Source organism: Methylobacter tundripaludum SV96 (assembly GCF_000190755.2).
GTDB classification, from domain to species: domain Bacteria; phylum Pseudomonadota; class Gammaproteobacteria; order Methylococcales; family Methylomonadaceae; genus Methylobacter_A; species Methylobacter_A tundripaludum.
This window is the reverse complement of record NZ_JH109152.1, coordinates 1,617,540-1,719,673: the sequence shown is the minus strand read 5'-3', so window position 1 is coordinate 1,719,673 and position 102,134 is coordinate 1,617,540. Positions and strand designations below refer to the sequence as shown.

At 51.7% G+C, this 102,134-nt stretch carries 82 protein-coding genes and 1 tRNA gene (1 of these 83 only partly in view); 50 read left to right on the top strand and 33 right to left on the bottom strand.

Features of this window, described 5'->3' with window-relative positions:
* Positions 1 to 323: 323 nt before the first annotated feature.
* The gene (locus METTU_RS24395) at positions 324 to 797 is read right to left on the bottom strand and encodes a helix-turn-helix domain-containing protein (protein WP_006893918.1); all 474 of its coding nucleotides are present in this window, start codon (positions 795 to 797) and stop codon (positions 324 to 326) included.
* On the opposite strand from METTU_RS24395, the gene METTU_RS07840 reads away from it, so the two are divergent.
* From METTU_RS07840 to METTU_RS07800, 9 genes are all read left to right on the top strand, one after another.
* Positions 740 to 1,237 (top strand): TolC family protein, encoded by a 498-nt coding sequence (locus METTU_RS07840; RefSeq protein WP_081466885.1) that lies wholly within the window; start codon positions 740 to 742, stop codon positions 1,235 to 1,237. The two genes, METTU_RS24395 and METTU_RS07840, sit on opposite strands and share 58 nt — an antisense overlap.
* Before the next feature lie 396 nt (positions 1,238 to 1,633).
* Entirely contained in the window at positions 1,634 to 2,053 is a 420-nt protein-coding gene (locus METTU_RS07835) for a GNAT family N-acetyltransferase (RefSeq protein ID WP_040580202.1), read from the top strand.
* 45 nt (positions 2,054 to 2,098) lie between these two features.
* Positions 2,099 to 2,503: a VOC family protein gene (locus METTU_RS07830; RefSeq protein ID WP_006890776.1), complete on the top strand. Its 405-nt coding sequence runs from the start codon at positions 2,099 to 2,101 to the stop codon at positions 2,501 to 2,503.
* Entirely contained in the window at positions 2,500 to 2,967 is a 468-nt protein-coding gene (locus METTU_RS07825; protein WP_006890775.1) for a GNAT family N-acetyltransferase, read from the top strand. Before METTU_RS07830 ends, METTU_RS07825 begins: the two co-directional genes overlap by 4 nt.
* A 202-nt stretch (positions 2,968 to 3,169) precedes the next feature.
* Entirely contained in the window at positions 3,170 to 3,571 is a 402-nt protein-coding gene (locus METTU_RS07820) for a hypothetical protein (protein WP_006890774.1), read from the top strand.
* 41 nt (positions 3,572 to 3,612) lie between these two features.
* A complete protein-coding gene (locus METTU_RS07815; RefSeq protein ID WP_006890773.1) occupies positions 3,613 to 4,479 on the top strand; it encodes an alpha/beta fold hydrolase in 867 nt (288 codons plus the stop codon).
* Positions 4,476 to 5,024 carry a histidine phosphatase family protein gene (locus tag METTU_RS07810; RefSeq protein WP_006890772.1) on the top strand — a complete coding sequence of 183 codons (549 nt, stop codon included), beginning with the start codon at positions 4,476 to 4,478 and terminating at the stop codon, positions 5,022 to 5,024. The genes METTU_RS07815 and METTU_RS07810 overlap by 4 nt, the downstream gene beginning before the upstream one ends.
* An 89-nt stretch (positions 5,025 to 5,113) precedes the next feature.
* A complete protein-coding gene (locus tag METTU_RS07805; protein WP_006890771.1) occupies positions 5,114 to 5,992 on the top strand; it encodes an O-acetylserine/cysteine exporter in 879 nt (292 codons plus the stop codon).
* Between the two features lie 55 nt (positions 5,993 to 6,047).
* Complete coding sequence (locus tag METTU_RS07800) at positions 6,048 to 6,734, top strand: CTP synthase C-terminal region-related (seleno)protein (RefSeq protein WP_006890770.1); 687 nt, start codon at positions 6,048 to 6,050, stop codon at positions 6,732 to 6,734.
* A 109-nt stretch (positions 6,735 to 6,843) separates the two neighbouring features.
* Here the strand turns inward: METTU_RS07800 and METTU_RS07795 are convergent, their stop codons facing one another.
* The 4 genes from METTU_RS07795 to metF all read right to left on the bottom strand — a co-directional run bounded on the left by METTU_RS07795 (position 6,844) and on the right by metF (position 10,795).
* Positions 6,844 to 7,719, bottom strand: a complete 876-nt coding sequence (locus tag METTU_RS07795) for a CPBP family intramembrane glutamic endopeptidase (protein WP_006890769.1) — start codon at positions 7,717 to 7,719, stop codon at positions 6,844 to 6,846.
* Positions 7,716 to 8,477, bottom strand: a complete 762-nt coding sequence (locus tag METTU_RS07790; RefSeq protein WP_006890768.1) for a 16S rRNA (uracil(1498)-N(3))-methyltransferase — start codon at positions 8,475 to 8,477, stop codon at positions 7,716 to 7,718. Before METTU_RS07790 ends, METTU_RS07795 begins: the two co-directional genes overlap by 4 nt.
* 2 nt (positions 8,478 to 8,479) lie before the next feature.
* Positions 8,480 to 9,832, bottom strand: coding sequence for an adenosylmethionine--8-amino-7-oxononanoate transaminase (locus tag METTU_RS07785; RefSeq protein ID WP_006890767.1), 1,353 nt, complete (start codon positions 9,830 to 9,832; stop codon positions 8,480 to 8,482).
* A 105-nt stretch (positions 9,833 to 9,937) separates the two neighbouring features.
* The gene (metF, locus tag METTU_RS07780; protein WP_006890766.1) at positions 9,938 to 10,795 is read right to left on the bottom strand and encodes a methylenetetrahydrofolate reductase [NAD(P)H]; all 858 of its coding nucleotides are present in this window, start codon (positions 10,793 to 10,795) and stop codon (positions 9,938 to 9,940) included.
* Positions 10,796 to 10,850: 55 nt separating this feature from the next.
* Between metF and METTU_RS23620 the strand changes: the two genes are divergently transcribed.
* Positions 10,851 to 10,994: a hypothetical protein gene (locus METTU_RS23620; RefSeq protein WP_006890765.1), complete on the top strand. Its 144-nt coding sequence runs from the start codon at positions 10,851 to 10,853 to the stop codon at positions 10,992 to 10,994.
* On the opposite strand, the gene ahcY is transcribed toward METTU_RS23620, so the two are convergent.
* From ahcY to rpsU, 7 genes are all read right to left on the bottom strand, one after another.
* The gene (gene ahcY, locus METTU_RS07775; protein WP_006890764.1) at positions 10,988 to 12,280 is read right to left on the bottom strand and encodes an adenosylhomocysteinase; all 1,293 of its coding nucleotides are present in this window, start codon (positions 12,278 to 12,280) and stop codon (positions 10,988 to 10,990) included. The genes METTU_RS23620 and ahcY overlap by 7 nt on opposite strands.
* Before the next feature lie 25 nt (positions 12,281 to 12,305).
* Positions 12,306 to 13,466 (bottom strand): methionine adenosyltransferase, encoded by a 1,161-nt coding sequence (gene metK / locus METTU_RS07770; RefSeq protein WP_006890763.1) that lies wholly within the window; start codon positions 13,464 to 13,466, stop codon positions 12,306 to 12,308.
* 66 nt (positions 13,467 to 13,532) lie between these two features.
* Positions 13,533 to 13,609: transfer RNA gene (locus METTU_RS07765), tRNA-Ile, on the bottom strand.
* 10 nt (positions 13,610 to 13,619) lie between these two features.
* Positions 13,620 to 15,428, bottom strand: a complete 1,809-nt coding sequence (rpoD, locus tag METTU_RS07760; RefSeq protein ID WP_006890762.1) for an RNA polymerase sigma factor RpoD — start codon at positions 15,426 to 15,428, stop codon at positions 13,620 to 13,622.
* A 54-nt stretch (positions 15,429 to 15,482) separates the two neighbouring features.
* Positions 15,483 to 17,261, bottom strand: a complete 1,779-nt coding sequence (dnaG, locus tag METTU_RS07755) for a DNA primase (protein WP_006890761.1) — start codon at positions 17,259 to 17,261, stop codon at positions 15,483 to 15,485.
* Positions 17,262 to 17,338: 77 nt separating this feature from the next.
* A complete protein-coding gene (locus tag METTU_RS07750) occupies positions 17,339 to 17,788 on the bottom strand; it encodes a GatB/YqeY domain-containing protein (protein ID WP_006890760.1) in 450 nt (149 codons plus the stop codon).
* A 16-nt stretch (positions 17,789 to 17,804) separates the two neighbouring features.
* On the bottom strand, positions 17,805 to 18,038 hold the full coding sequence (rpsU, locus tag METTU_RS07745) for a 30S ribosomal protein S21 (protein WP_006890759.1): 234 nt from the start codon (positions 18,036 to 18,038) through the stop codon (positions 17,805 to 17,807).
* A 106-nt stretch (positions 18,039 to 18,144) separates the two neighbouring features.
* On the opposite strand from rpsU, the gene tsaD reads away from it, so the two are divergent.
* Positions 18,145 to 19,149 (top strand): tRNA (adenosine(37)-N6)-threonylcarbamoyltransferase complex transferase subunit TsaD, encoded by a 1,005-nt coding sequence (gene tsaD, locus METTU_RS07740; protein WP_006890758.1) that lies wholly within the window; start codon positions 18,145 to 18,147, stop codon positions 19,147 to 19,149.
* Positions 19,150 to 19,338: 189 nt separating this feature from the next.
* On the opposite strand, the gene METTU_RS07735 is transcribed toward tsaD, so the two are convergent.
* Positions 19,339 to 20,058, bottom strand: coding sequence for an AbiU2 domain-containing protein (locus tag METTU_RS07735; RefSeq protein WP_006890757.1), 720 nt, complete (start codon positions 20,056 to 20,058; stop codon positions 19,339 to 19,341).
* Between the two features lie 99 nt (positions 20,059 to 20,157).
* Entirely contained in the window at positions 20,158 to 20,745 is a 588-nt protein-coding gene (plsY, locus tag METTU_RS07730; protein WP_006890756.1) for a glycerol-3-phosphate 1-O-acyltransferase PlsY, read from the bottom strand.
* A 95-nt stretch (positions 20,746 to 20,840) separates the two neighbouring features.
* Between plsY and folB the strand changes: the two genes are divergently transcribed.
* The gene (gene folB, locus METTU_RS07725) at positions 20,841 to 21,200 is read left to right on the top strand and encodes a dihydroneopterin aldolase (RefSeq protein WP_006890755.1); all 360 of its coding nucleotides are present in this window, start codon (positions 20,841 to 20,843) and stop codon (positions 21,198 to 21,200) included.
* Entirely contained in the window at positions 21,197 to 21,697 is a 501-nt protein-coding gene (folK, locus tag METTU_RS07720) for a 2-amino-4-hydroxy-6-hydroxymethyldihydropteridine diphosphokinase (RefSeq protein WP_006890754.1), read from the top strand. The genes folB and folK overlap by 4 nt, the downstream gene beginning before the upstream one ends.
* On the opposite strand, the gene METTU_RS07715 is transcribed toward folK, so the two are convergent.
* The 5 genes from METTU_RS07715 to METTU_RS07695 all read right to left on the bottom strand — a co-directional run bounded on the left by METTU_RS07715 (position 21,686) and on the right by METTU_RS07695 (position 27,483).
* Positions 21,686 to 22,426 carry a pteridine reductase gene (locus tag METTU_RS07715; RefSeq protein ID WP_006890753.1) on the bottom strand — a complete coding sequence of 247 codons (741 nt, stop codon included), beginning with the start codon at positions 22,424 to 22,426 and terminating at the stop codon, positions 21,686 to 21,688. The two genes, folK and METTU_RS07715, sit on opposite strands and share 12 nt — an antisense overlap.
* 7 nt (positions 22,427 to 22,433) lie before the next feature.
* Positions 22,434 to 25,097, bottom strand: coding sequence for an aminopeptidase N (gene pepN / locus METTU_RS07710; protein WP_006890752.1), 2,664 nt, complete (start codon positions 25,095 to 25,097; stop codon positions 22,434 to 22,436).
* Positions 25,097 to 25,501, bottom strand: a complete 405-nt coding sequence (locus tag METTU_RS07705) for a DUF423 domain-containing protein (protein WP_006890751.1) — start codon at positions 25,499 to 25,501, stop codon at positions 25,097 to 25,099. The genes pepN and METTU_RS07705 overlap by 1 nt, the downstream gene beginning before the upstream one ends.
* On the bottom strand, positions 25,501 to 26,022 hold the full coding sequence (gene moaB, locus METTU_RS07700; protein ID WP_006890750.1) for a molybdenum cofactor biosynthesis protein B: 522 nt from the start codon (positions 26,020 to 26,022) through the stop codon (positions 25,501 to 25,503). Before moaB ends, METTU_RS07705 begins: the two co-directional genes overlap by 1 nt.
* Before the next feature lie 93 nt (positions 26,023 to 26,115).
* A complete protein-coding gene (locus METTU_RS07695; RefSeq protein WP_040579700.1) occupies positions 26,116 to 27,483 on the bottom strand; it encodes a DegQ family serine endoprotease in 1,368 nt (455 codons plus the stop codon).
* A 137-nt stretch (positions 27,484 to 27,620) separates the two neighbouring features.
* Between METTU_RS07695 and METTU_RS07690 the strand changes: the two genes are divergently transcribed.
* Entirely contained in the window at positions 27,621 to 28,961 is a 1,341-nt protein-coding gene (locus METTU_RS07690) for a cyclic nucleotide-binding domain-containing protein (protein WP_006890748.1), read from the top strand.
* A 165-nt stretch (positions 28,962 to 29,126) separates the two neighbouring features.
* Here METTU_RS07690 and rpmG read toward each other — a convergent pair whose 3' ends face one another.
* Both rpmG and rpmB read right to left on the bottom strand, forming a co-directional pair.
* Entirely contained in the window at positions 29,127 to 29,282 is a 156-nt protein-coding gene (gene rpmG / locus METTU_RS07685; protein ID WP_006890747.1) for a 50S ribosomal protein L33, read from the bottom strand.
* A 12-nt stretch (positions 29,283 to 29,294) separates the two neighbouring features.
* Positions 29,295 to 29,531: a 50S ribosomal protein L28 gene (gene rpmB, locus METTU_RS22305; protein WP_006890746.1), complete on the bottom strand. Its 237-nt coding sequence runs from the start codon at positions 29,529 to 29,531 to the stop codon at positions 29,295 to 29,297.
* Positions 29,532 to 29,710: 179 nt separating this feature from the next.
* Between rpmB and gshB the strand changes: the two genes are divergently transcribed.
* The 9 genes from gshB to METTU_RS07640 all read left to right on the top strand — a co-directional run bounded on the left by gshB (position 29,711) and on the right by METTU_RS07640 (position 38,677).
* Positions 29,711 to 30,658 (top strand): glutathione synthase, encoded by a 948-nt coding sequence (gshB, locus tag METTU_RS07680; RefSeq protein ID WP_006890745.1) that lies wholly within the window; start codon positions 29,711 to 29,713, stop codon positions 30,656 to 30,658.
* Entirely contained in the window at positions 30,655 to 31,533 is an 879-nt protein-coding gene (locus METTU_RS07675) for an energy transducer TonB (protein ID WP_006890744.1), read from the top strand. The genes gshB and METTU_RS07675 overlap by 4 nt, the downstream gene beginning before the upstream one ends.
* Positions 31,534 to 31,699: 166 nt before the next feature.
* Positions 31,700 to 32,263: a YqgE/AlgH family protein gene (locus METTU_RS07670; RefSeq protein ID WP_006890743.1), complete on the top strand. Its 564-nt coding sequence runs from the start codon at positions 31,700 to 31,702 to the stop codon at positions 32,261 to 32,263.
* A 91-nt stretch (positions 32,264 to 32,354) separates the two neighbouring features.
* Positions 32,355 to 32,810 (top strand): Holliday junction resolvase RuvX, encoded by a 456-nt coding sequence (gene ruvX / locus METTU_RS07665; RefSeq protein WP_006890742.1) that lies wholly within the window; start codon positions 32,355 to 32,357, stop codon positions 32,808 to 32,810.
* Between the two features lie 244 nt (positions 32,811 to 33,054).
* The gene (gene pyrR, locus METTU_RS07660) at positions 33,055 to 33,561 is read left to right on the top strand and encodes a bifunctional pyr operon transcriptional regulator/uracil phosphoribosyltransferase PyrR (protein WP_006890741.1); all 507 of its coding nucleotides are present in this window, start codon (positions 33,055 to 33,057) and stop codon (positions 33,559 to 33,561) included.
* 3 nt (positions 33,562 to 33,564) lie between these two features.
* Positions 33,565 to 34,530: an aspartate carbamoyltransferase catalytic subunit gene (locus tag METTU_RS07655; RefSeq protein WP_006890740.1), complete on the top strand. Its 966-nt coding sequence runs from the start codon at positions 33,565 to 33,567 to the stop codon at positions 34,528 to 34,530.
* Positions 34,527 to 35,801, top strand: coding sequence for a dihydroorotase (locus METTU_RS07650; protein ID WP_006890739.1), 1,275 nt, complete (start codon positions 34,527 to 34,529; stop codon positions 35,799 to 35,801). The genes METTU_RS07655 and METTU_RS07650 overlap by 4 nt, the downstream gene beginning before the upstream one ends.
* Positions 35,802 to 35,935: 134 nt before the next feature.
* Entirely contained in the window at positions 35,936 to 36,823 is an 888-nt protein-coding gene (argB, locus tag METTU_RS07645; protein ID WP_006890738.1) for an acetylglutamate kinase, read from the top strand.
* A 384-nt stretch (positions 36,824 to 37,207) separates the two neighbouring features.
* Positions 37,208 to 38,677, top strand: coding sequence for an ATP-binding protein (locus tag METTU_RS07640; RefSeq protein ID WP_006890737.1), 1,470 nt, complete (start codon positions 37,208 to 37,210; stop codon positions 38,675 to 38,677).
* Between the two features lie 406 nt (positions 38,678 to 39,083).
* Here the strand turns inward: METTU_RS07640 and METTU_RS07635 are convergent, their stop codons facing one another.
* The 4 genes from METTU_RS07635 to proC form a co-directional block, all read right to left on the bottom strand.
* Positions 39,084 to 40,076 carry a DUF4124 domain-containing protein gene (locus METTU_RS07635; RefSeq protein WP_006890736.1) on the bottom strand — a complete coding sequence of 331 codons (993 nt, stop codon included), beginning with the start codon at positions 40,074 to 40,076 and terminating at the stop codon, positions 39,084 to 39,086.
* A gap of 142 nt (positions 40,077 to 40,218) precedes the next feature.
* Positions 40,219 to 40,485 (bottom strand): DUF167 family protein, encoded by a 267-nt coding sequence (locus METTU_RS07630; protein WP_254257837.1) that lies wholly within the window; start codon positions 40,483 to 40,485, stop codon positions 40,219 to 40,221.
* Between the two features lie 32 nt (positions 40,486 to 40,517).
* Positions 40,518 to 41,093: a YggT family protein gene (locus tag METTU_RS07625; protein WP_006890734.1), complete on the bottom strand. Its 576-nt coding sequence runs from the start codon at positions 41,091 to 41,093 to the stop codon at positions 40,518 to 40,520.
* Positions 41,093 to 41,920, bottom strand: a complete 828-nt coding sequence (gene proC / locus METTU_RS07620; protein WP_006890733.1) for a pyrroline-5-carboxylate reductase — start codon at positions 41,918 to 41,920, stop codon at positions 41,093 to 41,095. Before proC ends, METTU_RS07625 begins: the two co-directional genes overlap by 1 nt.
* 248 nt (positions 41,921 to 42,168) lie before the next feature.
* Here proC and METTU_RS07615 point away from each other — a divergent pair, with 248 nt between their 5' ends.
* The 5 genes from METTU_RS07615 to METTU_RS07595 all read left to right on the top strand — a co-directional run bounded on the left by METTU_RS07615 (position 42,169) and on the right by METTU_RS07595 (position 47,285).
* Positions 42,169 to 43,158 carry an SPL family radical SAM protein gene (locus tag METTU_RS07615; protein WP_006890731.1) on the top strand — a complete coding sequence of 330 codons (990 nt, stop codon included), beginning with the start codon at positions 42,169 to 42,171 and terminating at the stop codon, positions 43,156 to 43,158.
* 171 nt (positions 43,159 to 43,329) lie between these two features.
* Positions 43,330 to 44,046, top strand: coding sequence for an SDR family oxidoreductase (locus METTU_RS07610; protein WP_006890730.1), 717 nt, complete (start codon positions 43,330 to 43,332; stop codon positions 44,044 to 44,046).
* Between the two features lie 267 nt (positions 44,047 to 44,313).
* Positions 44,314 to 45,918 carry an NAD-binding protein gene (locus tag METTU_RS07605; RefSeq protein ID WP_006890728.1) on the top strand — a complete coding sequence of 535 codons (1,605 nt, stop codon included), beginning with the start codon at positions 44,314 to 44,316 and terminating at the stop codon, positions 45,916 to 45,918.
* Entirely contained in the window at positions 45,915 to 46,607 is a 693-nt protein-coding gene (locus METTU_RS07600) for a potassium channel family protein (protein WP_006890727.1), read from the top strand. Before METTU_RS07605 ends, METTU_RS07600 begins: the two co-directional genes overlap by 4 nt.
* Positions 46,608 to 46,640: 33 nt before the next feature.
* Positions 46,641 to 47,285 carry a DUF1538 domain-containing protein gene (locus METTU_RS07595; RefSeq protein ID WP_006890726.1) on the top strand — a complete coding sequence of 215 codons (645 nt, stop codon included), beginning with the start codon at positions 46,641 to 46,643 and terminating at the stop codon, positions 47,283 to 47,285.
* A 198-nt stretch (positions 47,286 to 47,483) separates the two neighbouring features.
* Here the strand turns inward: METTU_RS07595 and METTU_RS07590 are convergent, their stop codons facing one another.
* The 5 genes from METTU_RS07590 to METTU_RS07570 are packed head-to-tail and all read right to left on the bottom strand — an operon-like array spanning position 47,484 to position 71,857.
* Positions 47,484 to 49,610: an efflux RND transporter periplasmic adaptor subunit gene (locus tag METTU_RS07590; RefSeq protein ID WP_006890724.1), complete on the bottom strand. Its 2,127-nt coding sequence runs from the start codon at positions 49,608 to 49,610 to the stop codon at positions 47,484 to 47,486.
* Positions 49,595 to 50,929: an efflux RND transporter periplasmic adaptor subunit gene (locus METTU_RS07585; protein WP_006890723.1), complete on the bottom strand. Its 1,335-nt coding sequence runs from the start codon at positions 50,927 to 50,929 to the stop codon at positions 49,595 to 49,597. Before METTU_RS07585 ends, METTU_RS07590 begins: the two co-directional genes overlap by 16 nt.
* The gene (locus tag METTU_RS07580; protein ID WP_040579699.1) at positions 50,926 to 51,663 is read right to left on the bottom strand and encodes an efflux RND transporter periplasmic adaptor subunit; all 738 of its coding nucleotides are present in this window, start codon (positions 51,661 to 51,663) and stop codon (positions 50,926 to 50,928) included. The genes METTU_RS07585 and METTU_RS07580 overlap by 4 nt, the downstream gene beginning before the upstream one ends.
* Positions 51,660 to 53,198 carry a TolC family protein gene (locus METTU_RS07575; RefSeq protein WP_006890721.1) on the bottom strand — a complete coding sequence of 513 codons (1,539 nt, stop codon included), beginning with the start codon at positions 53,196 to 53,198 and terminating at the stop codon, positions 51,660 to 51,662. The genes METTU_RS07580 and METTU_RS07575 overlap by 4 nt, the downstream gene beginning before the upstream one ends.
* 26 nt (positions 53,199 to 53,224) lie before the next feature.
* Positions 53,225 to 71,857 (bottom strand): cadherin-like domain-containing protein, encoded by an 18,633-nt coding sequence (locus METTU_RS07570; protein ID WP_006890720.1) that lies wholly within the window; start codon positions 71,855 to 71,857, stop codon positions 53,225 to 53,227.
* Positions 71,858 to 72,175: 318 nt separating this feature from the next.
* On the opposite strand from METTU_RS07570, the gene METTU_RS07565 reads away from it, so the two are divergent.
* The 13 genes from METTU_RS07565 (at position 72,176) to METTU_RS07505 (ending at position 88,720) form a co-directional block, all read left to right on the top strand.
* Complete coding sequence (locus METTU_RS07565) at positions 72,176 to 74,155, top strand: sensor histidine kinase (protein WP_006890718.1); 1,980 nt, start codon at positions 72,176 to 72,178, stop codon at positions 74,153 to 74,155.
* Between the two features lies 1 nt (position 74,156).
* On the top strand, positions 74,157 to 74,864 hold the full coding sequence (locus tag METTU_RS07560; RefSeq protein WP_050897731.1) for a response regulator transcription factor: 708 nt from the start codon (positions 74,157 to 74,159) through the stop codon (positions 74,862 to 74,864).
* Between the two features lie 89 nt (positions 74,865 to 74,953).
* Positions 74,954 to 75,682, top strand: coding sequence for a DUF1538 domain-containing protein (locus METTU_RS07555; RefSeq protein ID WP_006890716.1), 729 nt, complete (start codon positions 74,954 to 74,956; stop codon positions 75,680 to 75,682).
* Positions 75,679 to 76,458 (top strand): DUF1538 domain-containing protein, encoded by a 780-nt coding sequence (locus tag METTU_RS07550; RefSeq protein ID WP_006890715.1) that lies wholly within the window; start codon positions 75,679 to 75,681, stop codon positions 76,456 to 76,458. The genes METTU_RS07555 and METTU_RS07550 overlap by 4 nt, the downstream gene beginning before the upstream one ends.
* 8 nt (positions 76,459 to 76,466) lie before the next feature.
* Positions 76,467 to 76,817 (top strand): P-II family nitrogen regulator, encoded by a 351-nt coding sequence (locus tag METTU_RS07545; RefSeq protein WP_006890714.1) that lies wholly within the window; start codon positions 76,467 to 76,469, stop codon positions 76,815 to 76,817.
* On the top strand, positions 76,814 to 77,224 hold the full coding sequence (locus METTU_RS07540) for a CBS domain-containing protein (protein ID WP_006890713.1): 411 nt from the start codon (positions 76,814 to 76,816) through the stop codon (positions 77,222 to 77,224). Before METTU_RS07545 ends, METTU_RS07540 begins: the two co-directional genes overlap by 4 nt.
* Positions 77,225 to 77,504: 280 nt before the next feature.
* Positions 77,505 to 78,020, top strand: a complete 516-nt coding sequence (locus METTU_RS07535) for a disulfide bond formation protein B (protein ID WP_006890712.1) — start codon at positions 77,505 to 77,507, stop codon at positions 78,018 to 78,020.
* 100 nt (positions 78,021 to 78,120) lie between these two features.
* On the top strand, positions 78,121 to 81,201 hold the full coding sequence (locus METTU_RS21675) for a PAS domain S-box protein (RefSeq protein WP_006890711.1): 3,081 nt from the start codon (positions 78,121 to 78,123) through the stop codon (positions 81,199 to 81,201).
* Positions 81,202 to 81,278: 77 nt separating this feature from the next.
* A complete protein-coding gene (locus tag METTU_RS07525) occupies positions 81,279 to 83,402 on the top strand; it encodes a CHASE domain-containing protein (protein ID WP_006890710.1) in 2,124 nt (707 codons plus the stop codon).
* Between the two features lie 42 nt (positions 83,403 to 83,444).
* On the top strand, positions 83,445 to 83,900 hold the full coding sequence (locus METTU_RS07520; RefSeq protein ID WP_006890709.1) for a response regulator: 456 nt from the start codon (positions 83,445 to 83,447) through the stop codon (positions 83,898 to 83,900).
* Positions 83,897 to 85,177 (top strand): sensor domain-containing diguanylate cyclase, encoded by a 1,281-nt coding sequence (locus METTU_RS07515; protein WP_006890708.1) that lies wholly within the window; start codon positions 83,897 to 83,899, stop codon positions 85,175 to 85,177. The genes METTU_RS07520 and METTU_RS07515 overlap by 4 nt, the downstream gene beginning before the upstream one ends.
* Positions 85,178 to 85,265: 88 nt before the next feature.
* Positions 85,266 to 86,072, top strand: coding sequence for a class I SAM-dependent methyltransferase (locus tag METTU_RS07510; RefSeq protein ID WP_006890707.1), 807 nt, complete (start codon positions 85,266 to 85,268; stop codon positions 86,070 to 86,072).
* Positions 86,073 to 86,488: 416 nt separating this feature from the next.
* On the top strand, positions 86,489 to 88,720 hold the full coding sequence (locus tag METTU_RS07505) for a primosomal protein N' (protein WP_006890706.1): 2,232 nt from the start codon (positions 86,489 to 86,491) through the stop codon (positions 88,718 to 88,720).
* Between the two features lie 96 nt (positions 88,721 to 88,816).
* On the opposite strand, the gene METTU_RS07500 is transcribed toward METTU_RS07505, so the two are convergent.
* Positions 88,817 to 89,656 carry an outer membrane protein assembly factor BamD gene (locus METTU_RS07500; protein WP_006890705.1) on the bottom strand — a complete coding sequence of 280 codons (840 nt, stop codon included), beginning with the start codon at positions 89,654 to 89,656 and terminating at the stop codon, positions 88,817 to 88,819.
* 120 nt (positions 89,657 to 89,776) lie between these two features.
* Between METTU_RS07500 and rluD the strand changes: the two genes are divergently transcribed.
* Genes rluD through METTU_RS07485 form a run of 3 tightly spaced genes read left to right on the top strand, consistent with a single transcriptional unit; the run spans position 89,777 to position 92,387 of the window.
* Positions 89,777 to 90,721 (top strand): 23S rRNA pseudouridine(1911/1915/1917) synthase RluD, encoded by a 945-nt coding sequence (rluD, locus tag METTU_RS07495; RefSeq protein WP_006890704.1) that lies wholly within the window; start codon positions 89,777 to 89,779, stop codon positions 90,719 to 90,721.
* Entirely contained in the window at positions 90,708 to 91,559 is an 852-nt protein-coding gene (locus tag METTU_RS07490) for a purine nucleoside phosphorylase YfiH/LACC1 family protein (protein ID WP_006890703.1), read from the top strand. The genes rluD and METTU_RS07490 overlap by 14 nt, the downstream gene beginning before the upstream one ends.
* Positions 91,560 to 91,562: 3 nt before the next feature.
* Positions 91,563 to 92,387 (top strand): ZIP family metal transporter, encoded by an 825-nt coding sequence (locus METTU_RS07485; RefSeq protein ID WP_006890702.1) that lies wholly within the window; start codon positions 91,563 to 91,565, stop codon positions 92,385 to 92,387.
* Positions 92,388 to 92,452: 65 nt separating this feature from the next.
* Here the strand turns inward: METTU_RS07485 and METTU_RS07480 are convergent, their stop codons facing one another.
* A complete protein-coding gene (locus METTU_RS07480; RefSeq protein ID WP_006890701.1) occupies positions 92,453 to 94,087 on the bottom strand; it encodes an alpha-D-glucose phosphate-specific phosphoglucomutase in 1,635 nt (544 codons plus the stop codon).
* 72 nt (positions 94,088 to 94,159) lie between these two features.
* Between METTU_RS07480 and METTU_RS07475 the strand changes: the two genes are divergently transcribed.
* The 5 genes from METTU_RS07475 (at position 94,160) to lspA (ending at position 99,510) form a co-directional block, all read left to right on the top strand.
* Complete coding sequence (locus tag METTU_RS07475) at positions 94,160 to 94,702, top strand: L,D-transpeptidase family protein (protein ID WP_006890700.1); 543 nt, start codon at positions 94,160 to 94,162, stop codon at positions 94,700 to 94,702.
* Between the two features lie 84 nt (positions 94,703 to 94,786).
* A complete protein-coding gene (locus tag METTU_RS07470; protein WP_006890699.1) occupies positions 94,787 to 95,065 on the top strand; it encodes an Lpp/OprI family alanine-zipper lipoprotein in 279 nt (92 codons plus the stop codon).
* A 140-nt stretch (positions 95,066 to 95,205) separates the two neighbouring features.
* Complete coding sequence (gene ribF / locus METTU_RS07465; RefSeq protein WP_006890698.1) at positions 95,206 to 96,189, top strand: bifunctional riboflavin kinase/FAD synthetase; 984 nt, start codon at positions 95,206 to 95,208, stop codon at positions 96,187 to 96,189.
* A gap of 5 nt (positions 96,190 to 96,194) precedes the next feature.
* Positions 96,195 to 99,026: an isoleucine--tRNA ligase gene (gene ileS / locus METTU_RS07460; protein ID WP_006890697.1), complete on the top strand. Its 2,832-nt coding sequence runs from the start codon at positions 96,195 to 96,197 to the stop codon at positions 99,024 to 99,026.
* A 7-nt stretch (positions 99,027 to 99,033) separates the two neighbouring features.
* Positions 99,034 to 99,510 (top strand): signal peptidase II, encoded by a 477-nt coding sequence (gene lspA, locus METTU_RS07455; protein WP_174269942.1) that lies wholly within the window; start codon positions 99,034 to 99,036, stop codon positions 99,508 to 99,510.
* Between the two features lie 157 nt (positions 99,511 to 99,667).
* On the opposite strand, the gene ampD is transcribed toward lspA, so the two are convergent.
* Positions 99,668 to 100,210 (bottom strand): 1,6-anhydro-N-acetylmuramyl-L-alanine amidase AmpD, encoded by a 543-nt coding sequence (gene ampD, locus METTU_RS07450; RefSeq protein WP_006890695.1) that lies wholly within the window; start codon positions 100,208 to 100,210, stop codon positions 99,668 to 99,670.
* 92 nt (positions 100,211 to 100,302) lie between these two features.
* On the opposite strand from ampD, the gene METTU_RS07445 reads away from it, so the two are divergent.
* A protein-coding gene (locus METTU_RS07445; RefSeq protein WP_006890694.1) for a DUF1631 family protein crosses the window boundary here: on the top strand, positions 100,303 to 102,134 show its 5' portion. The gene runs 322 nt beyond the window's last position; only the first 1,832 of its 2,154 coding nucleotides appear in the window; the start codon lies at positions 100,303 to 100,305; its stop codon lies off the right edge, out of view.

The window sequence follows — 102,134 nt, the reverse complement described above, 5'->3', positions numbered from 1 at the left end:
AGTGTAGCCACTTCATGGAAGCATTTCGACAAACGCATCAAAGGCATTGACGACCGTATCCGTTGTCACCGATTGTTCGGAGCTGTGGAAAAACAGATCATTGCTGCGACTCAAAAACCTAACACATTCATGCGCTTGCTACGATAGCAGGGTATTTGTCGGGTCTCGCCAATCCGTTGCCATCCATAGGGTACACAGGGTGTCGTGCTAAATCCGTTTTCGTCAAAGTAGTAAAGCTTCAATTCCCCCATCATCCTCTTGCTGTTTCAAGGCCTTCAGATATGCCTTATCACGTTGGAAATCTGCTTCATTACGCTTTCCCTTCACTGATTGCCGACAACGTTTCCAGGCATAGGCACTTTTTTTAAAATTCGTTTAAAGGTGTCAAGGCTGGCTTCCTTGCCCGTCTCCTCCAGCAATCGTGCTGCTGCGGCCTTGGGTTGGTGTGGGTTTTTGTCAATATAGCCCAGAAAAACGGCTTGTTCCTCAACCGTGAAGCGCACAGGCCTACCGCTTCGTGGACAATCGTAAAGCCCTATTAATCCCTCTGTTTCCCATTTGTCTAACCATGAGCTGACAGTCTCATGCTGGGACTCAAACAATTCGCTCAGCCGTGCAATTACATACCTTCTATTATTCAATAAGATAGCATGTGCCCGTTGTCTAACCCGGAATAATGGGTGGTTACGATAGGCTTCGGTTAACGTTACTTCCTCTTCCGGGGTCAGTTTGGCGATGAATTTCAGGTGGACTCCTAATTTTTGTCTGTTATTGCAATCGTTTCCAGTTTGACACAATAAATTTACTTCCTAATAACTTTCGCATTACTACTTATGCGCTCGGTTCGGGATTGACCGCGCCGATATTCAATGCCGGACGCATCCAGGCCCACATAACCGCCGCAGACGCCAGGCTGGATCAAGTTGCGGCGAACTACGAGAAAGCCTTCCTGCTCGCCCTGGAAGACGTGGAAAACGCTTTCGTTGCGCATGCGGCTTCGCTGGAGCGCCGCGACCGGATGGCCGAGGCCGAAACGGCGGCAGAGCAAGCCTACCGGCTCGCCAATGCGTTATATCAACGCGGGGCCAATGATTATTTGTCCGCGCTGGACGCCCAGCGCAGCAAACTCGTCGTCGCCGATGACCGCGCCAAGGCCGAAACTGCGATGCGTGTCGCCCTGGTTTCAATCTACCGGGCTTTGGGTGGCGGATGGTCAGCCGAAGAGGCTCATCAATAGTCGTAACTATTCAGCGCGAAGCACAGTCAGCTGTTCCGGGTAAGGATTTGGTTGAAAATAACTTCCCGAAACCACTATTTTCGATCGTCGAGCCGTTCGTGCTGAGCTTGTCGAAGCATGATCGGCTTGACGCGGTAGGCCGAAATTTTCCCGCTCACCCTTCGACAAGCTCAGGGCGAACGGAAAAATTTCACTCAATCCATATCGGGAAGTTATTACTGACCATATCCTAAGAAAACCCAGTCTGTTTTTGATAGATAGGACAGTTAACTCTGAACCGCCTGCCAGACTCAGTCAAAACAAGCCTATGATGAATTTAGGATATACGGCGGTAAGTTTTTATCAGACAATTGATGTATGTATCACGTTAGGCGTTCTGAAACAAAGGGTGAATTCTTGATCAAACTAGCACAAAACGACAACGAAATAGCCGACTGCTTCCACGTCATGAAGCAGCTGCGCACGGAGCTTGAGGAAGCCTCTTTTGTTCCTCTTGTTCGAGAGCTAATGAGCGACGGCTACCAGCTCGCATACCTCCGGGATGAAACTCAGGTGGTGTGCGTTGCCGGATTTAAAATTTCAAAAAATTTATTTTTCGGTAAGCATCTCTACGTCGAAGACTTGTCAACATTGGACAGTGAACGATCGAAAAGCTATGGCAAGCAAACGATGGTTTGGCTTCGTAATTTAGCGGCGGCTGAAGGGTGTAGCGCCATCCATCTCGATTCCGGCGTGCAACGTCATCGGGCGCACAAGTTCTACCTGAATCGAGATATGAACATTGTCTGCTATCACTTTGCAGAAAAAATTACCTGACCCGGCAGTCCGGCGCGACGCGTTAAATGTTAAGTTCACAAATCCATGAAAATAGACAGTCTTGACCATCTCGTATTAACCGTTAAAAATATCGAAGCCACCTCGGTCTTCTACTCAAAAGTCTTGGGCATGGAGGTCGTTACCTTTGGTAGCGGCCGCAAAGCTTTGTTATTCGGTTCGCAAAAAATTAACCTACATGAACACGGGAATGAACTCGAACCCAAAGCATGGCTGCCTGCCCCTGGCTCTGCCGATTTGTGCTTTATCACTTCGGTTCCGCTATCCGAAGTAATAAAGCATCTGTCTTCATGCGGGGTAGCTGTGATTGATGGGCCGGTGCAACGCACTGGGGCGACAGGTCCCATTATGTCAGTCTATTTACGCGATCCGGACATGAATTTAATTGAGGTTTCGAATCGTGTTTCCGACTTTTTTTTCGAGGAATTATGAGCACTATCACCGTTCGTCAAGCCGTTCTGTCCGATCTTGAGGCGCTCACGCCGCTTTTTGATAATTACCGCCAATTTTACGGTCGGCCAAGCGATTTGCAGGCGGCGACAGACTTTTTGTCGGCTCGTTTCAATCATGGCGAGTCGGTGTTGTTCATTGGGCATGAGGGCAATAAAGCGATTGGCTTTACCCAGCTCTATCCGAGCTTTTCATCGGTATCGCTGGCCCGGACGTTCGTGCTTAACGATCTGTTCGTTGACGAGCATGCCCGCAGAAAAGGCGTGGCCTCAAAACTGATGGCCGCCGCGGTTGACTACGCGAGCACCTTAGGCGCTGTTCGCGTTTCGCTGTCAACCGCGATAACCAACGAAGTAGCGCAAACGCTTTATCAATCGGCCGGATGGCAGCGCGATGAGCAGTTTTGGGTTTATCATTTTGCCATTCCGTCCACGCTGGTCAGCTAAACGGCATGATCCAGTCAATTGCTTTGCTCGGAGAATACACATCGACATTCCCGCTTAGAAAGCTGCCAACTATCAGGGTAGACGAGCATCGACTGTCTTATTTAGAAGGAACGATTAGCATGGCTGTGCCGTTTTCATTGACGGGAAGCCCCGTCGCGTTTCGGCGGCCGGTTGCATCAAACAGTAGAGCGAAGGGGGAAACATGGCGTATTTTATCGGCATTGTGATTGCGTTAGCCGTATCGCTGTCGGCTACATTTATCGGATTCGACAAAGACCGTGCCTTCTACCCAACCGTATTGGCCGTCATTGCCTCGTACTATGTCCTGTTTGCGGTTATGGGCGGATCTATCGAAACGGTCTTACTTGAGCTCGCAGGCATGTTCGTTTTTATGGGTGTCGCCGCTTTAGGCTTCAAGCGCAACCTATGGTTTGTTGTTGCCGCATTATTCGTGCATGGCATTTTCGATGTCTTTCATGGGCATTTCATTTCCAATCCAGGCGTGCCTATCTGGTGGCCTATGTTTTGCCTTAGCTACGATTTTGCAGCCGCTGTTTATCTGTCTTGGCTACTGTATCAATCACGAATAGCAGTGAATTTCTAATCAGCACTGTATTTTAAATTATGCATCAACTGGAGCAGCCAATGAAATTCAGTCAGTTCGGTTCCGATAATGGAAAAACAGTGATTTACTTTCACGGCGCGCCCGGCGCACCGGAAGAATGCGCAATTTTCGATCTTTATGCTAAAGAACAGGGCTTGACGTTTATTTGCTTCGACCGGTTTTCCGGCGATTATTCGATAGCCGGTGACGCGTATTATCAGTTCCTGGCCCGGCAGATTTCAAAGCAAGCTGCCGGGAAAAAAGTGGATGTCATCGGTTTTTCAATCGGTGCGTTTATTGCTCTACAGACCTGTCGCTATCTGGGCAACGAAGTCCGGAGTTTGCATTTAATCTCGGCTGCCGCACCGCTGGATGCGAGCGGTTTTCTTGAAACCATGGCCGGGAAGCAGGTTTTTCAGTTAGCAAAGACATTCCCGACTTTATTTGTTCTGTTATCTTACTGGCAAGGTTTATTAGCTTTGCTTTTTCCGAATGCCTTATTTAGCTTGTTGTTTGCCAGTGCTGCCGGTGATGACAAAGCATTGTCCGTCGACCGCACGTTTCAGTCCGGCATCACCCAAGTATTGAGATCGTGCTTTATTGGCCGCGTCCAAGGCTATGTTAGAGACGTCAGGGCTTATGTCCGGCCCTGGAAAGACACGCTTTCCGACATCGGCGTCAATACGCACATCTGGCACGGAGCAGAGGACAACTGGTCGCCGGTTGCTATGGCGGAATATTTGGCATCGACGATTCCCGGCTATACTTCGACCGAGATATTTAACGGCTTGTCGCATTACTCATGCCTTTACCGGGCGGCACCTGAAATATGCCGTCAGCTAGGTGCGGCCTCTGATGACCTGCGTTCACGGCCCGTCACTTCAACAACATTAAGTTCTCTACGATGAAAATCATCCTCATGCGGCACGGAAAGCCTGTCTTGGCACAAACGGGCCGGATTACGCCAGCCGAAATGGAGCGCTGGATTGAGCATTACAATCTCTCCGAGGTGGAAGCCGACAGCGCTCCCATCGCCGGATTGCAGTGGCTCGATTCCACTACCTGCATCGTCGCAAGCACTGCGCCCCGGGCGTTGTCATCTGTTCAGGCGCTGGGGCATACCGCATCCGTTGTCGACGCCGTGTTCTGCGAGGCGCAACTGCCTTTTGCTCTTTGGCGCTTTCCTTGTTTGTCGCCTTTCGTTTGGGCGGCATTCTTCCGCCTGCTTTGGTTTTTGGGCTACTCTCGAGGTTCCGAGTCAGTTCAGGCGACTAAAGCCCGCGCCAAGACGGCTGCCCGGAAACTTATTGCTCTTGCCGAGCAAGGCCCTGTTTTACTGGTAGGGCACGGCATTATGAATCGCCTTATTGCCAAAGAGCTTATCGCTTTGGGCTGGGTAGCTCCTGCCAAGCATCAGGGTAAATACTGGAGTGCCGGTGTTTATCGGTTTTAAACTTAACCCTAGTCCAACGAGCGCATAACAATGGGCTCAATCAGGGCGTGCCGAAAGGCCGTCCCTTATCTTTAGTTACTGGAGCGACAGTGCGTTTACATCATATGACGTTGGCAATAGTGGTAGTTGCAATTTGGGGAGTCAACTTTGTTGTAATCAAAGTCGGCCTTAAAGAAATTCCGCCGATTCTGCTTTGCGCACTCAGGTTCTTTCTCGCCGCGTTTCCGGCGGTCTTTTTCATCAAGCGCCCGGCCGCTTCGTGGCGCATGGTGGTCGGTTTCGGGTTGGTAATGTTTTCTCTACAGTTCGCATTGCTGTTTTCCGGCATGTACGCCGGGACAACGGCAGGGCTGGCGTCTTTGGTGCTTCAGATGCAGGTGTTTTTCACGATTTTACTGGCTGTGGTATTTTTGGCCGAAAAACCATCCGTTTGGCAAATTGTCGGGGCCTTGGTTTCCTTTTCCGGAATCGGGCTGGTCGCTGCGAATATTGGCGGCGACGTTTCGAGTTATGGTTTGCTTCTAATCGTCGCCGCCGCTGCATCGTGGGGAGTCGGCAGCCTGATTTCCAAGAAGCTCGGCAAAGTCGATATGCTGGCGCTGGTCGTTTGGGCAAGCCTTGTTGCGTGGCCGCCGCTGTTAGTTTTGTCGTTTTTTCTGGAACAAGGCAGTTGGCGTGTTGAGCTCATTTCGCATATTTCGTGGCTCACTATCGGCGCGATCGGCTATATGGTGTATCCGGTGACCTTGCTTGGCTTTGCCGCATGGAGCTGGCTATTTAGCCGCTATCCGGCCGCGACAGTAGCCCCGTTTACTTTGCTGGTGCCGGTATTCGGGTTCGCGGCTTCAACGTTAGCCTTGGGGGAGCCTCTTTTCGCCTGGAAGATAAACGCCGCCGCTCTGGTTATTGCGGGTTTATGCATCAATCTGTTTGGGCCGCGTATTGCCGTTCGCATCCGGCCGGGTTAGGCGCATCTTCATTGATCATCATTTTGCCATCCGTCCACGTAGGAAAATAAACGATATGATTAAGTCTATAGCGCTACTCGGTGAATACACGCCGACATTTCCGCCGCACGTTTCGACTAATGCAGCCATCAACCATGCTCAACAGCTGTTGGATGTCGATATAACGGCGAACTGGGTTTCAACTGAAGACATCGGTTCAAGGTTGTTTGAGCATTATTCAGGCATATGGGTTGCGCCGGGAAGCCCGTATAAAAGCATGGAGCTTACCTTGTGGGCCATTCGCTATGCCAGGGAAAACAAAATTCCCTGCTTCGGCACCTGCGGCGGTTTTCAGCATATGGTGATCGAGTATGCCCGCAATGTCTTGGGGTTTAAGGGCGCGCAACATGCCGAGTACGATCCGTCCGCTTCAAGTCTGTTTATTTCGCAATTGGCTTGTTCGCTGGCCGGGCGTGAGATGCAGCTTAGTTTTGAGCCGGGGTCTCGGGTAGCCGCAATCTACGGCGGCTTGTCAGCGAAAGAGCGCTATTACTGCAATTTCGGAGTCAATCCGGATTGCATTGATGAGTTGAAGCAAGGGCCGTTGAAGGTCTCAGGTTCCGATACCGAGGGCGAGATTCGCGTCATTGAGCATCCGGATCATCCGTTTTTTATCGGGACGCTGTTCGTGCCGCAAATGCGCTCTATTCCTGAACGGCCGCATCCGTTGGTTACTGCTTTTTTGCGAGCTGTGGTGTTATAAGTAGCGGTATTAATTGCGCATTAGCGATGTCGTATGTGTAACTTCAAGTCCGGCACATTAGCCGAACAATTTGGCTAATGTATTAGCCGTGATTGAAAGCCGTGAATATTTACGCCCGGATTTTTTTGTAAACAAAATAGCCGATGATGGCGAGGCTGAGCCAAACGGTAACCAGCGGTCCGACGACATAATTGTAGCTGCTGACCAGATAAAGATATTCGGAGTTATAGTCGGTATTGAACAAGCTGCCGTTCATTTTTATTTGCCATACCCAACCGGCATGACAGCCCATACAGAGACCTAAGCTTTCTTTTACCTGTGTCCTGAGCACGGCGAGAAAAGCGCCGACCGCCAGCAATGAAAGGAACGCCGAGGCGTTTTTCGGATTCAGTACATTGGCAAATGCTTCACCTAACAGGATAAAGCCGCTTGATAGATGAAAATTCTGTTGGGATATTTCGGTTTTGCTATCCAGAAAATGCAGCGCCGCAAAATAAGCCGAGCTGATCAAAATGGCCGCAACAACCGGCATGTTCTTTTGTAAGCCGGCCAACAGCATGCCTCGAAAAATCGATTCCTCAACGACGGCAATCAGCAGGGACAACAATAAGGAAAGTATCGTTTTTTCAGCGATGAAACCGACAGTCCACGGCTGCGAGTTATCAACAACGTCGAGGCCGAGAACATACAAAACAATAAATACCGGCATCAGGGTAACCAATCCGATTCCGAATCCTTGCGGTAACTGCTTCAAAAATGTCGGTCTTGCGCTAAATCCCAAGTCTTCTTTTTTAAATTTCAGGTAAGCCATTGCCGGAAAAATACTCAGCAGCAGGAGTATCTGCGTTAAGCGGGTGATCAGTTTTCGTAATGCAGACGGATCATCCAGGCCCAGTGCGATCAAATAACCCAACAGACAAGCCGTTGATGTTGCCGCCAGCAAAACCAGCAAGGGCACTATTGAATAAGCAAGGTATCGTTTCATCGTTGACTCTCAATTTCCGGATTTGTAATGTTGCCAAAGTCGCCCCACAACATCTGGACGGCGGCTAAGGCGGCAAGCGATGCGGTTTCGGTTCTTAATATGCGGCTGCCTAAACGGACTGGAATAAAGCCGGAGGCTTTGGCCGCGTCTCGTTCCTGATTGGAAAAACCGCCTTCGGGGCCGGTGAGTAGAGTCACTTTCATGGTTTCAGGTTTTAACTCCGATAATGTCGTTTCTGCATAAGGGTCGAGAAACACTTTCAAACCCTGTTGGTTGCCTAGCCAGTTTTGTAGTTGTTCAACTTCCAGCAAAGGGGGCAGGCTGGTTCTGCCGCTTTGTTCGGCGGCATGTTGAACTATTTTTTGCCAATGCAATAAGCGCTGCGGTTTTTTTTCGCCTTTGAATTGCACCACACAGCGTTCGGTTAATAACGGTGTAATGTGATTAACGCCCAGCTCCACGGCTTTTTGTACCGTCAGATCCATTCGGTCGCCCCGCGAGATGCCCAGGCCTAAGGTTATCTGCAACGGCGATTCGACACTGCGGTCACTCCATTGCCCGACATCAATCAGTACGGCTTTTCGGCTGACTTCGGCCACGGTGCATAAATATTCTCCGCCGTGGCCGTTAAATAAAATGATGTGGGCGTCTTTTTTTAACCGCAACACCGTTCTGACATAATGGCCGTTGTCATCGTCCAGTTCGATAAGTTTGCCTGTAGCCAGTGGGGCCGATGTATATAATCTGGAGACTCGCATAATCAGTCCTTAACTGCTTGTTGTATGCCTTGCCAAGCGACCTCGGCGATTAACAAAAGCTCATCCTCGGTCGCAATGTAGGGCGGCATGAAATAAATGACGTTGCCCAAGGGCCGCAATAAGACACCTTTGGACAGCGCGTATTGATAGACTCTAAGCCCGCGCCGTTCCTGCCAGGGATAAGGTTCGCGGGTGTGTTTGTTTTTGACCATTTCAATCGCCAGGATCATGCCGGTTTGCCGGACTTCGGCGACATTGGGATGGTCATGGAAACGCAGCGCCGCCTTCGCCATCATAGCAGCCAAAGAGCGGTTTTTTTCGATGATATTGTGTTGCCGGAAAATATCGATGGTGGCGAGTGCGGCCCGGCACGCCAGCGCATTGCCGGTATAGCTGTGCGAATGCAAAAATGCGTTCAACGATTGATAATCGGCATAGAACGCTTGGTACACCTGATCGGTGGTCAATACCGCCGACAACGGCAAATAGCCGCCGGTTAAGCCTTTGGACAGGCACATGAAGTCGGGGCTGATTGTTGCTTGTTCGCAGGCAAATAAGGTTCCGGTACGCCCGAAACCGACCGCGATTTCATCGGCGATTAAATGCACATGGTATTTATCGCAGGCGGCGCGCAGCAATTTCAAATAGATCGGATCATACATGCGCATATTGCCGGCGCATTGCACCAAAGGCTCGATGATGACCGCGCAAACCGTGTCGCTGTGTTGTTGCAGCGTCTGTTCCATCAGCGTGAAGCGGCGGCTGGAATAGTTCGCCCACGATTCGCCGGGTTCTCGGTGATAACAGTCCGGGCCGGGCACGGTGATGACGTCCATTAATAACGGCGCGTAGGTTTCTTTATACAGCGGCACATTGCCGACCGCCAGTGCGCCTAGGGTTTCGCCGTGATAACTGTTTTCCAGGGTGATGAATTTGGTTTTTTGAGTTTGTCCGAGGTTGCGCCAATAGTGAAAACTCATTTTGAGCGCGACTTCCACCGCAGAGGAGCCATTGTCGGCATAAAAACAACGGTTCAACCCTTGCGGCGTAATTTCAACCAGTTGTTCCGCCAGTTTGACGGCGGACTCATGGGTGAATCCGGCAAAAATTACATGCTCCAGGGTATCGAGTTGGTCTTTTAATGCCGCATTGATGGCAGGATTGGCATGTCCGAATAAATTGACCCACCATGAGCTGATCGCATCAAGATAGCGGTTGCCGTCAAAATCTTCCAGCCAAATGCCTTGGCCTTTTTTGATTGGGATAACCGGGAAAGTCTCGTGATCTTTCATTTGCGTGCAGGGATGCCACAAAACGGAAAGATCTCGATTGGAAAGGGATTGGTTGGACGACATAAGCTAAAGGCTCAGGTTGATAGTCGTTCCCAATAGGGCTTGGGAACGCGTGTAATACGTACTGCAAATGTGGATTTGGAACGCGGCCCTGTCTGATTGATACCTTTAGCCTTGAGGCCTGATTTGCAAATTCTCCAAAATCGCCAAGGTAGGCGCGGCCTGATTCATGGTGTAAAAATGCAGCCCCGGCGCACCGCCTTCCAGCAAACGTTGACAAAGGTTGCTGACCACATCCAGGCCGAACGCTTGTACGGATTCTCTGTCATCGCCGAAACTTTCCAGGCGTTTTCTGAGCCAACGAGGAATATCCGCGCCGCACATTTCCGAAAAACGGAATAATTGCGTATATTGGGTAATCGGCATAATGCCGGGTACGATGGGGATTGTTATGCCGTTTTTCTCACAAGCGTCGACAAAATGAAAATACGCTTCGGCATTGTAAAAATATTGGGTAATGACCGCATTGGCGCCCGCAGCCACTTTACGTTTGAAGTTTTTAAAATCTTCCACGCCGCTGGCGGCTTGCGGATGTACTTCGGGGTAGGCGGCAACATGAATCTGGAAATGGTCGCCGGTTTCCTGGCGAATAAACTCGACCAGTTCATTGGCGTAGCGGAATTCTCCCGCCGACATCATGCCGGAAGGCAAATCGCCTCTTAAAGCGACAATTTTAGTGATGCCATTGTCTTGATAGTCTTTCAGAATCGCGCGAATATTGGCTTTGGTCGAGGCAACGCAGGATAAATGCGGGGCGGCGGAGATACCTTTGGATTGAATATCAACGACCGTAGTGAAGGTTTTATCGCGGGTCGAACCTCCGGCACCAAAGGTAACGGAAAAAAAATCGGGATTGAGTTTTGCCAGTTTGCTATGAACAACTTGTAAACTTGCCGCGCCTTCTTCTGTTTTTGGCGGGTAAAATTCGAAACTGAACAGTTTGGGATGTGTTTTTTGTGATTGCATTTTATGATCTCACTGACGGGAATCTGACGACTGCATGGCCGTAGGAGGTGCAGCAATGCAGGAGCAGCATAGCGGTGTGCCGGAATGTATCGTTTCCACGGTTTGCCGGGATACCGCTATGGACGCGTTGCGTCCCGTGCCGCAAGAGCGGCACGGACTGCATTCCCACGGAGTCGTGGGAACGGTGATTAATCAATAACGATAATGATCAGCTTTAAACGGTCCTTCAACCGGAACGTTGATGTATTTGGCTTGCGCATCAGTTAGCACGGTCAAATTCACGCCCAATTGTTTAAGGTGAGATCTTGCGACTTTTTCGTCCAGTTTTTTAGGCAGTATGTAAACCTTGTTTTCATACTGTGCCGCATTTTTCCAAAGTTCCATTTGCGCAAGAACCTGGTTACAGAATGAGTTAGACATTACAAAGCTTGGATGTCCGGTGCCGCAACCCAGATTAACCAAACGACCTTCCGCTAAAATAATCAGGCGTTTTCCGTCAGGGAAAATCACATGATCAACTTGAGGTTTGATGTTTTCCCATGTGTATTGACGTAATGAGGCAATGTCGATTTCCGCATCAAAATGGCCGATATTGCAAACAATCGCCTGATCTCTCATGGCAACCATGTGCTGATGGGTAATGATATTAAAGTTGCCGGTTGCGGTAACAAAAATATTGGCCAGCGGTGCCGCTTCTTCCATGGTTACTACGCGATAACCTTCCATAGCCGCTTGCAATGCGCAAATCGGGTCGATTTCGGTAATCAATACTGTTGCACCAAGACCGCGTAACGATTGCGCACAACCTTTGCCGACATCGCCGTAACCGCAGACTACGGCGATTTTACCGGCAATCATCACGTCGGTGGCGCGCTTGATGCCGTCAACCAGCGATTCGCGGCAACCGTACAGATTATCGAATTTTGATTTTGTGACTGAATCGTTAACGTTAAAGGCAGGAACTTTTAACGTGCCTTTGGCGACCATTTCATACAGACGTAATACGCCTGTAGTGGTTTCTTCGGACAAGCCTTTAATGTCGGCCATCAATTCGGGATATTTTTCATGCATCATGACGGTTAAGTCGCCGCCGTCATCCAGAATCATGTTCGGACGCCAGCCGTCAAGACCGTCGATTGTTTGCGCGATACACCATTCGGCTTCTTCTTCGGTTTCGCCTTTCCAGGCAAAAACAGGGATGCCTGCCGCCGCTATTGCCGCCGCGGCATGATCTTGCGTAGAAAAAATATTGCAAGAAGACCAACGCACGGTTGCGCCTAATGCAGTCAGGGTTTCAATCAATACCGCTGTCTGAATAGTCATGTGCAAACAACCGGCGATACGCGCGCCTTTTAAGGGTTGTTCCGCACCGAATTCTTCACGCAGAGCCATTAAGCCCGGCATTTCTGTTTCGGCGATATTGATTTCCTTACGACCCCATTCTGCCAGGGCAATATCGGCAATTTTATAATCTTGTTGGCTCATTACGTTTCCCGTGTTTAATATTTATTTAAAGGCCGGCAGCATCTTTTAATGCGTCAACTTTATCTGTTTTTTCCCAGCTAAAGGAGTCTTCGGTACGACCGAAATGACCATACGCCGCTGTTGTTTGGTAGATAGGCTTCAATAAGCCCAGCATTGCAATCAAGCCTTTGGGTCTTAAGTCAAAAGTATCTCTGATAATTTGTACCAGTCTTTCTTCACTGATTTTTCCGGTACCAAAGGTTTCAACCGTGATAGAGGTAGGTTCTGCAACGCCGATCGCGTAAGAAACCTGAATTTCACAACGCTCGGCTAATCCGGCTGCAACAATGTTTTTTGCTACATAACGGGCCATGTAGGCTGCAGAACGGTCAACTTTTGAAGGATCCTTGCCTGAAAACGCACCGCCGCCATGTCTTGCCATGCCGCCGTAAGTATCAACAATAATTTTACGTCCGGTTAGGCCGCAGTCGCCGACGGGGCCGCCGATAACGAATTGACCGGTTGGGTTAATGAAGTATTTGGTATCTTTATGCAGCCATTCTTTAGGTAGAACCGGCAGGATAATTTCGTCCATTACCGCTTCATGCAATGCTTTGGTAGCAATTTCAGGCGAATGTTGGGTAGACAAAACAACCGCGTCAATCGCTACGGGCTTGTTATTTTCGTAGCGGAAAGTAATTTGGCTTTTTGCATCGGGACGCAGCCAAGGCAAGGTTTTATTTTTACGTACTTCAGCCTGACGTTTAACCAGCAAGTGAGAATAGGTAATAGGGGCAGGCATCAGTACATCGGTTTCATTGCTGGCATAACCAAACATTAAACCTTGATCGCCTGCGCCTTGCTCGTGGTCGTCGCCCTCATCGACGCCCATCGCAATATCAGCCGACTGTTTGCCGATAGCGTTTAAAACCGCGCAACTTTGGCCGTCGAAACCTATGTCGCCGTGATCATAGCCAATGTCACAAACGACTTTCCGGACCAGGGCTTCAAGGTCAACCCAGGCATTGGTGGTTACTTCGCCCGCCAAAACGACCATGCCGGTTTTTACCAGCGTCTCGCAAGCGACACGTGAGCGAGGGTCTTGTGCCAATAAGGCATCAAGTACCGCATCCGAAATTTGATCTGCAACCTTATCAGGATGCCCTTCTGAAACTGATTCTGATGTGAAAGTATAATTATTGCTCACGATACCACCTTGTTAAAATGTAAAACCCAGATGTACAAAAGGCTGCCGAGGCAGCCTTCTTGTGTATGGTGGGCCCTGTAGGACTTGAACCTACGACCTGCCGATTATGAGTCGGACGCTCTAACCAACTGAGCTAAGGGCCCTTTGTGTTATTTACTCGCCATCCAGAAAGCATCTTAACTGCTCTGATCTTGAAGGATGTCTAAGTTTTCTCAATGCTTTGGCTTCAATTTGACGGATTCTTTCACGCGTCACATCGAACTGCTTGCCCACTTCTTCCAGCGTATGGTCGGTATTCATGTTGATACCAAAGCGCATGCGCAGAACTTTTGCCTCTCTCGCTGTTAATCCCGCCAATACGTTTTGTGTTGACTCACGCAAACCGGCAATCGTTGCAGCTTCAACCGGGGACAATACTTTAGCATCTTCTATGAAATCTCCCAAATGAGAATCTTCATCGTCACCGATAGGTGTTTCCATTGAAATAGGTTCTTTGGCTATTTTCAATACCTTGCGAACTTTATCTTCCGGCATTTCCATGCGTTCCGCCAGTTCTTCCGGTGTTGCTTCCCGTCCCAATTCCTGGAGTATCTGCCTGGAAATTCGGTTCAATTTATTGATCGTTTCGATCATATGCACCGGTATGCGAATAGTTCTGGCCTGATCCGCAATGGACCGGGTGATGGCCTGTCTGATCCACCATGTCGCATAGGTTGAAAACTTGTAGCCGCGGCGATATTCAAATTTATCGACTGCTTTCATTAAGCCGATATTGCCTTCCTGGATCAAATCCAGAAATTGTAAACCGCGATTAGTATATTTTTTAGCGATTGAAATGACCAGCCTTAAATTGGCCTCGATCATTTCTTTTTTCGCGCGTCTTGCCTTGGCTTCGCCGATAGACATGCGCCGATTAATGTCTTTTAGCCCGCTAATGGTCAGGCCATACTCGGCTTCTATATCGGCCAATATTTTTTGGGCTTTCCTGACTTCTTTTTCGCGCTCTTTCAATGTTTCCGAATACTTGCTTCCTGCATTCAAATACTGATCAAACCATTCGGAACTGGTCTCGTGCTCAGGGAAAGAGGCAATAAACTCTTTGCGTGGCATCTTTGCATAATTGATGCAAATATCCATAATGAGCTTTTCCTGTTCACGCACAGCGGTAACGCCATTAGGAATAATAGCCGTTAATTTCTTTAAATATTGTGGAGTCCATTTAAACTCCATGAACAAATCAGCTAATGCCTCAAACTCTTTGTCCGTTTTGTCATTCGAATAGCCGTGCTTTTTGATGGCTGCGGCAGCCGTTTTCAACTGCTTCCTGAGCGCTTCAACTTTCTCTTTGACTTCTTCGTAATTTAGCCCTTTCGGCTCTTCTTCTGCCGGAGTCTCTTCGACATCCTCGCTCACGGGCAGGGCGGTGACAAAGTCCTCGGGCTCGCTTAAATCGACAAAGCCGGAGATTAAATCTGTAAGGCGGATGCCGCCTTCTTCGCCGGAAATATTGTCAAATGATTGCAAGAAATCTTCGACGACGATACAGGAGCGAGCAATGGCTTTAACCAGTTGCTGTTGTCCTTCTTCGATGCGTTTGGCAATTTTCAATTCGTCTGCGCGAGTCAGTAATTCCACCGAACCCATTTCCCGCATGTACATGCGTACTGGATCCGTGGTTCTGCCGAACTCGCTATCAACAGAAGCTAAAGCCGCGACTTCTTCCGCATCTTCATCGTCCGTAGTAACAGCCGCTGAGTCAGTAATAAGGGAGTCTTCATCGGGCGCAACTTCGTAAACCTGAATCCCCATATCATTGATCATGCCAATAATATCTTCAATTTGCTCAGGATCAACAATATCGCTGGGCAAGTGATCGTTAACCTCAGCATAAGTCAGGTAACCCTGTACTTTGCCTTTGGCTATCAATTGTTTAAGTTGGGACTGCTGTTGTTCTTGATTCATCATTTACTCACTGAAGACTCTGCTCGACCTGACTTCGCCGAACCGAGAATTATACTACGAATTCCTATTATTTGGCACCAAAATTTTGGCTGTCAGCATTTTCCGCAGCAGCTCTTTCTCCTGTGCATCCAGTCCTTCTGTCTTGCCTTTATTCAGTAATCCGGTTAAAGCAGTCTCTCTGGCTTGAGTTAATAATCTGTCCAGAGAATCGCAAAATACCGCCTCTATCTTGTCATCTGCAACCTGTGAATCCAATAAAGCTAATGCTTTTATTGGTTTTTCTTCGGCGGTATCTCGATAACACTCCATTAAAACGGCTGCATTTGCCGGATTTTTGTCTGCAATCATTTGCAGGATATTTTTAAACAGGGCTGCGCCTGAAAATTCCAGTCCGCTCCAGTCAATCTCTCGCTGCTCAATCAGTTCCGCCAGTCTGGGATTCTGAACCAGCAAGGCGATTGCAACCCGCGCCGACGATAACCTGCCGCCATCCTGAGGGCGATTTCTGGCTATCTTCCGATCTTGTTTCGAGCCTTGTTTAGCAACAAGTGTAGTTGCATTCTCCAAAACATCCAGATTGGCCCAGCCGGATAATTCTTTTAGTCGTGCAAACATCATCTCTTTAAAAATGCTTTCCGGCAATTTCTCCAGATACGGTTTGGCTTTGTTTACCAGTTGTGCTCGCCCTTCCATTTCGGATAGATTCAGCTCGTTCGAGAAATGTCCGAAAAAATACTCCGACAGGGTTTCGGCGGTCTGCATGCGACCAATAAATCCATCAAGCCCTTCCTCTCGCACCAGCGAATCAGGATCATGATTTTGCGGTAACAGCATGATGCGAATCTGCCGGCCATCTTTTAGGCTGGAAAAAGCCGATTCCATAGCTCTCCATGCTGCTTCCCGTCCCGCCTTGTCGCCATCAAAACAAAACACCAGTTCCGAGGAGAACCGGAATAATAAATCAAGGTGCGCTTGCGATGCTGCCGTTCCCAGGGCTGCAACCGCATAATGAATGCCAAACTGAGCCAATGCGATAACATCCATATAACCTTCAACGATCAAAATCCTTTGAGGTTTGGGATTCTTTTCAAGAAGTTCATATAAGCCGTAAACTTCTTTGCCTTTGTGAAATAGGGACGTTTCCGGAGAATTCAAGTATTTGGGTAAAGAATCGTCGAGAACTCTTCCTCCAAAGCCTATAATGCGGGCGCGTTTGTCCCGGATGGGAAACATGATTCGGCCGCGAAAGCGGTCGTAGGGCTGGCCGCTCTCTTTGCTGACCAACAATCCGGCGTCGAGTAGTAATTTCTGGTCAAAGCGGCTCGCCAAGGCTTTCCATTCGTCAGGCGCGTAGCCCAGCATGAAATCGCCGGCACAATCGCCGCTGACACCCCTGTTTTTTAAATACTCAACCGCCTTTTTCCCTTCGTCGCTAGTTCGCAGTTGTTCGGCATAAAAGGCGGCTGCCTGTTCCATCAGTGCATACAGGCTGTTTAGGTCGTCCTTCTTTTGCTTGGGCTGATATTCGGTTGACTCCCGGGGAACGTCGACCCCGACAAATCCTGCCAGATCTTCAATCGCCTCGACAAAATCAAGGTGACTAAAATCCATCAGGAAGCTAATGGCGTTACCGCTGGCGCCGCAGCCAAAGCAATGAAAGAATTGTTTTTTTCGGTTTACGGAAAAGCTGGGGGTTTTTTCGGCATGAAAAGGACAGCGGGCGACAAAGTTGTTACCCGTTTTTTTTAGAGGGACGTGCGAATCGATTAAATCGACAATATCAACCCGCACTAACAGCTCATCAATAAATTCGCGAGGGATTCTACCGGACACGCAGTGCTCCGACGACTGCACGAATGCAGGAGATAGGGCAATGCGAAAACAATTGCCAGGGAAAACCAGTAAAAAAACTATCCAGCTAGTGTAGCCTTTATTTTAATACTTACGGCCGACATATCGGCGCGCCCTTGCATTTTTGTTTTAAGCAAAGCCATGACCTTGCCCATATCTTTAACCGATTCTGCGCCGGATTCCGCAACAGCGTCTTTAACCATTGAATCAATTTCGGTTTCGGTCAGGGCTTGAGGCAGGAAATCCTGAATCACCGGAATTTCAGCCTCTTCAATGGCGACCAAGTCATGTCGACCGGCGTCCGCAAACTGTCTGATAGATTCGCGGCGCTGCTTGAGCATCTTGTCGAGAACCAAAATAACCCGCTCATTATCCAACACAATGCGCTCGTCGACCTCGACCTGCTTAATGGCGGCCAAAATCAAACGAATCACACCCAGTCGTGCTTTATTGCCGCCTTTCATGGCGGCTTTCATATCTTCCTTGATACGATCTGTTAACAAATCCATCGTATTAACCTTGCTTTTACAGTGCAGGACGTCCGCGACGTAAGTTTTTCAACGCATAACGTTCGCGCGCTAATTTTTTCAAGTGACGCTTAACAGCAGCAGCGCCTTTGCGTTTGCGTTCTGCAGTTGGTTTTTCATAAAATTCGCGACGACGCACTTCTGCCAATACACCTGCTTTTTCACAAGCGCGTTTAAAACGGCGAATCGCAATATCAAAAGGTTCGTTTTCTTTGATTTTTACTGACGGCATTATAATGACCCGAATATGTTAATATTTAAAAAGTTAGGATTGTTACATCCACTGAACAAACAGAACCCTTAATTATACCTTTACTTTTATAAATTTCAAAAACTCAATGTACGTTTTAGGCATAGAAACATCTTGTGACGAAACCGGCGTCGCGATTTATCACTCTGAACAAGGCCTGTGTAGCCATATTTTATACAGCCAGATTGCAATGCATAGCGAATATGGCGGCGTTGTTCCCGAGCTGGCATCACGCGACCACATTAGGAAATTAGTGCCGTTGATCAAGCAATGCTTGCAGGAAAGTCAGCTGCCCGGCAGCGATATTAACGGCATTGCTTATACGGCAGGGCCCGGCCTGATGGGGGCGTTATTGGTTGGCGCGGCAACGGCCAGAAGCCTGGCTTGGGCCTGGCAAGTTCCGGCGATTGCCGTTCATCACATGGAAGGGCACCTGTTGGCGCCGATGCTGGAAGAAAACCCGCCAGAATTTCCTTTTGTTGCATTGCTGATTTCCGGGGGACATACCCTGCTGGTACAGGTTGAAGGTATCGGTCGCTATCAATTATTAGGTGAATCTCTTGATGATGCCGCCGGTGAAGCTTTTGATAAAACCGCGAAAATGCTGGGCTTGGGATACCCCGGAGGGCCGAAACTGTCCGCATTGGCAGAACAGGGTATAGCGCAGATTAAATTTCCTCGTCCGATGACCGACCGGCCCGGATTGGACTTTAGCTTTAGCGGCTTAAAAACATTCACCATGAATACCATCAACGCCTCCGGCAAAACCGATCAGGATAAAGCCGACGTCGCCGCCGCATTCCAGCAGGCGGTTGCGGAGACGCTGAGTATCAAATGCAAACGGGCCTTGCAACAGACCGGCCTGAAAAGACTGGTTATTGCCGGAGGCGTCAGTGCCAACAAGCAAATTCGCGCAAGCTTGACCCAAATGGTTGCCAAGGAAAACGCCCAGCTTTATTTTCCACGACTCGAATTTTGTACCGATAATGGCGCAATGATCGCTTATGCGGGTTGTCAGCGTTTAATGGCGGGTCAGCAGCAAGGGCTGGAGATTTATGCACGGCCTCGCTGGCCGATTAGTGAGTTGGATTAAATCAGGCGAAAGTTCGTAGTTCGTAGGGCGGTTTCGCGCCAGCAAACCGCCAATCAACGCACAACGCCGATGACAATCTGTCGTAATTGGGCGGATTGCTTGTAGGCGAATCCACCCTACAATAATCCGCCTTACAGCTTTACGTTAAGGGACGCATGGATTCATTGCGTCGAGCCATAAAGCGCATTGTTAGGAATCCTTGCTTTTCAGATGCTCCAGTTCATGGGCAATTTCCTCTTCATGTCTTAAGAGAGCACTCCTGATCGATTTGAGAACATGGCGGTAATCATCATGGCCAATAATCTGTGTTGAATACGAAGAAGCTTGAAAGAGAATGCTGTATCTATTTAATATTCTTATAGCTTCCTTCAGCAACTGATCGACCTGTATCATATTAAACGGGTATTGATCCGCAAGACTCTTATTTGCCACAACATATCCTGCACTTCTATGCGCAAAGAACTTGTGTCGCCACATTACCAAAGTATTTACGAGCGGATTGGATTTCATATTCACAAACGCTATATCTTTCTGCAACTGAATTAGATCTGGCTTTTTTAAACTAGAGGCTAATGAGTCTACGAATGGATTTCCCTTGAGGCGCTCGCGAAAGTTACCTTCATCAAAAAACTTAGCATTCTCTTTGATTATGTTTAGGAGGTTTGGCAGATTTAGGGATTCGGGGTGCGGTTCGTATATTTTGCAAAGCCGAAACAGCGTAGTATCCAAGTGTGACTGAAAGGTAAGCCACCAAAATGTCCACGACTCGTTGAACTCAACGGCGTAGGTGGGTCGAGCAGCTTCAAGATCAGAATACAATCTAAAATGAATGCATGCAGTGACCGTTTCGTTTGTAAGTACTTCCAGTAGCCTACTGAACTCTTCCGAATTGGTGATTTTGATCTTCATAGGGCGCTGTGTACCATTGGATCCTAAAGGAACGGGCAGTATGCCCTATAAGGTGGAATATTAACCAAGATCCAGAAGGATTAGTTGTCGTTAGTTTGTTTAGCCTTTAGCCTTACTCGACTCTTCCCCAGCCAGCAGCCGCTGAATATTACTCTTATGCCGCCATAGCAAAAAAACCGTCATCACTGCGGACGCAGCAACGATAGCTTCGTCTCCGACTATGAACCAGGCAAAAACTGGCGACAGGGTCGATGCGACTAACGCGGACAAGGATGAAATCTTGCCCAGCTTATAAACCAGGTACCAGGTTGCCATGAACGCAAGACCAAGCGCCCAGAAAAACCCGAGCAACACGCCGACCGATGTTGCAACCCCCTTACCGCCCTTAAAGCTGAAGAATATCGGATAAAGGTGGCCTATAAACGCCGCCAAACCGGTCGCAGCAACTAACTCAGCAGGCAGTCCCAGCACATTCGCGGCATAGACCGGAATTAACCCTTTCAGCGAATCGCCCAGCAGGGTAATCGCCGCCGCTTTTTTTCCGCCAATACGCATTACATTGGTCGCACCGGGATTGCCCGAACCCTGTTCGCGAGGATCGGGCAATCCCATCAGGCGGCAAATAATAATTGCACTGGAAATTGAACCTATCAGATAGGCAGCCGGAACAAACAACCATTCAACCATTGAGTAACCTTTTCATCATCAGAACTTGTAAGCAAAGGGCGTTTCCCTGATACTTACCGCTTTTAAAAAAACACGCATCATAACCGGAAAACACAATGGACATCATATTTTTAGGCGGGTTGGAAATTGAAACTATCATCGGTATTTATGACTGGGAAAGAGTGACCAAGCAAACCGTCATTCTTGATATTGAGATGGCTTTCGATATTCAAAAAGCCGCTGAAACCGATGATATTCAATACACGCTTGATTACAAAACCGTTTCTCACCGCATTATTTCTTTTGTTGAGGCCAGCCAGTTTTTGCTGGTTGAAAAATTAATTTCAGAAATAGCCGACATTATCCGTAACGAATTTAATGTGCCTTGGGTGAAAATAACCCTGAATAAAAAAGGCGCGATCCGCGGCGCCAGTGATGTCGGCATTATCATTGAGCGTGGAGAAAGAACATCGTGACCAGAGGCTACATCAGCATCGGTAGCAACATAAACAAGGATGAACATATCCCAGCCAGCCTGCGGGCGCTTGAACAAACTTTTGGCGAACTGACGGTTTCAAGTATTTATGAATCAGAACCGGTCGGCTTTACAGGCGATGTTTTCTACAATCTTGTGGTCGGTTTCGATTCCGATTTGGAAGTGAAAGCGGTTGCCAAGCAACTTAGGCAAATTGAGCTGGATAATGGCCGCACGCGCGACAGCCGGAAATTTGCTGCGCGCACCCTCGATCTGGACCTGATTCTATACGGCGACCTGATTGTCAATGATGGCCGCTTGCAAATACCAAGGGATGAAATTGAACATTACGCCTTTGTGCTTGAGCCTTTGGCCGAAATTGCCCCGAGTTTGCAACATCCTGTCAGTCACATCAGCTACGCCGAGCTTTGGGAACAATTCGACAGGAGCGATCTCAGGCAAAAGCGCGTCACACCGTCTTGGGCTTCAACAAAATAGGGTGCGTCCGCCATCGACGGTCAGTATCTGGCCGGTGATGTAACCGGCATCCTTAATCAAAAAAAGTACGGCTTTGGCAATATCAAGCGGTTCACCGCTACGCTTTAAAGCCACCCGTTGCAGTATTTCCAGTTTGGCCTGTTCGGATAGATCGTTATCAGGCCAGAGTATCGCTCCCGGAGCCACGCCATTGACTCTGACAGCCGGTCCCAGCTCTTTGGCTAAAACCTTGGTCATGGCGGCCAGTCCGGCTTTTGAAATACTGTACACGGGATAACCGCTTAAGCCCCGTTCGGCATGGATGTCGATAATATTGACGATGCAGCCCTTATTGTCGGCCAAGGTTTTCGCCAGGGCTTTCGCCAGGAAAAACGGCGCTTTTAAATTACCTCCCAATAATTCATCCCATTGTCGTTCGGTCACATCGGATATAGCCGTCGGATAAAAGGAGGAGGCATTGTTGACCAGTACATCGATACCGCCCCAAGCCAGACAAGCTTCCCTGGCAACAGCCTCCAGCTCGGCCATGTTCAGCAAATCGGCCTGCATGATTTTTGCCGAACCGGGGCGCTGTTGATTCAATTCATCGCAAAGCTGCTGCGCTTCCGCTGCCGAAGACCGGTAATGCAGAAAAATATTACAGCCCTCGCTATGCAGTAGCCGCGCACAGGCTGCGCCTATCCGTTTAGAGGCGCCGGTAATCAACACATTTTTTGCATGACTGTTCATCGTGTTTTCAATCGGCTTTGTAGATCAAGCTTTTACTTGCGACTTCGTAAACATCTTTGGAAATCGCTTCGGTGGTTATAATCCGTTCCAGTTGCGCTTTCATCAGCGCTTGCCTGCCTTCGTCATATCTGCGCCACGCCGTTAATGCGCCGACCATGCGCGAGGCAATCTGCGGATTCAAGGTGTTCAGCGCGATAATCTGGTCGGTGAGAAATTGATAACCTTGTCCGTTGGACGCGTGAAAATGCAGCGGGTTAGATTGGCTGAATGCGCCGATCAATGACCTGACCCGGTTTGGATTTTTTAGATCGAACGCAGGATGCTGCATTAACGCCTGCACGGTCGCAAAGGTGTCGGGCATGCTGTTGGAGGCTTGCAGCGTAAACCATTTGTCTATAACCAGCGCTTCCGCTTGCCATTGGCGGTAAAAGCTGTCCAAACACTGCTGTTTGGCGGGATGCGGGTTATTGACAATGACCGTCAGCGCCGCCATTTGGTCGGTCATGTTCTTGGCGGTGTTGAATTGCTGCTGGGACAAATGATGAATGTCTTTGTTTTCCAGCTTGCTTAGATAACTTAAGCAAGTGTTTTTGATGCGTCTGCGACCGATTGCGCCGGCGTCGAATTTTCCGGACTCATCCCGATGATTATTCAGGTATAAAGCCTGGAGCTGTGTTTGCAGCTGCTCGGCCAAAGCCAGCGTGACAAATTCGCGGGCGGCATGGATGGCTTCTACATCGACAACCTGCATTTGTTCGGCCAGATAGGTTTCCGAAGGCAGGTTTAACAGCAAAGAAAAATACGACAAGTCGTCCCACGGTTGTTCCAGCACTTGCTTAAAGGCATTAATCATAATGGGATTGACGTGCATGCCCCTGCCGTTTTGCAGGTCGGCAATCAGTCCCATAATAATCTGCCCGGCCAATTGCTGCCCGGCTTCCCAGCGATTAAAGGTGTCGCTGTCGTAGCTTAACAAGAACGCCGACTCTTCCAGACTGCGTTCCATCACCAGTTTAACCGGCGCTGAAAAGCCTCTTAAGATAGAAACCACCGGCTGTTCGGCTAAACCTTCAAAGATAAAGGCTTGTTCGGACTGGGTGAGTTGCAGTATGACTTCATCGCAGGCTTGATCGCCGTCTTGCAGCTTGCAAGGCGCGACGGAGCCGTCTTTATTAAGCAAACCCACAGTGACCGGAATGTGCAGCGGTTCTTTGACCGCTTGTCCAGGCGTCGGCGGGCAGCTTTGGCTGATGGTTAAGGTCAGGGTTTGTGCGGATGGATCATAGTGCTGCCGGGCCGTTAATAGCGGCGTTCCGGCCTGGGCATACCAACGGCGGAATTGGGTCAAATCGATGTCGTTGGCGGCTTCCATGGCGCTGACGAAATCATCGCAAGTCACTGCCTGTCCGTCATGACGCTCAAAATACAAATCGCTGCCTTTGCGAAAGCCTTCCGCGCCGACCAGCGTACGGATCATGCGCACCACTTCCGCGCCTTTTTCATACACGGTCAAGGTGTAAAAATTGTTGATTTCAATATAGGCGTCAGGGCGTATCGGATGCGCCAACGGTCCTGCGTCTTCGGCAAACTGACGGGTGCGCAGCATGTTGACATCTTCGATGCGTTTGACGGCCTTGGAGGTGCGGTCGCCGGTAAATTCCTGGTCGCGGAATACCGTAAAGCCCTCTTTCAGGCTGAGCTGGAACCAGTCCCGGCAGGTGATGCGGTTGCCGGTCCAGTTATGGAAATATTCATGGCCGATGACGGCTTCGATATGTTCATAATCAAAGTCAGTCGCGGTATCGGGTCGTGCCAGCACGAATTTGGTGTTGAATACGTTAAGCCCTTTGTTTTCCATCGCACCCATGTTGAAGTGGCTGACGGCGACGATCATGTATAAATCCAGATCGTATTCGCGGCCATAGACCTGTTCATCCCAGTGCATGGCGTTTTTCAGCGATTCCATGGCATGGTCGCATTTATCGATGTCGTGTTTTTCGACAAAGATTTGCAAATCGATGTCGCGGCCGGATTGCGTGGTAAAGCGGTCTGCGATGCATTCGAGTTGTCCGGCAACCAGCGCAAACAAATAGCACGGCTTGTTGAACGGGTCTTCCCAAGTTACCCAGTGGCGATTATCCGATAATTCGCCCTGAGCGATTTTGTTGCCGTTGGATAATAAAACCGGATAACGGTCTTTGTCGCCGACCAAGGTTGTGGTGAATAGCGTCATCACATCGGGGCGATCCAGAAAATAGGTGATTTTCCTGAAGCCTTCCGCCTCGCACTGGGTGCAGAGCATGCCGTTGGAGAGATACAGACCTTCCAGGGCGGTGTTGGCTTTCGGGTTAATCGCGTTTTCGATGCTCAGCACAAAGCGTTGTTGTTGCGGAACAGCATTAATGATTAGCGAGTCCTGGGTTTGCAGGTATTGATCTTTGCTTAAGTCATTGCCGTCGTCCAGATTAATGCGCATCAGTTTCAGGTTTTCGCCTGATAAGGTCAGCGATGTGTCGCGAGACTGGCTGGCCGGATTGCGGCTCAGGGTGAGTCGCGAGCTAACCAGGGTGTTTTCGTCATCCAGGGTAAAATTCAAGGCGACGCTGTGAATCAGGTATTCGGGGACGGTGTAGTCTTTTAGATAGATGGTTTGTGGATTAGGGTCGCGCATTATTTATACCTGCTGTTGTGATCGGAAGATCTGATGTTTGGGGTGGCGAACAGCGCGATTAACAGCCAGGCTGCCAAAAAGCAAACGCCGCCGAAGGGGGTGATCATGCCTAGCCAGGTATGATTGAGTAGTGCCAGAGCGTACAAGCTGCCGGAAAACAGCAATATGCCCGCGAACATCAGCCATCCTGCCCAGTGTAATAATTTGGAGTCGGGCGCTTGCCGGTGGATCAGGGCAACGCCGATCAGGCCCAGCGCGTGGTACATTTGATAGGTCACGCCGGTCTGGTAGACGGTCAACATCTCCGGACTGATGATGGTTTTTAAGCCGTGAGCGCCGAATGCGCCCATGCCGACGCCGATTAATGCGCTTAACGCGCCGAGCGATAAAAAGATCGACTTCATCATTTTTCCATCAGTCTGGGCATCAGCTGTACCAGATTACAGGGGCGGGTGCGGTGATCCAATTGTTCCTTGATCAGCGCATCCCAAGCGGTGCGACAGGCTCCCGATGAGCCGGGCAGGCAGAAGATATAGGTCGCATTGGCGACTCCGGCAATCGCTCGGGACTGAATGGTTGAGGTTTTAATGTCCTGATAGGACAGCATCCTGAAGATTTCGCCGAAACCGTCCAGCAGCTTGTCCAGCAACGGTGCAACCGCCTCAGGCGTGCCGTCCCGGCCGGTGACGCCGGTACCGCCGGTGCTGATCACGACATTAACATCATCTGCGGCAATCCAGTTTGAAACAGCCGCCCTGATTTGATAAATGTCGTCAGGCACTATTTTCTTTTCGATAACCTGATGACCTGCTTCGGTTGCGCGTTCCGCCAGGGTTTTGCCGGATACGTCGTCGGCATCGGTGCGGCTGTCGGAAACGACCAGTATCGCAATGTTAAGGGGGATGAAGTTTCTATCTGTAGTCATGTTTTTTAAAGGCGAAGGGCGAAGGGCTAAAGGCGAAGGCGTAAGGTTCGAAAGTATGCCTCTTTCGCCTTTTGCCCTTCGCCTTTCATCTGATTACTTTAACACAACAAAGAATCCTTCCTGTCCTCGCTGGATGTTAATCAGCAAAGCGCCATTCGGATCAACCACTTGTTGTAACTCCTCAAGATTGCGGACGCGATAGCGATTTGCCGACACGATGACGTCGCCGGGACGCAAGCCTGCACGCCAGGCATTAGACGCCGTGTCGATTTTTTCCATCAAAACGCCTTCGATCTGGTTTTTTAGCGGCGTGCTTAACAGCGTACCTTGCAAGGTACGATGCAGCTTTTCTCCCGCCAGTTGCGGCATTTCCTGCTTGCCGATCGTTGCGGTAACCTCTTTCTTTTCGTTGTCGCGGAAGTATTCCAGCTCAACTTTATCGCCAATTTGCATCAGGCCGACGATATTGCGTATGTCATGGCTGCTTTTAATGGGTCGGCCATTCGCCGCAACAATAATGTCGCCCGGCTCAAGTCCTGCTTTTGCTGCGGGTGAGTTACTTTCTATCCGGCTGATCGCGGCTCCCTGTTTGTTTTTTAAATTAAACGCATTGACCAGCTCGGGCGTCAGGTCCTGTGTGGTTACGCCCAGCAAGCCGCGCCGAACTTCGCCGTGCTTGACCAGCGACTCCTTGATGGTCATGATCATGTTGGCCGGAATCGCAAAGCCGATACCGACGTTACCCCCGTTGGGAGCGAGGATTGCGGTGTTCATGCCAACCAGTTCCCCGCGCAGATTCACCAGCGCTCCGCCTGAATTGCCGGGGTTGATCGAGGCGTCGGTCTGGATAAAATCTTCATAGCCCTCTATACCCAGGCCGGAACGCCCCAAGGCGCTGACTATGCCGGAGGTTACGGTCTGCCCCAAGCCGAACGGGTTGCCGATAGCGACAACAAAGTCGCCGACTCTCAGTTGGCTGGAATCGGCAATCGGCAGCATGGTTAGGTTCTCGGCAGCAATCTGGATGATAGCGACATCCGCTTCAGGGTCGGTGCCGATTAATTTAGCTGAAAGCTGGCGGCCGTCATTCAATGTCACCGTAATTTTGTCCGCCTTATCAATCACATGGTTGTTGGTCAGGACCAGTCCTTGATGGCTGTCGATAATGACGCCGGAGCCCAAGCTGTTTTTTTGCTGTTGCCGCTGCTGCTGTTGGTTGGGAACATTAAAAAACTGGCGGAAAACCGGGTCCTGCATCAGTGGATTTTCACTGACCAGAATATTGGTCGAGGTTGAAATATTGACCACCGCCGGCATGCTGCGCTCAAGCATGGGGGCCAGAGACGGCAATGCCTGTCCGTCGGCATAGGGCGGCAAACCCGCTTGTGCAATTGGGGCGATGCAAAAGTACACGGGTAATAAAGTTATAAAGAACAACTGTTTTACTGATTTAGTATTCATCATGGTTTTCCGGTGTTTGTGAAACATGCACAATCTATAATATATGAGTAAAAATGTTTAATACAAGGTATGTTAAAGTAGATTTTTTTAAACAATCAGCACTGTCATTTAACCGTTATCTTGCTTAAAATATTTAAATGACCGTAGATGTCAATTCTGAAGATGGGCTGATTATTCGTAAACTAATTCCGCTCGCAACATTGCCGGGCGCTCGGTTTAATGCGCTATGCGCTGAAATGACGGTCGAAGAAATACAAGACGGTTTTTTGTTTAAAAAAGGCGATGTATCCCCCCAGCTTGTTTATCTGATAAGTGGTGAGGTTACTCTTCAGGCGGTTGGACTGGTTGTTGAAGTCATTGCCGCCGGCAGTGATTCCGCCAAGTTTGCGTTGGCGCACCAGATCCCAAGAAAAATTGATGCAGTCGCGAACGGAAGAGTGCGTTTTTTGCGGCTGAATGCTGATATTGTTAATAATCCACTCTCCCTTGCTTATAAAGAGGACAACAGTTACATGGTCATTGACGAGACTGAGGGCGATCCAGACGACTGGATGACAGCGTTATTGAGATCGCCTATTTTTCAACGTCTTCCCCCCGCTAATTTACAAAAAATCTTAATGAGTTTGGAAGTCGTTCATTTTAAATCGGGCGAAACCATACTCGAACAAGGCGGCATAGGGGATTATTATTACCTGATTAAAAATGGGCAATGCCTGTTAACGCGTAAGCCGTCACCCAACGCAAAAGAAATTAAATTGGCTCAGCTGGCAAACGGCGATACGTTTGGCGAAGATTCATTGCTTTCCGGCGCGCCCAGAAACGTGACTATTACGGCGTTGACGGATATTGTTTTATTGCGCTTGGACAAAAAGCAATTTATATCCTTAATTAAAGAGCCTTCTTTAAAGTTTGTCGATTATGAGGGCATGCAGGAAGCGATAAAACAGGGCGCGGTTTTGCTGGATGTCCGTTCGCAGGATGATTATGAACACCAGCATCTTGATGGCAGTATTAGTGCGCCTTTTTTCTCCTTAAGGATGCAGCTTAAGGCAATAAGCCATGAAAGGCCTGTCGTTGTCGTTTGTCAGGATGGTAAGGTCAGTGAAGCTGCTGCATTTTTATTGCTCAGGCATAAAATTGACGCGATGATTTTGAGCGGTGGGATGGAAAGTCTTGCGGCATACGCACCGTCCCCAGAGATAAAGCCGAATATTACGACTGAGTCGGAAAATGAAGCGCTTCTTTCCGGTGAAGGTCACGTTGAAAGTGATGGCAGGAAGCAGTCCGCCAATATCTTGGAAGATCAGGTAAGCGCCCTTAAGCTTGAAAATGAAGCGCTCAAAAGTGTCAACCAACAGCTCAATGATAAGTGCATAAAACTGGAATTTGACAAACAACATGCCGAAAAGCAATGTCGAATATTGCACAAGCAGATGGAGAAGCTAACCCAGGTACTGGATAAGCTAAAAGGAGGTTAGGTCGGGTTGCCCTCAGGGCATGAAAGCGGCAGGGTAGCCCGGCAGTCAGATTGCAGATGCCGGGTTACGATATGCTGGGTTTGTGCCTATGGGGCAGTTGCCGAGAGCGCCAAAAGCAGGCGCTTCAGGAACGCAAACCGAAAAGAAGTTTTTAAAGCCAAATAATTATTTGATTTTTGCTTCTTTGTAAATAACGTGTTTACGAACAACAGGATCAAATTTTTTGATCTCCATTTTTTCGGGCATAGTCCGTTTGTTTTTTGTTGTTGTATAAAAGTGTCCGGTTCCTTCGGTCGAAATCAGTTTAATTTTATCGCGCATTTTTTTATCCTCTTAAGAAATGTCGCCGGCTTTACGCAAATCCGCAAGAACGGCATCAATACCTTTCTTGTCGATGATACGCATGCCTTTGGTGGAAATTCTGAGGCGAACCCAGCGGTTTTCGCTCTCTACCCAGAATCTGTGGTGTTGCAGATTCGGACAAAAGCGTCTTTTAGTTCTGTTGTTAGCGTGTGAAACGTTGTTACCTGTAACTGGGCGTTTGCCTGTTACTTGACATACTCTGGACATGATTAACCCCTAATGCGTGCCTAAATTCAAAAGTTAGCCGAGCTTTATACCAAAAAATCTTTTCAAGGTAAATAACAATCTATAAAATAAGACGAAAGGTGAAGGGCAAAAGGCAAAAGAAGCGGCCTTTCGCCTTGAATCTTTTGCCTTTCGCCTAAAGTACTTATCAGGAAAAAATAATGCCCATTAAGCTCGGCATGGTCATGGATTCCATCGACCATATCAACATCAAGAAAGATACCAGTTTTGCCATGTTACTCGAAGCGCAATCCCGAGGCTGGGAGCTGCATTACATGGAGTTGAACGACTTGTTCCTCCGAAACGGCAGAGCGTATGCCAGAACGCGGACGATTAAAGTTCAGCGGGATGAAAAAAAATGGCACGAGTTTACGGCGGAGCAGGACATTCCTCTGGACGAGCTGGATGTGATCATGATGCGCAAGGATCCGCCTTTCGACCAGGAATATATTTACGCAACCTACTTGCTGGAACGTGCGGAAAGCATGGGCGTTTATGTGATCAACAAACCGCAGTCTTTGCGGGATGCCAACGAAAAGCTTTTTACCGCATGGTTTCCGCAGTGCTGCGCGGAAACTCTGGTTGCCAGGGAGCCTGCCAGAATCAGGAGCTTTTTGCTGGAGCAGGGCGAAATCATTTTAAAACCGCTGGACGGCATGGGCGGCACCTCTATTTTTCATCTGCGCCAGGGCGATCCCAATCTCAGCGTGATTCTGGAAACCATGACCCAGTACAACAGCCGCTACGTGATGGCGCAAAAGTATCTGCCGCAAATTGTCGACGGCGATAAGCGTATCTTGCTGGTTAACGGCGAAGTCATACCCTATGCCCTGGCGCGTATCCCCGCCCAAGGCGAAACCCGGGGCAATCTGGCGGCGGGCGGACGAGCCGAAGGCCGACCATTAACCGATCGGGATCGCTGGATTGCCGAGCAGGTCGGACCTACATTACGGGACAAAGGCCTGGTTTTTGTCGGCATTGATGTGATTGGCGATACGCTCACCGAAATTAATGTCACCAGCCCTACGTGCGTTCAGGAATTGGATCGCCAGTTTGGCTTGAATATTTGCGGTCAATTAATGGATCATATTGAAACGACCCTGCAATGAGAGAAAATCAGGTAATGTTTGATCCGCCTGCGCCGCTGTCTAATAACGATTCGTTATTGGTCGCCTTATTTTTAGCGGCCGTCATTCATGTTGTGATCGGGCTGGGGATAAATTTCACCGCGCCGCAACCGGAGCAAGTCAGCCGGTCTATTGATATTACCTTAGTCAATATGCCGACCCAAAAAGCCCCTGAAAAAGCGCAATTATTGGCTCAGGAAAATCAGCTTGGAGCGGGCGAACAAAGCAAGAAGCCGGAGCCGCCTCCGCAACAACTGCCCAGCCAAGGCAATAACCCGGCCAAGCAGGTAAAAAAGAGCGAGCCCGAACACAGCGAGCCCAAAGCGGCGAAAAAGCTGATCACCCAGAAAAAGGCGGAAAAAAAGATCGTGACCGCAAGCAAACCGGATACCGGCCAGCATACTGAAAAACACCCGCAATTGACGGCGGAAATGCTACAGCAACAAATTGCGCAATTGGGCACCGAAATCAGGCTCAACCAGCAAACTGCCGAGCAAACCAAGATAAAATTTGTTGACTCGGTCAGCGCCCATAAATACGTCGCCGCCCAATACATGAAAGATTGGGAAGACAAAGTGGAGCGTACCGGCAATCTTAACTACCCGGAAGTGGCGGCCAAGAAAAACTTTTCCGGCACTTTGACCATGGATGTCGGAATTAAAGCAGACGGCAGTATCTACAGCATACGCATCAACCAATCTTCGGGAAATCCGGCATTGGATGAGGCGGCTAAAAAAATTGTCCGGATGAGTGCGCCCTTTGCGCCATTACCCGTAGAGCTGCAGAAAGAACTGGATGTTCTGGTGATTACCCGGGTTTGGAAGTTTTCTGATGAATCGGGCATGACCTCGCGATAATGCAGTAACGTAGGTCGGAATAAGACCACCCAAGCGGAAGCGAAAACAGGCTTATTCCGGCCTACGGGGTTGGTAATTGCCAGGATTTAGAAGATTTCGGATGAATCAGGCATGACCACGCTATAAACATTTGCTTAAGTTATCATAAACTTTGATACTAATATCCATGAACCAAGCTACTTACTTAACCGACCAGTTTATTATCGCCATGCCCAATCTGGCGGATCCCAATTTCTTTCATACGGTTGCCTACTTGTGTCAGCACAATAAGGACGGTGCCTTAGGCATTGTCATCAACCGGCCGACCGACATGAAGTTGGGTGAGATTTTCAAACAGATGGATATAAAAGTCACGGCGCCCGCTGCGGCTGAAACGCCCGTTTTTGCAGGCGGCCCGGTGCAACAGGAACGCGGCTTCGTGGTGCATACTTCAGGAGGAGACTGGCATGCGACCATGGCGGTTTCAGAGACTATTTCCCTGACGACGTCCCGAGACGTGCTTGAAGCCATTGCCGCAGGCGAAGGCCCGGAGCAGTATCTGATCGCTTTGGGCTATGCCGGTTGGAGCGCAGGGCAATTGGAAAAAGAAATCATGGATAATTCATGGCTTAACACGCCTTCCGGCAAGCAGGTTCTGTTTGATACGCCGGTCAACTTGCGCTGGAGCGCAGCAGCCGACCAAATCGGCATTGATATTAATCAGTTGACCGCTCCGGCAGGACATGGCTGATTTCAGGCTAGATTCGTTTGAACGCAAACCAGACACCGCACCTGCTCCCGTCAGGTTTGCGGCATGCACACCATCTCTGGCGATATAAACCATGCAAGACCCTTTACTAGCCAAAACTAACGCCGATACCTATTTAGGTTTTGATTTCGGCACTAAAAAGATAGGCACCGCCGTCGGTCAAACCACCACCGCTACCGCAAGTCCGCTGCAAACCATTCGTTCGATTAATCAAAACCCCAATTGGGAAATAATCGGCAAGCTGATACAGGAATGGCGCCCGGCCGGTCTGGTGGTCGGCATCTCGAAGCAGGCCGACGGTTCGGACAACCCGGTAACACCCCGCATGCTAAAATTTTGCAGACAGCTGGAAGGGCGTTATCAACTACCGGTTTTTCAGCAGGATGAGACCCTGTCGACATTCGAAGCCAAACAACTGTTGTTTGATGAAGTCAGCGTCAGCGCAAGCAAGCTTTGGGAAGTGCAAGACCAACTCGCCGCCCAGCTTATCTTGCAAACCTGGCTGAATGAGCATGCCCATATAGGGTAGTTAGAAAAATACGATTGCATGGATGCAGGAGGTAGAGCAACGCAGGAGCAGTTGCCGAGAACGCTGATGACGCTGATAATTATGATCCAATAAGATTTTTCTGGTTTGAAAAAGCTTTATGCTTAAACGCCGGCTTCAGTAATTTCTGAATATTTATAATTATCTGTGTTCATCATATTCATCCGCGTCATCTGCGTTCCATTTGATTTGGTAACGCTGAGTAGTTACAAAAAAGGACCATTAAGTGTTAAAAATCTCCGAATTATTAGATAACCTGGAAGCCGAGCTAAAACGCATTATCGACGAGCGGCAGCTGGTTAATCCGTTGATGATAGGCATCCGTACCGGCGGCGTGTGGATTGCCGAGCAAATGCACCGGCGTTTAAATATCAGCGAACCGTTGGGGCTGCTGGATATTTCATTTTACCGGGACGACTTTTCGCAAATCGGCGTCAATCCCAATGTAAAGCCCAGCCAGTTGCCGCCGCACATTGAAGGCCGCGATATTATCCTAATCGATGATGTTTTTTATACCGGCAGAACCATCCGTGCGGCAATGAATGAAATTTTCGATTACGGCAGGCCGAACCAGATCGTTTTGGCGGTGTTGATAGAACGCGACGGCAGGCAAATCCCGCTTAACCCTGATTGCGTCGGCGCAAGGATCACCTTAAATGCCGATCAGCGGATCAAGCTGACCGGGCCGGAACCTTTGGCCGTTCACCTGGAAACTATTGAAGCGGTGGCATAAGCAATGACTGATAACCTGCAATTAAATGCGGAAGGCAAACTTAAACACTTCCTGACCATTGAAGGCCTGAGCAAGAGCTTATTGACGGAAATTCTCGATACCGCCGAGTCGTTCGCCGGTATGTCCGAGCACCAGGTTAAAAAAGTGCCCCTGTTGCGCGGCAAAACCATCGTCAACCTGTTTTTTGAAAACAGCACCCGCACCCGCACGACCTTCGAACTGGCCGCCACGCGCCTGTCCGCCGACGTAATCAACATGAATATCGCGACCTCGGCAACCTCAAAAGGCGAAAGCCTGCTCGACACCATACGCAACCTGGAGTCCATGTTTGTCGACATGTTTGTGGTGCGTCATGCGCTCAGCGGCGCGGCGCACTTTATCGCCCAACAGACCGCACCGCATATCAGCGTCATCAACGCTGGAGACGGACAGCACGCCCATCCGACCCAGGCGATGCTGGACATGTTTACCATACGCCAGATCAAGCCGGATTTTTCCAGCCTCAGGGTGGCCATTATCGGCGATATATTGCATTCCAGGGTGGCGCGCTCGGAGATTCAGGCCTTAAATACCTTGGGCGCGGCCGAAGTCAGGGTGATTGCGCCCAAAACCTTGCTGCCTGCGCATGTGGAAAGTCTAGGCGTGACTGTGTCGCATAATTTGACCGAAGGGCTGAAAGATATTGATGTGGTGATGATGTTGCGCTTGCAGAAAGAACGCATGACTTCAGCATTATTGCCCAGCGAAAGCGAATACTTCAAATGCTTCGGACTCACCGAAGAGAAACTGAAAATCGCCAAACCCGATGCCATCGTCATGCATCCCGGCCCTATCAACCGTGGCGTGGAAATCGATTCCAAAGTCGCAGACGGCCCGCAGTCGGTGATACTCAAGCAAGTCAGCAACGGCATCGCCGTGCGCATGGCGGTCATGGCGATGGCGATGCAAAAGCAGGGAGTGACAGCATGATGTTACGCATAGATCAGGGGAGAATCATCGACCCTGCAAACAACATAGATCGCATCGGTTCCGTTTATATCGCAGACGGCAAGATTGTTTCCGTGACTGACGAACCTGTTGGTTTCAAGCCGGATACCGTCATCGATGCCGAGAATCAAATCGTTTGCCCCGGTTTTATCGATTTAAGCACCCGCCTGCGGGACATGGGCCACAGCCGCAAAGCGACCTTTAAAAGCGAAGTGCTTGCCGCAGCCGCAGCCGGTATCACCACCCTGTGCCTGCAACCGGATACCGTACCGGTCATCGATACGCCTGCCGTTGTCGAGCTGATCAAGGAGCTGGCGGAAAAAGCCGATTATCCGCAAATCTATGCAGTCGGCGGGCTCACCCAAAAACTGGACGGCGCGGAACTGAGTTCCATGTTGTCGCTTAAACAGGCGGGCTGCATTGCCGTCGGTAATGCCAATCAGCCGGTGAAAAACCTGTTGATATTAAGACGGGCCATGGAATATGCGGCCAGCCATGATTTATTGCTGATGTTTCGACCCAATGATTTTTGGCTGAGTAATAACGGTTGCGCGCATGAAGGCGCAGTCGCCACCCGCTACGGCTTGCCCAGCACGCCGGAAGCCGCCGAAACCATCGCCCTGGCGCAATGTCTGGAATTGGCCGAGCTGACCGGTTGCCGCGTGCATTTCGGCCAGTTAAGCTGCAAGCGCTCGGTGATTAAAATCCACCAAGCCAAAAAATACGGCTTGAAGGTCAGCGCCGATGTCGCCATTCATCAGCTGCACCTGACCGAAAACGACATGACGCCTTTTGACAGCGCCTATCATGTATTGCCGCCATTACGTACCGAGGCGGATAAACAGTATTTAAGAAAAGGCCTGGCCGGAAGCACCCTGAACAGCATCTGTTCCGATCATCAGCCGCATGACCTGGATGCCAAACTGGGTGCGTTCCCGGAGACCGAGCCGGGCATGTCATCGCTGGAAACCCTGTTGCCGTTAATGCTCAAACTGGTCACGCAACACGCCATCACGCTGGAACAGGGCATCGCCTGCTTAAGCGCTAATCCGGCGCGGGTGCTGCGCTTAAATAGCGGCGCGTTAACGCCGGGCTTTTCGGCCGACGTGTGTATTTTCGACCCGGAACGCGAGTGGCAGGTGAATTCGGAAAACTGGAAAAGCCAGGGCGTCAACACGCCGTTCTGGGGGCAAACCCTGAAAGGACGGGTAACCCATACCTTACAGGCCGGCAGGATTATTCACCGGTTGTAGAATCCAGCATAACTTCAGGTGATTAACAATTTTTTATTCACCACGAAGACACGAAGAGCACGAAGTTTTATTTCTTCGTGCTCTTCGTGTCTTCGTGGTGATAATCTTTTTTTAAGTAACGGAAAGACCACAACATGATGCAAAAAAGAACAGCTCACCAGATCGCCGATGTGCTGATTGAGGCTCTGCCCTATATCCAGCGTTTTAAAGGCAAAACCATCGTGGTTAAATTCGGCGGCAACGCCATGGTTGATGAAGAACTCAAACACAGCTTCGCACGGGACATCGTGCTGATGAAACTGGTCGGCTTAAACCCGATCGTGGTTCACGGCGGCGGGCCGCAAATCGGCCAGTTGCTGGAAAAACTCGGCAAAACCACCGGCTTTGTCGACGGTATGCGCATCACCGACAGCGAAACCATGGACGTGGTTGAGATGGTGCTGGGCGGGTTGGTCAACAAAGAAATTGTCAATTTAATCAATATGCATGGCGGCAAAGCGGTCGGCTTGACCGGCAAGGACGGCAATTTCATCCGTGCCAAAAAGCTGCATCTTACCCCCCGTGACAAGCTTGCCCCGGAGATTATCGATCTAGGCCATGTCGGCGAAGTAAGCAGCATAGATCCGGCGGTTCTCGATATGCTCGGAGCCAGTGATTTTATTCCGGTTATCGCACCGATCGGGGTTGGCGAAGATGGACATTCCTACAACATTAATGCCGATCTGGTCGCCGGAAAAATCGCCGAGCAATTGAAAGCCGAGAAACTGATTTTACTGACCAATATACCGGGCATACTGGACAAGCAGGGCGCGCTGTTGACCGGATTGTCGATCAAAAAGACCGAGGAGCTTATTAGCGACGGCACCATTTCCGGTGGCATGATCCCTAAAACCCGTTGCGCCACCGATGCGATCAAAGGCGGGGTTACCAGCGTGCATATCATTGACGGACGTGTCGATCATGCGGTGCTGCTGGAGCTGTTTACCGATCAGGGGGTTGGGACTTTGCTGCTTAAGGGGTAGTTTTTAAGGTTTTTATTCACCACGAAGGCACGAAGAACACGAAGGAAAAGCTAAAGTAAAACTTCGTGTTTTAATGCTGGAGTGTGGGATGTGCTGAACGCAGTGAAGCGCATCAATATCAATCATTCCATCGCGAGCGGTGCGCTTCGTGCCTCAGTACATCGTACGGCCCTGATTGCCCGTTCTGTTCGGGGATTGCATTGTGGATCCGTGCGATGCTCGACAAGAAGGTCGCTAAACTTACCGAGGTTTAGTTTCAATTATATAGCAAGCCCTTATGAGGCTTACCTAATATGGGATTTATTGGCCCCTATACCCTATTTATCTGCCATATAATTGTAAATAACCCATTTTAGCTTCGGCCTTTTTAGGAAGAACGGATTTATGAATAGCTCAATTAACAGAACGTTTGAATACTTAAACGGTCTACTGCGTGAATTTATTGCATTACCTAATGAAACCGAGTGTGTTGAATTTAAACAGAACAATACAGATCCAGAGCAAATTGGCGAATATATTTCTGCTTTAAGTAATTCCGCTGCTTTATCCGGCAAGGCTAACGCTTATTTGGTATGGGGCGTTGATGATGCAACGCATGCGATAGTCGGAACCAATTTTAGTCTTTCTGCTGAGAAAAAAGGCAATGAAGAGCTTGAAAGTTGGCTGTTAAGGCTTCTTAGTCCCAAACTACACTTTCATTTCTATTCGTTGGATATTGATGAAAAACAAGTGGTTATTCTGGAAATTGCAAGAGCGGCACATAATCCGGTTCAATTTCAAGGAAAAGAATTTATTCGCGTGGGTTCCTATAAAAAGCAATTGAAAGACTACCCTGATAAAGAACGTGCTCTTTGGCGCATATTCGATGAAATCCCTTTTGAAGAAATAATGGCATTGGAGCGTGTTACGGATGAAGACGTTCTAAAGATACTGGATTATCCGGCTTATTTTGATTTACTTGGACTGGCGTTGCCAGAAAATCGCCAGAGCATTATTAGCCGATTGAAAGACGATGATTTAATTGCGCCTTGTGATGCGGGTGGTTGGAATATTACTAATTTAGCCGCAATTCTGTTTGCTAACCAGTTGGCAGATTTTAAGAAACTGAAAAGAAAGACAGTCCGTGTCATTGTTTACAAAGGTAACAACCGCGTTGAGACTATTCGTGAACATGAGGAAAAAAAGGGCTATGCTTGCGGCTTTGAAAGAATTGTAGGTTTCATAAATGATTTATTGCCTCGAAACGAAGTGATTAAAGCTTTTAGAAAAGAGTCGCCCATGTATCCTGAGCTAGCGGTCCGTGAGCTGGTTGCTAATGCGCTTATTCATCAAGATTTTTTCGCCAGGGGAACAGGGCCGATGGTAGAGATTTTTTCTGATCGTTTAGAAATAACCAATCCTGGCATACCCCTCGTCGCTCCTAATCGCTTTTTAGATAGTCCGCCCAAGTCTCGCAACGAATCAGTAGCGTCAATGATGCGACGCGTTGGAGTGTGTGAAGAACGGGGCAGCGGCATTGATAAAGTCGTTTTTCAAACCGAGCGTCATCAATTACCTGCCCCGTTATTTGAAGTGACGGATGAGCATACGCGCTCCATTCTTTTTGCATATAAGCCATTAAATGATATGGGTAAAGAAGACCGTGTTCGTGCTTGCTATCTGCATTGCTGTCTGAAATGGGTTGAACGAAAGCCTATGAATAATGCTTCTGTTCGTGAGCGATTTGGCATTGAAAACCAGAATAAGGCTTTGGCATCAAGAATCATTGCACTGACTATAGATTCGGGTTTAATAAAACCTCACGATGCTGATGCTGGCGTACGAAACAGGCGTTACATTCCTTCTTGGAGCTGATGAAGTATTTAGTTGATGGTTTTGTTTTTGTTGAGGTAGAAGATTTTTATTAGCTAATAGAGTCTGCAACTACCTGAAAACTATCAGTAGCACTTTGTTGATGGTTTGTTGATGTAGAAGTGTTCCATTAGCTAATAGAGTCTGCAACCACCTGAAACTACCAGTAGCACTTTGTTGATGGTTTGTTGATGTAGAAGTGCTTCATTAGCTAATAGAGTCTGCAATTACCTGAAACTACCAGTAGCACTTTGTTGATCGTTTGTTGATGTAGACATGTTTCATTAGCTAATAGAGTCTGCAACTACCAGTAGTACTTTGTTAATCGTTAATCGCCGAGAAGGTACCAGTCAAGTAGGTACCTTCTCGGCGACTATGGTATGCAAAGCATACTTACCAGCCAACCCCGTTACTTACCCATCGCAGCCTCAATAAACGGCCTGAACGCCGACCTTATATCACGTACTTTCTGACTGGCGCAAAGCTCAGTGCCCAGCGATGATTCCCGGCAGTGAATATCGAGAAAAAGCTGCTGTTTTTTGTTCTCATCCTCTATTTTTGAAACCGACAAGCTCAGGTCGCTGTCGTTTGCGGGCGCGCGGCCCATAATCAATTTGTCGGTATCGGTGTCAATCGGTGTCGTGGCATTGGCTTTGATAAAGTCATGTGCGTTAGTCCAGGCCTTTACGCATAGCGCATCGGTTTCGCAGGCATACAGGCCGATCTCATCGGCGACTTTAGCTTGTGCTGTTTTGTCAGTCGCTTTCGATGGATCTGTATTTTCCTGGGTTAAGAATTTAAAGCGTTCAATGTTGGCTTCGAATTCGGCTTTGGCACGATTCTTTTTTTCGATTTGCTTGTTTATTTCGGCATAAGCGACTTGTATCTGTTCTTCTGTTTGCTTGATCTCGTCCAGCAAGTTTTTTGGCACTTTTTTGCCGTTTCGTTCGAGTTCTGCGGCTTTCTTTTGTTGGGATGCCAGTTGATCTTCCACGCGTTTTAAATTGCCTTGAGCCATATTCCGCTGGGCATCCAGAGACTGTAAGGTTGCGTAAAGGCTCGCTTCCATGTCCGTCACATTACGAAAAGTACTGAGCAGCACTTTGTCGTTGGCCGCTTGCTGGGCGATGATTTTTTCCTGGGCTTTTTTCAGGGCGTTCAGCCGGTTATCGATAGCCTGCTGTTCTTTGGTTTTTTCCTTTTCGGTGACTTCAACAACCCGGCCTTTTTCGTTTAGCGACTCCCTGCGCAATTGAGACTGTTCCGGCGGCACTTGGTCGGAGAAAATGGTTTCTCCATTCTCATTGACCCATCGGTACATCTTTTTGGCAAATGCGGACTGGCTGCTTAGACAAAGGAAACAAACTAGAAAAAAACTGACTGAAAAAGTGCGTGCTTGCATGGCTGAGGTGTGATTTTTTCAAGAAAAATAAATTATAAAGATAGCAGATACTGAAGAGTAGGCGAAGGGCAAAAGGCGCAAGGCGAAAAAACAAGCCGTTCTTTAGTCTTGAACCTTCTCGTATTTATGCAAAACGCAACCGTTACAAAGAAATATCAAAGTGCAGGGAATCCGGCAGGGAGGGGAGCTTCTTTGGCGAATTAATGGCGATACGCTTTTCCCGCCCGGATTCGCCCGTTATGAGCTTGCAGGCCGATTTGCTGACGCCAAACTCATCGGCTATGAATGCAATCAGGTGCTGGTTGGCTTTGCCGTCGACCGGCGCGGCTTTGACTCTCAACTTCAAGCGCTCGCCGTGCAGCCCCGCCCATTCATCCTTGCTGGCTTTGGGCTGAACATGGAGATTCAAGGTTAAAACTCCATGTTCCCAATGGTACCAGTTCAACCGATCAAGCTGGCTAATTGATGCAACGGCGGCAGTATGACCATTTTCGCCAGCTGCAACAGCATTAACGCGGCCAACGGCGACAAGTCTATGCCGCCCAAGTCGGGAATGAATCTGCGGCAGAGGTTGAGCACAGGCTCGGTCAGGCTGTACAAGATAGACGACGCGGCATTAAACGAGCCGGGATTCATCCAGCTGAGGATGGCTCTGGCAAATACCGCATAGATGAAGATGTTGATCAGCAGCGACACCAGTTGGGTCAGCGATAAAATGGTCAATGCGCCGATACTGATCGCGACGCCTTTCAGCAGCAATATGGAAAAATCGGCCAGTGTTTGCAGGGCGAATACCAGCACCAGCGAGGACGTATCGATCTTGCCGATAGACGGCACAAAGCGGCGCAGCAGTTTTAACGGCGGATGCGTCGCCTTGACCAGGAATTGGGAGATAGGATTGTAAAAATCGGCGCCGCACCATTGCAATAAAAAGCGCAGCAGCACCGCCAGGATATACAGCGAAAACAGCGAATCGATTACAAAAATAGCCGGGTCGGTCATGTAGCTCGAATCCATTATGAATTCTCCATTTGTTTAGACATTTCAATAGAGCGGTCTCGTGCCGCGTGTAACGCTTTTGAAACCAGTTCGGTAAAGCCACCTTGCTCAAAAGTCTCTATGGCCCGTTGCGTGGTGCCGCCGGGCGAGGTGACGCGTTTGCGTAACTGCTCCGGCGATTCGGCTGATTCCAGCGCTATTTTGGCTGCGCCCAATGCGGTTTGTTGCACCAGCAAACGGGCTGTCTCTTGACTTAAGCCCAGTTCCAACGCGGCTTTTTCCATGGCTTCCATCAGCAGGAAATAATAGGCGGGGCCGCTGCCGGAAACGGCGGTTACCGCGTCCAACTCGGCTTCATCTTCAACCCACAACGCAATGCCGACCGAACGTAAAATATTTTCCGCCAGATCGCGTTGTTCGCCTGTCACCTTGTCGTTGGCATGCAATGCGGTAGCGCCGGTCAACACCAGCGCCGGGGTGTTGGGCATGCAGCGCACGATGGCGGTATCCGCGCCCAGCCAGCGGCTCAAACTGTTCTGGTTAATACCGGCAGCGATCGATACCACCAGCGATTTTTTTTGCTGAACCTGCGCGGCGATGCTTTGCGCCACAGCACTCAGTGTCTGCGGCTTGACCGCGAGGACCACGACATCGACCGCATTAATGATGTCGTCATTGTTTACCGACGTGTTCACGTTTAGCTGTGTTTTCAGGGCGGTTAGCGTGTCCGGGCTAATATCCGACACCCAAATCTGTTCCGGGACATGGCCGCTGGCAATCAATCCGCTGATCAGGCTGGATGCCATATTGCCGCCGCCGATAAAACCTATCTTGTTTGTTTTCATGGTTGATAATGTGTTGGTTGAGTTGAAAGTATTTTACCCTATATAAGGTCGGTGTGATAAATCACAAGCCTTTTGATGGGGCAAGCTGTGCTACATTACGCGCATCAAACGATAAACCCATATAAATTGCTGGATAACTATTAAAATAGAACGCAGATGACGCTGATAGTTATGATTAAGTAAGATTTTTCTTGAATTGTCTGCGTTCATCATAGTTATCGGCGTCATCTGAGTTCCATTGTGCCTATATGATTGAAACCATTTACATCGAAGAAGCCATCCTGCAACACCCGCGTGTGTTGGACATCGTGGCGCGCTTCCCGCAAGCCAGGAAAATAACCTGCGGCCGTTACGGCGAAGTGTTTAACCCCAAAGCGCAAAACTTCCGCCTGCAAAAGCAACAGCCCGCCTTGATACTGGCGGAAAAATATAAAAACTATGCGCTGCCTGCGCCCTTGGGTTACGGCATCGGGGCGACAAGGAATTACTACTTCTCGCACATGCTCAATTGCCTGTACGACTGCCGCTACTGTTTTTTGCAGGGCATGTACCAGTCGGCCAACTATGTGCTGTTTGTCAATTACGAGGATTTTCAGCAAGACATCCGGCAACTGTGCGTTGAGTCGCCTGATGAAAACCTGCATTTTTTTTCCGGCTACGATTGCGACAGTCTGGCTTTGGAGCCGGTAACCGGCTTTGCCGAGCAGTTCTTGCCGTTTTTTGCAACGTTGCCCAATGCCTGGCTGGAGCTAAGAACCAAAAGCACCCAGGTCAGAAGTCTGTTAAATCGCGAACCGCTGCCGCGCTGCATCGTGGCGTTCAGCCTGTCGCCGGATGAAATCGCCGCAAAAGTCGAGGATAAAGCGCCGTCGGTTGAGCGCCGTCTGGATGCGCTGTGCAAATTGCAGGAACAAGGCTGGCAAATCGGGTTGCGTTTCGATCCGCTGATTTATCAAGTCGGCTACCGAGAGCAGTATCTGCAGTTGTTCGAGCAGGTTTTTTTCCGTATCGATTTAAACCGGCTGCATTCGGTCAGCCTTGGCGTGTTCAGATTGCCGGAGAACTTCTTTAAAAAAGTGCATAAACTTTATCCTGAAGAAAAACTCTTTGCCGGGCCATTGGTTAGTCAGCAAGGCATGGTGTCCTACAAGCAGGAACTGGAGCAGGAGATGATGCACTACTGCACCGAACAACTCTTAAATTACATTCCAGCCGCCAAATTTTTTCCATGCACGTAACTTTGTTCGGCATGATGGTAAATAGACGACTAAAAAAGCTTTTATTCACCACGAAGACACGAAGAACACGAAGTTTTATTTCTTCGTGTCTCGGCAATTGCTCCTGCATTGCTCTACCTCCTGCATCCTTGCAGTCGTTCGTGGTGAACATTTTTTACTGAGAAGTTACTTATGAACTCTATTAAACGCACCGTTCTGGTGACCGGAGCCAGCTCCGGCATCGGCCGCGCCATCGCCAGGAATTTATTGCAACAGGGCCATCATGTCATCGGCGTGTCCCGTGATAGCACCAAGTTTATCCGGCAGATGGAGAGCTTCACTCCCGTGCAACTGGATTTAAGCCGGTTAAATGACATACCGCAAAAAATCCGCGAACTGGAGCTAGCCTTCCCCGGAATCGATGCGGTGGTCCTGTGTGCCGGGCGGGGGCAGTTCGGCTCGGTGGAAGAGTTTTCTTATGCTCAAATTGAAGACTTGATGACCCTGAACTTTACCAGTCAAGCCTTTTTAGTTAAGGCGCTGCTGCCCGCCTTAAAGCGCAAAGATCACGGCGATTTGATTTTTATCGGGTCGGAAGCTGCTCTGAAAGGCAGTCGCAAAGGTGCGATGTATTGCGCCGCCAAGTTTGCGCTGCGGGGCTTTACCCAAGCCTTGCGCGAAGAATGCGGCAAAAGCAATGTGCGGGTCTGCCTGATTAATCCCGGCATGGTCAAAACCGCATTTTTTGAGCAACTGTCTTTCGAGCCGGGCGATGAGCCAAGCAATTTTATCGAGCCGGAAGATGTCGCCGAGGCGGTGTCTTACGTGCTTAATTCACGGGCGCAGATAGTGATCGATGAAATCAACCTGAGTCCTTTGAACAAGGTTGTGAAGTTTAAAAAGCCATGATTAAACAAGAATTGCAAGAATCCAATCGTATCGAACTCAAATGCGAATTGACCGACACGCTTGAAAAAGAGTTGATTGGCTCTAACCATTCCCGACAAACCTTCCAGTCCTAAACAACGTTACCTTACCGCCAAGCCGGAAATTAGTAAGCCTCATGAATAAATTACATCGGCAAGAGATGCCATGCTTTCGGGATGATTTGAACTGCAACGAAGTCCATACCGTCACACAATCGTTAACCATTGAAGAAGGCTTGCCGGCAGAAATATGCTCACACGACTGATTGTTTATTTTGCTTACTTCCTGAAAGCATCGAAGCGTTACCAACGCACCAAGCTGTTTTTCTATGACCTGCTGGAGAATGCCGGCAGCCCGCTTAAATCATATTTCGATGTGTTTATGATTTGCCTAGTGATGCTCAGCGTTTTTCTGCTGATTTACGAGGTGGATCATAAATTGGGCGAAAGCGAGGTGTTGTTCGAGCGTTGCGTAATCAGTCTGTTTATCGCCGAGTATTTGTTGCGGGGCTGGCTGTACAGCGACAATCACAAAATCATTCTTGAACATTATGAAAAGGCCGAATATTTGAATGTTCCTTTTCGTCTGGGCAAGGTTACCGGAATCATTCTTGCCAAGAAAATAAAGTATATTTTTACCCCGCTGGCCTTGATCGATTTGCTCGCTATTTTGCCTACCTACAGGCCGTTGCGGGTCATGCGGATATTTCTTCTTTTTCGCCTGTTTAAGCTGTTCCGCTATTTTAATAGCATCAAAGTATTTGCCAGGATCTTGGTCAGCAGGCGCTTCGAGCTCGTTACGCTGGGCATTTTTTTGGGTTTTCTGGTGTTTATCGGCAGCACGGCCATTTATTTGTTTGAAAACCCCGCTAATGGCGGGCAGGTTAAAAACCTGTTCGAGGGGTTTTACTGGGCGGTCGTTACTGTGGCAACCGTCGGCTACGGCGATATATCGCCGCAGACGACCGGCGGACGAATCATTGCAATGGTATTGATTCTGGTGGGTCTGGGCGTCTTGTCTTTTCTGGTTTCCATCATCGTTACGGCATTTAATGAGGAGATGGACGAGTTGCGCGAAAACAGTACTTACGCCGCACTGAACCGCTTTGATGACTTTATTATTATTTGCGGATTTGGCCGGGTAGGGCAGCATATCGCCAGGCAACTTGAAAAAGACCAGCTGAATTTTGTTATTATCGATCCCAAAGAAGCTAACGTCTTAAAAGCAAAGCGCTTGGGCTATCTGGTTATCCATGAGGATGCCAGCAAAAACGGAGTGATACAGAACGCGGGTATTAATAACGGTGCAACGGCGGTTATCTGTACGACCGGCGATGATGTTATCAATGTTTATATCACGCTGACCAGTCGGCATTTAAACCCGGGTATCAAGATTATTTCCCGCGCCAACAATCAGGATAATGTAAAAAAACTCTATCAGGCGGGCGCAAGCAATGTTATCCAGCCGTTTGAAATAGCCGGAATGGTGGTCGCCGAATATATCGGTCAGCCGGTGGCTTTTGAGGCGATTTTGGGCATCATCCGTGAGGAAAGCCACATCATCATGGAAACATTGTGCGTGCATCCCGGTTCATTCATTGAGCGGATGAGCATCGCCGAGATTGACTTTGAAAAAAGGAAACTGATGTTGCTGGGGATAATCAGCGCCAATCCGGTGCATCAAAAACATAAGAACAGCTATCCGATAAAAAATCAGCATTTTTATTTTAATCCGGAGTCATTCTTTGTATTACGGGACGGTGACTTGCTGGTCGTTATAGGCAGGGAATACTCTATCGACTATTTCCGTGATCAAATTGAAAAAAGCCGGTTAAAACGCGGGAGAAAACGATGAAACGCATTGCCGTATTTGGCTACAGTGTGATGTCTTTGGAAGCGATGAGCCGATTGAATCCGGAGCAATGCAGCATTATTTTTATCGGGAAAGACGAGGCCGAAGCCGCGCTGGTCGCAGAAAAAGGCTTTGACACCAAAGTCATTGATTTTCGCAATGACGATGCGCTTCGATCGATAGGCATAGGTACTGATGTCGATACCCTGTTTTGTTTTTATCCCAGGGATTTCGACAATGTGTTTTTAACTATTTCAGCGCGGGCGATTGATAAAAATATTACCATTGTCGCTATTGTCGACGACCCTGAATCCGCTGAAAAATTATTGGCCGCAGGCGCTAATAAGATCATCGATCCCTATGAGATTTGCGGCAGGAAAACCCACGAAATGTTAACCAAACCGGATATTACCAATATTCTGGATAATACTGTTTTCGGCCGGTATGACTTGAACATGGCGCAAGTAGAAATCCCTAAAGGCTCCTGTCTGGAAAACACCAAAGCCAGCGACTTAAAACTGAGTGAAAAACATAATCTCATTCTGATCGGCGTTGTCGATAGGGAATTAGGCGATCAATTGCATTTTGCAATCGGCGAAAAAGAGCACCGTCTGGATGCGGGAGATATTCTGGTGGTGATGGGGCCTTCACGGGAAATAAAAGCGTTTAAAAAAGAGGTCGAGCAATGTTGAGCTTGGCGAATTCAACCCGGATAAAGGACCTGGATGTTTAAAAATCCTTTTATTAAACAACTGTTCGGCAGTTTTCTGGACTTGGCGCCTATCCTTGCGGTTGTTTTGGTGTTCCAGGTTTTGGTTATCCGACAATCTATTCCCGATGTCGGTAATTTAATCGCAGGCACTCTTTTCGTTGTTCTCGGCCTTACCCTGTTTGTTCACGGGCTTGAGCAAAGCCTGTTCCCAATCGGCGAATCGATGGCTTATGCGCTCGCCCGCAAAGGCAGTTTGTTCTGGCTGCTGACGTTTGCTTTTTGTTTGGGCTTTGGCACTACGGTGGCGGAACCGGCGCTGATCGCCATTGCCCAGGAGGCGGCGAGCATTGCCAGTAAGGCCGGTATTATCGGGCAAACCGAGGACGCTAAAGACAGTTATGCGTTCGGCTTGCGCATTACCGTTGCGCTGTCGGTCGGCTTTGCCATTTTGGTCGGCGTATTGAGAATTATCCGGGGCTGGCCGTTGTATTACCTGATTATCGGCGGTTATTGCGGGGTGATTATCATGACGCCTTTTGCGCCCCCTGAAATCATCGGCATCGCCTACGATTCCGGCGGCGTCACCACCTCGACCATTACCGTTCCGCTGGTCACTGCGCTGGGCGTCGGCTTGGCTACAGCCATTAAAGGGGCGTAATCCGATGGTGGACGATTGGCTTGTCATTAACGCCGATGGTGTTTGTGATGGCTTACGGGGTACCGAGATGACCGACTGGCTCTGTCAATTTGCGCTGTTCCCGTTGGGCAAGTTAATGGCGGCCCAGCTGACTACGCCTAGAGTTTTTAGGTATAAATCCCGGTCAGATTCAGATTGAAAAGGTGCGCACGGCATGTCCTACCAACCGCTTTCCCTGATCAATATCGCCACCGCCGAACGCACCAGACGCCCGGCCAGACTTTCCGGCGGCGTGCTCAACGCCAGTCGGCCGCGAACGGTAATGGGCTGCGCGGATACGGTATTTCCGGTTTGCAGCAGCAAGCGGTAAACGCCTTGCTCAGGAATCAACCGGTGCTGCTCATCCTCGCGGACCGCGATGGCTCCCCCATAACGGGAGGCGAGTTCCACCAGCGTCAGTTGCCGGGCGCCGGTCCGGTCAATGCTCAGCACCTGCGCCGGGAATGCCGGTAGGTCAGCCCCGTCCGGGTAAAACAGGCCTTCCGCGCCCGGCTGCAAGCGGCTCAAGTCGGCTTCTTCGGCATAAGCCACGGCCAGATTGCCGGCGCCGACAACCATTCCCAGCGGTTCATCCTTAGCCAGCCACTCGCCTAGGCGTAACGAATCCGATAAGTCCCGGATATAGCCGTCGAACGTCGCGCGCAAAGTCAGTTGCTCGTGCGCGCCACGCAGGCCTTCCAGTTCGGCCAATGTTGATTGCAAGGCTTCCAGGTCCATCGGGTTATGCCGCGCCAAGGCCAGGTCGAGGCTTTGCGATGCCAGCTGTTGGGTTAATTCCATCCAATGCCGCTCGGCGCTGGCAATGCGAAAATCAAGATCGGGCGAAGCCAGTTCGGCCAGGATTTGTCCGGCCTTAACGTTTTGCCCTTCATGCACCAGCACGCGCTCGACCCGTGCCGGTTGCGTGCTGTACAAGGTAAATTCGGCTTCGGCGCGCAGCAGTCCCGGAATCAGCAAATGCGCTTGCCAGGGAATGAACAGCAAGGCCAGAACGATGACGGGCAACAGCCAAGCCAGACAAGGCCGCATGGCTTTGCCGTGGCTGGCGAACAGCTCTCGCCAGACCGCAACTTCCTTGGTCATCGGGCGCAGGATGAACCAGATGATTTCCACCGCGAACAGCGCCAAGCCCAGTGCCTTGAAAAAAAAGTGATAAACCGCCCAGGCGATACCGGCAAACAGCAGCAAGCGATAAATCCAAGTTGCGTAAGCGTAGGCAATCAGCAGACGGCGGCGGTTTTGCGGCCAGACTTCCGGCGGCGGCAGTTCGAAGCGAAACAGGCTTTCGCGCAGATGCCAGCGCGCCAGCGCAAAAGAGCGGTCTTGCAGGTTGGCGACATCCAGGTAATCGGCAAACAAATAATAGCCGTCGAAGCGCATGAACGGATTGAGATTAATCGCCAGCGTTATCAGCCAAGTCGTGCTGGCCAGCACATAAACGCCGCTGCGCAATGCCCCGTCCGGCAGCACTACCCATAGCAGCGTTGCCAGCACGGCCAGCGCCAGTTCGGCGAGCATCCCGGCGGCATCGATCAGCAGGCGGTCGTGGCGGCGTGGCAGACGCCAGGCATCAGTCACATCAGTCCACAGCACCGGCAACCCCATCATCAGCGCGATGCCCATGCAGGGCACCCGGCATCCGGCTCGGCTGGCGGTGAAAGCGTGCCCCAGTTCGTGGAGCAGTTTGGACGAGGACAGCATCGCCGCCGAGATCAGTATTCCCTCCGGCGTTAATACGTAGAGAAAACTATGGCTGAATGAACTCCATTGCTGGGCGACCAGGTAGACTGCCACGCAGGCCATGACCAGCAACAATACAATAGACCGCCGTTGAAACAACCAGCTTAGCGAAGGCAGAGCTTTCTTCAAATAAGGATCGGGGCGCAGCAACGGAACGCGCATAAACAGGTAATTGTGCAATAGCCAGAGCCAGAATCCGGTATGCGAAGCTTTCTTGATCTCTGCCAGACGGCGGCTCGCTGCCGGGCCGCGCGGCTTGGCTAATTGGTGTTTGTCCAGGAACAGGGCGAATTCCGCGATCTCGGCGGCTTCGGTATTGAGCGGCGTATTGTGCTCAATGGCCTCTGCAATGGCTTGCGCATCGGCCAAGCCCCAATGTTGCAGGCATTCGAACTCCAGCCAGCCCAGCCGGTAATACCGGTGCGCAGCCGGATCATGCAAGGTCCAGGTCGGCGCGCCGTCGGACGCCCTGGGGCCGGGAGAAAGCGCCAAATCTTCACGCAGTTCCGGCCAGTCGGTTTTTCCGGGTTCTACCACGGCAGCCATAACCGTGCGGTGCGTAACGGCTTACGCAGCAACCAAAGCAGGAACGGCCGCCGCGTACCGTAGAGCTTGGCGGTGCCGTGGTAGCCCAGGCGCGGCAGATTGGCGGTATCCGAAAAACCGGCTTTGAGCCGGTAGGCCATCACCTCGGCCGGGGTGGGGCTAGTGCGATAGCTGAAATAAGTCAGGCTGGCCGGCAACGGGCGATGCGGGGCAACATTGGGGAAAAACAGCACCTCGTCGCCCGCTTTCAGCGCGATTAAATCATCCATCGGCAGGCGGATTTCCAGTTCGACGGTTTGCGGATTGGCGACAGCGAGGATTTTTTCGCCCTGCGTGACCGGCCGACCCAACCAATCGTTCGGATCGTCGAATACCGTCACCCCGGCCTGATTAGCCGTGACCACGCAACGTTCGAGCAAGGTGCGCACATAATCGACTTCCGCCGCCTGTTGATCCCATTTGCTTTTCAGGCCGGCCAGCTTGGCTTTTACCGTAGGGTCCAGCAGCGCCTGTTGTGTCATTTGCAGGTATTCGGTTTGGGCGATGTCGCGGGTTTCCTCGGCCACTTTGAGGCGGCTTTGCAATTGGGTCGTATCCAGCGAGAACAACTTTTGCCCGGCACTGACTTCTTCGTTCGGTTGGACGTAGAAATTTTCTACCACGCCTTCCAGCGGCGCGCGCACCAGGTTGGGCTGGTGCGGAATCACTTCCGCTTCGGCCAGGACCGATTGCCGAACCGGGAAAAAAGCGGCGGCCAGCACCAGGCCGCCGATAATAAACGGCCGCTTGCGGTCCTGAATCCGTTCTTTCCAAGGCTTGTGCGGTTTGGCTGCTTCAGACAAGGCCAGTGCATAACCGTAGGTTTCGGTCAGGTAAGAGAGTAAATGGATCTCGGCTTCGTTCCAGGGCGTTTCCCTGAAAAACGCCAGTATATGAGTTCCACCCGACGGCGTCGGCAACGGCACCCACAAGCCAAATTCGGGCGCCCATTCATGCCAGTCGCGGGCCAGTTCAGGCGGCAGGTCGTCAGCGCCGAAAGCAGAAATTAACTCGGCGCGCGGATCCCTGGAAAAATGCTGCATCATCGGCATTGCCCAGAGTGCGTAAGGACTGTTTTTTTCCAGGCCGGCGACCCCGGACGCCGCAATCAGGCTAGCCGGCTCCTTGCGCCAAAGCAACGCCTGCCGGTAAGGAAACAGCTCGCTGGTCTCATTGACCATTACATAAGGCAATTCCTCGGCCGGGGCCAGCCGGGCGCGGGATTCCAGTTGCAGTAAGAGCGTGAGCCGGAGTAGATGCTGGCCGGGATATTCGTTCACTGACTTGCCGGGAACTCGATAGCGCCGCTCATGCCGGGTAACAACTCGTCGGCCTTGTCGATAATGCGGCCGTATACTTTAACCGTTTGGCTGACCGGATCGACTTTGCCGCCGATCCGGGTTATTTCGGCCTGGTAAGATTTGGCGACCTCATCCAGCGTAACCCGGAAACGCTTGCCGGGAGCCAGGTTAGGCATGGAGCGCGAGGATGCCATGAATTCAACCTCCAGATCCTTGTCGTCAAGAATTTCCAGCAGCGGATCGCCGGGACGGACCGATTGGTAAGGGCGGGCGATCACTTCCGATACTTTGCCGGAAAACGGCGCATGAATAACGCAGCGATCCACCATAGCCTGGGCAATGCGCAGGTCGGCTTTGGCTTCTTCCGACTCGGCCTTGGACACCGCAAGCTCCAGCGCGCCGATCGAGCGCCGGGTTTCCAGTTGCTGATTCACCTCGTAAGTTCTAATTTTTTTCCCCAGCGTTGCTTGAGCTTTACTTAACTGCGCTTCCTCAAGCGTACAGTGAAAACCGATCAGCACTTGTCCGGCCGAAAAGCGCTCGCCGTCATGCAGCTTAAGCTGGCTGATCCGGGCGCTTATTTCGCTGGCAATCATCGTGCTTTGCCGGGCTTTGAGCTGGGCGCGAAGGTGCAGTTCGGCTGGAGCAGGCGGCTCAGCCAAGGCCGGAGCCTGCGCCAACGCAAGCGCCAGGATCATCGTTGAACGTCTCATTGCTTGTTCAGCCCGGTTTGGAGCGGCGCGGCTTCATTCGGCAATTTTGGCAAGTCGCCGGCATACCAGCGGCTTAAGGTTTTTTCCAATTGAACGGACAGGGCGCGCACGGTTACATGGTCGATCTGACCGGTCGCAGGGTCCAGACCGATTGAAGAGTAGATATTGCCGAGCGCCGCGTAAACTTCCGACATGCTTTGCTCTTTTTCCAGCTGCGAGGCAAGCGCGGCGGTGGCCGCGTGGATGCGGTCAAGTTCGGAGCCGGCATCGACCTCGGTATTATCGGTCACGGCCTTGAACAGGCTTTCGTCGATCTTGCTCAATTCAGTGGCGCTTTGATAACCGTCCAGCGCTTTAAGATATTGCTGGTAGCCGATATTAATCTGCACCAGAGCGGCGACGCTCAGCGCTTTGCGGCGGGTCCGGGCAACTTCGACCTGGGTTTCGGCCGTTCTCCACACTTTAGGCGCCGCCAGCAGGTTAACCAGGTTGAACGTGGTGCGGGCGCCGGCCTCCAGCCACATCGAATGAACCAGGAAAGAGTTGCTGTCCCAGTTTGCCGATATTGGGATAGTCAGGCCAGGCAGCACTTTCAGCATTTCTTTCCAGACTTCGTTGCGGCTGATACGCTCCTGGTAAATTTCCTCGCGTAATTCCGGCCGGTAAAACAGTCCCAGGTTTTCCAGTTCGGCCGGCGTTGCTTTCAGTTTCGGTGGTTCCGGGGTTTGCTCCGGTTTTGCCAGCGTAAAGCCCGTGTTCATCGGCGCATTGATTAAACCGGCCAGCTTGGGCTTGGCGATGGACAGATCGGCTTTCAGCTTTTTCAATTGCGCGATAGTGCGCAACAGGCTGCGCTGGTATTCGAGCGTACCGACCACCGGTTGCAGCCGGTCTTCGCCGATGGTTTTGCTCAGCGCCAGCGCTTTTTCGGCATCGGCCAGCACCGGCACCAGTTTGGGCAGCAAGCGGTCGGCGATATTGGCGCTCCAATAAGCCGACAAAACTTCTTTGATCAGGTTGTTGATGACCTTGCGGCGGCGTTCTTGCGCAATCAATATCCGGTCGGCTTGTTGTTTGGCCTGGAAATAACTGACACCGAAGTCGAGCAGGTTCCAGGTAAAGGACAGGTCGGCGACGCCGCGCGAGGTGTCCTGGGAGGTTGAAGCTTCCAGCGATTGCCTGCGGGTAAGAACCGATTGGCTGCTGGACGCCAGCTCATCCTGGCGGCCTTGATAACCGGCATTGATAGCCAGACGCGGCAGCATATTGATGGTAGCGACCTCAAGCTGGCTATCCTGTAACACCACCTCCATCACGGTCAGGCGGTGATCGAAATTATATTTTAGCGCCCGCGCCAGCGCATCGTAGAAAGTCAGGGGTTGGTTGATAGGTTCCTGCTGGCGGTACATTTCAGCACGGTCACTGATCATGCTGGACAGGCGATCTTGAGGATTAACCGGCTCAGGAACGATGGCGCAGCTATTTAACGTGGCCGTTGCAATCAGGGTAAGGCCAAGGGTTTTGTAATAATGCATATTAAAGTTTATCTAAAAGGGAATGGTTATAATTGTTTTAAGCTGTCCAGCAAGGCTCGGCTTTCCTGCAATCGGCTCAACCTGCCGACCGCATGCACTTGTTCGGTTAGGCCGGGTTTACCTGAGATCGTATCGAAGTTGCTTATGCGGGCCTGCGGTTTGATTATTTTAGGTTTACTATCGGCTTGTCTTAATGGGCTAGTCTGGGTGCTGTCTTCCTTATTAACCCCGATAGTGAAGTTGGCGCTGACTTCCTTGCCATTGCTGTCTTTCACGATGACTAGCACCGTCTCAGTCTTTGAACCTACGGGGGGAACGCCGGAAAAGGTCTTGGTGTTGGGATCGAAATGGATCCAGGAGGGTAAAGCACCACCGGAGGGGGAGGTCGCCTTAAAACTCAGGTGTTCGTTCGGATTGGTATGGGTGAATACTCCGTTTGGAATTCTGAATGAAAATTCTTTGTTTTCCAGTACCAATTGGTTTTTTAAAGAGCCGGTCAACTCCAGTTCATAATGGATCGAATCTCCTGTCTTTGTGGACTGTCTGCCTTCCGACGGTGACTTGTCTTCGCCATCAGTGACAGTGGCTCCTGAATTTTGTGAATTGGAGCTGCCGGTCGAGGTAAAAGTGGGATTGGCCGTACTGCTGTCTTGAACCGTATCGGAAGCTGAAGATGAAGACGGGCTATTGGCTAGCTGGATTACCGAACCTTCAGGCGCATTGGGCGCCTTACCGGTACCGGTAACGCTAATGACCAAGGTGGTGAACGAGATGCCTCCGTTACCGTCGGAAATCGCATAGCTAAAAGTATCGGTAACGATAGCGCTGACATCGACCGCATTAGCCTGGTAGGTATAACTGCCGTCGGCGGCCAGAGTCAGCGTACCATATGTGCCACGCACGGCCGATCCGACATTGGAAGTACCCACGGCGGCAGCGTTAGCGGCAGTGCCGGATTTAACGCCGATGACGGTTAGGGTATCGCCATCCGCATCGGTATCGGTGCCGGTTGGCGCGCCGCCGCTTCGGATGACGCCATTGGCGGCATTAACCGTCAGCGTCGAGCTTTCATTAACCGCGTTGGTATCAGGATTAGCCACAGGAGCCGGGTTAGTGACGGTGAAGCTGAATGTTTGGCTAACAGGCACGCCTTGGCTGTCAGTGACGGTGACAACCACGGTATGCACCCCGTCCACTCCACCTTGGCTGGCATCATGGGCCAAGGTCCCGCTAATCATACCGGTATTTGCATCGATTGACAGGCCCGCAGGCAAGCCGCTAGCCGAATAAGTGAAGATGTTGTTGCTATCGGGATCGGCAAACCCACCGGCCGTAGTTAAGCTAACCATAGTGCTGTCCGCCTGCGTAACCGGAGGCAACAGGCCGACAGTGGTTGGCGCGTCGTTGGTGCCGGTAACGGTAATAACCAACGTGGTAAATGCAGTACCGCCGTTACCGTCGGAAATGGCGTAACTAAAGGTGTCGGTGGCGGTCACGCCCAAACCCAAGCGATCAGTGACAGCCTGGTCGGCAGCATAAACGTAGCTGCCGTTGGCGGCCAGCGTCAGTGTACCGTAAGTACCGGTAAGCGTGCCGGCGATATTGGCGGTGCCGACTGCTGCAACGTCGGCGACAATTCCTGTTTTAACACCGATGACGGTTAGTGTATCGCTTTCAACATCGGTGTCGACACCGGTCAATACAGTGCCGCTCTGAATGACGCCATTGGCTGTAATAACCGTGAGTATGGCGTTTTCATTGACGGTATTAGTATCCGGTTTTGCCACCGGAGCATCATTTATGCCGTTAATAGTGATAACGAGGTTGGTGCTGCTGGTGTCGCCGTCTGCGTCGGTAATGGTGTAGGTAAAGGTTTCGGTCAGGGTTTGGCCGTTCTTTAATGCATTGACCGTGACGTTGGCATTGTCCAGAGAGTAGCTGTAGCTGCCGTCGGCATTCAGTGTCAGGCTGCCGTAGGCGCTGTTGAACACGGTTCCGACAGTCTTGGCGTTGCCGCCGAAACTCACTGCCGTTACCGGTGTCGCCGTGTTATCCGCGCCGATCCGGTCGGCGACATCGCCTGCCGTAGCGCCGGTCGCGCCAAACACATTGCCGGTAGTCGCGGTCGCTGCCAAGGTCGTGCCTTCGTTGACACTGTTGGCGTCGGCATTGGCTGTAGGAACGTCATCAACGATTCTGACGGTCAGCGTACCGTTAGCGCTGCCGCCGCCCGCATCGGCGATGGTCAGGGCGATGGCGTCGCTGTTCCCGGTCGCCGCCGGCGTGGTTTGTACTTGGGACAGCGTGTAACTGTATGCCAGTGTGCCGCCGGTCGAGACGCCGCCTACATTCGAGGTTGACGTGTAGCCGGTCAGCGTGATCGCGCCTTTCGGCGTATTGATAACGACCGGTGTGCTGCCCAGCGCATTCAATTGCGCCAATGTGACTGTAGTGCCGCCGACATTGATGCTGGTCAATCCGTCCGCTGCCGACAAGGTGATCGAGCCGGTATGGGTTTCAGTCGTGTCGCCGACGCTGGTCAGGCCGGATTCATTGACCGTCACTTGACCTGTGGCTGCGCCGTTGCCGTCCACTGGAACGATTGATGGTGCGCCGTCGGTGACGCCGTTGATAGTGATAACGAGGGTAGTGCTGCCTGTGTCGCCGTCTGCGTCGGTAATGGTGTAGGTAAAGGTTTCGGTCAGGGTTTGGCCGTTCCTTAATGCATTGACCGTAACGTTGGCATTGTCGAGTGCATAGCTGTAGCTGCCGTCGGCATTCAGTATCAGGCTGCCGTAGGTGCTGTTGAACACGGTTCCGACAGTCTTGGCGTTGCCGCCGAAACTCACTGCCGTTACCGGTGTCGCCGTGTTATCCGCGCCGATCCGGTCGGCGACATCGCCGGCCGTAGCGCCGGTTGCGCCAAACACATTGCCGGTAGTCGTGGTCGCGGCCAAGGTCGTGCCTTCGTTGACACTGTTGGCGTCGGCATTGGCTGTAGGAACGTCATCAACGATTCTGACGGTCAGCGTACCGTTAGCGCTGCCGCCGCCCGCATCGGTGATGGTCAGGGCAATTGCGTCGCTGTTCCCGGTCGCCGCCGGTGTGGTTTGTACTTGGGACAGCGTGTAGCGGTATGCCAGTGTGCCGCCGGTCGAGACGCCGCCTACATTCGAGGTTGAAGTGTAGCCGGTCAGTGTGATCGCGCCTTTCGACGTATTGATAACGACCGGTGTGCTGCCCAGCGCATTCAATTGCGCCAATGTGACTGTAGTGCCGCCGACATTGATGCTGGTCAATCCGTCCGCTGCCGACAAGGTGACCGAGCCAGTGTTGGTTTCAGTCGTGTCGCCGATGCCGGTCAGGCCGGATTCATTGACCGTCACTTGACCTATGGCTGCGCCGTTACCGTCCACTGGAACGATTGATGGTGCGCCGTCTGAGTTACCGGAAATAGTGATGGTTATCTGTGCGGTATCGGTGCCGCTGTGTCCGTCGCTGAGGGTGTAGGTAAAGGTTTCGGTCAGGGTTTGGCCGTTCCTTAATGCATTGACCGTGACGTTGGCATTGTCGAGTGCATAGCTGTAGCTGCCGTCGGCGCCGAGCGTGATGGAACCGTAGCTGCCCGCGAGCAGCGTACCGTTGGCGCTGGTCGTGCCGCTGGTGACGGCCGTAGTGCTTCCTCCGGCTCCTTCGGCGCCGGTGCGCAATGCGGTAATGGTTAGCGTGTCGTTTTCGGGGTCGCTGTCTGCGCTGGTATTTGGAGAACCGATCCCGGTGATGACATTGCCTGTCGTAGTGTTTGGCATTGCATCTTCGGTAATGGCGTTGGTGTCGTCCACTGCCAGCGGTATGTCGTTTTGGGCGGTGATGCCGACCGTGATGGTGGCGTCACCGGTCAGGCTGCCGCCGCTGCCTTGGGCGGCGGCCTGATTGTCATCGTTGAAGCGATAGCGCAATGTGACGTTGGCGGGCGGTGTATCAGAATTGAGCGCATAGGTTACTGCGCTGACCACTGTGTTTACCTGGGCGCTGGTTGCCGCTGAGCGGAAAGTAATGAGCAGTTGGCCGCCGCTATTGCTGGTGATGTCGGCCATCGCGGTGCCGCTGACGGAAATCACAGTTCCGGCAATGCTGACGGTGCCGGTTGTGTCCAGGCCGAAAATATCCTGGGCGTTGGCCGAGAAACTGCCGCTGCCGTTGTCGCGGGCAATGGTCAGTGTCGTACCGCTAAAATTGTCGACAGCTTGGGTGACGATTTCGATGTCGCCGATAGTAACGCTGGAATCGAGAATGATCGGGGTGCCGATGACTGTACGGTTACCGGCGGTATCGATACCTTCGACAAAGGTCGGCGTGGCGTTTAGGCCGCTAACGGTCGGTGCATCGTTCAATGCATTAACGGTGATGCCTAGTGTCCCTGTGCCGCTTGACCAAGCGCCGGTGCCGCCGACTGCGGCGTTGATGTTTTGTATTCCGGTCGCGCTGTTCCAGGACCCGTCGGCTACGCGCAGTGTTAATACGCCAGGCGTACCGTTATAGTCGGTTGCCGGAACGAAGCGGATCTGGTGATTGGTATTGCCAAGGTCGAGCACGACTGCGGTGGTGTTGCCGATTGTAGTCGATATAGTATTCCAACTGCTGCCGTCGGTCGTATATTGCCAGACGCCTTGGCCCGCTGTCGCCGCATTGCCGACAATGGCCAGCGCCGTCCGCGCCGTGGCGGTAGAGTTGCCGCCGTTGCCGGTCTGGTCGTCAGCGGCGTCGCCATAGGTCAATGCGCCTGCGATGGTTGCAGCGGTGGCGGATGACGTTGTGTCTTCATTGGTGGCAGCCAGCGTGGTGCTGCCGCTGAGTGTAGGAGCGTCGTTGATAGGGGTGATTGTTAGATCAACGCTATCCGTCGCTGTAGAAAAAGCGGTCGTGCCGCCGGTGCTGGAACCTGCATTGCTCAGGCCTGCTGTGCTCCCGTTACTGCCGCTGGTAGTATCCCAAGCGCGGATAGTAAGCGCTCCGGTGATGCTGCCGTGCCAGTCACCTGTCGGCTTGAAATAGATGCGGGTGTTGGCGTCGGCGGCCAGCAGCAGTGCGCTGTTGCCGGTGGCGGTAAACGCTGTCCAGCTTGGCGCGGCGGTAGTGCTGTAATACCAAGTGCCATGCGTGCTGTCGGTGGCCGTGATGGCGATGCCCTTGGGATTGCCGGCGTCGAGATCGGCAATGTTGCTGCCGCCGGCGAGCGCGGAAACCAGGGTGCCGGCCGTGCCGCTGCCTGGAATGCCGTCGTCTTCAGCCTGGGTGACGGTGAGCGCCGTATCACTCAGCACCGGTGCGTCGTTGGTGCCGTTGATGGTGATGGTCAGCGTGGTGGTGGAGGTGCCGCCTCTGCCGTCGCTGATCGTATAGGAGAACGTGTCGGTTTTGGTTTCGCCGATTGCAAGGTGCTGGATCGCGGCGTTGGTGTTGTCGACCGCGTAGGTGTAGCTGCCGTCGGCGGCGATATTGACCGATCCATAGCTGCCGTTGACGGCGGTGTTCACGCTGCCGGTCAATGGTCCGCTCTGCGTACCTGCCTGCACTCCCTGCACGGTCAGTGTGTCCCCGTCCTGGTCGGTGTCCAGGACGTTGCCGCCGGCTGTGCCGGCCGGCGTCACGTCTCCCGATACGGTGGTGGCGTCCGAGGTCAAGACGCCTTCGCTGACCGAACCGGTATCCGCATTCGCGATCGGGCGCCTATTGATGTTTACGACAATGTCCTGCGTTGCGGTCTTCAGGCCGCCGCTGCCCTGTTTTTGAGCTCCGGTTGCCGTCCCCGCCGTGCCGCCGCCCGTGGTGTCGGTGTTCTGGTCGTCGATGCCGACGCGCAGGATAACGCTGTTGTAGCCAAGGCTGCCCGCCGTCGTAATTGCGTTGGCGTAGGTGATGCCTTGCAGCGCTTTGTTGACAAGGGCGGTGGTAGCCGTTGCGCCGAAAGTCATGGTCAGGGTGCCGCCGCTATTGGTATAGGTTCCAACGGTAGTGCCATCGACCTGAATATTGCCGGCATTCAGGTACAGCCCGGACGAGCTGGTGCCGGAAGCGCCGAGAACGTCATCGGTGCTGGCGCCGGTTGACCGTGCGATGGTGAGTTTTGCTCCGGCCCAGTTGTCGCGGACGGCCAGTTCGTAATCGCCGAGTGTTGCATTGCTGTCGATGATGACAGCCGCGCCGCCCTGTACATAGGTATTGGCCGAAGTTGCGTCCAGCTCGGAAATGATGGGTGCATCATTGACCGGATACAGTGTTACGGTGCTGGTCGTGGTGCCGGTTGCGCCGCTGCCGCCGATATTATTCGAGTTGGCATCGGTAACCGACCAAGTGAGGGTGCGCGTACCGGTCAGGTTGTTGCCGGCCGGGTCTTCATTGCTGTTGCTGAAAGTGACCGTGCGCAGGGCGGCCTGGTAATTGGCCAGTGTATCGGTGCCGCTGAGGGTCAGTGTGCCTGTGCTGGAATCGTAACCGGTCACGGTGATGTTAGTGCCGCCGATCGTGTTGCCTAAAACCGTACCCGCTACCGCCAGGCTATCGTAAGCCGTTTGCAGGTTGGCGCTGATTTGCACGGTCGCTCCGGTGGCCTGGGTATCGTCCGCGTCGGTGAGCGTCAGTGCTGGGGAAAGTGTCACTGCGCTGCCGCCTTCGGTGAAGATCGCGTTGCTTGCCCCGATCACTGGCGCGTCGGCCGTCGGGGTGACGGTGATGGTGCCGCTCAGTGTCGCCGTCAGCGCCCCGGGAACATCGGCGGCCGCATCGTGGGTATTGGCGCCATCGTTAAGGGTGATAGTGAAATTGCGCGTGGGAGCCGCACCGTAATGGGTCGGGTTATCGTTGGCGGTGTTGCTGTAACGTAATTGGGCGAGCAGGGCTTGCACCGCCGCCGGGGCGGCGGTGGAGTTGAAGGTAATGACCAGATCGTTGCCGTTGCCGCCGCTGGTGCCGGCGAAACTGACATTGCCAAAGCTGACAGTGTTGCCGGAAACGCTGATATGCCCCGCCGCCGTGCTGTCGTTGAGGACGCTTAACGTATCGCCGGTCTGGTAGCCGGATAACGAGACCGTCAGCGATCCGCCGTTGAAATTGGTGGGGCTGTCAGGGTCGGAAACCAGGATCGTGCTGCCGACCGTGCCGTTGACCAACTGTAGCCCAGTCGCGCTTCGCTCCGTGTAGGTGCCGCCGAGCGAGGCTGCGCTCATTACAGGCGCGTCATTATCCCGGATGATGGTCACGCCGAGGGTGGCGCCGAGGACGCTGCCGCCCGCGCTGCCGTCATTGACCGTATAGGTCAACGTACGCGTGGTGGCCGGCGCATCGGAGGTGTTCCTGAACGTCAGGTTCTCGATGATGCGCTGGGCAATGGCGGGCGTGGCGCTGCTGTTGAGCGTGACCACAAAGTTGCCTGCCGTGCCGCCGGTCGCGGTACCCACCGTGACCCAACTGCTGCCGTCATGGTACTGGACATTGCCGCCGTTCACGCCGGTCCACTGGACGTTGCCCAGTGTTGCCGAGGGCGCTGACGGTAGCGAAACGATGTCCGCCGCTGCAAGACCGCTGATGGTGATGGTGCCGTTGTTGTAGTTGGCGCCGTCCAGTTCAGTCAGCGTAACGCTTTGGTCGAGCCAGTCCGCGCCGGCCTGAAGGGCATTTTCATGGAACGAAACCGAGGAACTCAGATTGGTAAGGCGCGGCTGGTCGTTGGCCGGAACGACGGTAAGGGTCGTCCTGGGCAGATTGCTGTCGAGTTTGGTGGCGGCGTTTCCTGCATCGTCGACCCCGGCATCCGTTACTTGGACGTCGAAAGTGCGGGCTCCGGCCGTTGGGGTGTCGGTCAGGGTGTCGTAGGTGATTCCCCGTAACAACGTCTGGAAATTGGCGACAGAATCGATAGCGGCGCCATTCTTGGTGATCGTGAAGATCCCGCCGGCATAGGCTATGTCGAAATGGCTGGTGGAGTTTGTCACCGTCCGGTCGGTTGCCAATTGGAACTGGGTACCGTCAATGTTCAGGACTTCGTTGTTGCCGTCCAGCAGGCCGCCCACCGTTATCACCATCTGGGTCAGATTGGCGTTGTCCACGTCGCTCAGCAGGGTTCCGCTGGCGGCGGCTATATATGCCGGCGTGTTGGCGGTATTGGCGCCTTCGGTAAAGGTCACGGTGTTGTCATTGCCCGCCGAGCCTCCATTCAAGTCGACTATCGGCGCGTCATTGGTAGGCGAAATGGTCAGGACGCCGTCGATATTTGCCGACGATTTGGCCGGTCCGCCGGCATTGCCGCCCGCCTGGACGTTGTTGCCGTCATTGACAACGATGCGGTAATGGCGGTCCGTATTGGTCTGACTGACTGTCGGGTTATCTCCGGTATTCTTGTAAGCGATGTTTTCGAGAATAGTCTTCACTTCCGCCAGTGTCGTACCGTTGGCCAGCGTAATCGTCAGGTCGCCGGCCGTACCGCCGGAAGTCGTGACGCCGCTGGGCAGGGTGCCGGCCACGAAAAGCACGTCGCCGGTAACGTAGTCGCTGGCGGTGTAGCCGGAATTATGCAGACTGACCGTAATGGTGCCGTGTCCGAAGATCGTGCTGGTAAGGTTGGCATTGGTTGCTAGGTCAACATCCGCAACCGTAACGCCTGAATTTAGCAGCAGAACCGGGTCGATACTGAGGCCGCTGGCAGTGGAACTGTTCTCGTTGAGATTCGGGTTGGTAGCCGTAGCCGTCACTACCGGCGCGTCATTGATCGGCGTAATCTGTACGTCGATGTTGACGCTGGCAGCGGACACCCGCGCTTCCAGGGTGTCTGCCGTGGTGTCGTAGGTTACAAGCGTGCCGGCGGCTGTCGAGAAGGTTATCGCCGGCGCATTGACGGCGGACGCCCCCACCGGGATGCCGTCTTCAACCGCAAATACGGTCAGCCTGGGCGGAGTGGCGAGTCCGGCGGTATTGGCGTTCGCATCCGGCACAAACTGGACCATGGTGTTTGCGGACAGCAGCAGGGCCTTGGATGCGGAGATGCCGCCGGCTGTGGTACTGAGATCCGACAAGTTGGTCCATGTCGTACCTGAATCGAAGGAAACCTGCCACGAACCGAGGATCTGGGCATTGTTGCTCTTGTCCGAGTAAGCGCTGACGGCTACGCCGGCAAGATTGCCGCCGCCGTCAGGATCGGTAAAATTGGCGCCGCCAAGCAGCGAGCCAAGCGTGCTTTGCACTAGCGGCAACGGTGTGACATCCTCATTGTCTGAAATCGTGGCACCGGCGGTAAACGACGGCGCGTCGTTGGACGGCGAGAGGGTGATATGCACCGTGGCAGTGGTCGATAATTCGCCGCCTGAGCCCTGGACATTGTTCGCCTGGGTAGCGTTGCCGTCCTTAAAGATGATATCGATATCCTTAGTGCCCGCCGTCAACGCGTCTTTGTTGTTGGAGTAGGCAAGGTTATGCAGGATCGCATCAACCGCAGCTCCCGTGGCGTTGGCGTTAAAGGTGAGTACAAGCGTGCCGGTACTGCTGTTGTTGGTGATGGCGGCGACGCTTACGCCGTTGTAGTTGATCGACGAGCCGCTATTGAACAGCTTCAGACCGGAAGGCGTGGTAAAGCCGCCGCTGATCGAGATGTTGTTGACGCCGGTCTGTATCACGAAGAAATCATTGGAATCGGCGCCAAGGTGATCTCGTACGGTGAGCGTGGCGCCATTGAACGTGGTCTCAGTGCGGGTGATCAGATCGATATCCCCCAGCGAGGCATTGCCGCCGTTGTCGATATAGACCGCGATGCCCGCCACGTTGACGCCGACTGCTTCGACGAAAGCAACGTTGTCGCCGTCCAGGTTGGAAATGATCGGTGCGTCATTGACTTGAGTCACGCTGGTGGTCAGGGATATGGCGTTTGACCAACCATCCGTGATCCCGGTGGCAAGCAGCTTGAGATCTAAAGCATTTGTGCTGGTAACAAAGCTTTTGCCGTCCGACAAACGCACCGTCAGAGCGCCTGGGGTGCCGTTGTAATCGGCGGTGTCCGGGTTGAAGCGGATCATGTTGTTAGCGGCGCTGCCGATAACCAGGGCGGCGGTATCGCTCAAACCGGCGGTTGGGATCTGGGTCCAGCTTGCTCCGCTATCGGTGGAGTACTCCCAATGTCCATGAGTCCCGTCCTCCGCATTACCGGTAATCGCGATGCCGGAAAAAGTGTGAGAGCTGCTGGTGGTGTCAACGTCGCTAAACTTAGCGTTGAACAGGCTGCTGACGGTGGCGCCGGTTGCGGCGGCAAGATTGCCGTAGTTGGGAATGTTGGCGGCCGCCCCCGCATCCTCGTTAACTGCCGTAAGGGTGGCGTTGCCCGTTGCCGTCGGTGCGTCGTTGATCTGCGCGATGTTGGTGATGGTGATGGTCTGAGTCGCGGTCAGCTTGCTGCCGGCAGTCGTCGTTGTGCCGCTGTTGCCGAGGTCGTCGACAGTCACGGTAACGTCTTCCGAGGTGTTCGCGTTGTCGCCGGGCGTGAAGCTCAGTCCGTCAAGCGCGGCGTTAATGTCGGACAGCAGGCCCTTGATGGTCACCGTGTTGGAATTGTCGGCGCCGGCGGTAATGGTTACATTGCCGGTCGAACCTAATGTGATCTTGCCGTGGGTAAGGCCGTTGGCGACGGCTACCGTGACGCTGACTTTGCCCTTATCGGCGCCGCCTTCTCCACCGGCAATGCGCGTGGCTTCAATGTCAGCCACCACGGAGGGAATGGTGCCGGCACTGGAAATGACGATAGGGCTGCTTTCGGTGACGCCGTCGCTGACGGTTTTGTTGCCAGAGATTGTCGGCGCGTCATTGACCGCTGTTACCGTTGCGTTAAGCGTCACGGCGTTGCTGCTGTTGCTGTATTGCGTGGCGCCGCCCGATTTGGCGGCGTCGTCGGAAACGTCGACAAACGAAGCGCTGGCGACTGTCGCGGAATTGTCGATCAGGCGTAGCGTCAGGCTGCCGGGCGTGCCGTTGTAATTCGAAGCATCCGGCAGAAAACGGATTTTGTCTGTCGCTGACAGCACCAGGGCATTAGCCGTGGTAATGCTGCCGTTGTTGGCTATTTGGGTCCAGCTTGCGCCATTATTGGTGGAATACTCCCAATGTCCTTCGCTTGCTACGGATGAGTTGGCGGTGATGGCTATGCCCCCCAAGCTGTTCGAGGCATCGGAATCGCTGTACTTAGCAGTAAACAGGTTGGCGACCGTATCGCCGGCGACGCCGGCGGTGACGTCTTCAGTCGCGGTCAGCGAGGCCGGTGTTATGGAGGCAACGCCGCTTCCGGTCGGCGCGTCATTGACGCCGGTCAGGGTGATGGTCTGGTTGACACTCACGAAAAGGTGACCGCCCGTACCCTGTCCGTTATTGGCGCGGTCAGGATCGGTGTCCCCGTCATCGAGTACCCAAGCCAAGGCGACTGATGCGGTTTGCCCTGCGGCAAGCGACTGGCGGCTGTTGCTGTAGGCGATCTGCTGTAGCACGGATTGTACTTCCGCGGTGGTTACGCCGTCGGCAAAGGTTAATTTTAAGGTGCCGTTGCTGTTGGTGGTAACCGTGCCTTTCGTTACGCCGCCCAAGGTCAGGTTGCCGCCCTGTGTCAGTGTTCCCAGCGTGCCGCTGTTGCTGAACAGGTCTTCGGCATTAGCGCCGCCGCTACGGGAAAGCGTCAGCGTGGCGCTACCCCAGTTGCCGTTCAAGCTATTGAACGCATCCAGGTCGATATCCGCCGGATTCGCCAGCGAAGCAAGCACGATTGCCGCTGCGTCCTCTGTATAGGCGTTGGCCGATATGCCGCTCAAGGTCGGCGCGTCGTTGACCGGCGTTACCGTGATCGCCACGGTTTTTACGTCGAACAGGTTGTCCACGCCGGGCGCTGCCGCCGTTCCTATGGTTACCGTTGCGTCACGATTGACGTCCCCATAATGGCCAAGATCGTCAGTCCTGACCGTTAGCGTATCGCTGCCGATGTAATTGGCATTACCCTGATAGGTCAACGTCCCTAAGGCGGTGTTGAGTGCTCCCAGTGTGCCCGTGACGGCAATGGTGGCGGCGCCGTTTGCGGTGCCGTTAACAAAAGTCAGGCCGGTGGTGGTGCCGAAGGTGAGGACGCCGTGATCGGCGGAGAGCGTTACCAATAGGGGGCCGAAATTGTTATCAATGGCCAGGGCCCGGTTCACGCTGTCCGGGTCGGCGATGCTGATGCCGGTGATGGTAACGGTTTGTTCTTCAGCCACGGTCCGCGCGCCGGGCACGGTGACGACCGGCGCATCGTTGACCGGGATGATGTCGATATTGAAAGTGCCGGGCGGTTCGACCAGATCGGCACTGTCGATACCGTTGCCGCCGCTGCCGTCGGACAGCCTAAAGCTAAAGGAGTCGGTTGTCCCTTCGAGTCCGTCGTGTTTGTAGCTAACCCGGTTGTTGTTGAGGTCATCCTGGGTGAAGGCGCTGCCCACGCCGAGTATCTGCCCATTCAAAAGCAGTTGGCCGTATTGGACGTTGCTGGTGATGCGGAACTGAATCTGGGTATCGGTGTTGTCCGGGTCGGTTCCCATCAGGTCGGCGGCGTGAATGATAGCGGTATCGCCTTCATAAATCGCTTTACCGTTGGCGACGGTCAGGCCGGTATCGTTCAGGATGACCGGATATAGGTTCGCCGGCACCACGTTGAGGCTCACCGTCACAGGAGCGCCGACGCTTAGTTGGCCTGCCGTGAGCACGCCCTTGCTGTCGTCCGGGGTGATTTGGAAGCTGTCGTGGAAGTTATTGGTGCCGTCCTGGATGTAGCGGAAGTAGCCGTTAGTCAGGTCGGTTTTGCCGATCGGCGTGGACGCCATGTTTCCGGCTGTGATCGCGACCCAGGCGGAGCCGTTGTAATACTGAAGCGTGCCGTGGGCCGCCAGCGTGGTGACGCGGAAGCCCAGTTCGGCGTTCGTGGACTGGAACGCCGTAGCGCCGGTCTTGTCGCCGCTGCCGTCAACGTCGGCGAGGGCGATGGCGACATTGCTCCCGGAGTTGAATACATAGGTTGCGCCCAAGCCCAGGGTGCCGGCGCCGCTCACGCCGATGGCGGGGGTATCGTTGACCGGGGTTGCGTCGATGTTGAAGATGGACTTGGCCAGCACATTGCCGCTGCCGTCGGTAAGCGTGAAGTTGAAGCCGGAGATGAAATCTTCGCTGCCGTTGTGGGCGAATTTGACCTTGCCCGCATCAATATCGGCTTGGGTAAAAGTATCGCCAAATCCTAACTTGGTGGCGTTGCCGATGCCGTCGCCCGGCGTGCTGTCCAAATAGAGGTAGCCGTTGCTGGGCAATGTGCTGCCGAGGGTGAATACGCAATCGGCAGTCGGAGCCTGGAGGATGGTATTGGTTATGGCCGCAACGGAACCTTCGTCGAGCACCAATGGCAGATTCTTGTTGAGCGGGTCGTTGACGCCAAGCACATGAACAGTCACCGTGGCGGTGGCTGTTTTGTTTTCCGCATCCGTAAATGTGTAAGTGAAGCTGCCGTCGCCGGCAAAAGCGGTTTCCGGGGTAAATGTTATGGTGCCGTCGCCATTAATCGCCACGATGCCGTGATCGCTGCCCGGAACGGCATTCACGCCGGTAATGGCAAGCGTTCCGGCGCCGTTATCGTTATTCAGCAGCAAGGACGGATAAACCGTTACCGGCGTATTTTGGCTGGTATACAAAACGTCATTGACAGCCGTTGCCGGAGTACCCGCGCCGCCGCCGGTGACGGTAGTGGTGCCGATGCCATAGCCGTCGACGGCCCCGGTCGCGCCGCCTCCGCCGGTGCTGCCGTTGCCGCCGGGCGCACCGGTTTGGGAGGTTATATTGACGGTCACATGAAGCTGTTGAATGGTATTGCCTGAGTAGACCCCGCCCGGCCGGTTCAACTGCACATTATATTCGCCGTCGCGCGCCGTGACATTGAAACCGTCGGTGCCGCTGTTGTTGTAGTAGTTTTGATAAGTCAGCTTGCCGCTGTTTATATCGGCCTGGGTAAAAATGGAACCGGTGCCAAGCGGGGTGCCGTTCAGCAGCAGCCAGCCATAGGTCGGCCTGGATTCGAGGCGATAGGTGATGGTATCGCCTTCCACGTCGGTAGCGGACAGCTGCGACGTGGTCACTGTCGCTGTATAGACGCCCGATCCCAGATCCAGTGAATTGATCGTTGCCATTACCGGATCGTCGTTTACGGCGGTGACGGTAATGCCGAGCGTATTGGCGTTGCCGGATATGGCCGTCGTTCCGCCCCGGTTGGTGACGTCAAGCGTTACGCGCGTTTCTGAGCCATTGCTAACCGAGGTGCCGCCGGTATAGGTGTTGTCGAGCGCGCGGACGGAAAGCGCGCCGGGATCGCCGTTATAGTTGGACACCGGGACAAACCGCACCAGGGTGTCGGGAGACAGGACGAGCGCGCTGGTGGTGTCGTTGACTGAGCCAATGTCCGCCCAGTGAGAGCCGTCCGTTGAATACTGCCATGTTCCCTGTGCGGCCGGATTGGCGGTGTTGCCGCCGACAATGGCGACGCCTTTTATCGTAGCGCCGGTGTCGGCATCGGAGAAGCTGTAGCCCGGAAAGTTTTTTATCGCCATGCCATTATTGGCAGCCGGATCCTCGAAAATACTCGCGCTCAGGTTGCCGATGCCGGTGGGCGCGGTATTGAAGATGCCGATAGCGAGGTCGATGGTGCGCGCGCTCACTACGCCGCCTGCACCGTCTCTCAGCGTGACGCTGAAAGCGTCGCTTGATGTACTGTCGTTGTTATGAGTGTACTTCAGCCCGCTCAGGTTGGCGTAGTTAAAGATCGTGCCGATAGCCACCGCATTGCCGTTATAGGTCAGAATGCCGTGAGTGGGAAGGCTTTCGAGGCGGAAGACCAGTTGTTCATTGGTGTTGTCGGGATCGACCGCCTGGATATTGCCAGTCGAAAACGTCAGCCAACTTCCCTTCTGAACGTTTGCGCTAAGAACGGTAGTATCCGGAGCGGTGTCTCCCGGCGTATAGAGCACCGGGATGTCGTTGACCGGGGAAATCTTGATGGTCAGCGTGCGGTTCGCCGAGGTGCCGCCTTCGGCAACGTTGTACGACAGCGTCTGGTCGGCGGCGTAGGCCGGTTCGCTGCCGTCATGGACGTAGCGCAGATGACCGTTGTCTATATCGTCCTGCGTGAAGGTGGTGCCGTTGCCGACGACAGTCGTCCAGGTTCCGTTATGAGCGCTGTCTAATTGCATTACCCCGTGGCTGAACGTGTTGCCGGTGACCGTATAGACGATTTGGGCGGCGCTTGCCTCAACGTTGGTGATCTTGAGGATGCTGCTGTCGAGCACGGAGGTGCCGCCTTCGTCCACTCTGAGGTAGCTGTCATTCACGTAGACGAAAGGGTCCGCTACCGAGGTAATGCTGGTGCCCAGGCTGTTGCCCGTGGCGTCGATGTCGGTGTTGCCGCTGACATTGACGGTCTGCCTGCTGGCGGTGCTGGTGTATGTCCGGCTGCCGCTGTTGTCGACGGCATGGATGGTCAGGTTACCGGGCGTGCCGTTCCAGTTGGCGGCAGGTACAAAGCGGAGCAAGGCTGTGGCGTCCAGCAGTAGGGCCGAACCCGCACTGACGTCGCCCACGGCCTGCCAGGAGCTGCCGTTGTTGGCGGAATACTGCCAGACGCCTTGGCTGGCGGAGGTGGCGTCGGCGCTAATGGCGATACCGGCCAGGGTATTGCCGTCGACATCGGTGAAATGTCCGCTCATCAGGCTGGAAACGGAAGCGCCGGCAGGATCGAGGGTGTCTTCATTTACCGCAGCCAAGGTGGCGGCGCCGGTGACCGGGGCATCCGCGACCGGGTTGACGGTCACAGTGATGGTTTTGGTATCGGTCTGAGCTCCGCCGCCGGTGTTGCCCAGGTCGTTTGCGACAATGGTAATGGTGTCGGTGGCGGCGGCAGTGGCGTTCGGGTAATTGGCGTCAGGAGTGTAGCGTAGATTTGAACTTCCCAATGCCGTATTGATGTCGTTAATTGTGCCTTGCACGGTAATGCTGTGGCTGTTGTTTGCGCCTGCGGTGACGGTCAGTCCCGTGGTGCTGACGAAATTGATGTTCCCATGGGAGGCGCTGAGGGTAGCCTGGACAACGGCGCTGCCGGCGTCAGGGTCGGAAAGAGAGAGGCCGGACAGGGTCAAGCTGGTATCTTCATTAACGGATTGCGCGGCCGGTATCGTGATGATAGGCGGCTGGTTGACCGAGTTGACGGTAATGCTCACGGTGCTGGCGTTACTATGGAGTCCAGCCGAGTCTATCGCTTCGAAGGTAAAAGAGGTCGAGCCTGTGTAATTGGTGGTCGGGGTGAAGGTCATATTGGTGGCTGCGGCCACTGTAATGATGCTTCCGGCGGACAAGGTGTTACCGCTGCTGTCTTTGAGGATGCCGTTAGCCGAAACGGTATCTATCTTGTACTGGTTTACTGCGGCGTCGGTCGTACTGTTGGTGCCGCCGTCCACGTCCGACGAGGCCAGGGAAAAGGTGAGCGTTGCATTCTTGTTCACCGAGAGAGAAGCATTGGTGGTGGTCGGGGTGTCGTTGACCGCCGTGACGTCGATGGTCATGGTTTTGGCCGATGGATCGGTGTCCGCGCCGCCGTTTAAGGTGCCGCCGTTATCCTGAACCTGGAATGTAAAGTTGCCGTAGCCGGTTCCGTTTGCATTGGCTATCGGCGTATAGACCAGATAGCCTGCATTGATATCCGCCACGCTGACGGATTGGCCGGCCGTCAGCGTCGTGCCGTTATTTTTGAGTGTTCCGTGCAGTGGTGTTGTGGTGATCTTTACTGCGCTCAGTGTGTTCGAGTCTATCGTGTCGGTAAAACCGAAGTCGGCCGCGCTGAAGACTTTTGAACCGTCCTCGGAAATGCTTATGGTTTTGTTGGTTCCCGCCGGGGCATCGTTGACCGGGTTGACGGTAACATTGAAATTAGCGCTGTTGGTTGCGGCAAGGTTCCCGGCAGAGTAGTTGCCGTTATAGACATTAATGGTGACATCGATGTTGGCAGCGCCGTTCCAGTTCGAGGCATCCTGGAATTGCAGCCCGTTCAAAAAGGCGTTAATGGCGGCGAGGCTGCCTTGAGACGCAAGCTGGGTGTCGGAGACGACGCCGTCCACCAAATTTCCGCTGCCTGCCGTGGTGACTGTAACCACCGCTTCAAAATTAGTTTCGGCGCCGGCATAAGTGACATTAAAGCCGGAGAAGGCGTAGCTCGCGTCCTCATTGATCGACAGGGCGGACGGCGTAGTGATGGCGGGACTCACCAGCAAGGCGCTATAGGCCGCCATCGCCTGATCCGTCAACGGCGAGTTGGCCTCAATCGTTCCTGTCTGCTGTTCCAATATCCAGTTGCCGCCCAGCATGGCGTAACCGGTGGGGTCAGTGGATGCCGCCACATCCGCGCCGGTCGCCTGCGCCAAATGGCCGATGAAATTGACGCCGGCATATCCTTGGCCAATGTCGCAGCCATAGAGCAGCAGGTCTCCGCCCGTCGCAAGGGAGGCGCGGATAGCGGCGAGGTCGGCGCTGTGAGATTGCAGGGCGGCATCATTGAGGGCCATGCCACCCAGTTGCAACGCGCCTTGGCTGCCGTGGCTGATGATGTGGATAGCGCTGAGGTCGGTTTTTCCGCTTAATGCCTCGGCTATCTGGTCGAGACCGTCGCGTGCAGGATCGAGGATGATCGCCTGGACTCCCGGGCGCACTCCGGTAGCGAGCAGTTGCAGTTGGCTTATATTGCCCTCGATGAAGACAATCTCGCGCGCAGTCGCGTTGACCGAGGATTCGTCCGTCGTCACTATCGGGGTATCGGTGATGCCGTCGATGGTGATGGTTAGTGTGGCGGAAGATGTGGCATTGGCCGCATCTTTCATCGTGTAAGTAAAGGTTTCGGTCAAGGAATGACCGGCGCCCAGCGCTTTTACGGCGGCATTCGTATTATCCAGTTTGTAGGTGTAGCTGCCGTCGGCATTGAGCGTGAGGTTGCCGTAGGTGCCGGTCATCGGACTACCAACCTCGCCACCGGTGATGGCGGTGACAGTTTTGATGTCGCCGGTGTCGACATCGGTATCATTGCTCAGTACATTGCTGGTAATGCTGACGGCGTCTTCGGCGATACTGTTGGTATCCGCTATGGCGGATGGTGCATCATTTGCACCTGTTACGGTGACTGTCAATGTCGAGGTGAACGGAGTGTTAGCTCCGTTCTTCGTCGTGTAAGTGAAGGTGTCGGTTGCCGTCTGTCCGGCTGCGAGCGCCTGTACTGTTGATGACGCATTGTTCAATGCGTAGTCGTAGCTGCCATTGGCCTGGACCGTCAAGCTGCCGTATGTGCCGGCCACTGCGCCGGCTACATTGCCTGCCAGTGGGCCTGCCGGTGTTCCGTCTGCAACGCCTTGTACCGTCAGTCCCGCACCGGTGTCGTTGGTGAGAACATCGCCAGTGACGTTGGCAATGTCCTCGACAATGCTTGCAGTATCCGCCACTGCTGCATCAAACACCATGCGCGGCTCCAGTACCAGGCGCAATGAACGTGAGGCGCTTTGACGCGCAGCTTTTAGCCAGGGGCGGGAGTGATGTTTCATGGTATGTCTCTCAAGCGGACAAGATAATGATAAGGCATGGAGTAGGTATATGCCTACATAAACTACGTATATTTACTTACATGCTCACTGATTAGGCCAGTAATTGTCAAATAACAAGGTTGACTGAATTCTCACAAAAATTATCAAAATCTCACAATTTTGTTTGTGTATCACGAATTTGAATTTACTTAAGAGCTTGCAGGTTATAATTTGATTGAGAAAATAGGTCTTTTTGCTTAGCCCTGTACGGTTAAGTCTGGTGTAGCAATTTTGCATCATGGAATGGGCAAAATAGTGGTTAACGAAAGGTGTTATTAGATGAAAAGTCAGCGAAGTTATTCGCTTTGGATGCGGGTTTTACTAACCTGTTACTGCTTGTCCGGCCTGATCTATGCTTCATTGGCGGCCGGCGATACGTCGCCGGGGTTAAGGCAGGTAATGTTGGGCGAAGATGTGTCGGCCAAGGCCGGTCTTGACCAGGTATTGGCCGGGCAGTTGGCTTTTCATCCTATAGCCGCAGGTTCACCTATTAACTTAGGTTCTACCGACTCGGCGTTTTGGCTGCGCATTCGCTTGGAAAATACCGGAGACCAATTGGTTACGCGCTGGCTGGTGGTAGGACCGGCGAGGCTGCGTCATATCAGCCTGTTTGAGTCCAAAGATGGACGCTGGCAAGAAATCCGGGGCGGCATGGCGGAACCGTTTTCAAAGCGTGCAATTCCAACCTTGAGCCAAACCTTTGAGCTTGAGTTGCCGCCGCATTCGACTCGGGAGGTGCTGGCACGGGTGGTCAGTGAAACGACGATAATGCTCGAGCCCGGTTTGTGGAAAGCTGAGCAGTTTATGCTGATGGAACAAAGAAATGAGCGAATAGTCTATTTTATTTCCGGAATGATGCTGCTGACGCTATTGTTCGGGCTGTTACTGGCCTTGTTCGCACACGAGTCGGCTTTTCTTGTGTTTGGCCTGTCGGCACTATGCTATACGCTGTTTTTCTGGGGATTCAGCGGTTTGGCCTATCGTGAGCTGTGGCCGGATTCGCCGGAATGGGCGTTGCATTCGATCGGCTTTTTCGAGGCGCTCAGTGCGGCTCTACTGTTGGTTTTGCACCGCATATTGCTGAAAACGCCGCGTTATCTGCCGCGCCTGGATGGTGTCGTCGTGCTGCTGATAGCTTGCTTCCTGTTGCTGGCGGCATTGACGGTATTTACTCCTTATTATAGAGCCTTGGTGTTGCTGATGAAGTTGGCCGGGCTTGCGATAGCTATCGGCAGTCCGGTGCTGGGATACTATGCTTCGCGGCAGGGGGCGCCGCTCCGCGGTTATGGCTATGCTATATATACGCTGCCTTGGCAGGTATCCTCGGTGTATTATTTCGCTTCGATCAACTGGTTGCCGCCGCTTCCCCGATGGCCGGGTCTTTACGGAGTGCCCTCTGCGCTGCTGCTGAGCACGGTATTCATACTTTACGGGCTGGCGGATCAGCTGAATCAGGCGCGGCGCGCGCATGACCGGCTGGAACAGGGGCAACGGGAACGGCTTGAAGGGTTGGTCATGGAACGGACTCTTGAACTGCAACAGGCTAAAACGATGGCAGAACAAACCTTGGAAGACCAGCACCAGTTCCTGAGCATGGTGTCGCATGAGGTGCGTTCGCCTCTTGCCAGCATCAAAACGGCCACCCAGTTACTCGAACTACAGGCGAAGGATGACGATTCCGCGGCCATTTTGCAGCGCATCTTGCGGGGCGCTCATCGATTGACGCAATTTTTCGACAATTATCTTACTTTCGACAGGCTAAATTCGATGCAATGGGTGCTATGTCAGATGTCTGTCGATTTGCCGGCGTTATTGCAAACGCTGCGTGATCATTATACTTCGATTGCGACCCACGAGATACGCCTTTCGTTGGCTCCCGCCGTGCTCCAAAAGCGTTGGTTGTACGCAGACGCACAGCTGTTACCGGTGCTGCTGGATAACCTGCTGGAAAATGCGCTCAAGTACTCGCCGTCTGGCAGTGAGGTCGAACTGTCGGCCTATATCGGGAAAGACGGCGGTCTGTGCTTGTCTGTGTCCGATCAAGGCGTAGGTATTGCCGCCGATGAATTGGATTTGGTGTTTAATAAGTTTTTCCGTAGCGCTCAAGTAGGCCGTGTAGTTGGCGCCGGATTGGGGTTGTATCTGGTCAGGCAGATTGCCGGTTTGCATGGCGGTTCCGTTCAGATGCAAAGCCGGCCGGGTCAGGGAACAACGGCTACTCTGACATTGCCGCAACAAAGGTGGATAGATGAGCAATGAAATGAATATAACAATGCCGCGAATTGCCGTGGTGGAGGATGAGGAAGATTTGCGCCTTTCGCTGATCGGCTATCTCGCTTCCAGCGGCTATAGAGTGTGGGGCGCGGAAAGCGCCGAGGCTTTTTATAAGCAATTGCTGGTTGCTCCGGTCGAGGTGGTGATCCTGGATGTGGGGCTGCCGGGCGAAAGCGGGCTGCAAGTGGCGCGTCATCTGCGCGAATTAGGCGGTATCAAAACCATTATGTTAAGCGGGCGCGGCTCAGTGGATGACCGGGTGGAAGGCTTGAATCAAGGCGCGAGCCGCTATCTGGTTAAACCTGTCGATATGCGTGAGCTGGTCGCTAATATTCAGTCTGCCGTTCGTGCCCAGAAACAGCTTGCGGCTGTAGCCGGCAGCGCCAGTGCGGCAAGTTGGACGCTGTTACGCGTCGAGTGGATTTTACTGGCGCCCGACGGTACGCAAATCGCTTTGACCACCCGCGAGTTTGCCTTTATGGACTGTTTGTTAAGGGGCAGCCGGCAGGCAGCGAGCCGGGTTGAACTGGCGCTTGCGTTGACCGGCGGCAATATGGAGGGCTTCGATTTTCACCGTATCGATATGGTAGTGGCCCGTTTGCGGCAGAAGATTGCAGTCGTGACGGCTAATGCTCCGATCAAGACCGAGCAAGGCGTCGGTTTTGTTTTTACTGCGAAATGCAAGATGCAATAAGGCATGGGCGCTGCATTAACGAAAGTATGATTAAATAGCGGTCGCGGGGCAGAAATAATCCCATGTAAAAATCAGACAATAGAGCTTGAATGTTTAACAACCCTTTTATTAAACAACTGTTCAACAGTTTTTTGGATTTAGCGCCTATTCTCGCTGTTGTACTGGTATTCCAGGTTTTAATTATCCGGCAACCGATTCCCGATGTCGGCAGTTTAATTGCCGGCACTCTATTTGTTATTCTCGGTCTAACCTTATTTGTTCAAGGGCTTGAGCAAAGCCTGTTCCCGATTGGCGAGGCGATGGCGCATGCGTTTGCCCGTAAAGGCAGTTTATTCTGGCTGTTGACCTTTGCTTTTTGTCTGGGATTCGGCACCACGGTGGCGGAACCGGCACTGATCGCGATCGCCCAGGAAGCTTCAAGCATTGCCGCTAAAGCCGGAGTTATCGGGCAAAGCGACGAGGCTAAAAACAGTTATGCGCTGGGTCTGCGCATTACTGTCGCGTTGTCGGTCGGCTTTGCTATCTTGGTCGGCGTATTGAGGATTATCCGGGGCTGGCCTTTGTATTACCTGATTATCGGCGGTTATTGCGGGGTGATTATCATGACGCCGTTTGCGCCGCCTGAAATCATCGGCATCGCCTACGATTCCGGCGGCGTCACCACCTCGACCATTACCGTTCCGCTGGTAACGGCCTTGGGTGTCGGCTTGGCTACAGCCATCAAGGGGCGTAATCCGATGGTTGACGGCTTTGGTCTGATCGCCTTTGCCTCATTAACACCAATGGTTTTCGTCATGGCCTACGGGATGCTGAGATGATTGCCTGGATCAGCCAATTTGCGCTGGCTTTGTTGTCTACCTGTCGGGATATTTTGCCGATTGCCGCGATTATCATCGGTTTTCAATTGCTGGTTATTCGCAAACCTCTGGCGCATCCTAAAAAAATGCTGACCGGGTTTGTCTATGTGTTGCTCGGCATTGCATTTTTTCTGAAAGGCCTGGAAATGGCGCTGTTCCCATTGGGGAAGCTAATGGCGGCGCAGCTGACTACGCCGGAGTTTTTAGGCATTAATCCCGGTGAACAGAACGTAAGTTGGCAAGCCTATTATTGGGTGTATGTGTTTGCCGCCAGCATCGGTTTTGCGACCACGCTGGCCGAGCCGTCCTTGCTGGCGGTTGCCTGGAAAGCCGAACAGATTTCCGGCGGCGCTATCCGCGCTTGGGGGCTGCGCATCGCGGTTTCCATCGGCGTGGCTTTCGGCATTGCTCTGGGCGCTTATCGGATTGTGACCGGAACGGAGCTTTACTATTATATTGTTGCCGGCTATATCGTCGTGCTGATCCAAACCCTGTTTGCTCCCAAACTGATTATCGGTTTGGCCTACGACTCGGGCGGGGTCACGACGTCAACAGTCACCGTGCCGTTGGTGACCGCATTAGGCTTGGGGCTGGCCTCTACGGTTCCCGGCCGCAATCCGCTGCTGGACGGCTTCGGCTTGATTGCCTTTGCCAGTTTATTTCCGATCATCGCTGTCCTGGGTTACGCGCAAATTGCGCAATGGCTTAGCAAAGGCGGTCTTTCATCCAAACCTTGAGGAACACCATGCATTTCAAATTAATTATCGCATTTGTCGAAGACGACAAGACTGACCTGGTGCTTGAGACGGCGCGTGAAAACGGCGCTAAAGGTGCAACCGTCGTCAGTAATGCTCGCGGCGAAGGCATGAAACAATCGAAAACCTTTTTCGGCCTGACCCTGGAGACCCAGCGCGATGTCTTGATGATGCTGGTCGAAGAACATCTTAGTCGGCATATACTGGAAGCCATTGCCAAAGTTGCTCAATTCGATAATAAACCCGGCACCGGCATTGCCATTCAGATCGATGTTGAAGATGCCGTTGGCGTCATGCATCAGGTTGAACAGTTAACCCATGAACTTGAGGACAAAATATGATTGAGCCACGCATTGTAATCCGCGTCAAAGATGTAATGAAAACCGACTTTGCCACCATCGACGGCGTTGCTACCATAGAAGATGCCCTGAAAAAGATGAAATCGCTTAAGACTTCAGTGCTTATTGTTAATAAACGCCATGAGGATGACGAATACGGCATGATTAATTCCGGCGATATTGCCCGTCATGTGTTGGCGAAAGACCGTGCGCCGGATCGGGTCAACGTCTATGAAATCATGAGTAAACCGGTGATTTCGGTATCTCCCGATATGGATATCCGCTATTGTTCGCGTTTATTTGCCAACTATAATCTGGTCAGGGCGCCGGTTATTGAAAATAACAAGATTATCGGTGTGGTCAGTCCGAATTCATTGGTGTTGGATGGAATGTATAGGGCTTGTACGTAAGGTTCAAGGCGAAAGGCGAAGGGCGAAGGGCGAAGGGCGAAGGGCGAAGGGCGAAGGGCGAAGGGCGAAATTTACGCGGGTTCCCAAGCTCCAGCTTGGGAACCCGGATAGCGAAGCTCCAGCTTCGCGAGACGGGGCTTCCGGCACCGAATTCCCAAGCTGGAGCTTGGGAACTAGCAAATCCGTCTGATCAGTGTCGCCTGGAGGCGCCTACTTTTGGCATCCGCGTTCTATTATTAGCGGAGTAGTTACAATAAACTCTTTATTAAGGCAGTGTATCATGTTGAAATTGTTAAGATTTAATTCGAGAATCTGGTTTTTTCTGGGCTTCCTCGGTTGTGTGTTTTTGCTGTCGATGGGCGCTTATTTCCAGTTTGTTCAAGGCCTGGATCCCTGTCCCTTGTGCATTTCCCAGCGCATTGCCATTTTGCTGACCGGTCTGGTTTTTTTAAGCGCCGCACTCCATAATCCGGGACAAACCGGCGTCACCGCTTATGCCATATCGGGCGCGGTAACGGCTTTGTGCGGCGCGGCTATTTCAACCCGGCATGTCTGGATACAACACTTACCGGCCGATAAGGTGCCGGAATGCGGCCCCGGTCTGGAGTATGTGCTGCAAAACTTCCCGTTGTTTGAAACGGTCAAGTTAATGCTGAGCGGCACCGGAGATTGCGCCAAGGTGGATTGGACCCTGTTGGGTTTCAGTATGCCTGAATGGACATTGCTGGCTTTTGTAATGCTGGCAACCCTGAGCCTGCTGCAAATCTGGAATTATAAAGGGTCGGATGATCGCTAGGGCATTGGCTTTAAAACATGTTTTAGATACCAGTCTTCTATGACAGTACACAGGATTTAAGCTGATCCTGACAATCCCCATTTCATCCTGTACCTGACACATGCAATCACTGATTGATCTTTTCGGTCTTAAAGACCTCATTCCTCATGGCTATTGCCTGTCGTGGAGCCCGGTATTACTTTGGCTGAACGTCGTCTCGGATTTGCTGATTACGCTCTCGTATTATTCCATTCCCCTGATGCTGGTTTATTTTATCCGGCGGCGTAAAGATTTGCCCTATGCGTGGTTGGTTGCCCTGTTTGCCTGCTTTATTGTTGCCTGCGGCACCACGCATTTACTGTCGGCTATCACGATCTGGATACCTTTATATTGGCTGGACGGCTTGCTTAAAGGCTTTACTGCGATTATTTCGGTTGCCACCGCCGTGTTGATGCTGCGGGTTATTCCCGGCGCCTTGTCTGTGCCCAGTGCCGCACAACTGCAAGCCGAGATACAGCAAAGGAAAACAGCGGAACATGCCTTGCGCGAAAGCGAAAATAAACTCGCCACCATTCTCGACAGTGTCGAAGCCTTTATTTATATCAAGGATTGCAACTATCAATACCAGTACGCCAATCAGCCGGTGCAGCAAGTATTTGGCAAAGCGCTGGAAGACATCATCGGAAAATCAGACGATGCTTTTTTTGATGAGGCTACCACGGCAAAATTGCGCGAAAATGATCGCCGTGTCCTTGGGTTGGGTGAGCGTACAGCGGCCGAGAATATTTATATCCACAAGGATAGTAGCGCCACTACCCGCACCTATTTTACCGTTAAGCAACCGCTACGCCGGGAGGATGGCAGTATTTACGGTTTGTGCGGAATTTCTACCGACATCACCGAGCGCAAGCAGATGGAAGAGGCGCGGAAAGAGGCGTTGAGCCGACTTCAGAAAATCGCCGGCCGGGTGCCGGGCGTTGTCTATCAATATCGTTTGCGGCCCGATGGCAGTTCCTGCTTCCCTTTCGCCAGTGAAGCCATCCATGATATATACCGGGTCAGTCCGGAGGAAGTTCGCGAGGATGGGGCCAAAGTGCTTGCCATTTTTCACCCGGACGACTACGACGGCATTGGCGCCTCCATCCAGCAATCGGCGCGAGACCTGACTCCGTGGTGCTATGAATATCGGGTCAAGTTCGACGATGGCACGGTGCGCTGGCTGTTTGGCAACGCGCTACCGCAGAAAGAAGCGGACGGTTCCACGCTCTGGCACGGATTCATTACCGACATCACCGAGCGCAAGCAGATGGAGGAGAAGCTGCGCGACAGCGATGCTTTTAATGTCAGCGTACTTAATTCGCTGACCTCGCACATCGCCGTGCTGGATGCGCAAGGTGTTATTGTTGCCGCCAACAACGCATGGCGACAATTTGCGCAAGAAAACGGGTTATTGAAATCCAGCCAGGATATGCTGGGATTTAGCTATCTGGATGCGTGTAACAATGCCTTTAATCAACCTTATGGCGATGAGGCAAGTGTTGTTCGGGAGGGCATCACGGCGGTGCTGGATGGCGAGCGGGAAACATTTCACTTAGAGTACCTGTGTCATTCGCCCAATCAGCAACACTGGTTTTATATGAATGTATTGCCATTGCACGGCTCATGTCGCGGGGTTGTGGTCAGTCACAAAAATATCACCGAGCGCAAAAAGGCGGAAGAAGTGGCACTGGCCGCTTCTCAATACGCCCGCAGCCTGATTGAAGCGAGTTTGGATCCCTTGGTGACGATCAGCGCAGAGGGCAAGATTACCGATGTCAACACCGCCACGGAACAGGTGACCGGCGCGGGTCGAGACAACTTGATCGGCAGCGATTTCGCGGACTATTTCACCGACCCCGGGAAAGCGCGGGAGGGCTATCAGCGGGTGTTTTCTCAGGGATTTGTGACCGATTACCCGCTGGCTATTCGCCATGTGTCGGGCAAAGTTACCGACGTGCTTTATAACGCCAGCGTGTACCGTGACGGCAATGGCAACGTGCTTGGCGCGTTCGCCGCAGCGCGCGACATCACCGAGCGCAAGGTAATGGAAGATGAGCTAAAGAACAGTGAGGCAAAATTCCGTTCGATTATCGAAGTTTCACCGGTGCCGATGGCGTTGAATGATGAGCTGTTGAACATTACCTTCCTGAATCCGGCGTTTGTGCAAACCTTCGGTTACACACTAGATGATATTCCCACGGTGGCGGACTGGTGGCTGAAAGCTTACCCTGATCCGGATTACCGGCGCTGGGCCGAGTCTACCTGGCAAACGACACTGGAAAAAGCCAAACAGGAACAGACCGGCTTCTCGCCCATGGAAGTGGCTGTTCGCTGCAAGAACAACAGCGTTAAAATCGTGTTGGTGACTGCTGCCGAGGTGATTCATAACGATGTTGCCGGTATGCATTTGGTGGTGCTGTACGACATTACTGAGCGTAAACAAATCGAAGCCGAACTGACCCGCTCCAACGCCGAGCTGGAGCAATTCGCCTATGCGGTATCCCACGATATGCGCCAGCCGTTACGCATGGTGACCAGTTATTTATCCCTGATTGAAAATGCATTGACCGGCCAGCTGAATGAAGAAACGCAACAGTTTATCGATTTTGCGGTGAACGGCGCAAAACGCATGGATGCGATGATTTTGTCGTTGCTGGAGTATTCACGGATAGGCCGTGTTTTTGAAGCTAAAACACGGCTTAGCAGTCAGGCCTCTTTAGATGAAGCGCTGGCTTTTCTTAACCCTGAACTCAGCGCTTGCGGCGGCGCAATCAAAGTGACCGGCGATTGGCCTGAATTGTTTGCCAGCCGTGATGAATTAACGCGCCTGCTGCAAAACCTGATCGGCAATGCGCTTAAATATCACGACGAAAATCAACCGCCGCAGGTTGATGTTCATGGAACGATTAGCGCCGGATCGTTACGGGTGGAAGTGCGCGATCAGGGTATCGGTATCGAGCCGAGTCAAAGGGATCGATTGTTTAAGGTGTTCTCGCGTCTACAGGCGCGCAGCCGCTTTGACGGCACCGGCGTAGGCTTGGCTTTGTGTCGCAAAATCGTCGAACATCACGGCGGTACCCTTGGCGTAGAATCGGCGGGCGAAGGGCAGGGCTGTGTGTTCTGGTTTGAGTTGCCTATTATGAATACTGTAATTTCGGAATAGAAATGCGATCAATCGTGTCTCTGCAACGCTTCCCGTCACGCGAATCAGGAGCTTGGAAACAAGCGTAAAAAACAATAATGAAATTATTTGCCAAGCGTTATCTGCGCTTCATGCTGCCCTGGCTGGTGTTGTTGATGGGGCTTTTCGGTACAGGGCTTGCGGGCTATTGGGGAAAACTCGACATAGAGCGGGATGAGTATCGCAAGTTTGCTTTTTATTGCGATGAAGTCCGCTTAAAAATAGAGGCAAGGCTTGATGCTCATAAGCAGACATTGTTGGGCGGCGCTGCGCTATTCGATTCATCGGATACTGTGACGCGTAAAGAATGGCGCCATTATGTTCAGCGTTTACGCAGTGATGAACACTTTAACGGCATTCAGGGTCTGGGTTTTTCAATTTGGATTCCGGCCGGGCAATTGGCCGCGCATCAGGCGCAGCTACGCGCTGAAGGTTTTCCTGAGTACGCGGTACGTCCTGAAGGTAAACGCGATGTTTATACCGCCATCATTTTTTTGGAACCGTTTAACGGGCTTAATTTACGCGCCTTTGGCTATGATATGTATTCCGAACCGGTGCGTCGCGCGGCAATGGAACAGGCGCGGGATAATAATGAAATCATCCTGTCGGGCAAGGTGACTTTGGTACAGGAATCAACTGAAAATGTGCAGGCGGGTACCTTGATGTATGTGCCTGTTTATCAAAGAAACCGGCCTGTCGATACCGTTGAACAGCGTCGGGCCGCATTATTCGGTTGGGTATACAGCCCTTTTCGCATGGAGGATTTACTGGATAAGCTGGTGCCGAATGTTGAAGGTAAAACGATGGCGCATGTACATTTTCGCGTTTATGACGGGCGCACTGTGCAAGCGGACAAGTTACTGTATAACAATGCAGAACCGTCTTATGTCGAGACCGCCCAACCTTCGTCCATTATAGAAATAGAGACCGGTTTCAATGGTACGGTGTGGACATTGCAGTTCGAAAAGATTGCCGGTACGCAGGGCGGTATTGATTACAGCAAAATGTGGGTTATTTTGGGAGCGGGATTCCTCAGTAGTTTTCTGCTGTTTTTGCTGTTGCGCTCCTATATGGGTATGCATGTTAATGCCGCTAAAATGGCCGCTGAACTGACGACGCAGTTGCGCGAGAGCGAACAGCGTTTCCGGCTGTTGGCGGATTCGGCGCCGGTGCTGATCTGGCAGGCGGGTACGGACAAGCAGTGTTACTATTTTAATAAAGGCTGGCTGGAATTTACCGGTCGTACCCTGGAGCAGGAACAGGGCAACGGTTGGGCAGAATGTGTGCATCCTGGTGATTATCAGCGCTGTCTTGATACTTATATAACGGCCTTTGACCGGCGGAAACCCTTTTCGATGGAATACCGTTTGCGGCATCATGACGGCGAATATCGCTGGCTGATTGATACCGGCGTTCCCCGCTATACTGACGACAAAACTTTTCTCGGCTATATCGGTTCGTGTGTGGACATTACTGAGCGGAAGCAAATTGAGGATAAGCTGGCGCGCGCCCATGCCGAATTGGAACAGTTTACGCGTATTGCCGCACATCATTTGCAGGAACCGGCGCGGCGTCTGGTGAGTTTTGCGCAACGCTTGCAATCACGCCTACCTACAGAACAGCTAAACGAGGACGCTATAGCCTCGTTGCATTTTATTGAACAAGGCGCAGCACGGCAAAGCGCTCTGGTGCGCGATATTCAATTGTATCTTGCCGCCGATCAGCCGCGCAGTACGATGGAAACGGTTGCCGTTAAGGCTGTTATTGCCGGCCTGCTGGAGCATAGAGCGACGCTAATGCGTGAAACGGGTGCGCAGGTCGATTACAATGACGCGCCTTCCGTTCATATCGATCGTCCCCGGCTGAAAGATATTTTCAGTATTTTGCTGGACAATGCCCTGTGCTATCGTCATCCTAAGCTTACGCCGCAGATACGGATTAGTGGCGAAGCGAAGGCAGGCCGGGTCATTTATCGCGTAGCAGATAATGGCGTCGGCATTCCGGCGGAGTACCGGGAGCGCGTTTTCGGAGTATTTGAGCGTTTGCAGGTCAATGACGATCAAAATTCCACGGGCATCGGCTTGGCCATCGTCCGGCGCATTATTGAAAGCTGCGGCGGCTCGGTAACGATACAGGAAACACCGGGCGGCGGCACGACCGTGTTATTTGATTTACCTGCGTAAATGTCGGCTTATGCTAACCCAATCTAGACAAGAGATTTTATAATGACCGAAACCGGCAACTCCCACTTCGTTGAAATTTTACTGTTGGAAGATGAACCCTCTGATGCCTATTTAGTGAAAATGGCGTTAAAGGAAGGCAAAGTATTGGCGCATTTGCATCATGTGGTTGACGGGCGTGAAGGACTGGATTTTTTAAACAGGACGGAAAAATATGCCGATGCGCCGCGTCCTGATTTGATTTTTCTTGATCTTAATATGCCGCGTATGAACGGCAGCGAATTTCTAACCGTTATCAAGGCGGACGATCGTTTTAAAGGCATTCCGGTGGTGGTGTTGACGACTTCCGATGTGGAAAAAGACGTCATCTGTTCTTATCAGCTCGGCGCCACCAGTTATATCACCAAGCCTATGGATATGTCGCAGTTTATCAAGGCCATTCAGCAGATTGGCGAGTATTGGTTTAGCCTGGTGCGTTTGCCGCAAGGTTATAAGCTATGAGCCGAGGCCAAGCGATTCGGGTATTGCTGGTAGAAGACGAAGACGGTGATGCGCATCTGGTAAAAATGAAACTGGGACAAACGCAGAGCGGGCATTTTGAGGTAACCTGGACTCAATCGCTTACTGATGCGCAACGCTGTTTGGCGGCGTCGTCTTTCGATGTAATTCTGCTGGACTTGTCATTACCCGATTCGGAAGGCTTGGCGACCGTTCACAGTGCGCGAGTCATGGCGATCGATATGCCTATTGTGGTGCTCAGCGGACGCGGCGACACCGATTTTGCACTGACCACCCTGGAGGCGGGCGCTGTAGATTACATGGTCAAGGGTGATTACGGTTATGATGGCTTGGCGCGGGTGATTCGTTACGCATTGTTACGAACCGAGATGGAGGCGCGCAACAACTTGCTGATCGCGGCATTGGAGGCGGCGGCAAATGGTGTTGTTATTACCGATAAAGATGCAGTTGTTATATGGGCTAATTCGGCTTTTGGTCGATTAACCGGTTACAGCCCTGAAGAAGCGGTGGGGAAAAATCCGAATCAATTGACCAAATCAGGCTTACAGAATGCAGACTTTTACAAGGATATGTGGACAGTTCTTCTGGATGGTCAAAATTGGCGCGGCGAGCTTGTTAATAAGCGCAAAAATGGCAGTCTTTATCACGAAGAACTAAGCATTGCCCCGGTAAAAAACGGTACCGGCGAAATTACCCATTTTGTCGGCATTAAAGAAGATATTACCGAGCGCAAGGAGATGGAAGCGCAATTGCAAAAATTGGCCAGTACCGATCCTTTGACCGGACTCTTTAACCGCCGCGTATTTCTGGAGAAACTGGAGCTGGAAAGAGCGAAAGTGGCGCGATTGCCTCATTATTCAGCGGTGTTGCTAATGCTGGATTTGGATTTTTTTAAGCGCGTCAATGACGCTTACGGCCATGCCACCGGCGATATAGTGTTAAAGGTGTTTGCCGAAATAGCGCGTAATACCTCGCGCGCCATTGATATAGCTGCGCGTCTGGGCGGCGAGGAGTTTGCTATTTTGCTGTCCGGGGCTGACAAGAACGACGCCCTGATCATGGCGGAACGCTTGCGCGAGCAAGTTGCAAAGACCGTTATCGATCATGACGCAGGCCCGGTGCAGATTACCGTCAGCATCGGCGCGGCTACGCTATCGGTTGATGATATTAATGGCGAAGCGGTGTTGCACCGCGCCGATGTGGCTTTGTATGAAGCTAAAGACCGGGGACGTAATCAAACCTGCTGGTTTGGCTTTTAGCAAGACCCGCTGGATAGCAGTTTCATTGCTCGCGCCGCGGCCGTGCGAAGGGTCTCCTCTACAAAAAATATGGATTGGAATAAATAGCATGAAAAGTATTTTATTGGCACTTTTGCTGGCAAGCAGTTTTTCATCGTCGCACGCTGCAGAAAAGCCAAGTTCTTTGCACCAGGCAATCGACGGAAAGCAGCGTTCAGCAGAGCATAAGCAGCGGGATAAATACCGGCATCCGCAGCAAACGTTGGCGTTTTTTGACGTAAAGGACAATATGACCGTCGTCGAAGTCTGGCCGGGCGAAGGCTGGTACACGGAAATTCTTGCACCTTATCTAAAAGATCACGGCAAACTGTATGCTGCGCATTTTTCAGCCGATGCCGACGAGCCTTATTTTAAAAAGAACCTGCATGAATTTGTTAAAAAGATAAAAAGCCAGCCGAAAGTTTACGGCAAAGTTGAGTTAAGCGTATTGCAGCCGCCGAAATTTTTGCAAATCGCCCCTGAGGCTTCAGTTGACCGGGTTTTAACGTTTCGCAATGTGCATAATTGGATGAAAAACGATCAGGCCGCGGCGGTATTCAATGCGATGTACAAGGCATTAAAGCCCGGTGGAATTTTAGGTGTCGTGGAGCATAGAAATTCAACGTTAAAACCGCAGGATACCAAAGCGCTATCCGGCTACGTCACTGAAGACTATGTGATTGCGCTGGCAAGAAACGCGGGCTTTGAGTTTCTGGATAAATCCGAAATCAATGCCAATAGTAAAGATACCAAGGATTATCCCGAAGGCGTCTGGACTTTGCCGCCCGCTTTAAAGCTTAAGGATAAAGACAGGAAGAAATATCAGGCTATCGGCGAAAGCGACCGGATGACGATTAAATTTATCAAGCCGCATTAAAATTGAGAGCGCTCAGTTTTAGCTCGGCGCTTTTACACAGTAAACAAACATTAGTATACCGGTTGTACCGCTTCATATGGTTGCATTAGAACAAAAAAAATACGCTCTTGATGGTAACTATATTGATGGATTTCGCACAGGCCTCGACTCTATCTGCATATTAGCGTGGAGTTAAAGTTAAGAATGGGGGCGAAAGCTTTTTACTGACAAGTGTTATTTGTTAAGTAGCTGAAAAGTAAGTAGAAATAATTGTCGGCTTAAAAGTGTTCAATGTAACAAAACTGTAATAAAAACCGCTAGTAAGCGTTGTTAAAAACTATTTTTACACAGAGTTATCCACAGATTCTGTGGGTAACTCAAATAGTCTAAATCGTATAGAGACTTAGCCTTAAAACATCAAAAATACTTCAAACATTATGGCCAAGTTGCAAAACGGGAATGAGCTGATTTTCAGGGTTGCCATTGCCGTTCCTGTTTATCGATTATTTGATTATCTCGCCCCGGAACAGTTTGAGTCGGCCCATATCAAACCGGGCATTCGCCTGGAAGTGCCGTTTGGGAAAGCTAAAAAAATCGCCTTTCTGGTCGAGTGCGTTCAGCATAGCGATGTAGCAATCGGTAAGTTAAAACGTGTCGAACGGATACTGGACGAAAAGCCGTTATTATCAACAAAAGACTTGGCGCTGCTGCATTGGGCCAGTCGGTATTACCATCATCCGTTAGGCGAAGTTTTCAGCGCGGCTTTCCCGGTGGCGCTACGCCAAGGAAAATCAGTCGTTATTCAAGCAGAAAAACGCTATGCCTTGACTGACGCGGGCAAAGCTATTGATAGCGAGCTGTTGAAGCGGACGCCCAAACAAAAAAGCGTACTGGAAAAATTTCAGGCACACCAACACAGTTTGTCCGAAGCGGAACTGTCCGAATGGAATGAAAACTGGCGCACTTCGGTAAAGCAGCTGGTAGACAGGCAATTACTACAGCTTGCCGCATCATCAGAGTTCGGGGCAAGTGCTTCGGAATCAATCATCAGAAACACGGCCTTGCAGTGCAACCCGCAGCAGCAAGCGGCGATAACTGCGGTATGCGATAGTCTGGGGCAATTTGGCGTTTTTTTGCTGGAGGGCGTGACCGGCAGCGGCAAAACCGAAGTGTATATGCAGATTATCCGTACCGTGCTGGAACGGGGTCAGCAGGTTTTGGTGTTGTTGCCGGAAATTACCCTGACGCCCCAGCTTGAGGAACGGTTCAGGCAACGATTTACCGTCAGCATTGCCATTTCGCATTCCAAATTGACCGACCGGCAGCGCGCTTGTGCCTGGCTTACCATGCAGCGGGGTGAATGTTCCATTTTATTGGGGACCCGATCCGCCTTGTTTACGCCGCTAAAAAATCCCGGCTTGATCATTCTCGATGAAGAGCATGATGCCTCGTTCAAACAACAGGAAGGCTTTCGTTTTTCCGCCCGCGACGTCGCCGTGGTGCGCGGCAAGCTGTTAAATATTCCGGTATTGCTGGGCTCCGCGACGCCTGCGCTGGAAAGTCTGCATAACGTCGATAACAAGCGTTACCGCTTGCTGCATCTGCCGGAAAGGGCGGGAGATGCAACTGCGCCGGTCTTGCAGTTGTTGGACATCCGGAACAAAAGAATGCAGGAGGGGCTGTCCGAAGCGCTGGTTGCGGAGATACACAAAACCCTGGCAAGAAATGAGCAGGTATTGTTGTTCCTAAACCGGCGCGGCTTTGCGCCCACCCTGATATGTCATGGTTGCGGCTGGGTTGCGCGTTGCGGGCGTTGCGATGCCAATCTGGTGATTCATTATGATGAAGGGATATTGCGTTGCCATCATTGCGGGCAGGAACAACGCCTGATTAAGCACTGTCCCGCCTGCAAAACCGGGGAATTGACGCCGTTGGGACTGGGCACTGAGCGGGTGGAAAAAGTGCTGGCGGAATTATTCGCCGGTAAAACGATTGTTCGCCTGGACCGGGATTCCACTCAGCGCAAAGGCGCATTGGAAAATTATTTGCAGCAAATCAATCAGGGTTCGGTGGATATTATTCTGGGTACGCAAATGTTGGCGAAAGGCCATCATTTCCCCAATGTGACGCTGGTGGCGATACTGGATGTGGACAGCGGCTTGTTCAGCATTGATTTTCATGCCCCGGAAAAGCTGGCGCAAATGATCGTACAGGTCTCAGGCCGCGCGGGACGAGCGGAAAAACCCGGTCGAGTGATTATGCAAACCCGGCAGCCGGAGCATCCTCTATTAACAACGCTGATCAGGCAGGGTTACAACAGTTTTGCCAAGACCGCGTTGGCGGAGCGCAAGGATGCGTCATTGCCGCCGTTCAGTTATCAGGCGTTATTAAGGGCCCAGGCCCTGGATGCCGAGATGCCGAAGCTGTTTCTGCATGCGGTTGCTGAACTGGCGCGGGAATACACCAAAGGTCATACCGATATTTTGGGGCCGGTTGCCGCGCCCATGGCCAGACGTGCGGGACTTTACCGCTACCAATTACTGTTTCAGAGCGGCAAGCGACCGGAGCTGCATGCGTTGCTTAATGTGCTGATGCCGAAAATTGAAAAGCTCAAACAGGCAAAAAAAGTGCGCTGGTCGCTGGATGTCGATCCGGTGGATTTGTATTGAAGATTAAAAAGCTTTACCAAGAAGGCACGAAGAACACGAAGTCTCTTATTTTTCCTTCGTGTTCTTCGTGCCTTCGTGGTGTATAAAAAATAAAGTCTATTTTTCCAAACCGATAAAATCCCAAACCTTGTGCGAAAAGGTCGAGTCTTTATGCTCGGGCACCGGCGGGCCGTTCGGGTAGTTTAACTCGTAGACTCGGGTGGTATCTTTGGCAAGATCCGGCAGTTCAAGTTTAGTGTAGGCTTCCTGCATAATTTGCAACGCATAGGGAACGGCAGGCGTGCGCTGGTATTTATCAACGACAGTAGAGGCCCTGTTGATGGCGGCAACATAAGCTTTGCGTTTCATATAAAAACGGGCGACATGGACTTCATACATCGCCAGATTGTTTTTAAGCTCAATCATGCGTTGTTGGGCATCGGCTATGTATTTGCTGTTGGGGAACCTGCGAGTCAGTTCGGCAAAATTGTCATAGGCGTCACGGGCCGTTCCAGGGTCGCGTTGCGAAGTATCGGTAGGCAGGAAGCGATCGATAAAGCCTATGCCGCGATTGTAATTAACCAGGCCTTTTAAATAATAAGCATAATCGACGCTGGAACTGCGCGGATTGATTTTGATAAAGCGGTCGGCGGCGGCGATGGCGGCCTCAGGATCGCTGTTTTTGTAATAAGCGTAAGCAATGTCCAGCTGTGTCTGAGCGGATTCATCGCCAAAAGGATAGCGGGATTCAAGCGCTTCGTAGAGCTTGATGGCCTTGTCATAATTGCCTGCATCCAGCGCCGTTTTGGCTTGGCCTCGAAACTTCTCGGCATTCCAGTCGGCATATTCGTCTTCGGTGTCGGAATCGCCGGAACCGAGGCTTTTAAGCGTCTCGCAGCCCTGAAGAGACAGGCCTAAACAACAGATAAATAAAAATTTAATTAAAATTAATCGCATAGTGCTAACGACACGCTGTAATATAAGGGGTTTTTCTCGCTGGATTTAACTGCGATACTTGAGATGACTTGGGTATCCGGCGAGTATAACTTAACAATGGGTTAATCAGAAGAACTTGTTATGACAAGATTAACGGAAGAAGTGCCATTTGAAATGGCCGGCATGCGATTAGATCAGGTGCTTGCGGAACTGTTTGCGGATTATTCGCGTAGTAAACTGCAAAGCTGGGTTAAATCAGGACGAGTGCAGGTCAACGGGCTGACACTCAAGCCCAGAGACAAACTGGTCGGGGGCGAAACGATAGCGTTGGATGCCGAGGCGGAAATAGTAATAACCGCCGAACCGGAGCCAATTCCGCTGGAAATTATTTTTGAAGATGAAAGCCTGCTGATTGTGAATAAACCGGCAGGCTTGGTGGTGCATCCGGCGATAGGAAACTGGAACGGTACGCTGTTAAACGCTTTGCTGAATCATGATTCCAGCCTGGAGACCTTGCCCAGAGCGGGTATTGTGCACAGGATCGATAAGGAAACCAGCGGACTGTTGATGGTTGCAAAAACTTTGCAAGCCCATAACAGTCTGACGCAACAGCTACAGGACCGGGACATTACCCGCGAATATCTGGCGATTACCCGTGGCCGCATGACGGCAGGCGGTACGGTGGACGAACCTATCGGCAGGCATCCTACCGATCGTAAGCGCTATGCGGTCAGGGAAAATGGCAAGCATGCCGTGACCCATTATCGAGTTGGTCAGCGTTTTACCCGCCATACTTTGGTTCAGGTTAAGCTGGAAACCGGCCGTACCCACCAGATCAGGGTGCATATGGCGCATATTCGTTTTCCGCTGCTGGGAGACCAGGTTTATGGCGGACGCTTTCAAATGCCGCCCGATTGCAGCGAACAGTTGGAAAAAGAATTGCGCAGTTTCAAGCGGCAGGCCTTGCATGCGGCAAAGTTGGGTTTGCAGCATCCGGTTACCGATGAATATCTTGAATGGGAACAACCGCTGCCGGAGGATATGATTCGGTTGTTGGAAGCGTTGGCGGAAAATGAGCGGGACTAAACACTGGCTGACCCCGGACTGGCCTGCCCCGGCCAATATTCACGCGGCGACTACGTTACGTACCGGGGGGGGCAGTTGCGGCGTTTACGCCAGCCTTAATCCGGCGATGCATGTGGGCGATGACGCTCAGCGGGTTAAGCAAAACCGGCAGCTTATTAAAGAGTTGCTGGGTTTGCCTGGCGATCCGGTTTGGCTGGATCAAATACACAGCAATCGAGCGGTACAGGTTGCAAATCCCCCCGCCCCCCCTTTGCAAAAGGGGGGTGGCGGGGGTTTGCAACAAGCCGATGCCAGTTATACGGCTGAGCCGGAGGTTGTATGTGCGGTGCTGACGGCGGACTGTTTACCGCTACTGGTTTGCGCGACAGACGGAAGCCAAGTGGCCGCCATTCATGCCGGTTGGCGGGGCTTGCTGGCAGGCGTGATCGGCAATACGATCACCTCAATGCAAATCCCCCTCGATCCCCCTTTTGCAAAGGGGGAGGCTGGTCAGTTCGACGCTGCCGATTCCAATTCCTCCCTTTGCAAAAGGGGGGGCAGGGGGGATTTTCTGGTATGGCTGGGGCCTGCAATCGGCCCTGACCGCTTTGAAGTAGGAGCAGAAGTGCGGGATGCTTTTCTGGAAAAATCACCAGCATTCATAACGGCTTTTAAACAGCAAAGCAGCGACAAGTGGCTGGCGGATATTTATCAGCTGGCCCGAATTGATCTGGCTACGTTGGGCATCGATAAGATTTACGGAGGCGGTTTTTGTACCGTCACCGAACAGGAACGGTTTTATTCCTACCGCCGGGATAAACAAACAGGGCGTATGGCTACGCTGATTTGGAGAGAATAAAGAGTGAGTTTACTGATATTAATTATCATCTTTACGGCGGTTGGCGGCGTGTTAAGCGTTATGGCGGCCGCCGTTTTTCTATTGTTGCCTGATCATCGCAGGGCCGCGGTGTTGCCGCACGGGATCAGTTTTGCGATTGGCGCGTTATTGGCGGTCGCCTTTTGGGGCTTGATTCCCGAGGCCTTTGCACAAATTAAACCTGAGCAGTTTCAAGCGTTATCCGGGACAATTTTAGCGGGCGTGCTCGGTTTTTTTGTACTGGAAAAGTTACTGATCTGGCGGCATTGTCATTCCGGCGATTGCGAGGCGCACGGCGATGAAGATGAGCACGAACATGACCGCGGGCATAGTCACAGTCACGGCATGGCCAAGTCAGCCGGGGCGTTGATTATTCTCGGCGACGGCATCCACAATTTTGTCGATGGCGTTTTAATCGCTGCGGCGTTTTTGACTGATGTGCATCTGGGGATCGTTACCAGCCTGGCTGTTGCCGCGCACGAAATTCCTCAGGAGGTGGGGGATTTTGCAATTTTGTTGCACAGCGGCTATTCCAAAAGCAAAGCGCTTTTCTACAATATGCTCGCCAGTTTAACCACGGTTTTGGGCGGCGTGTTGGCGTACTTCGGGTTGGAAGATTTGCATGACAGCTTGCCGTACTTTCTGGCGCTGGCGGCCTCAAGCTTTATTTATATTGCGGTAGCCGATTTGATACCGTCGTTGCATAAAAAGACCGATATGAAGACATCGTTGCAGCAGATCGCGTTGATTGCGATGGGTGTATTGTTGATTTGTTCATTGCACGGCATTGCGCATAATATGGAAGTTTAAGACGAAAGGTAAAAGGCGAAAGACAAACGCTGCGCCTTTCGCCTTGTGCCTTTCATCTGCTTTTTTTAAGTCACCACATCAGGCTCAGTCCTGCCGGTGCGTTTTTTGACTTCGCAAAACTGCTCGGCAAGGCCGATCAACTCCGCCAAGGCCACTTGGGCATCCTGATCATGCTTGGATGCATCCGCCTCAAAGCGTTCCAGATAGATTCTTAAGGTTGCGCCGACGGTTCCGGTTCCCGATAAACGGAAAATAATGCGGGAGCCGTTTTCAAAGCCGATGCGTATACCTTGATTGCTGCTGACGCTGCCGTCTACCGAGTCCTCATAACTGAATTCATCGGCATATTTAACCGTATATTCGCCGAAGGTTTGTCCCGGCAATGCGGGCAACTGGGACCGTAAGTGCTCAACAATGCCGTTGGCGATATCCATTTCTACGGCTTCGTAGTCGTGTCTGCAATAAATATCCCGGCCGAATTTTTGCCAGTGCTCATGCACGATGTCGGCAACAGATTGGCGTTTTCTGGCGATTAAATTCAGCCAGAATAATACCGCCCATAGACCGTCTTTTTCCCTTACATGATCCGAGCCTGTGCCGAAGCTTTCTTCGCCGCACAGGGTGATTTTCCCTGCGTCCAGCAGATTGCCGAAAAATTTCCAGCCGGTCGGCGTTTCGTAGCAGGGGATGTTGTAACAGGCGGCGACGCGGTCAACCGCTTGGCTGGTGGGCATGGAGCGGGCCACGCCGCGCAAGCCTTGAGCATAAGCCGGAATTAAATGCGCGTTGGCCGCCATAATGGCCAAGCTGTCGCTGGGCGTTACGAAAATGTTGCTGCCGGTAATCATGTTGCGGTCGCCGTCGCCGTCGGATGCCGCGCCGAAAACAGGCGCTGCCGGGCTGAACATGCGTTCGGCCAATTCCTGGGCATGCGCCAAATTGGGATCGGGGTGATGGCCGCCGAAATCTTCCAGCGGTTCGGCATTAATGACTGAATCAGGTATTGCGCCCAAGATGTCTATCAGTATTCTTTTTGCATAAGGGCCGGTAATGGCATGCATCGCATCAAAGAGCAGGGTGATGTAACCTGAGCTGATGCTTTGTTTGAGTAAGTTGAAGTCGAAAATAGACTGCATGAGTTCCGCGTAATCAGTCACCGGATCAACGATAGTAATGTTAAGGCCCTCTATTTGCTGAGTGCCGATGCGATCCAGGTCTATGTCTTCGAGTTGGGCGGTTTTGTAGCTGTCGATAGTAAGACTGCGCTGATAAAATGCGTTGGTATATTTTTCCGGGGCAGGGCCGCCATTGCCGACATTGTATTTAATGCCGAAATCTTCGTCAGGGCCGCCCGGATTGTGGCTGGCGGAAAGAATCAGGCCGCCGAATGCGTTATTTTTTCTAATAATATGTGAAGCCGCCGGGGTAGACAGTAGCCCGCCTTGACCTATAATAAGTTTACCGAAACCGTTGGCTGCTGCCATCTTGATGATGATTTGTATGGCCGGTCTGTTAAAATATCGCCCATCTCCACCCAGTACCAGCGTTTTTCCGGTAAAGCCATGCAACGAGTCGAAAATTGATTGAACAAAATTTTCCAGGTAACCGGGCTGTTGAAATACTTTAACTTTTTTTCTAAGTCCGGATGTGCCTGGATTTTGGTCGTTGTATGGATGCGTTGTGATAGTTTCTATTTGCATGCTGGATCCTTAATTCGACAATTAACATGGTGACTAAAGTACACCAAAATTCTTATCTAGTGTAGAGCATTTATGTTGCGAATTTATTTATTGCTGTGTTGTAGTTTGTTTTCTTTTGCAGTAATTGCGGATGATGATGTCTGGCTTTTAGTGGACACGAAAGCGCTCACTATTGAGGTAAAAAAAGGCATGCAGACGCTTGAGACCATAAATGATATTGCTATTGGTCGAGGAGGTGCCGGGTTTAAAAGTCATCAGGGTGATAACGTTACGCCTTTTGGAAGTTACAGGATCGGCTGGGTTGGCGAGAGCAGTTCTTTTCGAAAATTTTTCGGCTTAACTTATCCGTCCGCAGAGGATGCCCAAAAGGCCTTGGAAGAGGGAGTTATTAATCAAGTGGCTTATAACAGCATTATAACCGCTCATCGGTTTCATCAAGTGCCGCCGCAAAACACGCCTTTGGGTGGGCGAATCGGCATTCATGGGTTGGGGCGGGCGGATGAAAAAATTCATAAATCGATGAATTGGACACATGGATGTATCGCGTTGACTAACGGTCAGATTGATCATTTAAGCCAATGGCTGGACAAAGGAACCGTAGTAAAAATAAAATAAAACTGGAAAATAATTTAAAAACAGTGCAAAATTAAAGCTAGTAAGCGTTTTTTTGTTGTAATAACTTTAAGAAGGAAAAATAATATGAAAAAAGTAATGAAATTATCAATGGTTGCTCTGGTTGCTAGCTTGGTTGTTGGTTGCGCAAGCACTTCAGACATTGAAAACTTACAATCACAAGTTGATGGTTTGAAAACTTCAGTTGCACAAGCATCTGCTGACGCTGCTAGTGCAAAAAGCGCTGCTGATTCAGCTTCTTCACAAGCTGCTTCTGCTGAAGCTGCTGCTAACCGTGCAGCTCAGTATGCTCAAGACACAAACAGCAAACTGGACAGCATGTTCAAAAAATCAATGATGAAATAAATCATTGCTGATTTGAAAATATAAAGCCCGGTGGGATTCCACCGGGCTTTTTTTTTGAGTGCATGATTCAGTTATTATGATTTGAATCCAAGCAATACCGACACATGGTAGAATAAAGCTTTTTTTAATTCACCACATTCATGCGTCTAATTAGAGGATTATCTCATTTAGAACCGTTAAAAAACGGTTGTGTATTGACGATTGGAAATTTTGACGGTCTGCATTTGGGGCATAGAGCCGTGATAAAAAAGCTGGCTGAGCGAGGCGCGGCATTGGATTTGCCTGTCATTGTTATGACCTTTGAACCGCAGCCGCTGGAGTATTTTCTGGGGGAAAATGCGCCGTCACGGTTGATGCGCTTGCGGGAAAAAGTAATCCAGTTTTCTAAATTGCCCGTTGATGATTTGTTGATATTGCGATTTAATCAATATTTTGCCGACTGTGATGCCGAACAGTTTATTGAAGATGTTTTAGTAAAAAAATTGAATATAAAGCATCTGGTTGTCGGGGATGATTTTCACTTTGGCAAGGCCAGGCGCGGAAATTTTGCCATGCTCAAGGATAAGGGCAAGCTATTCGGTTTTGATGTCGAAGATACCGGCTCTTATCAAGTAACCGGGCTTCGAGTCAGCAGTACCCTGATCAGGGACGCGTTGGGCGAGGGTAATTTGGCTTTGGCTGAGAAATTGCTCGGTTGCTGTTATTCTGTTTGCGGACGTGTGGCGCATGGCGACAAACGCGGACGAACCATCGGCTATCCCACCGCCAATATACAAATGTTTAGAAAAAACACCCCCGTTAACGGCGTGTTTGCCGTGACCATGACCGGTATTGATGGATGCGAGTTTGACGGTGTTGCGAATGTAGGCACCCGGCCCACGGTTGATGGCGGTTCAAAGGTAATATTGGAAGCGCATTTGTTCGATTTTGATAGAGAAATTTACGGACGTTATGTGGAAGTGCATTTCAAACAAAAGATCAGGGATGAAATGCGTTTTCAGTCATTGGATGAGCTTAAAGTCCAGATTGTGAAAGATGTGGCTGAGGCCAAAGCCGCGCTTAGCTCCCTGCACGCTTGCAGTATATCCCCCCTCCCTGGTGATAAAGATTTTTGCCGAGTTTAATTGTTATGACGATGGATTATAAAAAAACACTGAATTTACCCAACACTGCGTTTCCGATGAAAGGCAACCTGGCTCAACGTGAGCCGGAACGTCTAAAAAAATGGAACGAAGCCGACTTGTATAACAAAATCAGGCAGGAATTTGCCGGAAGGCCCAAATTCATTCTGCATGACGGCCCTCCCTACGCCAATGGCGAAATTCATATCGGCCATGCGGTCAACAAGGTGTTAAAAGACATCATCGTTAAATCTAAATCGTTAAGCGGTTTCGATGCGCCTTATGTGCCGGGCTGGGATTGTCACGGTTTGCCGATTGAATTACAGGTAGAGAAGAAAATCGGTAAAGCGGGCGTTAAAGTATCCCCCGCCGTTTTCCGAAAAGCCTGCCGCGAATATGCGGGAAAGCAGGTCAACATACAAAAAGAGGCCTTTATCCGGCTGGGTATTTTAGGCGATTGGGAGCATCCGTATTTAACCATGGACTTTGCTTTTGAAGCCGACATCGTGCGCTCGCTAGGCAAAATCAGCCAGAACGGCCACATAGCAAAAGGCGCCAAACCCGTACACTGGTGTACCGATTGCGGTTCTGCGTTGGCTGAAGCGGAAGTCGAGTACGAAGACAAACATTCACCTGCGGTCGATGTACGTTTTCAGGTCGTTGATGAAGACGGATTTTTGAGCCGGTGCCATCATGTGCCTGAGCATGAAGGATCCGGGCCGTTATCGGTGGTCATCTGGACGACCACGCCGTGGACCTTGCCGGCAAACCAGGGCGTTGCGTTAAATCCCGACCTTGAATACGCCGTGGTGCAATGCGAAAAAGACGGCAACAAAGAGCGTCTGGTCGTTGCAGAAGCCCTGCTTAAAGATGCGATGCTGCGTTACGACATCGAAAACTACCATGTAGTCGCTTACTGCAAAGGCGCAGAGCTGGAGCATCAGTTATTGCAACATCCTTTTTATGATCGGCAAGTGCCTGTCATTCTGGGCGATCATGTCACCACCGAGGCCGGTACCGGTGCGGTGCATACGGCGCCGGGACATGGACAGGACGATTATGTGGTCGGTTTGAAATACGGCTTGCCGGTTGATAACCCGGTCGGCAACGACGGCGTTTTCCTGCCGAACACGGAAATCTTTGCCGGTGAACATGTGTTCAACGCCAATGCCCATGTCCTGGAAGTGCTCGAACAACAAGGTAAATTGGTGCATCACGTAGCGATACTGCATAGCTACCCGCATTGCTGGCGGCATAAAACCCCGATTATCTTCCGGGCCACGCCGCAGTGGTTCATCTCGATGGATAAAAACAAACTGCGCGAACAGGCGCTTGATGAAGTCAAGCGCGTCGCCTGGATTCCTGAATGGGGTCAAGCGCGCATTGAAAGCATGATGGAAGGCCGTCCTGACTGGTGTATCTCCCGTCAGCGCACCTGGGGCGTACCGATTACGTTTTTTGTCCACAAAGAAACCGGGGAATTACACCCGCGCACCGCTGAATTGATTGAGCAGGTGGCTCAGCGCATCGAACAACAAGGCATAGAAGCCTGGTTTGAACTGGAAGCGGCTGAACTGTTGGGAGCTGAAGCCGAGCAGTACGACAAAATGACCGATACGTTGGATGTCTGGTTCGACTCCGGCGTAACCCACGCCTGCGTGTTGGAAAAGCGCGAACAGCTGAGCTTTCCGGCCGATTTGTATCTGGAAGGCTCCGATCAGCATCGCGGCTGGTTCCAGTCATCGTTGCTGGCTTCGGTCGCGATGAATGAGGTTGCACCGTACAAGGCTGTGTTGACGCACGGCTTTACCGTCGATGCCGACGGCAAGAAAATGTCCAAATCAAAGGGCAATGTAGTCGCTCCGCAATCGGTGATGAAAAATTTGGGCGCGGATGTATTGCGTTTATGGGTTGCCGCAACCGATTATCGCGGCGAGATGACTGTATCGGATGAAATTCTTAATCGCACCTCGGATGGCTATCGACGCTTGAGGAATACCGCGCGCTTTTTGCTGTCCAATCTCGATGATTTCGACCCGGCGCAACATGCGGTCGAAGATAAGGATTTACTGGCGTTGGATCGCTGGGTTGTGGATAGGGCGTATACGTTGCAGGAAGAAGTCAAAATGGCTTACGACACTTATCAATTTCAGCATATCTTTCAGAAAGTGCATCATTTTTGCGTGATCGATCTGGGCGGTTTTTACCTGGACATCATCAAGGATCGTCAATACACAGCAAAAGCCGACGGCTTGGCGCGGCGTTCGGCGCAAACCGCGATGTACCATGTGCTTGAAGCGCTGACCCGCTGGTTGGCGCCGATCATCAGTTATACCGCCGATGAAATCTGGCAATACCTGCCGGGCGAGCGTAGCGAATCAGTGTTTTTGGAAACCTGGTATCAGGGTCTGGTTGAACTGGATGACGATTCCGCTTTTAACCGCGAGTTCTGGCAAAAAGTCATGGCCGTTCGAGCCGCTGTCGGCAAGGAACTGGAAAAAAGCAGAGCCAAAGGCGACATCGGTTCCTCGCTGAATGCGGAACTTGAACTGTACTGTAATGCCGAGTTTTTTGATGTCTTAAAGCAGTTGTCGAATGAGCTGCATTTTATCTTTATTACCTCCAATGCTTCGGTCATCGCTGAACACAATGCGCCTGAAGAGGCTATTCAGACTGAAATTGAAGGTATTAAATTAAAAGTTGTCGTTTCCGAACATGACAAATGTGTGCGTTGCTGGCACCAGCGGCCTGACGTGGGCAAGCAAGCGGAACACCCGGAACTGTGCGGCCGTTGCGTGGAAAACGTAGCGGGTGATGGCGAACACCGGCACTATGCGTGATTTCATTATGTTGAAATGGTTGTGGTTGTCGTTGCTGGCATTAGTTCTGGATCAAGGGAGCAAGCTTGCCATTGCGGGTTCCATGAAGCTGTATGAATCCATTCCGATCATGCCGTTTTTTAAGCTGACCTATGTACACAATACCGGCGCGGCTTTCAGTTTCCTCAGTGAAGCCGGTGGCTGGCAGCGCTGGTTTTTTGCCGGATTGGCCTTGATGATCAGCGTGGTCATAGCGGTTTGGCTGACCCGCTTGAAAAAACACGAGACCTTGCTGGCGGTGGCTTTGGCGCTGGTTTTAGGCGGCGCGGTCGGCAATTTGATTGATCGCTTGGCTTACGGCTATGTGATCGATTTTCTTGATGTTTATTACGAGTCCTGGCATTGGCCCGCTTTTAATATCGCAGACTCCGCCATTACCTTGGGCGTGGTGTTAATGCTGGCGGAGTCGTTCGGCTTAGTGCATCCGAAAGAGCCGGATTTATAATAGAACGCGGATGCCAAAAGTAGGCGCCTTTAGGCGACGCAGATGATTATGATTGAGTAAGATTTTTTTGAATTATTCTGAAAAATCAGCTGATCGTTAATTTGAGGTTATCCGCGGTCATCATAAATATCTGCGTCATCCGCGTTCCATTTTTCGGTTACTTCAATAGTCCTAAAAGTCTTTGCCAGTCAAAAGATGCGCCAGGATCGGTTTTTCGTCCAGGCGCAATATCACTATGCCCTGTAATGCGTTGTGTCGATAGCTTGGGGTAAGTTTCAAGCAAAGTGCGAATGACCGTAGCAAGTTGCACATATTGCCGGTCGGTATAATCGACAAGTTCGGTGCCTTCAAGTTCTATACCGATAGAAAAATCATTACACCGTTCCCGGCCTTCATATATAGATTTCCCCGCATGCCACGCGCGTTTGTCAAACGGTACGTACTGAACGCATACGCCATCGCGCTTAATCAGTAGATGAGCCGATACGGTGAGTTGATAAACGTCTTTAAAATAAGGGTGATCGTCAGGATCAAGCTGATTGCAAAACAGCCGGTCTATATAATGATTGTCGAATTCGCCGGGCGGTAGGCTGATGCAGTGAATCACCAGTAATGAAATATCCGCAGGGTCAGACCTTTCATCAAAGTTGGGTGAAGGAGTCCGGGTAATGTCGGTTAACCAGTGCTGGTTTATATTCATGGGCTAGTTAAGAAGTGAAAAACGGAAATAAAGCACAGTATTCAGGATCAATACGCATATTATTAGTCAAAACACTATTGGGGGACTAGGTGATGACTAATTTATTTTTAAATGACAGTAGAACTGTTGCTATGAGCAACCGGCAGCAAGTAAATTCAGATTTGAGTAATGTGAGTAGAGCCGGGATATTAGGCAAAATTAAGCCGATTTTTTTTCAGCATTTTGAGCAAGCGGTTGAGGATTGCTGTATGCGAATCGATCTTGAATTCGGTTTGCAGTTAGGCAGAAATCGCGAAAAAATGGGCAAAGATCAATATACAAAGCTGCTGGAATATCTTCGTTTAATTCGAAGAGACATTAAGCAAAACTATTTGTCCAAAGTTAGCGATCTTTTCGACGACCATCATCAAAAAGCGGATGATGGCGAAGGCGGACAGTTGGATTTTTCTAAAATTTCGCTAATCGGAGATGATGCGGTAAAAGAAAATCATGCAATTACCCAGATCATCCGTCAGTGTGAGCGTTTATATTATGAAGAATTGACCGCTCTTAATAAGCATCTTACGCTCCAACGGGGCAAACAAGCTATTGCGGACGGTCAAAATCCGATATTCCCGGAAAAGTTGGTTCGCGCCTTGGTTGAGGTCGTTAAGCCTCTGAAGTTAAATACGGATGCACGGATTGCGCTGTATAAGGCATTTGAAGCCAATGTCTTTAGTCAGCTGGGATTTATTTATGGCGAGCTAATGACACGGTGCGAAACCGCTGCGACTGCACGGATGCAGGAAGTAGCACAGCGTAGCGGCGTGCCGAGTCCGACGCCGTTATACTTGGTAGGCGAGATCCGGGAAGCGGTTGAGCCGGTTGCTGCGAACGCTGAACAGCCCAGTGCGGAGTTTAGGCTATTACAGGAAAAACTGGAGTTATGGCGATTGGCTCATTTTCCTTCCGCTTACGATCTGATTTCAGCTACCGGAAACCTATGTTACCAGCAGTTTGAAATAAAAAATGCATTGCAAGTCCTTCAGCTGGTTAATGACGACTCAGAGCCGGGTGAAAAAAAGCAGCCGTTAAAATGGCGGGTGCTCAAAAAACTGGAGGAGCTGAGTTTTAGCGTCGATGTCAGGGTTTTGGCCAAACACGATGAAGACGTGTTGGATTTGGTGGCTTTAATTTTTAGCGAAATAGAGCAGGATAAACTGCTCGAAGATTCTGTAAAAACAGCTATTTTACGGTTGGAAATTCCGCTGGCAGCGGCCTCTGTGGGACAATACAGCATTTTTACAAGCGAAGGTAATTCTGTCCGGCTGTTACTGGATAACTTGTTTGCGGCTGGGATGTTTTTAAATGCGGATGAGGATGACGATCGGTTAATTCAGGCGCGTATCGCAAGCGCGGTTAAAAAGATGACCAGGCATAGTGGATTTGAACTTTTCGGCTGGATGGCGGAGGCGGAAGAATTTGCCGGCTACCTGAACAAGCAAAAACAGCGCAGTCAGAATATCGAACAGAACGCCAGACAGTTTATGATAAATAAACAAGCATTGGACTCAAGCAGGAAAATAGTCGCTACAGCCATTGAAAACAGCATGAAGGGCAAAAAGCTGCCGACAGCGATAGTCGAATTTCTACGGGGTGTTTGGGCCGATGTTTTGCTGGATGCTTATACGCATAAAGACGAGCAGCCGGAACAGTGGGAAAAATCGGTGCAGGCCATGGATGAGCTGATTGTAAGCGTCATTGCTCCGGCAAATGATAATGAAAGAAAGCAGATATTAAAATTGTTGCCGGGACTGATTGCGGAATTAAGGCACGGCTTGAAGAAAATTTCATACGATAAATCCGCACAGTCGCGTTTTTTTAAAGATCTTGCCGTATGGCATATTATCTTAATGGATAAAAAAGAAGCTAAAAAAACGCTAGG

Bases quoted from the DNA above. Each gene is read 5' to 3' on its own strand.
- METTU_RS07830 (WP_006890776.1), top strand. From the start codon at position 2,099: ATGAAAATAGACAGTCTTGACCATCTCGTATTAACCGTTAAAAATATC.
- METTU_RS07825 (WP_006890775.1), top strand. From the start codon at position 2,500: ATGAGCACTATCACCGTTCGTCAAGCCGTTCTGTCCGATCTTGAGGCG.
- METTU_RS07820 (WP_006890774.1), top strand. From the start codon at position 3,170: ATGGCGTATTTTATCGGCATTGTGATTGCGTTAGCCGTATCGCTGTCG.
- METTU_RS07815 (WP_006890773.1), top strand. From the start codon at position 3,613: ATGAAATTCAGTCAGTTCGGTTCCGATAATGGAAAAACAGTGATTTAC.
- METTU_RS07810 (WP_006890772.1), top strand. From the start codon at position 4,476: ATGAAAATCATCCTCATGCGGCACGGAAAGCCTGTCTTGGCACAAACG.
- METTU_RS07800 (WP_006890770.1), top strand. From the start codon at position 6,048: ATGATTAAGTCTATAGCGCTACTCGGTGAATACACGCCGACATTTCCG.
- METTU_RS07795 (WP_006890769.1), bottom strand. From the start codon at position 7,719: ATGAAACGATACCTTGCTTATTCAATAGTGCCCTTGCTGGTTTTGCTG.
- METTU_RS07790 (WP_006890768.1), bottom strand. From the start codon at position 8,477: ATGCGAGTCTCCAGATTATATACATCGGCCCCACTGGCTACAGGCAAA.
- METTU_RS07785 (WP_006890767.1), bottom strand. From the start codon at position 9,832: ATGTCGTCCAACCAATCCCTTTCCAATCGAGATCTTTCCGTTTTGTGG.
- metF (WP_006890766.1), bottom strand. From the start codon at position 10,795: ATGCAATCACAAAAAACACATCCCAAACTGTTCAGTTTCGAATTTTAC.
- METTU_RS23620 (WP_006890765.1), top strand. From the start codon at position 10,851: ATGCAGGAGCAGCATAGCGGTGTGCCGGAATGTATCGTTTCCACGGTT.
- ahcY (WP_006890764.1), bottom strand. From the start codon at position 12,280: ATGAGCCAACAAGATTATAAAATTGCCGATATTGCCCTGGCAGAATGG.
- rpoD (WP_006890762.1), bottom strand. From the start codon at position 15,428: ATGAATCAAGAACAACAGCAGTCCCAACTTAAACAATTGATAGCCAAA.
- METTU_RS07750 (WP_006890760.1), bottom strand. From the start codon at position 17,788: ATGGATTTGTTAACAGATCGTATCAAGGAAGATATGAAAGCCGCCATG.
- rpsU (WP_006890759.1), bottom strand. From the start codon at position 18,038: ATGCCGTCAGTAAAAATCAAAGAAAACGAACCTTTTGATATTGCGATT.
- tsaD (WP_006890758.1), top strand. From the start codon at position 18,145: ATGTACGTTTTAGGCATAGAAACATCTTGTGACGAAACCGGCGTCGCG.
- METTU_RS07735 (WP_006890757.1), bottom strand. From the start codon at position 20,058: ATGAAGATCAAAATCACCAATTCGGAAGAGTTCAGTAGGCTACTGGAA.
- plsY (WP_006890756.1), bottom strand. From the start codon at position 20,745: ATGGTTGAATGGTTGTTTGTTCCGGCTGCCTATCTGATAGGTTCAATT.
- folB (WP_006890755.1), top strand. From the start codon at position 20,841: ATGGACATCATATTTTTAGGCGGGTTGGAAATTGAAACTATCATCGGT.
- METTU_RS07715 (WP_006890753.1), bottom strand. From the start codon at position 22,426: ATGAACAGTCATGCAAAAAATGTGTTGATTACCGGCGCCTCTAAACGG.
- pepN (WP_006890752.1), bottom strand. From the start codon at position 25,097: ATGCGCGACCCTAATCCACAAACCATCTATCTAAAAGACTACACCGTC.
- METTU_RS07705 (WP_006890751.1), bottom strand. From the start codon at position 25,501: ATGAAGTCGATCTTTTTATCGCTCGGCGCGTTAAGCGCATTAATCGGC.
- moaB (WP_006890750.1), bottom strand. From the start codon at position 26,022: ATGACTACAGATAGAAACTTCATCCCCCTTAACATTGCGATACTGGTC.
- METTU_RS07695 (WP_040579700.1), bottom strand. From the start codon at position 27,483: ATGAATACTAAATCAGTAAAACAGTTGTTCTTTATAACTTTATTACCC.
- METTU_RS07690 (WP_006890748.1), top strand. From the start codon at position 27,621: ATGACCGTAGATGTCAATTCTGAAGATGGGCTGATTATTCGTAAACTA.
- rpmG (WP_006890747.1), bottom strand. From the start codon at position 29,282: ATGCGCGATAAAATTAAACTGATTTCGACCGAAGGAACCGGACACTTT.
- rpmB (WP_006890746.1), bottom strand. From the start codon at position 29,531: ATGTCCAGAGTATGTCAAGTAACAGGCAAACGCCCAGTTACAGGTAAC.
- gshB (WP_006890745.1), top strand. From the start codon at position 29,711: ATGCCCATTAAGCTCGGCATGGTCATGGATTCCATCGACCATATCAAC.
- METTU_RS07675 (WP_006890744.1), top strand. From the start codon at position 30,655: ATGAGAGAAAATCAGGTAATGTTTGATCCGCCTGCGCCGCTGTCTAAT.
- METTU_RS07670 (WP_006890743.1), top strand. From the start codon at position 31,700: ATGAACCAAGCTACTTACTTAACCGACCAGTTTATTATCGCCATGCCC.
- ruvX (WP_006890742.1), top strand. From the start codon at position 32,355: ATGCAAGACCCTTTACTAGCCAAAACTAACGCCGATACCTATTTAGGT.
- METTU_RS07655 (WP_006890740.1), top strand. From the start codon at position 33,565: ATGACTGATAACCTGCAATTAAATGCGGAAGGCAAACTTAAACACTTC.
- METTU_RS07650 (WP_006890739.1), top strand. From the start codon at position 34,527: ATGATGTTACGCATAGATCAGGGGAGAATCATCGACCCTGCAAACAAC.
- argB (WP_006890738.1), top strand. From the start codon at position 35,936: ATGATGCAAAAAAGAACAGCTCACCAGATCGCCGATGTGCTGATTGAG.
- METTU_RS07640 (WP_006890737.1), top strand. From the start codon at position 37,208: ATGAATAGCTCAATTAACAGAACGTTTGAATACTTAAACGGTCTACTG.
- METTU_RS07635 (WP_006890736.1), bottom strand. From the start codon at position 40,076: ATGCAAGCACGCACTTTTTCAGTCAGTTTTTTTCTAGTTTGTTTCCTT.
- METTU_RS07625 (WP_006890734.1), bottom strand. From the start codon at position 41,093: ATGGATTCGAGCTACATGACCGACCCGGCTATTTTTGTAATCGATTCG.
- proC (WP_006890733.1), bottom strand. From the start codon at position 41,920: ATGAAAACAAACAAGATAGGTTTTATCGGCGGCGGCAATATGGCATCC.
- METTU_RS07615 (WP_006890731.1), top strand. From the start codon at position 42,169: ATGATTGAAACCATTTACATCGAAGAAGCCATCCTGCAACACCCGCGT.
- METTU_RS07610 (WP_006890730.1), top strand. From the start codon at position 43,330: ATGAACTCTATTAAACGCACCGTTCTGGTGACCGGAGCCAGCTCCGGC.
- METTU_RS07605 (WP_006890728.1), top strand. From the start codon at position 44,314: ATGCTCACACGACTGATTGTTTATTTTGCTTACTTCCTGAAAGCATCG.
- METTU_RS07600 (WP_006890727.1), top strand. From the start codon at position 45,915: ATGAAACGCATTGCCGTATTTGGCTACAGTGTGATGTCTTTGGAAGCG.
- METTU_RS07595 (WP_006890726.1), top strand. From the start codon at position 46,641: ATGTTTAAAAATCCTTTTATTAAACAACTGTTCGGCAGTTTTCTGGAC.
- METTU_RS07590 (WP_006890724.1), bottom strand. From the start codon at position 49,610: ATGGCTGCCGTGGTAGAACCCGGAAAAACCGACTGGCCGGAACTGCGT.
- METTU_RS07580 (WP_040579699.1), bottom strand. From the start codon at position 51,663: ATGAGACGTTCAACGATGATCCTGGCGCTTGCGTTGGCGCAGGCTCCG.
- METTU_RS07575 (WP_006890721.1), bottom strand. From the start codon at position 53,198: ATGCATTATTACAAAACCCTTGGCCTTACCCTGATTGCAACGGCCACG.
- METTU_RS07570 (WP_006890720.1), bottom strand. From the start codon at position 71,857: ATGAAACATCACTCCCGCCCCTGGCTAAAAGCTGCGCGTCAAAGCGCC.
- METTU_RS07565 (WP_006890718.1), top strand. From the start codon at position 72,176: ATGAAAAGTCAGCGAAGTTATTCGCTTTGGATGCGGGTTTTACTAACC.
- METTU_RS07560 (WP_050897731.1), top strand. From the start codon at position 74,157: ATGAATATAACAATGCCGCGAATTGCCGTGGTGGAGGATGAGGAAGAT.
- METTU_RS07555 (WP_006890716.1), top strand. From the start codon at position 74,954: ATGTTTAACAACCCTTTTATTAAACAACTGTTCAACAGTTTTTTGGAT.
- METTU_RS07550 (WP_006890715.1), top strand. From the start codon at position 75,679: ATGATTGCCTGGATCAGCCAATTTGCGCTGGCTTTGTTGTCTACCTGT.
- METTU_RS07545 (WP_006890714.1), top strand. From the start codon at position 76,467: ATGCATTTCAAATTAATTATCGCATTTGTCGAAGACGACAAGACTGAC.
- METTU_RS07540 (WP_006890713.1), top strand. From the start codon at position 76,814: ATGATTGAGCCACGCATTGTAATCCGCGTCAAAGATGTAATGAAAACC.
- METTU_RS07535 (WP_006890712.1), top strand. From the start codon at position 77,505: ATGTTGAAATTGTTAAGATTTAATTCGAGAATCTGGTTTTTTCTGGGC.
- METTU_RS21675 (WP_006890711.1), top strand. From the start codon at position 78,121: ATGCAATCACTGATTGATCTTTTCGGTCTTAAAGACCTCATTCCTCAT.
- METTU_RS07525 (WP_006890710.1), top strand. From the start codon at position 81,279: ATGAAATTATTTGCCAAGCGTTATCTGCGCTTCATGCTGCCCTGGCTG.
- METTU_RS07520 (WP_006890709.1), top strand. From the start codon at position 83,445: ATGACCGAAACCGGCAACTCCCACTTCGTTGAAATTTTACTGTTGGAA.
- METTU_RS07515 (WP_006890708.1), top strand. From the start codon at position 83,897: ATGAGCCGAGGCCAAGCGATTCGGGTATTGCTGGTAGAAGACGAAGAC.
- METTU_RS07510 (WP_006890707.1), top strand. From the start codon at position 85,266: ATGAAAAGTATTTTATTGGCACTTTTGCTGGCAAGCAGTTTTTCATCG.
- METTU_RS07505 (WP_006890706.1), top strand. From the start codon at position 86,489: ATGGCCAAGTTGCAAAACGGGAATGAGCTGATTTTCAGGGTTGCCATT.
- METTU_RS07500 (WP_006890705.1), bottom strand. From the start codon at position 89,656: ATGCGATTAATTTTAATTAAATTTTTATTTATCTGTTGTTTAGGCCTG.
- rluD (WP_006890704.1), top strand. From the start codon at position 89,777: ATGACAAGATTAACGGAAGAAGTGCCATTTGAAATGGCCGGCATGCGA.
- METTU_RS07490 (WP_006890703.1), top strand. From the start codon at position 90,708: ATGAGCGGGACTAAACACTGGCTGACCCCGGACTGGCCTGCCCCGGCC.
- METTU_RS07480 (WP_006890701.1), bottom strand. From the start codon at position 94,087: ATGCAAATAGAAACTATCACAACGCATCCATACAACGACCAAAATCCA.
- METTU_RS07475 (WP_006890700.1), top strand. From the start codon at position 94,160: ATGTTGCGAATTTATTTATTGCTGTGTTGTAGTTTGTTTTCTTTTGCA.
- METTU_RS07470 (WP_006890699.1), top strand. From the start codon at position 94,787: ATGAAAAAAGTAATGAAATTATCAATGGTTGCTCTGGTTGCTAGCTTG.
- ribF (WP_006890698.1), top strand. From the start codon at position 95,206: ATGCGTCTAATTAGAGGATTATCTCATTTAGAACCGTTAAAAAACGGT.
- ileS (WP_006890697.1), top strand. From the start codon at position 96,195: ATGACGATGGATTATAAAAAAACACTGAATTTACCCAACACTGCGTTT.
- lspA (WP_174269942.1), top strand. From the start codon at position 99,034: ATGTTGAAATGGTTGTGGTTGTCGTTGCTGGCATTAGTTCTGGATCAA.
- ampD (WP_006890695.1), bottom strand. From the start codon at position 100,210: ATGAATATAAACCAGCACTGGTTAACCGACATTACCCGGACTCCTTCA.